The sequence below is a fragment of the Streptomyces sp. T12 genome (assembly GCF_028736035.1).
Taxonomy (GTDB): Bacteria; Actinomycetota; Actinomycetes; order Streptomycetales; family Streptomycetaceae; genus Streptomyces.
This window is the reverse complement of the sequence record NZ_CP117866.1, coordinates 7,531,987-7,645,523: the sequence shown is the minus strand read 5'-3', so window position 1 is coordinate 7,645,523 and position 113,537 is coordinate 7,531,987. Positions and strand designations below refer to the sequence as shown.

Below are 113,537 nucleotides of genomic sequence, written 5' to 3'. Positions count from 1 at the left end.
CTCGTCCAGGCCGGACAGATCCTCGACCTTGGTGATGCCGATCGACGAACCCGCGCGCGCGGGCTTCACGAAGAGCGGCCAGCCGTGGTCGCCGGCGAGGTCGATGATCTTCTTGCGGGCGGCGGACTCGTCCTGCTCCCACTCCCGCGGCCGGATCACCACGTACGGGCCCACCTTGAGCCCGAACGAGGTGAACACCCGCTTCATGTACTCCTTGTCCTGGCCGACGGCCGAGGCGAGCACACCGGAGCCCACGTACGGCACGCCGGAGAGCTCCAGCAGGCCCTGCAGGGTGCCGTCCTCGCCGTAGGGGCCATGGAGCACCGGGAAGACGACGTCGATCTCGCCCAGCGCCTTGGGCACCGATCCGGGCTCGGTGTAGACGACTTCGCGGTTCGCCGGGTCGACGGGGAGCACCACGCCGCCCTCGCCGGCGTCGGTGAGGTCCTCGACTTCGGGCGTACGGCGATCGGTGATCGCCATCCGTTCCGGTTCGTCCGCGGTGAGCACCCAGCGGCCTTCCCGCGTGATGCCGATCGGCAGGACGTCGTACTTCGTCCGGTCGATCGCACGCAGTACGGCGCCGGCGGTGACCATGGAGATCCCGTGCTCGGAGCTACGACCGCCGAACACGACGGCCACGCGCGGCTTGCGAGGCTGCTGGTCTGGGCTCTGGGGGAGGTTCTCGGTGCTCATATCGCGATGAGCGTACCCGCCCGTAGGGTCCGAGTCAGCGTCCGGAGGGTGGCGTTCCCCTCGGCGTCGCTCAGCGTCGCTCCGGCTTTGCGCTGCGCGACATCAGCTCCTTGAGCGCGACCACCGGCGGCTTGCCCTCGTGCACGATGCCGACGACCGTCTCCGTGATCGGCATGTCGACGCCGTGCCGGCGGGCCAGATCCAGCACGGACTCACAGGACTTGACGCCCTCGGCGGTCTGCTTGGTGACCGCGATGGTCTCCTGGAGGGTCATGCCCTTGCCGAGGTTGGTGCCGAAGGTGTGGTTGCGGGACAGCGGCGAGGAGCAGGTCGCCACCAGGTCGCCCAGGCCCGCGAGTCCGGAGAAGGTCAGCGGGTCGGCGCCCAGCGCGACCCCGAGCCGCGTGGTCTCGGCGAGGCCGCGTGTGATGAGCGAGCCCTTGGCGTTGTCGCCGAGGCCCATGCCGTCCGCGATGCCGACGGCGAGGCCGATGACGTTCTTCACGGCACCGCCCAGTTCGCAACCCACCACGTCCGTATTGGTGTAGGGGCGGAAGTACGGCGTGTGGCTGGCGGCCTGGAGGCGCTGGGCGACGGCCTCGTCGGTGCAGGCGACCACCGCGGCGGCCGGCATCCGCGCGGCGATCTCGCGGGCGAGGTTGGGTCCGGTGACCACGGCGATGCGGTCGTGGCCGACCTTGGCCACGTCCTCGATGACCTCGCTCATCCGCATGGTGGTGCCGAGTTCGACGCCCTTCATCAGCGACACGAGGACCGTGCCCGGCGCCAGCATCGGGGTCCACTCGGCGAGGTTGGCGCGCAGCGTCTGGGAGGGGACGGACAGCACCGTGAAGTCGGCGCCGGCCATGGCCTCGGCGGGGTCCGTGGTGGCCCGCATACCTTGCGGGAGCTCGACGCCGGGGAAGTAGTCGGGGTTCGTACGGCTCGAGTTGATGGCCTCGGCGACCTCGGCGCGACGGGCCCACAGGGTGACCTCGCATCCCGCGTCGGCGAGGACGATGCCGAAGGCGGTTCCCCACGAACCGGCACTCAGAACTGCCGCCTTGACGGGCTTGCTCACGCGCCCTGCCCCTCTTCCTGTCCGGCCTTTTCCTGCCCGGCCTTTTCCTGTTCGGCCTTTTCCTGTTCGGCCTTTTCCTGTTCGGCCTTTTCCTGTTCGGCCTTCAGCTGCGTCTGCCGGTTCTGCGCGGCGGTCCTGCGGCGCTGCTCGATGCGCTCCTGGCGCGGATCGTACGGCGTCTCGGGCGCCTTCTCGCCGCGGATCTCCTCCAGCTGGCGGGTGATGGCGGCCATGATGACCTCGGTCGCTTCCTTCAGCAACTCCGGGGTCATCTCCTTGTCGTAGAAGCGCGCGAGATCCACGGGCGGGCCCGCGAGCACCCGGTGGGTCTTGCGCGGAAGGACGTTGGCCTTCTTCGCGTAGGGCGGCAGCAGTTCGTTGGCACCCCACTGCGCGACCGGGATCACCGGGCACTTGGTCTGCAGCGCCACGCGCGCGGCGCCGGTCTTGCCGGTCATCGGCCACTGGTCGGGGTCGCGGGTGATGGTGCCCTCGGGGTAGAACGCGACGCACTCGCCGCGCTCCACGGCGTCGATCGCGGCCCTGAAGGCGCTCAGCGCGTCCGTGGTTTCCCGGTAGACGGGGATCTGCCCGGTGCCGCGCATCGCGGCGCCGACGAATCCCTTCTTGAAAAGGCCGCTCTTCGCGAGGAATCGCGGAACCCGGCCGGTGTTGTACTGAAAGTGCGCGTACGCGAAGGGATCGATGTGCGAATTATGGTTCACCGCGGTGATAAATCCACCCTCGGCCGGAATGTGCTCCATTCCGCGCCAGTCCCGCTTGATCAGAACCACCAGCGGCGGTTTGCAGAGCACCGCGGCGAAGCGGTACCAGAAGCCGATTCTGCGGCGGGGCACGCGGACACCTTCCTCTAGGGATCAAGGACATCGGGCCGGAGGGCCGCACAAGTGTCGCCCCAGGCCGCCGGTCTGTCGAGAACACGGTACGCCTCGCCGCCGCAACCGCCAGATGCCCCTGGTGACGGCTGAGTGACAATGGCCGCGACTAGAGAGGGACGAAACGCTCGTGCAGTGGACCTTGGTCATACCCCTGAAGCCCCTGGCGCGGGCGAAGAGCAGGCTCTCGGACACCGCGAGCGACGGACTGCGCCCGGGCCTGGCCCTCGCCTTCGCCCAGGACACCGTCGCTGCGGCGCTGGCCAGCCCGGCGGTGAAGGATGTGGCGGTCGTCACGAACGACGCCCTGGCCGGCCGTGAGCTGGGCGCACTTGGCGCGCACATCGTCCCGGACGAGCCGGGCGGCGGCCTGAACGCGGCACTGGCGCACGGGGTGGCGGTCGTACGCTCGTCCCGCCCCGAAAGCGCCGTGGCGGCCCTCAACGCCGATCTTCCCGCCCTGCGCCCCCTGGAATTGGCCCGAGTTCTGGACTCTGCCGCGGAATTCCCACGCGCATTCCTCCCGGATGCAGCCGCAATCGGCACGACGCTGCTGGCCGCCGCTCCGGGCAGAGATTTACTTCCTTCATTCGGCACGAATTCCAGGACCCGCCATCGCGAGTCCGGAGCGGTGGAACTCGACCTCGACCAGGTGGATTCGGTACGCCAGGACGTGGACACCGGCGCCGACCTGCGCGCCGCGCTGGCCCTGGGCGTAGGCCCGCGAACAGCGACGGCAGCCGCGCGTCTGCTGATCAAGGAACAGTAAAGGGCGCGACCAGCCCCTATGGCGCCGCACATCATCACAACCCGTCGTAGGGTTGCAGTCATGCAGGCAACCGCATACACCTACGACGCCGAAACCCGCACCGGCAGCGTGCTGCTGGACGACGGCACCCCTGTCCCCTTCGACGCCCCGGCGTTCGACGCAGGCGGCCTGAGGCTGCTGCGCCCCGGCCAGCGGGTGCGCATCGAGACGGAGGGTGAGGGCGAGGCCCTGCGGATCACCCTGGTGACGTTGCAGACCCTCTGAACCACAGCGAAGTCAGAACCACAGCGAACTCACCAGCGCATTCCGAACACGCCGCGGGCCGGACTCCACACGGAGTCCGGCCCGGCGCGTGAGTGCCCCTGCGGTTCTACCTCTTGCGGGCGGTGGCCTTCTTGGCGGTGGTCTTGCGAGCCGTCGACTTCTTGGCGGGCGCCTTCTTGGCGGTCGCCTTCTTCGCCGGGGCCTTCTTGGCCGTCGCCTTCTTCGCGGTGGTCTTCTTCGCCGCGGTGGTCTTGGCGGTCGTCGTGGTCTTCTTCGCCGGCGCCTTCTTCGCGGTGGCCTTCTTGGCGGCGGCCGTGGTCTTCTTGGCCGTCGTCTTCTTCGCCGCCACCTTCTTCGCGGCGGCCGCCTTGGTGGTCTTCTTCGCGGCGGCCTTCTTGACCGTCGCCGCGGCACCACCGGTCAGGCTGCCCTTGGGCGCCTTCTTGACCGCGACCTCGCCGCCCCGCGGGAGCTTCTTCGAGCCGCTCACCAGGTCCTTGAAGCCCTGACCCGCACGGAAGCGCGGGACGGAGGTCTTCTTGACCCGAACCCGCTCGCCCGTCTGGGGGTTACGGGCATAACGAGCAGGTCGGTCGACCTTCTCGAACGAACCGAAGCCGGTGACCGAGACCCGCTCACCCGCGACGACCGCGCGGACGATGGCGTCCAGTACATGGTCGACAGCCTCGGCGGCCTGCTGACGGCCGCCCATCTTGTCGGCAATCGCTTCTACGAGCTGCGCCTTGTTCACGTCTTCCCCTTCGGAGACATCGCCAGAACGAAAGTGTTCAAGCTTTTTCGCACGTTAGGCAGATATATACCGCAAATCAAACACGAAACGGGCTAATCACCCTTGTGCCGCAACAGACTCGACGGTCTTGAAGGTGTTCAGCGTTCCTCTTCGGGGAATCGCCCCGCGTCGAGGTCCGCGATGAACGCCTCCAGGCGCCTTGTCGCTTCGGCGACGTCGTGTTTGGCCGCGGCCGTAATGACCAGCAGCTTCCGGGTCAGCGCCATCCGTACGCCCTCCGGGACTTGCAGTGCGCGCACCCTTGCATGCGCTTCCTTCAGTTGGTCCGCGACTGCCGCATAGAGCTCGAGTTGGCCGTCGTGTTCCATGCACAGATTGTGCCATCTGGGGCGAGTTGTCGCCTGCCAGGGGTGCAACTCCGGCCTCAAATGGCCTTCCGGGCACTTGCGGAAGCCACGGCTACAAGACTCGCGTACCCCAGCAACACCCGTCGTAACGTGGGAAGTTGAGTACCGCACCCACGCCGCGCAGGGCCGTTCGGGTGCAGACATGGCAGTACCCCCGATCGGGGCTGATCGGGGGTACTGCGCGGGTGTTGCGGTGGCCGAAAGTCGCCTTGCGCCGAAGCCTTGGCTCAGGCCTGGAGCGTGCGCGGCTTGAACGACGGCCGCTTCGCCTCGTAGGCGGCGATGTCGGCCTCGTTCTGCAGGGTGATCGAGATGTCGTCGAGGCCGTTCAGCAGCCGCCAGCGGGAGTTCTCGTCCAGCTCGAAGGAGGCGGTGATGCCCTCGGCGCGCACCTCACGGGCCTCGAGGTCGACCGTGATCTCGGCCTGCGGGTCCTTCTCGGTGAGCTCCTGCAGCGCGTCCACGATCTTCTGCTCCAGAACCACCGTGAGCAGGCCGTTCTTGAGCGAGTTGCCGCGGAAGATGTCCGCGAAGCGCGAGGAGATGACGGCCTTGAAGCCGTAGTTCTGCAGCGCCCACACGGCGTGCTCACGGGAGGAACCGGTGCCGAAGTCGGGACCGGCGACCAGGACCGTGGCGCCTTGGCGCTCGGGCTGGTTGAGGATGAACGTCTCGTCCTTGCGCCAGGCCTCGAACAGCCCGTCCTCGAACCCGTCCCGAGTCACCTTCTTGAGCCAGTGAGCAGGGATGATCTGGTCGGTGTCGACGTTGGAGCGGCGCAGCGGGACGGCCCGGCCGGTGTGCGTGGTGAATGCTTCCATGACTTCTCAGACTCCAGCGGGCGTACGGGTCTCGGCGTCGGACAGGTCGGCCGGGGAGGCCAGGTGGCCCAGGACCGCGGTGGCCGCCGCGACCTGCGGCGACACCAGGTGCGTACGACCGCCCTTGCCCTGCCGCCCCTCGAAGTTGCGGTTGGAGGTGGACGCCGAGCGCTCACCGGGGGCCAGCTGGTCGGGGTTCATGCCCAGGCACATCGAGCAGCCCGCGTGCCGCCACTCGGCGCCGGCCTCCTTGAAGACCACGTCCAGGCCCTCGGAGACGGCCTGCAGACCCACCCGCGCGGAGCCCGGAACAACCAGCATCCGCAGGCCGTCGGCGACTTTGCGGCCCTTGAGGAGCTCGGCGGCGGCGCGCAGGTCCTCGATCCGGCCGTTGGTGCAGGAGCCTACGAAGACGGTGTCCACCTTGATGGAGCGCAGCGGCTGACCGGCCTCCAACCCCATGTATTCCAGGGCCTTTTCGGCGGCGAGGCGCTCCGAAGCGTCTTCGTACGAAGCCGGGTCGGGGACGGACGCCGAAAGCGGCGCACCCTGGCCCGGGTTGGTGCCCCAGGTGACGAACGGCGACAGCTCGGCGGCCTCGATGACGACCTCGGCGTCGAACTCGGCGTCCTCGTCCGTCTTCAGCGTCTTCCAGTACGCGACGGCCGCGTCCCAGTCCTCGCCCTTGGGCGCGTGCGGACGGCCCTCGAGGTAGTCGAAGGTGGTCTGGTCGGGGGCGATCATGCCCGCGCGGGCACCGGCCTCGATCGACATGTTGCAGATGGTCATGCGGGCCTCCATCGAGAGCTTCTCGATGGCGGAGCCGCGGTACTCCAGGACGTAGCCCTGGCCGCCGCCGGTGCCGATCCTGGCGATGATCGCCAGGATCAGGTCCTTGGCGGTGACGCCGTCGGGCAGTTCGCCGTTGACCGTGATGGCCATGGTCTTGGGGCGGACCAGCGGCAGCGTCTGGGTGGCCAGCACGTGCTCCACCTGGGAGGTGCCGATGCCGAACGCCAGGCCGCCGAAGGCGCCGTGCGTGGAGGTGTGGGAGTCGCCGCAGACGACCGTCATGCCGGGCTGGGTCAGACCCAGCTGCGGGCCCACGACGTGCACGACACCCTGCTCGACGTCGCCCAGCGGGTGCAGGCGCACGCCGAACTCGGCGGCGTTCTTGCGCAGCGTCTCCAGCTGGATCCGGGAGACCGGGTCGGCGATCGGCTTGTCGATGTCGAGGGTCGGGGTGTTGTGGTCCTCGGTGGCGATGGTCAGGTCGAGCCGGCGCACCTGGCGCCCGCTCTTGCGGAGGCCGTCGAAGGCCTGCGGGCTGGTCACCTCGTGCAGCAGGTGCAGATCGATGAAGAGGAGGTCGGGCTCGCCCTCGGCGCGCCGGACGACATGGTCGTCCCAGACCTTCTCCGCGAGTGTCCTACCCATCGCTTTCCCTCCGGCCGGCAAGCGTCCACCGGCCCAACTAGAGATCTTGAGGAAGCAGCGCCCGCCGCCCCTGTTCGGGCGTCCGCCACCGGGCCCGTTTGTCTGCGGGCCGCATTGCCTTCGTGTCTTCCAGAGTGGCGCGTTCCACGGAAAATTGAACTTGCGTTTCACAGAGTGAGACGCGAGTATCGTTTCATGGACAACAGTAGCGGCGTCGGCGTTCTGGACAAGGCAGCCCTTGTCCTGAGCGCCCTGGAGTCCGGTCCGGCCACCCTCGCGGGGCTTGTGGCGGCCACCGGATTGGCACGACCCACGGCCCACCGGCTGGCCGTGGCTCTGGAACACCACCGCATGGTGGCGCGCGACATGCAGGGCCGTTTCATTCTGGGCCCTCGCCTCGCGGAGCTGGCCGCGGCGGCCGGCGAGGACCGCCTCCTCGCCACGGCGGGCCCGGTACTCACCCACCTCCGTGATGTCACGGGCGAGAGCGCGCAGCTCTATCGCCGCCAGGGCGACATGCGCATCTGCGTCGCCGCGGCGGAGCGTCTGTCCGGCCTTCGGGACACGGTCCCGGTCGGCTCCACGCTCACGATGAAGGCGGGCTCCTCCGCGCAGATCCTCATGGCCTGGGAAGAGCCGGAGCGCCTGCACCGCGGCCTGCAGGGCGCCCGCTTCACGGCCACCGCGCTCTCCGGCGTACGACGCCGGGGCTGGGCCCAGTCGATCGGCGAGCGCGAGCCGGGCGTCGCGTCCGTCTCCGCGCCCGTACGCGGCCCGTCGAACCGCGTGGTGGCCGCCGTGTCCGTCTCCGGCCCCATCGAGCGCCTGACCCGCCACCCGGGCCGTATGCACGCCCAGGCGGTCATCGACGCCGCGGCCCGCCTGTCGGAGGCCCTGCGCCGCACCGGCTGACGTCGGGGACGTCGGTGGGGAGGGCCTGCCTCAACGCCGCGGCAGACCCTCCCCACTCCCCCGCCCCCGGGTCACCTGGCTTCTTCGGCCGCCTTCGCCTTCGACCGGTACGCGAACCGGTCCTTCGCGTAGCGCCCTCGCTTCTCCAGCGGCACCTGCCCGTGCGCCGCCGCGAGCCCGAACGCCGGCATGTCCGCATAGATCGACTCGTACGACCCCTCGGGCACCACGTAGGCCTCATGCCACAGCCCCACGTGCCCGCGGACCTTGCCCTGGCGCTCCTTGCGGTTGAAGATCGCCCACGCCCGGTGGTGGAGCATGTCGGGCGAGGTCGCGTACGCGTAGAGCTTCTCCTTGGACTCCCAGTACTGGACCACGTAGTACGTCCGCGGCGAGGCCGTCAGCAGCACATGCCCGAGCAGTCCCCGCTCCGGATCCTTCTGCAACTCGCGCAGCATCCGCGGCATGGCCAGGGCCACCGGGAACCAGTGGTGCACGGCCCAGAAGCGGTTGATGCGCATACCGATCAGCAGCACCACGACATCGCCTTCCGCTGCTGCGGTCGTACGACCCGACGTCGGCTTCACGAACACGGCTACCCCCTGGCTCCCCTGTCGGATAGCGGCACTATCCTTCTTGGTGATGCTTGGATAGTGGCACTCCCCAAGGAAGGGCGCAAGAGATGCGACTGGCGGAACTGAGCGAGCGCAGCGGGGTGTCCATCGCGACGATCAAGTACTACCTGCGCGAAGGGCTGTTGGCGCCCGGCCGCCAGATCAACACGACGACGGCCGAGTACGACGAGGAGCACCTGCGCCGGCTGCGGCTGATCCGCGCGATGATCCAGGTCGGCCGGGTGCCGGTGGCGACGGTCCGGGAGGTACTCGGGCACGTCGACGACGACTCGCTGGGCCGCTCGATCCGCCTCGGCGCGGCGATGTGGGCGCTGCCGCAGGTGCCGGAGCCGGACGAGGACGACGAGTACGTCCAGGCCGCACACCAGGAGGTCACCGCACTCCTGGACCAGCTCGGCTGGGAGAACGCCAAGCAGCTCACGACCATCTCCCCCGCGTACCGCTCACTGGTGGTGGCGGTGGCCGCGTTCCGCCGGCTCGGCTACGGCTTCGGGGCCGAACTGCTCGCGCCGTACGCCGAGTTGATGCACCGGACAGCCGTCCTCGACCTGGACAACATGGAGACCTACCCCTCCCAGGAGGAGCAGATCGAGTTCGCGATCCTGGGGGCGATCCTCAACGAGCCGGTGCTGCAGGCGCTGCACCGGCTGGCCCAGGAGGAGGAGACGACACGGCGGTACGGCTTCGAGTAGCCGACGCCGGGCACGACGAAGGCCCTCCGCCGAAGCGAAGGGCCTTCATGTGGTACCCCCGACCGGATTCGAACCGGCGCTACCGCCTTGAGAGGGCGGCGTGCTAGGCCGCTACACAACGGGGGCGTGGAGCCTGCGTTTCCGCAGGTCCGAGCTGGTCTACCTGGACTCGAACCAAGACTAACTGAACCAGAATCAGTCGTGCTGCCAATTACACCATAGACCAATGTGGTTTAGACCAGACAGTACCCCCGACCGGATTCGAACCGGCGCTACCGCCTTGAGAGGGCGGCGTGCTAGGCCGCTACACAACGGGGGCCCTAGCGATCCCGAGTTGATCGAGATCAGTACCCCCGACCGGATTCGAACCGGCGCTACTGCCTTGAGAGGGCAGCGTGCTAGGCCGCTACACAACGGGGGCTTTGCAGATGAGCTCTGCGAGCTGGCCTACCTGGACTCGAACCAAGACTAACTGAACCAGAATCAGTCGTGCTGCCAATTACACCATAGGCCACTGGAACGCAAGCCCCTGCGGGGATTTTGTTCTAGTTTGCTCCGTCGGTTCCGGCCTTTCGGCCCGCTCCCCGGCGGCGCAGGAAGAACATTACCCGAAGGTGGACGGGGCTCCAAAACGGGTATCCGCGCCGAGGATCGCGGGGAGTTCGGCGAGGGTGGCGATCCGGTGCGGTCCGCCGGGGGCGTCGACGCTGGTGGCCACGCCGTCACGGTCGATCCACACCGACAGCAGCCCGGCGTCCGCGGCACCCCGCCCGTCGATCTCCGGGTGATCGCCGACGTAGGCCACCTGATGCGGGGCGAGCTCCAGCGCGGCGCAGGCGGCGTGGAAGGCGCCGGCCTCCGGCTTGGAGACGCCGAGCTCGGCCGCGCACAGGACGGCCTCGAAGCGGTCGTACACGCCGAGCACGCGCAGCTTGCGGTCCTGGACGTGGATGCTGGAGTTGGACAGCACCGCGTGCCGGTGGCTGGCCGCTAGGGCGTCCAGGACCGGCAGCACGTCCGGGAAGAGGGCCCAGGCCGTCTCGTAGTGCCCGATGTACCGCTCGAACCAGGCGTCGGCCTCGGCGTCGGTCAGCTCCTCGCCGAGGAACACCCGCACCCGGTCGCGGCGCTGCCCCTGGAAGGTGGCCTCCCCCGCGGAGAACCGCGCCCACTGGGCGTCGGTGATCGCCCGCCAGCGCACGATGGCCTGCTCGACGCTGTCGTACCCGTCGAGCAGGCCCTCGGCCAGCAGGTGCGCGCGCATGCCCACGCGGTCCGCGGTGGTGTAGTCGAAAAGGGTGTCGTCCACGTCCCAGACCACGGCCCGAATGCTCATGATCCGACGGTAACTCGGACGGCGGGAGCCTGTCCGTCAGTTGACCGTGGTCGTGCCGGTCGTGGTGAGGGCGGGGCCCTCGTTGTCGCGTGGCTCGGCGGTCAGTTTCCAGGTGTACGTGCCGGTGACGCGGCGGCCGTCGTCCCCGTAGCCGTCCCAGGCGGCGCGGACGGCGGCGCCCTTGGTGCTGCCGGTGAGGGTGCGGATCACCGTGCCGCTGCTGTTGCTCAGGGTGAGTGTCCAGGTGGCGGGCTTGTTGAGCTGCCAGACGGGCTGCCAGGGGTTTGCCTTCGTCGGGCCGCCCGGCACGGCGTCGGTCTGGGACTCCATCTGCGCGAGCGGCGAGGAGGGGACGCCGCTGGGGACGATCGAGACCTCGCCGTACGTGCCGTTGAGGTAGGCGATGTGGCCGCCGAAGCGGTCGACGGCCCAGCGGCCGTTGCTGCCTCCGGTGTTCTGGTCCGCGGTGGGCAGCTTGACCAGGGTGCGGGTGGCCGCCGTTCCGGTGTGGAAGTCGGTGAGCAGCAGCTCGTGGGTGGTGCGGTTCTCACGGAGCAGGAAGCCGTCGGCCAGGCGGGCCGGGCCGTTGTCGGCCGGGACCGTGATCCCGCGGCCCGTCGCCCGGTCGTAGACGCCCGCGTTGGAGCCGCAGGACCAGTACAGCCAGGTGTTCACGGCCTGGATGTCGGTGGGGGTGCAGGGGGCGCCCGTGGTGACGGTGGCGACCGTCTGGCCGGTCTTGAGGTGCTTTCCGACGACCGAGCCCTGGGTGCTGCCGGGGGTCCACATCACCTGGCCCCAGACGGCGGCGGCGGTGCGGGCGCGGCTGAGGACGGTCTCGCCGTCGGTCGTGCCGCTCGGGAAGTCGACGACCTTCTGGGTGCCGGAGCCGCCGTTGTAGAGCACGTAACGGCCGGTGCCGCCGGGGAGGCGGCCGCCGGCGTCGCCGCCCGTGGGCTCGTTGCGGATGGTCGTGGTGTCGAGGCCGACGTTGAGGACGGATTCCTGGCCTTCCGCGCTGGTCCACAGGTAGGAGACGCGGCCGTCGCCGAGGGCTTCCAGCTGGGGGCAGGCGGCGTCGCCGGTGAGGCAGGTGGGGTCGCTCAGCGCCGGGCTGCGGGGGGTCTGCTGACCTGTGGGCTTGCCCGTGGCGTCCAGCTGGAAGCTGCTGAACCGGTTGGCGGCGCCCGGCGTCGCGCCGTACAGGAACAACTCGCCGCCGGCGAGGGCCAGACCCTGCGCCCCGGTCGCCATGGCGGGGATCTGGGCCACCTTCTCGGCGGCGATCCCACCGTTCTCGGTGGGCGTGATCCGGTGGATGTTCCAGTCGAGGCCGGAGGGCCCTGCGGTGGCGAGTGCGCTGCCGTCCAGGGTCGGGCCTATTCCGCCGAAGGACGGACTGAGCACGGTGCTCGTGGCACCGGTCACGAGGGAGCGGGCGTTGAGTGCGGGCTGGGTGCCGACTGGGAGGAAGTCCGGGTTTCCGGCGAGGACTTGGTCCCCCACGACGGCTTCGAGCCGACCGGGCAGCCCCGTGACCGTGGTGGGCTGGGTGCCGGGTTCGGCGTCGACACGGATCGACTTCCAGTCGGTGACCAGCCAGCGGTCGTTGTAGACGACCTCCGAGTCTGCGCTCACGCCGGTGACGTACGTGCGGAAGGTGCCGTCCGCGAGGTCGACGAGTCCGACGGACCTCGTGCCGTCCAGCGTGTGGACGACCGCGAGTCGGCGGACCGAGCCGCCGGTGACGTAGGTGGTGGGCTGGGCGCCCGCGGGGAGCCCGGTGACCGGGACGTCCGCAGTGGTGCCGTCGGCGGCGGCGCGCAGCACGTGCAGGGCTCCGCCGGTGTCCTGGGTCAGCACGCTCCAGCCGACGGCGGCCTTGTAGGTCTGGCCGGACGGGATCGTGACGGCGGCGGTCGCGCCCGTGGAGCGGTGCTTCTGTGTGACGGTGGAGCCGCTGCGGGTGTTGACGACGTCGGTCCCGGTGGCCAGGTCGTCCGGACCCGCGTGGGCGGGCGGGACGACATCCGGGTAGTCCACCCACGTGGCGGAGCCACCGCTCACCCCGCGGTACTGGAAGCCGGAGGCACCGGCCCACAGGTACTGGATCTCCAGCCGCTTCTCCGAGCTGAGCCGGACCGTCCCCACGGGCGGCTCCGCGGCCTGCGCGGGTGCGATCGGCAGGGCGCACGTCAGGGCCACCGCACCGCTGAGCGCCACCGTGGCAAGTCTTCGTGAACGAGTCACGTTCCCCTCCCCCTGTAACAGGGTGCACACGCACCTCATGTGCACGGGGGACATCCAACGTGCGGTCGGAAAGCTGGAGTTGGCCGGAGCGATGAACTCCGGGTGACGTCTGGGCGGACACGCGAAGGGCGGCGCCCGAACCGGACGCCGCCCTTGTGTGAACGCGCTATGCGGCCAGCTTCGCCAGCGCCCCATCGATGCGCGCCAGCGTCTTCTCCTTGCCCAGGACCTCGAGGGACTCGAAGAGGGGCAGACCGACCGTGCGGCCGGTGACGGCCACGCGGACCGGGGCCTGGGCCTTGCCGAGCTTGAGGCCGTGGGCCTCGCCGGCGGCCAGGACAGCCTCCTTCAGCGACTCCGGGGAGCTCCAGTCGGCCGCGTCCAGCTTCTCGCGGGCCGTGCGCAGGAGCGCGTCCGAGCCCTCCTTCATGGCCTTGGTCCAGCTCGCCTCGTCCTGCACCGGCTCCGGCAGGAACAGGAAGTCGACGTTGTCCGTGATCTCCGACAGGACCTTCAGGCGGGTCTGGGCGTGCGGGGCGATCGCCTGCCACTTCACCTCGTCGAAGGCCTCCGGGGCCCAGGGGGCGAACGGGGCCTGGAGCCACGGGCGGCAGCGCTCGGTGAAGTCCTTCACATCCAGCAGGCGGATGTGGTCGCCGTTGATCGACTCGCACTTCTTCAGGTCGAAGCGGGCCGGGTTGGGCTGCACGTCCGCGATGTCGAAGGCCGCGACCATCTCGTCCGTCGTGAAGATGTCCTGGTCGGCCGAGAGCGACCAGCCGAGCAGGGAGAGGTAGTTGAGCAGCCCCTCGGGGAGGAAGCCGCGCTCGCGGTAGAGGTTCAGCGACGACTGCGGGTCGCGCTTGGAGAGCTTCTTGTTGCCCTCGCCCATCACGTACGGCAGGTGGCCGAAGGACGGGGTCTCCTTGGCGATGCCCAGCTCCATCAGCGCCTTGTACAGGGCGATCTGACGGGGCGTCGAGGAGAGCAGGTCCTCGCCGCGCAGGACGTGGGTGATCTCCATCAGGGCGTCGTCGACCGGGTTCACCAGCGTGTACAGCGGGGCGCCGTTCGCGCGGACGATGCCGTAGTCCGGGACGTTCTCCGGCGTGAAGGTCAGCTCGCCGCGGACCAGGTCCGTGAAGGTGATCGTCTCGTCGGGCATGCGGAAACGGACGATCGGCGCCCGGCCCTGGGCCTTGTACTCCTCGACCTGCGCGTCGGTCAGGTCGCGGCAGTGGCCGTCGTAGCCGGACGGCTTGCCTGCGGCGCGGGCGGCCTCGCGGCGGGTGTCCAGCTCCTCCTGGGAGCAGTAGCAGTGGTACGCGTGACCGCCGTCCAGGAGCTTGGCCGCGACCTCCTTGTAGAGGTCCATGCGCTGCGACTGGCGGTACGGCGCGTGCGGGCCGCCGACCTCGGGGCCCTCGTCCCAGTCGAAGCCGAGCCAGCGCATCGAGTCGAGCAGCTGGTTGTAGGACTCCTCGGAGTCGCGGGCCGCGTCGGTGTCCTCGATGCGGAAGACGAGCGTGCCCTGGTGGTGCCGGGCGAACGCCCAGTTGAACAGGGCGGTGCGGACCAGGCCCACGTGGGGGTTACCGGTGGGCGAGGGGCAGAAACGTACGCGGACGGGTGCGCTAGCCACGCTTGACAACCTTGTTGGTGAGAGAGCCGATGCCTTCGATGGTGACGGCGACCTCGTCGCCGACGGTGAGGGGCCCGACGCCTGCCGGGGTGCCCGTGAGGATCACGTCGCCCGGGAGCAGCGTCATGGCCTCGGAGATGTTGACGATCAGATCCTCGATCGAGTGGATCATCTCGCTGGTACGGCCGAGCTGGCGCTGTTCGCCGTTGACCGTGAGCTGGATGGTCAGGTCGGACGCCGTTTCGAGGTCCAGGTCCGTCTCCACCCAGGGGCCCAGCGGGCAGGAGGTGTCGAAGCCCTTGGCCCGCGCCCACTGCTTCTCGCGCTTCTGGACGTCGCGGGCGGTGATGTCGTTGGCGCAGGTGAAGCCGAAGATCACGTCCTTGACGCGCTCGCGCGGGACCTCGCGGCACATGCGGCCGATGACGACGGCCAGTTCGGCCTCGTGGTGGAGGTCCTCGGTGAAGGACGGGTACTGGATCTCGTCGCCGGGGCCGATCACCGCGGTGGACGGCTTGAAGAAGGCGAACGGGGCGTCGGGCACTTCGTTGCCGAGTTCGCGCGCGTGCTCGGCGTAGTTGCGGCCGAAGGCCACGACCTTGTTGGGGAGCACCGGCGGCAGCAGCCGGACCTTGCTCAGCGGCACCTTCGTGCCGGAGAGCTCGAAGTCCGCGAACGGGATGCCCTTGATGATGTCGAGGACGAGCTCGTCCGGCTTGTCGCCCTCGACCGCGCCGAAGGCGACGTTCCCGTCGATGGAGAATCTGGCGATGCGCACGGGATCCTGGTGCCCCTCACTGAGAACTGGTGTGCGTGTCGGCGGAGCGGCCGACCCGCGATCCGACGCTGGACGCTCCAGGCTAACCGGTCGGGCGGCTTGATCATCGGTCGCCGGAGCCGGAGCCCCACCGATGCCGTTGTCCGCGGATCAGCCGGCCAGAAATCGCTTGTCGTGATCCCGTCAGCCCAGTTAAGGCCTTCACGAAATCCGACACCGGCCAATCGGATTCAGAAACGAGGGGACCCATGAAGGCATCACGCAAGGCCCGGTCCGCCGCAATCGCGATACCCGCCGCGGCCGTGGCGGTGTTGGGCATGGCGCCGATGGCGCACGCCGAGGCCAGACCCACCTGCCCCGACTGGGAAAAGGACTGCGCCGTCTTCTACTACAACAGCGACAAGCAGGGCTCGCGCACCGCCTTTACCCATGACGGCGTGTCCAACCTCACCGGTTACACGTTCCTGTCGTCCGGTAACGGTAAGGGCCTGCCTGTGAAGAACGGCGCGGCTTCCTTCTGGAACGCGAGCGTCGGCAGCATCGCCACGGTCTTCATCCGCAGCAACTACGGCGGCGCCTGTGACACGTTCGCACCTCTCGCGGACACCAAGAAGCTCGCCAAGACGTACAACGAGAACGCCTCGTTCGACTTCGACCGGAACGGCGACAACTACTACAAGTGGGACCAGGACGCCGCCCGCAGAAAAGTGGCACATGACCCCGTGCAGGCGTCCGACCCGAGTTCCGCCAGGCCTCCGTCACCGCCCCCGGCCCTCACCCGGCCAGCTACACCGACGCCGAATACGAGGTGGTCGGCTCGGCGGAACAGTTACTGGCTCGCGACTGCATGAAAGGCTTCGGTCCGACCTACCGACCGGCGAAGAGTCCGGCTCCCGTGGACACAGAGGATCGCCGGTACGGGATAACGGATGTGGACAACGCACGACGCCATGGGTACCGGCACCCTCCTCAACCGGCCGCGCCAAAAGCGGAACTCACGAAGGACCAGGCCCGGGTCCTCTACGGCAAGCGGTCCCTCGAGAAGGGAACGGAAGACCAGGAAAAGCTGCGGCACCGGGGGAAAGAAATACCGGACGAAGGGTGTCTGGGGAAAGCTACGAAGCCTCCCTGAGTCGCCGTCATTCCTCGCAGGAAACGTCTCGGCCGCCGAGAGGAAAACGGCAGTGGCCGACATCACGTGTAAGCGAAAAACGGACCTCCTGGAAACGTGTTTCGAGACCGAGTCGGCGATCCAGAAGGCGATGACGAAGAAAGACGCGGCCTTGCTCCACGAGCTCGACGAGCTGCACGGGAAAAAGCTGAGCGCGGCCAGAAAAATACTCGCAAAGGCATGAAGCGAGGCTCCCCGGACGACCGGGGAGCCTCACCGGCTACTCGGCGCCGGCCGATGCGCCGACGGGGACCTCCACGAGAACCGTGCGCCGGGGGTTGGCGGTCTGCGCGGGGAGGTCGACGGAGTGCTCCGGCTGCTGCGGGGTCTGCAGTTCGGCGGCGTCGTCGAGGTGCGCCAGCGTCGTGCGCCGCGGGTTGGCTATCGTGCGGAACATCATCGTCGTCTTCACGTTGAACTGAGTCCTGTCGTGACGAAGCGCCGGGGCAGGCCTGCAGGCGACCTGCCGTCCGACGCGGGTTGGCGGAATCATCCCTCTTGTAAAGCGTCAGGCTAAACATGCGATTCCCGCGAGAAGTCGTGAAGTCCCCTTGATCGGTATGTGAGTTTGCTCACGGATCAGCGGGCAAACCGGGCAATTCAGGCCCGCAATCCACCCCTACGAAACGGACATTGCCCCCCTGAACCCACCATTCCGCTCCTGATCATGGCGACTGGGACACCCGTCCCGCACAAGCAACTCGCGGGCATAAGTCCGTTATGGACAAGATTGCTTTCTACGGCTGGTAATCTCGCCCTCACGTGGTGTCACGTATGTTACGGCTCGACCTACGGACCTTGTTGGAGACCCTGCACTGTGCTGGAATTCCACGGACCGCCGCAGGATCGAGCCGGCGCACAGGGGGCGCATCGAGCGCCGAGTGGCGGCGAGAAGGGGGAGCCAGCGCCGGTCACTCACGACCATCAGGGAGCGTATTCAGGGCGCTCCCTACGACGCCGACACCGTGTCCGTCCGTTCACGCGGAGGGGCGCCTGGTCCAGAGGTTGCGACGCTAGTGCAGGGACGTTTCAAGAGGGATGGCAGCGCTTCGGCGGAGCCGGAGCACGGCGGGACCGACCGAGGTCCCTCCCCCCAGCACGCCCAGAACCCGGGCCCGGCCCCGTCCGTCGAGGGCGGTGAGCGCTCCGGGCGCCCCGCCGTGTCGGCGTCCCCGGGGGCGGCGGCCCCTTCCGCTCCGCCGGCCAAGAAGGCCCCGAAGGGCTCAAGCGGCCCCGGCGCGCGAATAGCCCTGCGCAACTGGCGCATCTCCACGCGTCTGGTGGCGCTGCTGACGCTCCCGGTGGTCGCGGCCACCTCGCTGGGCGCACTGCGCATCAGCGACAACATGGACGACATCCAGCAGCTCGACAACATGCGGCTGCTGACGGACATGACCAAGCGGGCCACCGAGCTCGCCGCGGCGCTCCAGGAGGAGCGCGACCAGTCCGCCGGTCCGCTCGCGCACGGCGCCAAGGCGACCGACTACACGGTCAAGGGCTACCGGGACAAGACGGACCGGGCCACGAAGAGCTTCATCGAAGCCTCCGAGGAGATCGACAGCACCAGCAAGGAGGGCAACCTCAAGGGTGTTCGCGACAACCTCGTCCAGCTCGTCGGTGACCTGAGCAACATCGCGAAGATCCGCAACAGCGCGTACGAGGCCAAGGAGAACTCCACGCAGACGGTGGAGGCGTACCACCGTCTGATCACCAACCTGCTCGGCCTCTCCCAGGACATGGCGGAGGCGACCAGCAACCCGGAGATGATCCAGAGCACGCGTGCCCTGGCCGCCTTCTCCACCGCCAAGGAGTACGCCTCCATCCAGCGCGCGGTCCTCGCGGCGGCCCTGCCCGCCAACAACAACTCCGTCGGCGACCTCTCCGAGAACGACCGGCTTTACGCCGAGTCGGCCGTGACGAGCCAGCGGTCCGAGATGAAGAGCTTCCGCAGCATCTACGGCACGCAGGCCGCCGCCGACCTGCTGAAGGCGATCGAAGAGGGCAACCCGACGATCACGGCCAGCGACAAGTACGCCAACCGTGCGCTCGGCAACCCCAACGCCCTCGTCGACCTGGAGAAGCGCTCGTACCGCGACTGGGTGGACGACAGCACCACCAAGATCCAGGGCATGCGCGCCATCGAGACCACGCTGCTCGAGGAGATGGAACAGAAGGCCCGCGAGCTGCGTAACGCCTCCGAGCGCGAGGCGATCATCTCCGGTGCGCTGATCCTGCTCGTGCTCGGTGTCTCGCTGGTCGGCGCCTTCGTCGTGGCCCGCTCCATGATCCGCTCGCTGCGCCGTCTGGAGGAGACCGCCACCAAGGTCGCCCAGGACCGGCTGCCCGAGCTGGTCAAGCAGCTCTCCGAGTCCGACCCGCAGGACGTCGACACCTCCGTCGAGTCGGTCGGTGTGCACTCCCGGGACGAGATCGGCCAGGTGGCCGCGGCCTTCGACGACGTGCACCGCGAGGCGGTCCGCCTCGCCGCAGAGCAGGCCCTGCTGCGGGGCAACGTCAACGCGATGTTCACCAACCTCTCGCGCCGCTCCCAGGGTCTGATCCAGCGCCAGCTGTCGCTGATCTCCGAGCTCGAGTCCCGCGAGGCCGACCCGGACCAGCTGTCCTCGCTGTTCAAGCTCGACCACCTCGCGACCCGCATGCGCCGTAACGGTGAGAACCTCCTCGTCCTCGCCGGTGAGGAGCCCGGCCGTCGCTGGACCCGTCCGGTCCCGCTGGTCGACGTGCTCCGCGCCGCCGCGTCCGAGGTGGAGCAGTACGAGCGCATCGAGCTGGCCTCCGTGCCGACCACCGAAGTGGCCGGCCGCGTGGTCAACGACCTCGTGCACCTGCTCGCCGAGCTGCTGGAGAACGCGACCTCGTTCTCCTCGCCGCAGACCAAGGTCAAGGTCACCGGTCACGCGCTGCCCGACGGCCGTGTGCTGATCGAGATCCACGACACCGGCATCGGCCTCTCCCCCGAGGACCTCGCCGCGATCAACGAGCGGCTCGCCTCGCCGCCCACCGTGGACGTGTCGGTCTCCCGCCGCATGGGCCTCTTCGTGGTCGGTCGTCTGTCGCAGCGGCACGGCATCCGCATCCAGCTGCGCCCGTCCGACTCCGGCGGTACGACCGCGCTGGTCATGCTGCCCGTCGACGTCGCCCAGGGCGGCAAGAAGCCCGCTCCGGGCAAGCCCGGCCCGAACGGCCCCGGTGTCTCCGGTGGCCCGGCCGCCGCGCAGGCCGCCGCCGGTGCGGCTGCCGCCCGTCGCCAGGCCCAGGCCGGTGGCGGCTCCCTCGGCGCGGGTGCGCCGGGTGGCGGTGCGCTCGGTGCCGGTGCCTCGGGCGGGGGCCGGCTGGGTGCCGGCCAGGGACCGCGGGCCGCGCTGCCCGGACGTGACGGTGGCGGACTTCCGAGTGGACCGGGTGCACCGCGTGGACCGCAGGGTCGGCCGCCGGCCGGCGCGGGTGCCGGGTTCGGTGGCCAGGCTCCCGGTGCTCCGCAGGGGCTCCAGGCCGCGGGCACGGGTCAGGACTCCTTCGGCGGCTCCCGTGGCGTCTCCGGCGGCCCCGATCAGTCGTGGCCGGGCGGCCCCTCGTCGCCGCAGTCGCCGCCCGCCGGCAACGAGCAGGGCAAGCAGGGCCGCCGTGGCCGCCAGCCGCAGCTGCCGCCGCGCGGTGGCCCGCGTGCCGAGCTGCCGGGCGGCAACCAGCCCTCCCGCCCCAGCTGGAGCGACGAGAACGCGCAGCCGCAGGTGTCGCGCGCCTCGCTCGACACCCCGCGCGGACACGACGAGGACCCCGCACAGACCTCCCGGATGCCGCGGATCGACGACCTCCAGGGCCCAGGCTCGACCACGGAGATCCCGGCGATCGGTCGCCCCGACGGCCGTCAGGGCCCGGGCTCGAACGCCGGCCCGTCGGACTTCGCCCGCCCGGACTTCGACGCCCCCGCCCCGGGTGCGTACAACCCGCAGAACACCGGTCAGTTCGTCCGCTCGGACGTCTTCGGCGCCCCGAACGGGCAGAACAACTCGTCGCAGACGGGCCAGTTCGCCTCCCCGCAGGCGTACGACGGCAGCTCGACGGGCCAGCACGCCCTGCCCGGACGCCAGAACCCCGAGCCCACCGGGCAGTTCGAGCGGCCCCAGGTCAACGGCACGTACGGCGGCGGTTCCGACTTCGGCGCCCCGCAGCCCCCGGTCCCGCCGCGTCCGCAGCAGCGGCCCGTCCGCCAGGAGCCCGAGGCGCTGCCGCCGGCGGGTCCCGGTGACGGCCGTACGCCGCTGTACGACACGCTGGAGACCAACTGGTTCCACGGCGGCCCGCAGGGACACCAGCCCGGCGCGGGCGGCTCGGCTCCGGCCTCCGCACCGCAGCAGCAGGCTGCGGCGGCTCCGGCGCAACCACCCTCCGCCCCTCAGCGGACCTCATCGACCGCCTGGCGCAGCTCGCCGAACGACGACCTCGTCCGGCAGGCGGAACGCGTCCGGCAACCGGCCGCGGGCGGTGTCACCACCTCCGGCCTGCCGCGCCGGGTACCCAGGGCGAACCTCGTCCCGGGCACGGCTCAGCAGCAACAGCACCAATCCGGTCCGGCTGTCTCGCGTGCGCCTGACGACGTACGCGGCCGGCTGACCAATCTCCGTCGGGGTATCGCGCAAGGTCGCCAGGTCGGTAACGACCAGACCGGCAGCTTCCCGAACCCCACTCACCAGCAGGAGCGTTAGTTGAGCCAGATGAGCCAGGCGGCACAGAACCTCAACTGGTTGATCACCAACTTCGTGGACAACACCCCGGGTGTGTCCCACACCGTCGTCGTATCCGCCGACGGTCTTCTGCTGGCGATGTCCGAGGGTTTCCCGCGTGACCGTGCCGACCAGCTGGCGGCCGTCGCATCGGGTCTGACCTCACTGACGGCAGGGGCCTCCCGGATCTTCGAGGGCGGCAACGTGGCACAGACCGTCGTCGAGATGGAGCGGGGATTCCTCTTCCTCATGTCCGTCTCGGACGGTTCGTCCCTGGCCGTTCTCGCCCACCCCGAGTGCGACATCGGCCTCGTCGGCTACGAGATGGCGCTGCTGGTCGACCGGGCGGGCGCTGTACTCACGCCGGACCTGCGAGCCGAGCTCCAAGGCAGTCTGCTCCACTGATCACCCCCGGATCCACCCGCCTCACCAAATCACCGTCCGGCCGCCACAATCCCCCCATCGGCCTTCACCAGACGGCTTGACTGACCGACTTGCTGTCCCCGCCCGGAGGATTCATGACCCCGCCCACCGCCTCTCATGATCCGTACGCGGAGCCGTACGAGGATGAGGGCGACCAGCCGCTGGTACGTCCGTACGCGATGACCGGCGGCCGGACCCGGCCGCGCTACCAGCTGGCCATCGAGGCCCTGATCAGCACCACGGCCGAGCCGGCAGCGCTCATGGGGCTCCTCCCGGAGCACCAGCGCATCTGCCACCTGTGCCGTGAGGTGAAGTCGGTCGCCGAGGTCTCCGCGCTGCTGTCCATGCCGCTGGGCGTGGCCAGGATCCTGGTCGCGGACCTCGCTGAGGCCGGCCTGGTCGCCATCCACCAGCCGGGCGGCGACGAGAACAACGGCGGCGCACCTGACGTGACGCTGCTCGAAAGGGTGCTCAGTGGACTTCGCAAGCTCTGAACCGGGCCGGGCGACCACCTCCGCCAAGATCGTGGTGGCGGGTGGCTTCGGCGTGGGCAAGACCACGTTCGTGGGCGCCGTCTCGGAGATCAACCCGCTGCGCACCGAGGCCGTCATGACCTCCGCGAGCGCGGGCATCGACGACCTCACGCACACCGGGGACAAGACCACCACCACGGTGGCCATGGACTTCGGCCGTATCACCCTGGACCAGGACCTGATCCTGTACCTGTTCGGTACGCCCGGCCAGGACCGCTTCTGGTTCATGTGGGACGACCTGGTGCGCGGTGCCATCGGCGCGGTCGTCCTGGTGGACACCCGCCGTCTCGCCGACTGCTTCCCGGCGGTCGACTACTTCGAGAACAGCGGGCTCCCCTTCGTCATCGCCCTCAACGGCTTCGACGGACACCAGCCGTACACGCCCGACGAGGTGCGCGAGGCGCTGCAGATCGGCCCGGACGCGCCGATCATCACCACCGACGCCCGGCACCGGGCCGATGCCAAGAGTGCGCTGATCACGCTGGTCGAGCACGCGCTGATGGCACGGCTGCGGTAGCGCAAGTCAGCAGCGCAATACGGCAGTTGTCGTAGATGCGTCGGAGCCGGCTGTGGCCTTTGACACGGTCGGCTCCATTGTTCATAACGTTTCGGCAGAGGAATCGGGTGGTACGGCCACTCGTCGCGGTCAAGCGGTGTCGCTGCGCGTACGAACGCCCCGTCTTTTGACGGGGCTCGCTCTTTATGACCGTTTTATGTAGGGCTTACATCACTCCGAATCCTCCTCTTCCACTGTTTGGAAGAGCGCAGGCCGACGTGCTGGAATGCGAGAACTGCCCAATAGTCAAAGACGTACTCAGCAGTACTGCGTACTCGATGGCGAACTGGGCTCTGAGACACTGCGGCACAACGTTAGGTGCCGACCCCGCCGGAAGGTTGTTGGTCGAGTGAGGCGAAGCAAGAGCAGTCCCGAGCCGTCGGCCCGGGGCAACTTCACCCCGCCGCCGCGCGGAGCGGCGCCCGCCCCTGTGCCCGGATCGGAACCAACGGCGGCGCCCGCCCCAAGCGGCGGCCGTCTCTCGCCGCGCAACTGGCGCGTGCCGACCCGGCTGAACGCGATCCTGCTCATACCCGTGATGGTCGGCCTCGTCATGGGCGGCTTCCAGGTGAAGAGCTCGATCGACACCTGGCAGGAGGCCGAGGACGCGGAGAACACCGCGCGTCTGGTGGCCGCCGCCGGGGCTTACGGCGACGCCCTCCTCGTCGAGCGCGACTCGACCGCCGCTCCCCTGCTCCAGGGCAAGGGACAGGACGACAAGGCGGTCGTCCAGGCCCGCGACAACACCGACAAGGCCGCCGACGCCTTCGACGAGGCCGCCCAGAACATGCCGGACCGCCCCAACCTGGTCCGCCGTCTGGAGCGCTTCCGTGAGGTGGAGCCGGACCTGGCGGAGCTGCGCGCCGCCGCCTACACCGACAAGCTCACCGGCGTACAGACCGAGGAAGGCTACGTCGAGGTCGAGCACCGGCTGCTCGAGTTCTCCAACGAGCTGGGCCTCGGTACCGGCAACATCACCAGCTACGGCCGTACCGTCTACGCCATCTCGCTCACCAAGGGCGCCCTGTCCCTGCAGCGCTCCATCGGCATGCACATGCTGATCAAGCCCGGCCCCAAGGCCTCGGACCTGGCCCGGCAGCGTGTCGCCCTCTCCTCGTACGCGTACCTGGAGGGCATCGCCATCCAGGAGTACATCAGCGGTGGCACCGAGCAGGACAACCAGAAGCTCGACATCGCCAAGAAGGAAATCCGGGCCGAGGGCGTGGCGATGGCCACGGCGGCCAAGCAGAAGAACCCCGACTACGTCGCGCCGCCGTCCGACCCGACCAAGATGGTCGGAGCGCTGGCCCAGCTGCGGTCCACGGACACCAGCGAGCGTGCCACGCTCGCCCGGCAGGGCATCACCGCCGAGAACTGGTGGGCGGTCAACACCCTCAAGTACAACGCCTACCGCGACATCGAGAACGACCTCGCCAACACCGCGGTGAACGAGGCCTCGGCCATCTCCGACGACGCCAAGCGCGACGCCCTCATCACCGGTGCCGCCGTCGTGGTCGCTCTGCTCGCCGCGTTCATCCTGGCCGGCATGGTCGCCCGCCAGATGAGCCGCGCGATGCGCCAGCTGCGCAACGCCGCCTTCGGCATCGCCGAGCAGCGCCTGCCGATGCTGGTCGACCAGCTCTCGCGCACCGACCCGGGCCGCGTGGACACCCGCGTCCAGCCCATCCCGATCAACACCCGCGACGAGATCGGCGAAGTCGCCCGCGCCTTCGACCAGGTCCACCGCGAGGCCGTCCGGCTCGCCGCCGAGCAGGCCCTGCTGCGGGGCAACATCAACGCGATCTTCACCAACCTCTCGCGCCGCAACCAGTCGCTGATCGAGGGCCAGCTGACCCTGATCACCGACCTGGAGAACAACGAGGCCGACCCGGACCAGCTGGAGAACCTCTTCCGCCTGGACCACCTCGCGACCCGTATGCGCCGCAACGGCGAGAACCTCCTCGTCCTCGCCGGCGAGGAGCCCGGCCGCCGCTGGGACCAGCCGGTCCCGCTGGTCGACGTGCTGCGCGCCGCCTCCTCCGAGGTGGAGCAGTACGAGCGCATCGAGCTGTCGGGCGTCCCCGAGGCCGAGATCCACGGCCGCGCCGTGACCGACCTCGTGCACCTGCTCGCCGAGCTCCTGGAGAACGCGACGACGTTCTCCTCCCCGCAGACCAAGGTCCGCGTGACGGCCACCCGTCTCCCCGACGGCCGGGTCATGATCGAGATCCACGACAAGGGCATCGGCCTCACCGCCGAGGACTTCGCGGACATCAACCACAAGCTGGCCAACCCGCCGACCGTGGACGCCGCGATCTCCCAGCGCATGGGCCTGTTCGTGGTCGGCCGGCTGTCCGACCGGCACGGCATCCGCGTGCAGCTGCGCCCCTCCGGCGAGCAGGCCGGCACTACCTCGCTGGTCATGCTGCCGGACGCGATCACCCACGGTGGTGGCGGCGAGCAGCAGCCGGCCGCCGACGAGTTCACCGTCTCGCAGATCATCCCGGAGCAGCACTTCCAGGGTGAGAACTTCAACCAGGTGCCGATGCGTACGGCCGCGGAGCTCGGCTTCGACGACAGCCGCTACACCGAGGTCCCCGACGACATCCGCGAGCTGGACCCCGTCGGCCGCTCCCTGATGCGCGAGGAGCGCCGTGCGGCCCTGGAGGCCCAGAGCCACGGCCAGGAGTCCCCTGACGCACCCGGGTACGACGACTTCACCGGTCAGCCGGCCTACGACGGCCAGAGCGGCTTCCCCGAGCAGCGCGGCGGGTTCGACCCGCAGCCGTCGTACGAGGAGCAGCGCCAGTCGTACGAGGAGCAGCGGCAGACGCCGTACGAGGAGCAGCAGCGGCCGTCGTACGAGGAGCAGCAGCGGCCGTCGTACGAGGAGCAGCAGCGGGCGTCGTACGACGACACGTACTACGCGCCGAACGGGGGCCTGCAGCAGAACGACACCTTCTCGTCGGGCGGCGGCTACCCCGAGCCCTCGTATCCGGAGGCGGCCCGCGAGGAGCCCGCGGCCGCGAGCGCCTCGGCCCCGGAGACCTTCCCGGCCTTCGAGCAGCGGCGCCACCAGGACGACTGGCCGCAGCAGCCGCAGTCGAACGGCTACCGCAACGGGTATCAGGACCAGTACTCTCCGGAAACGGAATCTGCGCAGGCCGATGACTCGAGCGAGCGCGACCGCGTAGGCTTCGACCGTCCGGGACCGGCCTCCCCCGCCGCCCACGCCATGACCGACGCCGGGCTCCCCCGCCGTGGATCCGCCGCGAGCGGCACCAACGGCGCTCGGCCGGTGCGGCAGGAATCGCCGGCCCCCACGCCGGAGAGCAACGGCGACAGCAGCTGGCGCTCGTCCAACGACGCGCGGTGGCAGCAGGCCTCGCAGCTCCGGAAGCCCAAGGCGGGCGGGGTGACCTCCTCCGGCCTGCCGCGGCGGGTACCCAAGGCCAACCTGGTCGAGGGAGCCGCCGAGACCACCCCCCAGGGAGGTCCACAGATCTCCCGCGCTCCCGAAGACGTCCGGGGCAGGCTGAGCAACCTGCGCCGCGGGGTCCAGCGGGGACGCAGCGCGGGAAGCGAAACGAACGGCCAGGCCACTAGGAATCAACACAGTGGTCCTGACAGCACCTACAACCAGGAGCGTTAGTGTGAGCCCGATGAGCCAGGCGGCACAGAACCTGAACTGGTTGATCACCAACTTCGTGGACAACACCCCCGGGGTGTCGCACACGGTGGTGGTCTCCGCCGACGGACTCCTTCTGGCGATGTCCGAAGGCTTCCCGCGCGACCGCGCCGACCAGCTCGCGGCCGTCGCCTCCGGTCTGACGTCTCTGACGGCAGGCGCCTCCCGCATCTTCGAGGGTGGCAGCGTTAACCAGACGGTTGTGGAGATGGAGCGGGGATTCCTCTTCATCATGTCCATCTCCGACGGTTCGTCACTTGCCGTTCTCGCACACCCCGAGGCGGACATCGGCCTCATTGGGTACGAGATGGCGCTTCTGGTCGACCGTGCCGGTACCGTCCTCACGCCGGACCTGCGTGCGGAGCTTCAAGGCAGCCTGCTCAACTAACAGACAGTCGGTGCGTTTTGGCGTCCCGGGGCCGTAAGGTTTCGGGACGCGGCTCCACATGATGGGTGCCAGGCACAGTCGGAGGAGGAGAGAAAGTGGCAACACCCCCAGACGGTTCGTCATCGGGCAACTGGTCGTACGGTCCTGGCCAAGGGCACGGCGACGGTTCCCAGAACCGGTACAACTTCCCCTCCCAGCCGAGCCAGCGTCAGCCGTACGCCCCGCAGGGCCCCGGGCCCTCGCCGTACGACCAGCCGCCGGCGCCGCGTATCCAGCCGGTGCAGCCGCAGCGACGCGCCCCTGAGCCGGCGCCCGCCGGGGCGACGAACAACCCCCTGGTGCGCCCGTACGCCATGACCGGCGGACGGACGCGCCCGCGCTACCAGCTCGCCATCGAGGCGCTGGTGCACACCACCGCGCAGCCGCACCAGATGCAGGGCCAGTTGCCCGAGCATCAGCGGATCTGCAACCTCTGCCGCGAGATCAAGTCGGTGGCGGAAGTCTCCGCCCTCCTGACGATCCCTCTCGGCGTGGCCAGGATCCTCGTCGCCGACTTGGCGGAGGCGGGCCTGGTCGCCATCCATCAGCCCGGCGGCGACGAGAACGCCGGCGGCCAGCCAGACGTGACACTGCTCGAAAGGGTGCTCAGTGGACTTCGCAAGCTCTAGCGGCGGTCCTTCCCGCTCCACCACGTCCGCGAAGATCGTGGTGGCGGGCGGCTTCGGCGTGGGCAAGACCACGTTCGTCGGCGCCGTCTCGGAGATCAACCCGCTGCGCACAGAGGCCGTGATGACTTCCGCTTCGGCGGGCATCGACGACCTCACCCACACCGGAGACAAGACGACCACGACGGTCGCCATGGACTTCGGCCGTATCACCCTGGACCAGGACCTGATCCTGTACCTGTTCGGCACCCCCGGCCAGGACCGCTTCTGGTTCATGTGGGACGACCTGGTGCGCGGCGCCATCGGCGCCATCGTCCTGGTGGACACCCGCCGTCTCGCCGACTGCTTCCCCGCGGTCGACTACTTCGAGAACAGCGGTCTGCCGTTCGTGATCGCGCTGAACGGCTTCGACGGCAACCAGCCGTACAACCCGGACGAGGTCCGTGAGGCTCTCCAGATCGGTCCGGACACCCCGATCATCACGACGGACGCCCGCCACCGCGCGGACGCCAAGTCGGCGCTGATCACGCTGGTCGAGCACGCGCTGATGGCGCGGCTGCGGTAGCGGTTGCTCAGCGGCCCTCTCTGGCCCGTTTCGCTTGCGGCCCCCGTTCCTCCTGTGGGAGGGACGGGGGCCGCAGGTGTTTGAGGAGGGGCGTGGGGCCCCGGCAGCCTCCCAGGCTCCCCGGCAACGCCACGGCCCCGCCCTCCCAGCCGGGAGAACGGGGCCGTAAGCGTCGTGAAGCGCTCAGCGCCAGCTGTGCGGGGCCCGGAACCCGGGCTCGCGCTCCAGGCGCCGCCAGCCCGCCTTCGCGCGGCCGCGGTGGGAGGGGGCGGTGTCGGACGGCTGGGCGGCGGCGCGGGCCAGGAGGATCGCGGTGATGGCCGCGACTTCCTCGGGCTCGGCGTGGCCCTTCTCGACGCGGATGTCAGGGGTGTTCATAGGTCACAGTCTCCGTGAGAGAGGTTTCCGCGGGGGTACCGCGAAGGATCCGCTGGGTTACTGCGGGGGGTTGCCGTGCTTGCGGGACGGCAGGTCGGCGTGCTTGGTCTGGAGCATCGCCAGGGAGCGGATGAGCACCTCGCGGGTCTCCGCGGGGTCGATCACGTCGTCCACCAGGCCACGCTCGGCCGCGTAGTACGGGTGCATGAGCTCGGACTTGTACTCCTTGACCATGCGGGCCCGCATGGCCTCGGGGTCCTCGGCCTCGGCGATCTGCCGGCGGAAGATGACGTTGGCCGCACCTTCCGCGCCCATCACTGCGATCTCGTTCGTCGGCCAGGCATACGTGAGGTCGGCACCGATGGACTGGCTGTCCATGACGATGTACGCGCCTCCGTACGCCTTGCGCAGGATCAGCGAGATCCGCGGCACCGTCGCGTTGCAGTAGGCGTAGAGCAGCTTCGCGCCGTGCCGGATGATTCCGCCGTGTTCCTGGTCGACGCCGGGGAGGAACCCGGGGACGTCCAGGAAAGTGACGATCGGGATGTTAAAAGCGTCACACATCTGGACAAAGCGCGCAGCTTTTTCCGATGCCTCGATGTCCAGGACACCGGCGAGGCACTGGGGCTGGTTGGCCACGATGCCCACGACCTGACCGTCGAGGCGGGCCAGCGCGCAGATGATGTTCCGCGCCCAGCGCTCGTGGACCTCAAGGTACTCGCCGTCGTCGACGATCTCCTCGATGACCTTGGCCATGTCGTACGGCCGGTTGCCGTCCGCCGGGACCAGGTCCAGCAGGACGTCCGACCGGCGGTCGGCGGCGTCCGAGGAGTCCACCCGGGGCGGGTTCTCGCGGTTGTTCTGGGGCAGCAACGACAGCAGGTAGCGCACCTCGGCGATGCACGTCTCCTCGTCGTCGTACGCGAAGTGGCAGACGCCGGAGGTCTCGGCGTGGACGTCCGCGCCGCCCAGGCCGTTCTGGGTGATCTCCTCGCCCGTCACCGCCTTGACCACGTCCGGGCCGGTGATGAACATCTGCGAGGTCTCGCGGACCATGAAGACGAAGTCCGTCAGGGCGGGGCTGTACGCCGCGCCGCCCGCGCACGGGCCGAGCATCACGCTGATCTGCGGGATGACACCCGACGCCTTGGTGTTGCGCTGGAAGATGCCGCCGTACCCGGCCAGCGCCGAGACGCCCTCCTGGATACGGGCGCCCGCCCCGTCGTTCAGGGAGACCAGGGGCGCCCCGGCCGCGATGGCCATGTCCATGATCTTGTGGATCTTCGTGGCGTGGGCCTCGCCCAGCGCACCGCCGAAGATACGGAAGTCATGGGCGTAGACGAAGACCGTACGGCCCTCCACCGTGCCCCAGCCGGTGATGACACCGTCGGTGTACGGCTTCTTGGCCTCCAGGCCGAAACCGACCGCGCGGTGCCGGCGCAGCTGCTCGACCTCCCGGAAGGTGCCCGGGTCCAGGAGCAGCTCGATCCGCTCCCGGGCGGTCAGCTTGCCCTTGGCGTGCTGCGCCGCGGTCGCCTTCTCGCTCGGGCCGGCCAGCGCCTGCGCACGGATCTCGTGCAGCTCGGCCGTCCGCCCGCGGGCGTCGATCGGCTCACCCGGTGCCTCATCCAAAACGGTCATGTAGCGACCTTACGAAGGACACGAAGGAAAGCGAGCCGTTGACTCCGTACAGTCTCCGGAGCGTTTTCCTGGTAGCACTGAACAGAACCATCACGGCATGCAGCCCTTCCGACTGCTCAGAGGGCATCCGCGTTGTGGGGGTCGCACAAAGTCGTCAGCCGAGAGCCACCTCACATCGGTGGGTCGCACATACCATCCCCGGAGTGACACGCAGGCGCAGTCGGCGGCCCGTCGCGAGGATCTCGACCGTGTCGTCCGCGCGCAGGATCCGGCGTACGGGGTGGTCCCAGGTGATCTCCAGCGGCTCGCCCGTGCGCGGCGGCTCGCTCACGCAGAGCGTAGCGGTACGGCCCCGGCGGCGGAGCAGCACACTCGCGCCGGCGGAGACGGTGAGCGGGCCCGCCGTGCCCGGCTGCCAGAAGTTGGCGGCCGTCAGGCCCAGGGAGGGGACGTGCACCGCCTGGCGCGCACGGTCGTTGGCGAGGACCGACAGCCAGCGGCGGCCCTGCGCGGCCCGGACCGCGACCTCGCGCCGACCGGCGCCGGGCATGAGCAGGTAGACGTACGTCGCGTCCGTCGGGTCCGTGCCGTGGTCCAGCCAGAGGGTCTGCCAGCGGCGAGTGCGGCGCTCCGTCGTGCTGGTGGTGTTGATGTCGGCCCAGGCGCCGGTGCGGTCCTCGCGCAGGGTGCGCAGATCGCCGTACGGCACCACCCAGCCGCCGTGGCCCTCCAGGTGCGCCCAGCCCGGGCCGCGCACGAAGGCCTGGGTGCCGCCCTCCCCCAGGTTGCGGTTGTCGACGACGGTCTCGACGGGGACTCCGTCGGCGCAGGTGATCCCGGCCCCGAGGCAGATCACGGCGTCCTCGACACAGAACCACGACTTGCGGGCTTCGAGCGTCGACCCCAGGCCCTTCAGGTGCTGCCCGATCGCCGCGTACTCGCCGTCGGTCGTGCCGCCGACCCAGCGCACGTCGGGCTTGGGCTCGCCCCATTCGCCGCCCGCCTTGTCCGGGAGGCGTTTCGTGGAGACGGTCGTGCCCGGGAGGCGGTACCAGTCGACGGTCGGCCAGTACCAGTCGGTGTACTGATCGGCCCGATCGGGCCGATCGGCCCGGCCGCCGAGGCCGTCGGCCCACCAGGAGAGCATCCCGGCGCCGGTGTGCCAGCCGCGCGGGTTCTCGCCGTTGCCGCACTCGTAGTACGCGATGCGGTCGCTGGCCATGGCGATGTTGGCGACGAAGCCGGGGCGGCGGTGGACGGCTCGGTCCATGGCGGCGAACAGGTGGTGGCCGGCCGGTTCGGGGGCGGCAGGGACCGGTGACTCGGCGACAGCGTGCAGTCGGGCGAGGTCGGCGACGCCGAACTGACGAGCCGTCAAGATCGGGGTGACCGTGTCCCGTTCGATCCATCCCTTGATACGGCCGTACCAGCGCTCGCGTTCCGCCGCGCTCGCACCGCCCGCGAGCAGGGCCATGGCGGCGATGACGCCCTGGCCGTGGAAGTGGTCGCTGCGCATGACGTGCCGGTCGTCGCTCTTGAGGTAACCGCGGCTGATGGCACGGCCGTTGACGCTGTCCATCATCAACCCGTCGTGGATGAGCGGGGCGTATGCGCGCTCGACGCTGTCGAGGACGATCTGCCTGTGGGGGTCGGTCACCTCCCACTCGGACCCGGCGAGCAGGGCGAAGAGGCGGCCGAGGCCGTCGAGGAGGACCTGGCCGTAGGTGCCGGAGTAGGCGACCCAGGTGTGCTGGACGAACGAGCCGTCGGCGTAGAGGCCGTCGCCCTTGGTGACGTACGGGAAGACCGGCGAGAGCGCGTCACGGGCGAGCGCGATCTTCGCCGGGCTCCGGCCGAGGATGCCGCGCAGGGCGACGGCGCGGCAGAGGTCGACCCGGTTGGCGCCGGTGGAGGTGCCGGAGTAGTCCGTCAGCATCGCGTCCGGGATGAAGTGGTCGACGGCCGCGCAGGCGGCGTCGATCTGCGCCTCGGTGAGGTGGTCGTACAGGGTGGCCGTGATGTCCATCAGCAGGCGGGGGCTGCCGATCTGCCATTCCCACCAGTTGCCGTAGCGGGTGGTGGAGGGGTTGTAGATCGTGGCGGAGAGGTGGTCGAGGCCACGCAGGACGTCGGCGAGGAGGGCCGGGTCGGCGGTGGAGCCGGTGCCGGGCTGGAGGTAGGCCTGGGTCATCGTCCACAGGCGGCCGTAGCTCTGGGTGATGCCGCCGGGCGGGTCGTACGGGTGGCCGGGCCAGAGGGAGGTGGGGGTGGGGGTCATGGTGGCCCGGAAGCCGCGGGCGAGGGTGCCGGTTTCGGCGAGGCGGGTGGCGTACGGCTCGGCCCTCGGGTCGTAGTCGGCGCCGAGCGCGATGCCGAGCCAGCGCAGGCGGAGGGCGTCGTAGGAATCCGGGTCGGGGTCGGCGGCGCGGGCGGGGGGAGCGATGGCGGTCGTGGCCGTGGCCGTGGCCAGGAGCGCCGCTGTGAGCAGGACGGCTCGGCGGGTGGGTCTCGTGAGCCCTGTGCGCTGAGAGGTCATGCCTTGGGCATTTACCACCTCACCGTAATCGCGCCAACACTTTGCGGATGATGTTGAACCTTGTACGAAATAGAGTTACGGTCGATTGCGTTGATGTAGTTAAAGATTCAACATCACTCCTAAGGAGCACGTCATGGCGACCCCCGACCTGACCGCCCTGACCGGCGACTACGCGATCGACACGGCCCATTCCACGATCGGCTTCACCGTCCGCCACGCCATGGTCACCAACGTCAAGGGCAAGTTCCTCGACTTCAGCGGCTCGCTGCACCTGGACGGCAGCGAACCGTCCGCGTCCACGGCGTCCATCGACGTCAAGATGGACAGCATCGACACGGGCTCCGCGGACCGCGACGCGCACCTCAAGAGCGCGGACTTCTTCAAGACGGACGAGTTCCCGACGATGACCTTCCGCTCGACCTCGGCGCAGGCCCTCGGCGGCGACGACTACCGCATCACCGGCGACCTGACGATCCTCGGCACCACCAAACCGCTCACCATCGACCTCGAGTTCAACGGCGCCGCGAAGGACCCCTTCGGCAACGAGCGCGTCGGCTTCGAGGGCAAGGCGGAGATCCTGCGCTCGGAGTGGGGCCTGACCTGGAATGCCGCACTGGAGACGGGCGGGGTGCTTGTCTCGGACAAGATCAAGCTGAACTTCGACATCTCCGCGATCCGGAACGCGTGACCCCTCCGCGCTCCTTCCACGACGGCGCCGGTGAGCCTTCCACTCATCGGCGCTTCGTCAATTCCCGGAGGATCGCGGCGACTTGATTCGAACGGCTGTGCGGGGTCCGGGCGCGCAGGAGGCCGAGCATGATCTGGTACCGGTCGGTCCTGCCCAGTTCCTCGAAGGCCGCCCTGGCGCGGGGATCGCCCTCCAACGCCGCGGTCAGCTCCGCCGGGACCTGAGCGTGCCGCTGCGACTCGTACGCCGCCGCCCACCGCCCGTCCGCCTTCGCGGCGTCCACCTCCGCGAGCCCGGCGGGTCGCATGCGCCCGGCGGCCGCCAGCTCCTCGACGCGCCGCACATTGACCATGGACCAGACGCTGCCCGGTCGTCGCGGGGTGATCCTCTGGAGGAAGTGCGCGGCGTCGAGCCCCTTGCGCTGACCGGTGATCCAGCCGTGGCAGAGGGCCACGTCATTGACTTCGTCGGCGGTGACGGACGGGATGCCGGAGCCCTTCTTGGCGACCTTGATCCAGAGGCCGGGGTGCGGGGCGGGGTGGGCGGTCAGCCAGGAGTCGAGGGCGGTGGCGGATTCGAAGGCGAGGGGGTCTGTGCCGTCCGAGTGGGTCATGGGGACACCGTAGGTGGGAAGGAGGTCAGATTCCGTCCTCTATGAGGTCTCCTTATTCACCCTGGTAGAACCGCCTCATTCACCCTGGTAGAGCCGCCTCAAGTCCACCAGGACCACTTCGCCTCGCTCCCCCGCCGCCCGCAGCTCGTCAGTGAAGCCGGCCCCGCTGTAGCACGCCAGCCGTACGGCCGAGGTGTCGATCCCGCGGGCGGCGAGCAGCGTCTGTGCGCGACGCAGGCGCTCCACATGCCCCATGCCCATGACCTGATCCCACTTGGCCTCTCCCAGGGAGAGGAGAACCCCGTTGTCCTGGCCCACCGCCCCACGCACGACTACGTCGATCTCGTAACCGGTGTGCGCTGCCTGACCGGGAACGGTTCCGTACGAGACGTCGATCGGCGTGCCCCCGAATGTCTCCGGTGCCGCGAAGTGGGCGACCCACTCCCGGCAGATCTGTTCGAAGTGCGGGCCCACGACAGCGGAGAGGAAGCGCGACCGCGAGCTCTCCCAGACCTGCTGCGCCATGCCCCGGTCCAGCAACGGGAGTTTGGGCCGGGAGATGGCGTGATCGAAGGCGATCAGGGGTTCGCCGACTCTGTACACGCTCCGGTTCTTGCGGAAAGCGTCCACCTCTCTGCGTACGAGTCCGCAGTCCTGCAGGACGGTGAGGGGGTGGGTGATGTCGCTCGTGGGGCGCTCCAGGCAGCCGGCGATGCGCCCTGCCGTGGCGTTGCCGGATGCCAGCGCCGCGAGTACAGAGTGGTACAGGGCGCGGTCCCGCAGGTCGGCTTCGTCCGCGAGGAGGTAGCGAGCCTCGCGATAGAGGGGGGAGCGGGGTGAGAGGGCCGTACGGCAGACCCAGGCGTCGAAGTCGTCCAGGTCGGCTGGGGTGTCGTCCCGTACGAACTCCCTCCGATAGGCGGGTGTGCCACCGACGACGCTGTGCACGAGCAGTGCGAGCCGTGGGACGTCGATGCCCCAGAAGGCGGCGGCTTGGCGGAAGTCGAGGGGTTGGACGATGAGTTCGAGCCCGGCGCGGCCGCGCAGCGGCGACGTATCGCTGAGCAGTTTGCCCATGAAGGACAGTGAACTGCCGCACAGCAACAGGCGGGTACGCGACTGGAGTCGCTCCGGGCGCCGGGGCCCGTATGCGACCTGAACGATGGAGGGGAGCGACGGTGTGGCCCTGGCCAAGTACGGAAACTCGTCGATGACGACCGGCACCGGCCGCTCCTTCCCCAGCGCGAGCAGCGCGTCGATCGCCTGTTCCCAGCGATCGAACCGCATGGGGGCGATGCTGCCGCTGTACTGACCGAGTTCCTCACCGAAGCGCCGTAGGGACTCGGCTTCGGTCGCCTCGTACGCGCAGAAGTAGAACCCGCCGGCGGCTCGGGCGAGCGAGTCGAGGAGGAAGGACTTTCCTTGTCGCCGCCGACCGGAGACCACGGCCATGGTCGCCTCCGGACCGTCGTCGGTGGCAAAAGCGGTCAGCTCGCTCCATTCCCAGTCGCGGTCGAACATGTCGGGGGGCTTGGGAAGGTTGGGCCGGAGGCGGGGCATGGGCGCTCCTCGTAGTTACGGAAATACGTTTCCCGGAAATGTGCTTCCCCTAACGACGAAGGGTCCTCGGGGTCACGAGGGACTTCGAGACTGGGAAGTGGGCAAGGGTCAAAATGGTTCAATGACAGCGCAGGAGCGAGGAACGGAAGCTGGCGACCGCGACCACATCGACTTCCGCGGGGGTACGTTCCTGGGCCCGGTGACCGGCAAGGAAGAGCACCACCACTACGGGCCGGCCCCCACTGCCACAGCAGGACTGCCTCCCGCTCCCGCCGTTTTCACCGGCCGCGAGGCGTACGTGTCCCAAGTACTGGATGCGCTGGACCCGCACGTCGGCAGGACCCCCGACACGGCTCCGATCCTGGCGGTTGGCGGGCTGGGCGGCATGGGAAAGACCGCACTGGCGCTGCACACCGCGCACGCCTCAAGTCCCCGCTTCCCCGGAGGCACGCTCTTCATCGACATGCGGGGCTATGACGAGATTCCGACAGCACCCGAACAGGCAGTGCTCACACTCCTTCGTTCCCTCGGTATCCGCAACAGCGAACTGCCCAGCGAGGCAGACGAGTTGTACACCTGGTACCGACATCAGTTGGCCACGCGCGAGCCAGTCCTGATCGTTCTCGACAATGTGTCCGATCCCGGACAGGTGGCACCGCTTCTCCCCAGCGACGCGCGCCACCGCGTTCTGGTCACATCCCGGGAGAGCCTCGACTCGCTGCCAGTCCTGCAGATCAACCTTGGGCCCATGCGTCCGGACGAAGCGGTAGCGCTCCTCGACCGGTCGCTACGACTCAAGCACCCCGGCGACTCTCGAATGACAGCGGAGCCAGCTGCGGCACAGCAGCTCGTAGAACTGTGCGGCTGTATGCCCCTGGCTTTGCAGATCGCGGCCGCCCAGCTACGACGCCACGCCTGGGTGCGGGCCAGGCCAGACTGCTACGGCTGATGGCTCGGGCCCCCGGGCCGGACCTGAGCGTCGACACAGCATGCGCCCTCTCCGACCTGTCCTCAGCCGAGGTCAGGGATCACCTGGACGACTTGGCTGCGGCGTTCCTGATCAATCCGTCCTCGGACGGTGAGCGCTGGAGCATGCACGATCTACTGCGCCATTACACCCAGGTGCTGACTGCAGAGCGACCAGATCCACAAGCATGGAATGCTGCGGCCACAGGCCCTCTCACCCGACGAGAGCGTGCGCCTCTTGGAAGGACTGCTAGGAGAGTCATGAAAACCGCATGGTTCAAGTCCAGCTACAGCGGCAGCCAGGGCGGCAAATGCGTCGAGGTCGCCGCCCACCCCTCAGCCGTCCACGTCCGTGACTCCAAGAACCAGGACGGCGCCATCCTCAGCGTCGCCCCCTCCGCCTGGACCACGTTTATCGGTCGCATCGCCGACTGACAGCAAGTAGCCTGCCCCCGTGTCCAGCCCCGAAGCTTCCAGACTCCGGCCACCGGCTCTCCGGTGGCTGCTCGTGATGCCGGGCTGATCAGGGCTCGTTCCCCTTCGGGGCTCACTCCGCTGCCGGACGGCCGTCTCGACGTGCCGTTTTCGTCTTCGACTTCGGGTTGCGGAGTTTCTTCATGCCACTTGCTCTTCTACTGCTGGGCCTTGCCGTCTTCGCCCAGGGGACTTCCGAGTTCATGCTGTCCGGGCTGGTGCCGGACATCGCCGGGGATCTGGGGGTCTCCGTGCCCGCGGCCGGTGCGCTCACCTCGGCCTTCGCTGTGGGGATGGTCGTCGGGGCGCCACTCATGGCCGGGCTCGCGCGGCGGTGGTCGCGGCGGGGTGCCCTGCTCGGGTTTCTGGTCGTCTTCCTCGGCGTTCATGTCGTCGGGGCAGTCACCGACAGCTTCGGGATGCTCCTCGCCACGCGGGTCGTCGGGGCGCTCGCGAACGCCGGGTTCCTGGCCGTCGCCCTCGTGGCCGCCGTTCACATGGTCGAGCCGGACGCCAAGGGGCGGGCCACGTCCACCCTGCTCGGTGGGGTCACGCTGGCGTGCGTGGTGGGGGTGCCCGCCGGGGCGCTGCTCGGTCAACTCTGGGGGTGGCGTGCCGCGTTCTGGGCTGTGACAGTGGTGTCCCTGCCTGCTGTCGTGGCCGTGGCGCGGTCCGTACCCGGTGGTGCCGCCGACGCCGCGCGTCCCGCCCTACGGGGTGAACTGCGAGCGCTGCGCGGCCCTCGGCTCCAGGTCACGCTGCTGCTGGGCGCCCTCGTGAACGGGGCGACCTTCTGCACCTTCACCTATCTCGCGCCCCTGGCCACAAAGGTGACGGGGCTGGGGAGCGGGTGGGTGCCCGTCGTGCTCGCGCTGTTCGGGGCCGGGGCGTTCGTGGGGGTCGGTGTCGGGGGGCGGTTCGCCGACCGGCGGCCCGGGGTGGTGCTGGGCGCGGGCGGGGTCGCCTTGTGTGTCGGGTGGTGCGCCTTCGCGCTGGGGGCCGGGAATCCGGTCGTCGCACTCGGGCTCGTCTTCGTCCAGGGTGCCCTGGCCTTCGGGGTCGGGTCCACGCTCATCTCGCAGGTGCTGTACGCCGCTCCCGGCGCGCCGACGCTGGGCGGTGGGTTCGCAACGGCGGCGTTCAATGTGGGCGCGGCGGTGGGACCTTGGCTCGGCGGTACGGCCATCGGGGCCGGCCTCGGGTACCGGTCGCCCCTGTGGGTCAGCGCCGTGCTGGTCGCGCTGTCGCTGGTGGCGGCGGGCGTGGCGGGCCCAGTGGTCGCGGGGAATCGGGGTGCGCAGCGGGGGCGTACCGGCGCGTCATCGGCCGCATGACCGCGCCGGATGGGGTGGGTCACTGTCACCGCGTATGAGAACACCGCAGGGGCGCCGCCACCCCTGACCACCCTGCGCGCCTGGCTGCGTGAACGCAGGATCGACTGGATGCCCTTCAGGGCGTAGGAGCTCCGGTTCGATCTCCCGTGCGGGGCGGAGCCCGACGGGCGGTGGTGGGGGCGGGCCGCCGTCCGGGCGGAGGCGCCCCGACGGGCACCCCCACCAGCCCCGCGACCAATCACCGCTCGTCGGCACCGACCAACGCACGCACCTCGAACTCCGCGAACACCTGCGGATCCTGACGCCTGCTCAGCACGGAGCCGAGCCAGCCCAGCAGGAAGCCCGCCGGGATCGACACGATGCCGGGGTTCTGCAGCGGGAACCAGGCGAATTCGGCATTCGGGTAGAGCGAGGTGGGGGTGGAGGAGACGATCGGGGAGAACACGACGAGGAGCACCGAGCAGGCCAGACCGCCGTACAGGCTCAGCAGCGCGCCGCGTGCGGTGAAGCCCCGCCAGAACAGGCTGTAGACGATCGTCGGCAGGATGGCGGACGCCGCGATCGCGAAGGCCAAGAATGCCAGCGTCGCGGTGCTCGTGCCCCAGGACAGCAGGGCCAGCATCATGCCCATGACGCCGATGGCGGCTGCGGAGAGGCGGGCTACGGCCACCTCTTGCGTCTCGGTCGCCCTCCCCTTGCGGATCACCGCGCCGTAGAGGTCGTGGGCGATCGAGGAGGCCGCGGCGAGCGTGAGTCCGCCGGCCACTCCGAGCAGCGTGATGAAGGCGAGGCTGGACAGGAGCGCCACGAGTAGGCCGCCGCCGAGCTCGTATCCGAGCAGGAGCACCGCCGCGTCGCCCCGGGGGTCGACGTCCGCGATCTGCTCCCGGCCGACGATCGCGGTGGCGCCCAGGCCCAGTACGCCCGCCATCAGACAGACGAAGCCGATCAGTCCCACGGCCCACACCACCGAGCCGCGCAGGACACGCGTGGTGCGCGGGGCGAGCAGCCGCATCATGATGTGCGGGAGAGCGGCCAGTCCGAGCACGATGGCCAGCTGGAGGCTGAAGAAGTCCAGTTTGTTGGTGGTGCTGCCGCCGTATCGCAGCCCGGGGCCGAGGTAGCGCTCGCCCAGGGCGCTGTTGTCGGCGGCGGACGACAGGAGCTTGTCGATGTTCCAGCTGAAGTGGTGCAGCACCATCACGGCGGTGATGCCCACCCCGGCGACCAGCATCACGGCCTTGACCACCTGGATGACCGTGGCACCCGGCATGCCGCCGATCGCCGCGTAGACCACGACGATGGTGCCGATGACCACCACGCACATCGCCCGGGCCGTCCCGCTCGGGGCGCCGATGAACTGCGCCAACAGGGCTATGCTGCCCACCAGTTGGGCGACCAGGTACAGGAGGCACACGGCCAGTGTGCACAGGGCGAGCGCCAGCCGGACCGATCGCTGCCCCTGCGGCAGCCGCAGCGCCAGGGTGTCACCCAGTGTGAACTTGCCGGAGTTGCGCAGGGGTTCGGCGATCATCAGCAGCGCCATCATCCAGGCGACCACCGTGCCGCCCAGATAGAGCAGACCGTCGTAGCCGGTCAGCGCGACGATTCCGGTACTGCCGAGCAGCGTCGCGGCCGACAGATAGTCACCGCACATGGCGAGCCCGTTACGCAACGGCGACATGTCACGGTCGCCGAGATAGAACTCGCTTATCTCGTCCCGCTGCGGGGCCGTCAGCAGCACCGTGAACAGGGTGATCACGACGACGGTGATGAACAGGACGAGCGTCAGCTGAAGAGTGGCCCGGTCGGTGACGCTCGCCGCGTGATCCACCAGTTGACCTGCTGCTTGCGTCATCACGTGCCGAACCGCCTTCCAGCGGGGGTGCGGTGCTGCTGGGCCTGCTCCCGCTGCCGTGCCGGCGCTTCTGCCCGCGCCTGGTTGTCGTGCAGTTGGGCGCGCAGGCGGTGGGTGACCGGGTCGACCCGCCGGCGCATGTGCCGGACGTAGAGCCAGATCGTCACGGCCATGAGGAGGAACTGGCACAGGCCCAGAGCCAGCCCGATCGTCAGGTGGCCGGCCAGCGGCTGGTTCAGCACGTCGGCGGCGAAACCCGACAGCAAGACGTATGTGAGGAATCCACCCACCGAAACAAGCGTCGCCGCCGTGCCGAAGGAGCGGTGGGCGGAGCGCATCGAGCGGAATTCAGGAGAGTTGCGTATCGACTCCGGACGTATGGGGTCAACCCTTGGTGGAGGGGCCTGAGGTGGCTGAGAGGGCTGAGGGGGCCGAGGCGGCGGGTAAAAACTTTCACTTGGCGGTGGATATAGGGACATAATGCACCTTCTTCGCTGCCTTATGTCGCGCACGTGACGGCCTGAGCTGCGGAAATGGGCGCCACGGAGGCAGCCATGGGGAGGATGAGTCACGTTGCGGTCGCGGACCGTGAGGACGGGGGGAACGGAGTATGGCAGCGTGACGCTTGAACTATCAACCAGGTTGCGAAACAGGAAAGCCGGAGTTTCGAGTTCCCCTTCGCACCTGGGCGCTTCTCGGCGTCCGCAGATCCATCGTCCACCGTCCACCGTGGCTGGAATTTGCCCCTTGTGGTGACGCTCACAGGATTCCCATAATCCAGCAACAGATTTGACCGGCGCATGCCAGCAGAAGCCCACTCCCCTATTTGGCATGCCCCTGACGTATCAGCGCTCTCCACGTTCGCATGTCCAACCCCCCACGGAAGGCATCACGTTGAAGAAGCTCCTCACCGCGCTCAAGAGATGCGCGGCCCTCGGCGCAGCCGCTCTCGCGATCGTCAGTCTTCAGCCCGTCTCGGCCGCGAACGCGGCCGATTCGCGCGTCGTCGGCGGAACCCGTGCCACGCAGGGCGAGTTCCCGTTCATGGTCCGGCTCTCCATGGGCTGTGGCGGCGCGCTCTACACCCAGCAGATCGTGCTCACCGCCGCGCACTGTGTGAGCGGCTCCGGCAACAACACCAGCATCACCGCGACCGCCGGTGTCGTGGACCTTCAGTCCACCAGCGGGCGTGTCCAGGTCCGCTCCACCAAGGTGCTGCAGGCCCCCGGCTACAACGGCAACGGCAAGGACTGGGCGCTCATCAAGCTCGCCCAGCCCATCAACCTGCCGACGCTGAAGATCGCCACCACCACGCAGTACAACACCGGCACCTTCACCGTCGCCGGCTGGGGCGCGGCCACCGAGGGCGGCGGCCAGCAGCGGTACATGCTCAAGGCCAACGTGCCGTTCGTCAGCGACGCCACCTGCCGTTCCTACAGCGGCTACAGCGGCCTCATCGCGAGCGAGGAGATCTGCGCCGGCCTCGCCTCCGGCGGCGTCGACACCTGCCAGGGCGACTCCGGCGGCCCGATGTTCCGCCGGGACAGCGCCAACCAGTGGATCCAGGTCGGCATCGTCAGCTGGGGCATAGGCTGCGCCCGGCCGAACGCGCCCGGCGTCTACACCGAGGTCTCGACCTTCGCCACCGCGATCGCCTCGGCGGCGTCCTCTCTCTGACCTGCCCCGGCTTGCCGGCGTGCCAGTAGTGCGGGCCCGGCGTCCTCGGACGCCGGGCCCGTGCCGTGTTCTGCGGCAGAGAGTTCAGAAGCCGCCTCCGCCATCGAAGCCTCCCCCGCCGAAGTCCCCTCCGCCGAAGCCTCCCCCACCGTCGAACCCGCCCCCGAAGTCCCCGGTGTCGAAGTCCGCGCCGGACGTGTCGCCGCCCTCGTAACCCCCGGCGCCGTAGCCGTACCCCGCGCCGTAGTCGGCCGCGTAGGCCGGCGTGGCCATCATGCTGCCCAGCATCGTGCCGATGAGCAGGCCGGGGAGGATGCCGCCGCCGAAGTAGCCGCCTGCCCAGGGGCCGTAGGCGGGGCCGGCGTCCCAGTACGGGCGGCGGCCGTACTCCGTGTCCACCTCGCGGATCACGGGGTCGCGGCCTTCGGCGAGGCGGGTGCGGTCGGCCGCGCAGACCGGGACCTCGCGGGTGGTGCCGCCGGGCGGCGTCCAGGTCTCGTCGGCCACCGCCGGGCCGTGGCGTGGGTCGAAGAAGCAGGGTGGCCGGCGTTCGGGCAGGGGCAGGCCCTCCCGGCGGGCGGAGAGCTGGGTGAGGGAGAAGCGGCCGTCCTCCAGGGACTGGGTGACGGCCTTGACGTCCTCCGGTTTGCGCGCTGTGTCCATGAGCCGCTTCGCCTGGTCGTAGGAGTCCAGTGCGCGCTCGTAGTCCGCGCGCATCGCGTCGTCGGCGCCGCGCTCGGCCGGATGGAAGTCCAGGCGGTCCAGTTCCTCGCCGAAGGCGGTGATGTCCTCGTCGACCACGACCCGCAGCTTCTCCAGCGCCGCCCGCTGCTCCTCCTCGTGACGCCGCCGGTTGCGCCGGACCAGCGCGTACGCGCCCGCCCCGCCCGCCGCCAGCACCGCGCCGACGGCGATCAGCCCGCCGGCGTCCACGCCCTTGCCGCCCCCGCCGTCGCTCCAACTGGCGGGTGCCGTGCCGCCCACGTTCTGCAGCGCCGCGTCGACGAAATCGTTCAGCTGGGCCTTGGGGTCACCGGCGCCCTGCACCGAGGTGACCAGGTTGTCCACCCCTTGCCGGGACAGGACGGTGGAGTCGGCCGCCGCGTCGAAGCGATCACCGACGCGGACGCCGTACAGGCCCGTGATACCGGTCTCCGTGCGGAGGTTCACGAAGAGGTTCTCGGTCGGCTGATCGGCCGGGAGGACGGCGACGAAGACGGGCTTGTCGGCGTCCTCGATCTTGTCGGCGAGCGCTTCGGCGTCAGCCGACGACAGTTGGTCCGAGGCGGCGGGGTCCACATAGACGGGGCCCTCGCGCAGCTCCTCGGCGACCTTCGAGAGGTCCGTGGCCGCGTGCGCGCCGGGGGCGCCGGCGATGAGCACCGCGAACGTCGCGGCGACCGGCACCACAGCTGCGCGCATGAGGCCCCGGAACAGCGGAGTCCTCATACTTCGACGCTACCCGATGGGGCAGGAGAACGGACATCTCTCCCGGTACGGACCTGCCCCACCGGAAGAGATGCCCTGTACAACTCAGGCCGCTCTGTACGCCGCCGTCAGCTTTCGCACCGCCGCCCCGTACCGGCCCGTCAGCAGCAGATGGTCGGCCTCGGCGAAGGGCCCCGCCACCGCCTCGGTGATCCCCGTGCCGACCGCCCTGCGCTGGACGATCAGCCGGGCCTTGGTGACAAGCGCGCGCCCCGCCTCTTCAGCCCCGGCCCGCTCGGCGGCCGCGGCCGCGATGCCGAGCGCCCTCAGCGTCGCGGCGCCGCCGCCCGGCACCTCGGTCAGCGTGGTCAGGCCCCAGCCGTACGGGAACCTCGGGTCGTACGACGCGTCCCCGACGTTGATCGGCAGCTGCGCCTCGCTCTTCGGCCAGGTGACGGGCAGCTGCCCGGTGAAGGGCCGCCTGCCGTAGAGGACGTCCGCCACGCCGTCGCCCTCCGTGCCCGGCAGCCAGGAGGCGACCAGCGCGTCGATCCCGGCCAGCTGCTCGTCGTCGATCAGCTGCGGGCGCCCGGAGACGATCAGCACCGCGCACTTCATCGCGCCGCACACCTTGTCCACGGCCGCCCGGTCGGCGGGGCTCAGCCGAAGGTCGTGGCCGTTGCCGACGTCGCCGACGCCCTCGGCGTACGGGGTCTCGCCGACGACGACCACACCCACGTCATGGCCGTCCGTCGGTGCCGAGGCGTCCTTGGAGTACGTCAGCCGCGCGGAGTTCTTCCGCATCGCCTCCAGGATGGTCGTACCGGGCGTGATGTCCCCGGACGCGCCCTGCCAGGTGACCGTCCAGCCGCCGCTCTGGTTGCCGATGTCGTCGGCGTTGGATCCGGCGACGTAGACCTTCTGCGACTTCTTCAGGGGCAGCAGCCCGTCCGTGTTCTTCAGCAGCACCTGCGACTGTGCGGCCGCCTGACGTGCCACGGCCCGGTGCGCGGCAGAACCGATCCGCGCGGCCCCGCTGGTGTCGGCGTACGGCTTCTCGAACAGCCCCAGGCGGAACTTCTGCGTGAGGATGCGGGACACGGCGTCGTCCATCCGCTTCTCGCTGATCCGGCCGGCCCGCACCTCGTCGACCAAGGTCGCGTGGAAGTCCTTGTACGCGTACGGCACCATGATCATGTCGAGGCCCGCGTTGACCGACGTACGCACATCCGAGGCGTAGTCCCCGGGGATCTGGTCGATGCCCTGCCAGTCGCTGATCACGAAGCCGTCGAAGCCCATACGGTCCTTGAGGACGCCGTTGATCATGTCGGCGCGGGCGTGCATCTTCACCGGCCCCTGGCCGTCGCCGACGAGGTCCAGGGAGGAGTACGACGGCATGACCGTGCCGACGCCGCGGTCGACGGCCGTCCGGTACGGGGCCAGGTGGACGGCCTCCAACTGCTGCCGGGTGACCTCGGTGACGCCCTGGTCGATGGTGTACGTGCCGGTGGTGGAGGAGCCGTACTCGGTGCCGCCGTCGCCGACGAAGTGCTTGGCGGTGGCGAGGACCTTGTCGCCGCGCTTCAGGTCGCGGCCGTCGGGCCTGCCCTGGAGCCCCTGGATGACGGTCTCCATGGCGTCGACGAGGGCCGGGTCCTCGCCGAAGGACTCGTACGCCCGTCCCCACCGGTCGTCCCGCGTCACGCACAGGCAGGGCGCGAAGTCCCAGGGGCTGCCGGTGGCCCGGGTCTCGGCGGCGGTCACCGCGCCGGACTGGTGGGCCAGCAACGGATCGCGGGACGCCCCGAGTCCGATGTTGTGCGGCATGACCGTCGCGCCGACCAGGTTGTTGTGGCCGTGCACCGCGTCGACGCCGTAGATCAGCGGGATCTGGAAGCGGGTCGCCCGCGTCCGGAGCTGGAAGCCGTCGATCATCTTCGCCCAGGCCTCGGCGGTGTTGGGCGTCGGCGTGGAACCGCCGCCGGACAGGAGCGAGCCGAGGGCGTACGTGGCGATGTCACCGGACGCGGTGAGGGCGCCGCGCTCGGCCTGGGTCATCTGGCCGGCCTTCTCCTCCGGGGAGAGGCGTGCGAGGAGGTCGGCGACGCGCTTGCGCACCGGCAACTCGCTGTCGAGATACGGCAGTCCGTGCGCGTCGACGACGATCTGCGGGGTCTCGGCCGGGGGCTTGGCGCCGGTGACGGTCAGCTTCAGCGGGATCGTCTCGGCGGGCTCGGCGGACCTGTCCTCCAGGGTGGGGACGCGGATCTCGCGGGTGGTGCCGGAGGCCGTGCCGGCCGGGAAAGTGACGGTTCCCGTGACCGGCGTGTAGTCCCTGCCCGGGTCGGCGGTGCCGCCCGTGGTCTCGTAGGTGACGGTGACGGGTTCGGCGAGGGCGATGGAGCCCGTCGTGGCGACGGTGAGTTTCGCGGTCGCCGTAGCGCCCTCGTCGGTGGGGTAGACGGCGGAGTCGGTGCGGACGGAGGCCTTCAGGGACTGGTCGGCCTTGCCGTACAACTCGACGCCGTCCATGGCGAACTCCGCCTTGATGCCGACCGGGAGGGTGACCGCGTAGCCCCAGGTCTCGGTGAGGCCGAGGATGTGGTCGATGCCGCCGACGGGCTGGTGGTCGGTGCGATAGGTGAAGTCGGTGAACGGCAGCTCGATCTGTTTCCAGCCGGTGAAGTCGTCGGTGAAGGACGTCGTCCACAGCTCGGAGGCCTCGCCGTTGGCGCCGCCGTCCCTGAGCTCGAAGGCGATCTTCTTGCCGTTGTCCTGGCCGTCCCACCACAAGCGGACGCCCCTGTGGGCGGACCAGTCGTGGGCGGGCTCGGCGAAGGCGAAGCCGTGGGTGAAGCCGCCGTAGCCGCTGATGTCGTACGTGCCGGCGAGCACCTTCTCGCCCTCCGGCGCGTCGGCGCGGGCGGTCAACCGCAGGGCGGGCGGGTCGTCGTTGTCGCTGCCCCAGGTGAAGACGCCCTCGGCGGGCGGGCTCGCGAAGGGCACCTCGCCCTCGAAGCGGTCGACGGGGACCGGCGCGGGGTCGTCGGCGCCGGATGCGGGGGCGGCGGCGGTGAGCGGGAGCAGGGTGGTCAGGAGCGCGGCGGAGGCGAGCAGGGCGGTTCTGCGCATGGAACGTCCCTCGACTCTCAGAGTCAACACATGACTTAGCTCACGCCGTGAGTTAACTGGTGGTGCCGAGGGGCGTCAAGACTCCGCATCAGGACAGGGGCGTACTCAACTCCTGGCCGGATCAGTGGTGTCGGCCGGCGGGTGCGCCTCAGGCGTACGGCTGGCCGATGCCCAGCAGGTTGCCCTCGCTGTCGTGGAACCAGGCGGCGCGTTCACCGCGGAAGCCCTTGCTCGGGTAGTGGCCCTCGATGTCGGCGATGCCGTTCGTCGTGCGGAACCCGGGCACGTCGACCTCCTCGAACTCCACGCCGCGCCGCCTGAGTTCCGCCACGACCGCCTCGACGTCCTCGACCTGCCAGCCCATCTGGGTGAAGGTGCCGGGGGAGGCTCCGGTCGACCGGTACACGGCGAACTCCGTGCCCCCGCACCGGTACAGCAGCCCGCCCGGCCGTTCGTCGGCCGGCTCCAGGCCGAGCTTCTCGGCGTAGAAACGCCGCGCCCGCTCCAGGTCCTGGGCGGGCAGGCGGGTCGCGACGTGCCCCCGGGCCAGGAAGGCCCTGGCGTCGGTGTCCATGCCGTCCATGCCGTCCTTGTCGTCCCTGTCGTCCATGGCTCCACTGTGCCGTGGACGACAGGCCCGGGGGGTGGCGGCGAGGTCCGTTCGGCCTACTCGGCCGGCGTCACCCCGGCCCGCAGCAGCCCGTAGGTGTACGCGTCCTCCAGCGCCTGCCACGACGCCGCGATGACGTTCTCGGCGACGCCGACCGTGGACCACTCCCCCGCCCCGTCGGACGTGGAGATCAGGACGCGGGTCGTGGACTGGGTGCCGTGCACGCCCTCCAGGATGCGGACCTTGTAGTCGACCAGGTCCAGCTTGGCGAGCTGGGGGTAGATCTTCTCCAGCGCCACCCGCAGCGCGCGGTCGAGCGCGTTGACCGGGCCGTTGCCCTCGGCCGTGGCCACGATGCGCTCGCCCTTGGCGAAGAGCTTGACCGTGGCCTCGTTGGCGTGGGTGCCGTCGGGGCGGTCCTCGACGATCGCGCGCCAGGACTCGACGCCGAAGTACTTCAGCGGCTTGCCCTCGACCTCGGCCCGCAGGAGGAGTTCGAAGGAGGCGTCGGCAGCCTCGTACGTGTAGCCCTTGAGCTCGCGCTCCTTGACCCGCTCGACCACCCGGCCGACCAGCTCGCGGTCGCCGCCCAGGTCGATGCCGAGTTCCTTGCCCTTGAGCTCGACGGAGGCGCGGCCCGCCATGTCGGAGACCAGCATCCGCATGGTGTTGCCGACCTGCTCGGGGTCGATGTGCTGGTACAGGTCCGGGTCGACCTTGATCGCGGAGGCGTGCAGGCCGGCCTTGTGCGCGAAGGCGGAGACGCCGACGTAGGGCTGGTGCGTGGACGGGGTGAGGTTGACGACCTCGGCGATGGCGTGCGAGATACGGGTCATCTCGCGCAGGTGCCCGTCCGGGAGGACCTTCTTGCCGTACTTCAGCTCCAGGGCCGCCACCACCGGGAACAGGTTGGCGTTGCCCACCCGCTCGCCGTAGCCGTTGGCCGTGCACTGGACGTGGGTCGCACCGGCGTCGACCGCGGCGAGGGTGTTGGCAACCGCGCAGCCGGTGTCGTCCTGGGCGTGGATGCCGAGCCGGGCGCCGGTGTCGGCGAGGACCGTCGAGACGACGGCCTGGACCTGGGCGGGGAGCATGCCGCCGTTGGTGTCGCAGAGGATGACGACGTCCGCGCCGGCCTCCGAGGCCGTACGGACGACGGATTTCGCGTACTCGGGGTTGGCGCGGTAGCCGTCGAAGAAGTGCTCGCAGTCGACGAAGACGCGGCGGCCCTGCCCGCTCAGGTAGGACACCGTGTCGCGGACCATCTCCAGGTTCTCGTCGAGCGTGGTGCGCAGGGCGAGCTCGACGTGCCGGTCGTGGGACTTCGCGACGAGGGTGATCACCGGGGCGCCGGACTCCAGCAGCGCCTTGACCTGCGGGTCCTCGCTCGCCTTGGCGCCCGCGCGGCGGGTCGCGCCGAAGGCGACCAGCTGGGCGTGCTTGAAGTCGATCTCCTGCTGGGCGCGCGCGAAGAACTCGGTGTCCCGGGGATTGGCACCGGGCCAGCCGCCCTCGATGAAGCCCACGCCGAAGTCGTCCAGGTGCCGTGCGATGGCCAGCTTGTCGGCGACGGTGAGGTTGATGCCCTCCCGCTGGGCGCCGTCGCGCAGGGTGGTGTCGAAGACGTGGAACGAGTCGTCGAGCTCGCTGGTTACCGTCATGGTCGTAAGGCTCCTGTGTCGGATCTCGGTCTACCGGAATGACCGGTTCCACCGCCCCCACCTATGGTCCCTCACGCTCTCCGCCCGGCTGCGGGTGGGCCGGGAAACAGAAAAACCTCTCGCGGGTGCGAGAGGTCTGCGCGCGGGTCGAGGACGACGGTGTCCACCCGTACCTGGTCGTACGTGGTGGTCACTGCGGACCGGCGCGCCTGCTGCCAATAATCATGGCCAACGAGAGCACGGGGGCAGTCTGGCACAAGTCGCCCCCGTGCTCACCGTCCGTCTCAGGATGCGAGCACTGTGCTGATCACCGCAGGTGGCGGACGAAGCCGTCGTTGCTGCCGTTGGTGTCGCCGGCGACGAGCTGGGACGAGGTGCTGCCGAGGCTGATGCGCTTGGCCCCCGCGCTCACCGAGCTCAGCCAGACGGAGGCGTCCGTCACGGGCCCGCCAGTGACGGACGCGCTGGCCAGACGGGTGGTGCCGGTGCGCAGGTCGCGGAGGTAGATGTTGGTCGGACCGGGCGTGCCGTCGGGCAGCCGCGGGGTGGCCTCGTAGCCCAGGTACCGGCCGTCCGGGCTCAGTACCGGCCGGCCGGGCATGCTCTCGCCGTCGGGGCCGGTGTCGACCCGCCGGGTGATGTCCGTGCGCAGGTCGCGGACATAGATGTCGGACGCGCCCTCGGGGGTGCCGCCGGGGACCAGGTCCTCGTCCCAGTTCTCGAAGGCGACGGTGCGGCCGTCCGCGGAGAGCGTGGCGGGCAGCGCGTACCGCTGGGCCGGGGAGCCGTCCGACTTGACGTTGACCCGCTCCTCGGTGCCGGTGCGGCGGTCGTGCACCCAGGTGATCCCGTACGAGCTGCGCGGCACCAGCTGGGTGTACAGCACATAGCGGCCGTCGGCGCTCACGTCCTGGAAGAGCGCGGGGTTGTCCGGGCGGTTCGGGTTGCTGATCCGCTCGGTCCTGCCGGTGCTGCGGTCGAAGACGTACACGGCTCCGAAGAGGTCGCGGGCGCCCTCCTCCATCCGGTCGGCCTTGGCGTTGAAGGCGATGTAGCGGGCGTTCGCCGACATGTCGGCGCCGGCCGCGTAGGCGGAGCCCCCGTCGAAGCCGACGCTGATCCGCTGGGTGGTGCCGGTGCGCCGGTCGTGCAGATAGATGTCGGCGGCGCCGGCGTCCGCGGGCGGGGTGTCCCAGGGGACCAGGTTCCGTGCGATCGAGCTGAACAGGACGTAGCGTCCGTCGGCGCTGATGGCCTGCACGGACGACCGCTGGTCGGCCTGTGCGCCGGCCGAGCTGACGCTGACCCGCTCGACGGTCCCCTTGCGCAGGTCGCGCACGAAGGCGTCCGACACCCCGTTGGTGTCGCCGGGCACCAGGTTGGACGCGTCCGCCGTGAAGGCCGCGAAGCGGCCGTCGGCACTGAACTCCGGCCCGTAGGAGTGGCCGTTGCCCTGCTCCCCTGTCGCCGACAGGGTGACCCGCTCGGTGGACGGCACGCGGGGTGCGGCGCCCGCCGAGGTTGTGGTCAGGGCCACCGTGGCGGCGACGAAGGCGGCGGCGAGCGCGACGACTCGCTTGTTGCTGTGCATGGTTGTTCCCCCGTGAGTGGTTGTGGTCATTGCACTGTCCGCAGGAAGACGTCCGACACCCCGTTGGTGTCCCCCTCCACCAGATCGGGTGACACCGACTCGAACGCGACGACCGTGCCGTCGGCGTTGACGCAGGGGTGAACGGCCGGGAGGTCGTTGCGGCCGCCCCAGCGGTCGACGCTGATCAAGTGCCGCTCCCCGGTGGCGAGTTCGAGCAGGTATACAGCGCCCCGCGACGTGTAGGCGAGGTGCGTACCGCTCCCGGAGAGCGAGGGCTGCGCGCCCTCGACCCGGGTCGTGGCCTTGGTGTCGAGGTCGCGGACGTAGCTGTGCCGGCCCTGCCGGAAGGCGACCTTGCGGCCGTCCTCGCTGAGGGACGGTGCCGATGCGTCCTCCCCGACCTTCTCCAGGCCGCCGGTGTCCAGGTCGCGGACGTAGAGGTCACCGCCTTGTTCGAAGGCGATGTAGCGGCCGTCGTAGTTGATCGACGGGTTGCCCGCCGCCTCGCCCGACGGCTCGCTGACCACGTCGGTCGTGCCTCCGTTGAACTTGAAGCGGTAGATCCGCGGCTGCGGATGCGGGTCGGCGTCCGTGGCGGGCAGCGTGGCGGCGTAGGTGATCCACTGGCAGCTGGGGTCCACCACGGGCTGTCCCATCCACGTGAAGCGGACGCCCTGGTAGGAGCCCAGGCCGGTCAGCCTGCCGACCGAGCGGTTGCGGATGTTGACCTCCGGGCCGCCGTCGGCCGCGGACGGGGCCAGGTAGCCGACCATGCGTCCGCTGCGGCAGGGCGTGCCCTCGGACGAGGGTTGCTGCGTGCTGGAGTTGACCTGGGAGATGCCACCGGACGCGTTGACGAACACCGAGCCCTCCGACGTGAAGGCGACGACCTTGTCCTCGCCCATCACCGGGTCGTACGACGCCCCGGACCGCTGCCGGCCGGTCGCGGTCAGGCTGATCCGCTCGGTGACGGACGGCATCGGGGCCGGACGGGCCGAGAGCCCGCCCGAGAAGACGAACACGTCCGACTCCCTGTTGGTGTCGCCCGGCACCAGATGGGACGCCGACGAACTGAACACCACCGCACGCCCCTTGGCGGCCAGCGCGTCGTCCAGCACCTGGGCGTCCTCCGGGAGGGCGGCTCCTGTCCGCCCCGTCCGCAGGTCGCGCACCCGTGTGCCGTCCTCGCCCGAGACGACGGCGTACCGGCCGTCCGCCGTGGCCGAGGAGGCGGTTCCCTCGGCGACGCGCCGTGACTCGCCCGTGCGGAGGTCGTGGACGTACACCCCGGAGTTCGCGTTGAGGAGGACGCGGCGGCCGTCCTCGCTGATGCGGACCAGGTGGGCGACGCCGAGATCCGCGTCGACCTGGGTCCGCTCGCCCGTCCTGCGGTCCTTGACGAAGACGTCCCTCGGGTCCGTCTCCTCGTCGGCCCCGGGCAGCGAGTAGGCGACCCGCACGCCGTCCCCGCTCACCGAGGCCCCGCCCTTGGAGCCCTCCTCGGCCGGCGAGATCAGCTCGTCGGTGCCGGTGGCCGCGTCCCGGACGTACAGGAGCCGGGTGTTCTCGGGGCCGTTGCGGTTGCCGACGGTGTACGCGATGTGCGTGCCGTCCGGGCTGATGGACTGCACGCGGCCCAACTCGTTGAAGCCGGGTGGGTTTTGCGGCCACAGTCGCTCCGCGCGGCCGGTGGCGCGGTCGTACAGGTAAGGGGCCTGGAACCGGGTGCCCGCGGAGAAGGCGATACGGCTGCCGTCGGCGCTCGGCATCGGCGAGCCGTACGTGTAGCCGCTGCCGAGATCGATCTTGGTGACCTCGCCGGTGGTCAGCTCCTTCGCGAGCAGGCACGGGGTGAAGTGCGCGCAGCCGAAGCCCGGTGCGGTGGACGTGAACGCGACGTGCCGGCCGTCGGCGCTGATCGCGGCCCCGCTCGACGGCCCGTCGGCCTGGGCGCCGTCGGCGGCGGTGCTGACTCTCTCCGTTCTGGGGGTGTGCGGCGCGGCACCGGCGGTCGTTGCGGTGAACGCCAGCAGCAGCGCCGCCCCCAAGGAGCCCAAGGAGCCCAAGGACACGCTGGACACACCTACGGCTCTGGACATGTTCCCCCCTGTGGTCCCCATGGACGCTCAAGCCCCCGGCCCCGCGCCAAGGGCTCCCCACGAGGCAAACGCACCACCCACCACAGGGTCAATCGCCCGTATTGCGTACAACCCGGGCGGGGCGTCACGCGTCCGCGAGGAGGCTCTCGTCCAGGAACTCCCGTACGTGGCCGAGAATCTGCGCCCGGTCGGTCCCCCGCAGCCCGATCGCCACATGGATGGAGAACCCGTCGAGCAGTGCCCGCAGCCGGGCGGCGAACCGGTCCGGGTCGACCGCCCGGAACTCGCCCCTCGACACGCCCTCCGCGAGCAGCGCGACCAGATCGCGGTGCCAGGCGCCCTCGATCGCGGCCTGGCGGTCGCGGGCGTCGTCGTCGGCGTTCTGCGAGCGGTTCCAGACCTCCAGCCACAGCGTCCAGTGCGGGTCGCGGTGGCCGTCGGGGACGTACAGGTCGACGTACGCGTCGATCCGCTCCCGGACCGTCGCGGACGCCCGCGTCAGCAGCCGGCCGCGCTCGGCGCCCAGCCGGCCCTCGCTCCACTCCAGGGCCTGCAGCAGCAGCTCGTCCTTGGAGTGGAAGTAGTAGAGGAGATGGCCGCTGCTCATCCCGACCTCACGGCCGAGCGCCGCCATGGTGAGCTTCTCCAGACCGCGCTCGGCGATCATCTCCATGGCGGCGGCGAGGACCTCGTCGCGGGGCGGCGCCTGCCTGCGCCCACCGGCCATCTGCGGCTCCTAGATCTTCGGCTGCTGTTGCGTGATGCAGTGGATGCCTCCACCACCCGCGAAGATCGTACGGGCGTCGACCAGGGTCACCGTCCGCTCGGGGAAGAGCCTGCGAAAGACACCGGCCGCGAGCTCGTCACGCGGGTCGTCGAAGCCGCACAGGACCACGCCGCCGTTGCAGAGGTAGTGGTTGATGTAGGAGTAGTCGACCCAGTGTCCGTCGGCCTCCAGGACGGTCGGGGCGGGCACCTCGACGACCTCCAGACGACGCCCGCGCGCGTCGGTCTGCGCCTTCAGCAGGCCGACGACCTCCTTCGTCACCTCGTGGTCGGGGTGCGCCGGGTCCGGCTGCACATGGGCCACGACGACGCCGGGCCGGGCGAAGGCGGCGACGATGTCCACATGGCCCAGGGTGCCGAAGCCGTGCGGCGGATAGTCGCCGGTCAGGCCGCGCGGCAGCCAGATCGCCTTGCGGGTGCCGAGCTTGGCGTGGATCTCGGCCTCGACCTGCTTGCGGGTCCAGCCGGGGTTGCGGCCGGAGCCGAGCTGGACGGTGTCGGTCAGCAGGACCGTGCCCTCGCCGTCGACGTGGATCGCGCCGCCCTCGTTGACCAGCGGCGAGGACAGCACCGGCACCCCGGCCAGGTCCGCGACATGGCGGGCGATCTTGGAGTCGTTCTCCCAGCGGGCCCAGTCCTGGGCACCCCAGCCGTTGAACACCCAGTCCACGGCGGCCAGTCGGCCCTCCTCGTCCTTGACGAAGGTCGGGCCGATGTCGCGCATCCAGGCGTCGTCCAGGTCCCGCTCCACCAAGTCGACGCCAGGACCGAGCAGTTCGCGCGCCGACTCCCCCTGCCCGGGGCCGTGCACCATCGTCACCGGCTCGAAGCGACGGACGGCCCGGGCGACGGACGCCCAGGCGGTACGGGCCTCCGCCAGGTCCTCGTCGTCGGTGAAGGTGGGGTTGGTTCCCGGCCAGGCCATCCAGGTGCGTTCGTGCGGGGCCCATTCGGGGGGCATGCGGTAGGTCATCAGAAGTCCTAGCAGTCCTAGAGGAAGTAGAGGCGGTTGAGGGAGACGGACTCGGCCGGTTCCGAGCGCAGCGGCTCGCCGTCGAGCGTGACCAGGCCCGTGCGCTGGTCCACATCGACCGCTCCCGTACGGGAGTTCAGGCGCAGGTCGGCCGGCCCGATGCCGCGCGTGCCGCGCACGGCGACCCGGCGGCGCCGGGTGGGCATGGTGTCGTTGCCCTGGTCGACGGCCGCCTGCGCGACGAAGGCGACCGAGATGTCGGCGGGGGTGGCGCCGTACGCCCCGAACTGCGGGCCCAGGACGAGCGGTTCGCAGGTGTCGGTGGCGGCGTTGGGATCGCCGACCACGCCGTACGCCGGGAAGCCGGACTTCAGCACCAGCTGCGGCTTGGCGCCGAAGTACTCCGGCCGCCACAGCACGATGTCGGCGAGCTTGCCGACCTCGATCGAGCCGACCTCGTGCGCGAGGCCGTGGGCGATGGCGGGGTTGATGGTCAGCTTGGCCATGTAGCGCAGGACGCGCTCGTTGTCGTGATCGGAGTCCGGGGCGCCGAACTCGGCCTTCATCTTCCCGGCCATGGCGAACGTACGGCGCACGGTCTCACCGGCCCGCCCCATGCCCTGCGCGTCCGACGAGGTGATGCCGATCGCGCCCAGGTCGTGCAGCACGTCCTCGGCGCCCATCGTGCCGGCGCGGATGCGGTCGCGGGCCATGGCGGCGTCGCCGGGCAGGTCGGTCTTGAGGTCGTGGACGGAGACGATCATGCCGTAGTGCTCGGCGACGGCGTCCCGCCCGAAGGGCAGGGTGGGGTTGGTGGAGGAGCCGATGACGTTCGGGACGCCGGCCATCTTCAGCACGTTCGGGACGTGTCCGCCGCCGCAGCCCTCGATGTGGAAGGCGTGGATGGTGCGGCCCTCCAGCACCCTCAACGTGTCCTCGACGGACAGGCACTCGTTCAGCCCGTCACTGTGCAGGGCGACTTGGACGTCGTACTCCTCGGCGACGCGGAGAGCCGTGTCCAAGGCCCGCGTATGGGCGCCCATGTCCTCGTGCACCTTGAAGCCGCAGGCGCCGCCCTCGGCGAGGGCCTCGACCAGCGGCGCGGACGAGGACGACGAACCCCGCCCCAGGAAGCCGATGTTGACCGGCCAGGCGTCGAAGGCGTTGAACGCGTGCCGCAGCGCCCACGGCGAGTTGACCCCGACGCCCCACACCGGCCCGAACTCCTGCCCGATGACCGTGGTCACCCCGGAGGCGAGCGAGGCCTCCATGATGCGCGGCGACAGCAGGTGCACATGGGTGTCGACGGCCCCGGCGGTGGCGATGAGCCCCTCGCCGGACACGATCGACGTACCGGTCCCGACCACGACGTCGACCCCGTCGAGGGTGTCGGGATTCCCGGCCCGCCCGATCGAGCAGATCCGCCCCTCCCTGATCCCGATGGAGACCTTCCGGATCCCCAGCGCCGCGTCGATCACCACCACATTGCTGATGACGACGTCACAGGTCTCCCGGACGGCGGCGGCCTTGAGGTGCAGTCCGTCCCGGGCGGTCTTGCCGAACCCGGCGAGGAACTCCTCGCCGTAGCGCTGCGCGTCGGCCTCGACGCGGATGGTCAGCCCGGAGTCGCCGAGGCGGATGCGGTCGCCGGCCCGGGGGCCGTGGGTGGCGGCGTACTCGTACGGATTCATCGCTCTGCTCCCTGACATTCGCCCCCTTGAGCTGCGGCTCCCAGATATCCGCAGGCGGCGGCCGCGCGCAGGGCCTCTTCCTTCACCCCCGGCGCGTCCAGCGCCCCGTCGACCAGACCGGCGAACCCGATCGCGATCCGATCGCCCCCGATGGGCACGAGCCCGACCTCGACGGCCTCCCCCGGCCCGAACCGCACCGAGGACCCGGCCGGTACGGCGAGCCGCATCCCGTAGGCCTGTTCCCGTACGAAGTCGAGGCGCGGGTTGGCCTCGAAGAAGTGGAAGTGGGAGGTGACGGAGACGGGCACGGTGGCGGTGTTGGTGACCGTCAGCCGTACGACCGCCTCGGGCTCGGCGTGCTCGGGCCCCGGCAGCAGCGCGCCCGGGGCTCGCTCACCGAGACTTCCGCCGATCGGATCGCTGACGACCGCGAGCCTCGAACCGTCGTCGAAGACCGCCTCGACATGCACTTCGGTGACGACGTCCGCGACACCCGGCAACACGTCGTCCGGGCCGAGCACCGACCGGGCACGCTCGATGGCCTCCGCCAGCCGGGCGCCGTCGCGGGCGGCCTCGCACACGGTGTCCGCGATCAGCGCGGTCGCCTCCGGCACGTTGAGCGGCAGACCGCGGGCGCGGCGGGCACGGGCCAGCTCCGCGGCTGAAAACAGCAGCAGCCGGTCACGCTCCGTGGGAGTCAGTCTCACGACGCGACACCTCCTTGCCTTCCTTGCATTTAGAGCATCACTCTAAACACCAGATTGCTGGAATCAAAGGGTTGACGTCAGGCCATTGGGCACCTCAGATTGAACGGCACTCAAACCGAGGGAGACCAGCCATGCCGATGGAACAGCGCGGAGTCGACACCATCCCCGACGAGGAACGCACGAGCGGCCCACGGGACCTCGTCTCGATCCTCCTGGGCTCGAACCTCTGCCTGGGGGTGATCGTCTTCGGCTGGCTGCCCCCGTCGTTCGGCCTGGACTGGTGGGCGTCGGTGAGCTCGATCGTGGTGGGCACACTGGCCGGCACGGCCCTCACCGCCCCGCTGGCCCTGATCTCCCTGCGCACGGCGACGAACCTGTCCACGTCCTCCGGCGCCCAGTTCGGAGTCCGGGGCCGTCTGGTCGGCTCCGTGGTCGGGCTCCTGCTCGCCCTCGGCTACACGGCCCTGACCGTGTGGATCGGCGGCGATGCGATGGTGGGCGTGCTGGGCCGGCTCGTCGGGCTGCCGGCGAGCGGGATGTCGTACGGCGTGGTGTACGGGCTGCTGGCCGCGGCGACCGTCGCGGGCGCGGTGTACGGGTACCGGGTACTGCTCGCCATGTCCCGCGTCCTGGCGATCGGCATGACGGCCCTGCTGGCCCTCGGCGTGATCGCCTACGCCCCGCACTTCACGACCGACGCGCTGCCCGAGGCGGGCGGCTATCTGCTGGGCGGCTTCTGGCCGACGTGGCTGCTGGCGGCGGTGGCGGCGGGGCTGTCCGGCCCGATCGCCTTCATCACCCTCCTCGGCGACTACACCCGCTACATCTCCCCGGCCCGCCACTCCTCACGCCGGGTCCTGCACGCGACCTGGCTCGGCCTGATCCTGGGCCTGCTGGTCCCGCAGCTCTTCGGCACCTTCACGGCGTACGCGGCGCGAGCGGCCCTGGACTACGCGGGCCCCCTGGTCGACGCCTCCCCCACCTGGTACCTGGTCCCGCTCCTGCTGGCCGCCTCCGCCGGCTCGGTCGGCAACGCGGGCCTGATGCTCTACTCCATGGGCCTCGACCTGGACGCCATCCTGCCGCGCGCCTCACGCGCCCAGGCCACCTACGCCGTCGCGGTCGTCGCCACGGCCTGCGTCTTCATCGGCCACTACGCCTCGACGGCACAGGACGCGATGACGTCGTTCGTCCTGCTGCTCACGGCGATCGGCACCCCGTGGGCGGTCATCACCCTGATCGGCTTCGCGCGGTGCCGTGGCGGGTACGACGCGGAGGCCCTCCAGGTCTTCAACCGCCGGGCGCGGGGCGGGATCTACTGGTACCGGGCCGGCTGGAACATCCCGGCGACCGTGTCCTGGGCACTGGGCGCGACGGTCGGACTGCTGGCCGTCTCCCTCCCGTCGTACGAGGGGCCGCTGCTGGGGCTGACGGGCGGGGTGGACTGCAGTTTCCTGCTGTCGGGACTGGTGGGAGGCGTCGTGTATGTGCTGCTGACGATCGGTGACTCCGCTCCCGTAGGCGAAAGGGCCGCCACGGACTCCGAGTCCACAGCGGCCCTGACGGTGAAGGCCGAGAGTTAACCCAGCTTGTGCATCCACCCGTGCTGGTCCACGGCAGTGCCCCGCTGGATGTCGAGGAGAGCCTCGCGCAGCTTCAGCGTGACCTCGCCGGGCTCCCCGCCGCTCTGCTGCCACTGCGCACCCGTGCGCTTCACGGTGCCGACGGGCGTGATGACCGCTGCCGTACCGCAGGCGAAGACCTCGGTGAGGGTGCCGTTCTCGGAGTCGCGCTGCCACTGGTCGACGGAGACGCGACCCTCCTCGGCCTCGTAGCCGAGGTCACGGGCGACCGTGAGGAGGGAGTCACGGGTGACTCCCTCCAGGATGGAACCGGTGAGGGACGGGGTGACGATCTTGTCGCCGTACACGAAGTACAGGTTCATGCCGCCGAGTTCCTCGACCCACTTGCGCTCCACCGCATCCAGGTAGCAGACCTGGGCGCAGCCCTCGGCGGCGGCCTCGGCCTGGGCCAGCAGGGAGGCGGCGTAGTTGCCGCCCGTCTTCGCGTCGCCCATGCCGCCCGGCACGGCACGGACGTGGTCCTCGGAGACCCAGATCGACACCGGCTTCACGCCACCGGGGAAGTACGCGCCGGCCGGCGAGGCGATGACGATGAACAGGTACTCGCTCGCGGGCTTCACGCCCAGGCCGACCTCCGTCGCGAACATGAACGGACGCAGGTAGAGGGACTCCTCGCCACCATGCGCCGGGACCCAGGCCTGGTCCTGGCTCACCAGCACGTCGCACGCCTCGATGAAGGTCTCCACCGGCAGCTCCGGCATGCCGAGCCGGCGGGCGGAGGACTGGAATCGCTGCGCGTTCTTCTCGGGGCGGAAGGTGGCGACGGACCCGTCGGGCCGGCGGTAGGCCTTCAGGCCCTCGAAGATCTCCTGCGCGTAGTGCAGGACCATGGTGGCCGGGTCGAGGGAGATCGGCGCGTACGGCACGAGCTGGCCGTCGTGCCAGCCACGGCCCTCGGTCCACTTGATCGTCACCATGTGGTCGGTGAAGTGGCGGCCGAACCCGGGGTTGGCCAGGATCGCCTCGCGCTCTGCGGCGGCGAGCGGACTGGCGGAGGGCTTGAGCTCGATCGTGGGCGTCGTCATGAGTAGATGTCCTTCACCGGTTGGTTGTGGCGGGCCGCGATCACGCCAGTACTGCCAGTGGCCAGTGCTAGGACGTCCGAGCATTCCATCGATCTGCGGCTCCGCGTTCGATTATCGCAAGCGGGAGCCGTGGACGAAATTGGCCTGATCGGCGTGATCGGCGTGGATCGCGACCCAGGGTTGATGGTGACACCCGGCGGCGGACACAGGGAAGCCGCCGGGTGCTTCAGTGACCCGGCGGCTTCGAGAGATCTGCGTTGAGATTCCGAGTGGCGGCCGGTCAGCCGGCTACTCGTACGGCCAGCGCGTCGCCGATCTCCGACGTGGAGCGGGCGGGCTTGCCGGTGCGCTCGGCGAGGTCGGTGGAGACCGCCTCGTCGATGCGGGCGGCCTCGGCGTCGTAGCCGAGGTGGCGCAGGAGCAGGGCGACGGACAGGACCGTGGCGGTGGGGTCGGCCTTGCCCTGGCCGGCGATGTCCGGGGCCGAGCCGTGCACGGGCTCGAACATGGACGGGAACTCGCCGCTCGGGTTGATGTTGCCGCTCGCGGCGACGCCGATGCCGCCGGAGACGGCCGCGGCGAGGTCGGTGATGATGTCGCCGAAGAGGTTGTCGGTGACGATCACGTCGAAGCGCTCGGGCTGCGTGACCAGGTAGATGGTCGCCGCGTCCACGTGCATGTACTCGGTGGTGACGTCGGGGAACTCCTCGGCCACCTGGTTGAAGATGTTCGTCCACAGGTGACCGGCGAAGGCCAGCACGTTGTTCTTGTGGATCAGCGCGAGCTTCTTGCGGGGGCGGGCCTGCGCGCGGGCGAAGGCGTCGCGGACCACGCGCTCGACACCGAAGGCCGTGTTCACCGAGACCTCGGTGGCGACCTCGTGCGGGGTGCCCTTGCGGATGGTGCCGCCGTTGCCGGTGTACGGGCCCTCGGTGCCCTCACGGACGACGATGAAGTCGATCTCCGGCTGACCGGCGAGCGGGGTGGCGACACCCGGGAGGAGCTTCGACGGACGCAGGTTGACGTGGTGGTCGAAGAGGAAGCGGAGCTTGAGCAGGAAACCGCGCTCCAGGACGCCGGACGGGACCGAGGGGTCGCCGATCGCGCCGAGCAGGATGGCGTCGTGCTTCTTGAGCGCCTCGGCATCGGCGTCGGTGAGGGTCTCACCGGTGGCGTGGTAGCGCCGGGCGCCGAAGTCGTACTCCTTGGTCTCCAGCTTCACATCCTGCGGAAGGACGGCGGAGAGGACCTTCAGGCCTTCGGCCACGACCTCCTGGCCGATGCCGTCACCGGGAATCACTGCGAGATTGAGGCTGCGAGACATGTCGGCACCCTACTCCTCGTCCCATGGGATGACACGGCATGTCCGCCATACGGACATCCTCAGGCGGTCGGGCGTCAGCCCTTCGACTGGCGTTCACCCGTATGTAGGGCAGGTGTTGGCGTTCGCTGGGAACTTCACCGCCATGGACCTTCCCGACTTCGGCATCCCCCCTCAGCTCGCGCGCCGGATGAGCATGGCCGAACAGCACGAGTACCTGCGCACCAAGCTGCTCCGGCGCCGCACGGTGGTGACGGCCGGGGCGGTGGCGGGCGGAACGCTGGCGGGCGGGCTGCTGACGGGGTGTTCGACATCGGGGACGACCACCTCGAAGGCCCCGGCCTCCGCCCCCGCCTCCGTCACCACGAAGGTGCCCGGCTCGGTCGTCGCCCCCTTCGGCCGCCACCTCGCCTTCGGCGCCGATCCGAAGACGCAGATGCGGATCTCCTGGCAGGTGCCGGCCGCGGTGCGCAGGCCGTACGTCCGGATCGGTCTGCGCCCCGACGACCTGGACCGGCGGATCGAGGCGGAGCTGCGCGACCTGAAGACGCCGGAGGTGGCGGGTGTGAGCGCGGCGGTCGAGCAGTACTACCTGCACGCGGCCCTGGACGGCCTGCGCCCGGGCACGACGTACTACTACGGCGTCGGACACGACGGCGTCGACCCGGCGTCCCCCGCCCACCGGCCCACGATCGCCTCCTTCCGCACGGCACCCGCGTCCCCGCCCGAGCGGTTCGTGTTCACCGCGTTCGGCGACCAGGGGGTCGGCATGCACGCCGCCGACAACGACCGCGCCCTGCTGCGCCAGAACCCGGCCTTCCATCTGCACGCCGGGGACATCTGCTACGCGAACCCGACGGGCAAGGGCAAGGACTCGGACGCGTTCCAGGCGGGCATGTGGGACGTGTTCCTCAAGCAGACCGAGTCGGTGGCGAAGTCGGTGCCGTGGATGGTGACGACCGGCAACCACGACATGGAGGCCTGGTACTCGCCGGACGGCTACGGCGGCCAACTCGCCCGTTTCTCCCTGCCGGACAGCGGCTTCGACCCGCGTACGGCGCCGGGGGTGTACGCGTTCACGTACGGCAACGTCGGGGTGGTCGCGCTGGACGCGAACGACGTGTCGTACGAGATCCCCGCCAACTTCGGCTACACGCAGGGGAGGCAGACGAAGTGGCTGGACCGCAAGCTCCGCGAGTTGCGGGCCGACCAGGCGGTCGACTTCGTGGTCGTCTACTTCCACCACTGCGCCTACTCGACCTCGACACACGCCTCCGACGGAGGCATTCGCGCCGAGTGGGTGCCGCTCTTCGCCCAGCATCAGGTCGACCTGGTGATCAACGGGCACAACCACGTGTACGAGCGGACCGACGCGATCCTGAACGGCGAGGTCGGCGCGCCCGTGCCGATCGGCGCGACGACGGACCCGACGCGGGACGGGATCGTGTACGTCACGGCGGGCGGCGGCGGCAAGGACCTGTACGGCTTCCCGAAGGGCGTCGAGGAGAGTTACGAGGGCCATGTCACCGAGCGGGAGTCGGTCGACTCCTTCAAGTGGACCAGGTCACGCGACGCCAAGGCGGAGAGCGTGCAGTGGTCGCGGGTGCGCTACCGGGGCTTCTCCTTCCTCTCGGTGGAGGCGGAGAGCGGCACGAAGCCACGGCTGAAGGTGTCGGCGCTGACACCGAGTGGGGAGCGCGTCGACCACTTCGAGGTGCGGCGCGGGGCGTGACCCCACGCCGCACCTCTTACGGGTGCGGCTCCCGGCTTGGGTGCGTCCGCGCAGGTGCGCGGCTGTGGCGTCAGGCGGCCTGGTGGCCGGTGGCTCCGCCGTTGTCCCTGCGGTCGAGGGCGCGCTGGAGGGCGGCGGCGGCGTTCTTGCGGTCGGACTCGCTCGTACGGGAGAGGTGACGGACTCGACGGCGGGCGGTCGTCTCGGCCATGGGAAATCGACTCCTTCGACAATCCGGGAGTGCAGACAGGGGTTACGAGACGCCGGGTGGGGCGGGGAGCGGTGCCGCAGGGGTTGCCTGCACGGGGCCCGGCTCACGACCGCCATTCGCTTGATCGAGCGAGACGTTCGGCTTCTACAAAACTAAGGGAGGACGGCGCGTCTGTCTCCACAATTACTCGGACTTCCTACTATCTGAGACGGTGGAGTGGATCACACGCCGCTGACCTGCGCCTTTGCTTTCCTGGCCGTCAGAGCACGTCCCCGTCCCTCCAGTCGAAGACCAGCTCGAACGCCGGGTCGAGCGGACCGGCGAGCGCGGGCCGCACGAACGTGCTCCCCTCCTCGTCCGGCAGACGCACGACGCCCTCCGGCCCCAGCGCGCAGACCCGCCCGCCCCACACCTCCCAGCCACGGGCGGCGTACAGGGCGGCCCCCTCGTCGCTCGCGGACAGCATCCCCGCGTCGTACGCGCGGTCGATCACCCGCTCCAGCTCCGCCATCACCCGGCCGCCGAGCCCTGTCCGACGCGCGTCGGACCGTACGCCCACCGCCTCGACGTACCCGACCCGCAGCCACCGCTCCCGGTGTCGCACCCGCCGCATGATCACCGAACCGTGCGCGGCGAGCCGCCCGGCCGCGTCGTGGACCAGGGCGTGCATACCGCCGAGCCCGTGCTCGAAGTCCTCGTCGGAGAAGTCGCCGTCGAAGGCGTCGTCCAACAGGGCCCGGATCGCGCGCAGTTCGGCGGGAGTGAGGTCGGCGGTGTGGACGGTTCGCGGGGTGACGGCGGCTGTCGGTGCGGTCATCCGACCAGTATCGAGGGGATCGCCCACTCGGCTGATCCTGCGCGGGGCGCGGGACACCGGGTCGGGACGAGGGGAACCGGTGAACCCATGAACGACACGTCGAAAGTGTTCCTCGAGGGCGGCCCGGACGACCTGCCCGAACGGATCGTCCCGGCCCCGTCCCCCGGCCCGGACGCGAAGATCAAGCTCCGCGGCGGATACGAGCACTTCAGGCCGACATCGCGGCACACGGACACACCGGAGGGCAGGCTGCCCGTGTACGAGTGGTGGGAGCGCACGGAGATCGCCGAGTAGCCCCTCCCGCACAGCCCGAGAAGGCCGGGTCCGTTCAGGACCCGGCCTTCTCGAGGTGCGTCGGGGTGTCAGCCCATGTGCGGGTACGTGTAGTCGGTCGGCGCGACCAGCGTCTCCTTGATGGCACGGGTCAGCGTCCAGCGCATCAGGTTCTGCGGGGCGCCGGCCTTGTCGTTGGTGCCGGAGGCGCGGCCGCCGCCGAAGGGCTGCTGGCCGACGACGGCACCGGTCGACTTGTCGTTGATGTAGAAGTTGCCGGCCGCGTAGCGCAGCTTCTCCATCGTGTACGCCGCCGCGGCGCGGTCGCCCGAGATGACCGAGCCGGTCAGCGCGTACGCGGACACCGACTCCATCTGCTCCAGCATCTCGTCGTACTGGTCGTCCTCGTAGACGTGCACGGCGAGGAACGGGCCGAAGTACTCGGTGGTGAAGACCTCGTTCTCCGGGTCGGTGCACTCGACGACGGTCGGGCGCACGAAGTAGCCGACCGAGTCGTCGTAGGAGCCGCCCGCGACGATCGCGCAGGTCGGGTCGGACTTCGCGCGGTCGATGGCGGCCTTGTTCTTGGCGAAGGCACGCTCGTCGATGACGGCGCCGATGAAGTTGGACAGGTCGGTGACGTCACCCATGGTCAGGTAGTCGACCTCGGCGGCGAACTCCTCCTTGAAGCCGGAGTTCCAGATCGACGCCGGGATGTACGCCCGGGAGGTCGCCGAGCACTTCTGGCCCTGGTACTCGAAGGCGCCCCGGGTCAGGGCCGTCTTCAGCACCGCCTTGTCGGCGCTCGGGTGGGCGACGACGAAGTCCTTGCCGCCGGTCTCGCCGACGATGCGCGGGTAGGAGCGGTACTTCTCGATGTTGTTGCCGACCGTCTTCCACAGGTACTGGAAGGTCTTGGTCGAGCCGGTGAAGTGGATGCCGGCGAGGTCACGGTGCTCAAGAGCGACCTTGGAGACCTCGATGCCGTCGCCGGTGACGAGGTTGATGACGCCCTTGGGCAGACCGGCCTCCTCCAGCAGCTGCATGAGCAGCACGGCGGCGTGGGTCTGGGTCGGGGACGGCTTCCAGACGACGACGTTGCCCATGAGGGCCGGGGCCGTCGGCAGGTTGCCCGCGATCGCCGTGAAGTTGAACGGCGTGATCGCGTAGACGAAGCCCTCCAGCGGGCGGTGGTCGAGGCGGTTCCACACGCCCGGGGAGTTCGCCGGGGGCTGCTCGGCGAGCAGGTCACGGGCGTACTTGACGTTGAAGCGCCAGAAGTCGATCAGCTCGCAGGGCGTGTCGATCTCGGCCTGCTGGGCGGTCTTGGACTGGCCGAGCATGGTGGAGGCGGCCAGCGTCTCGCGCCACGGGCCGGACAGCAGCTCGGCGGCGCGCAGGATGATCGCGGCACGGTCGTCGAAGGCCATCGCACGCCAGGCCGGCGCCGCGGCGAGGGCGGCGTCGATGGCGTCCTGGGCGTCCTGCTGGGTGGCGTTGCCGTAGGTGCCGAGGCGGGCCTTGTGGTTGTGCGGCTGCACGACGTCGAAGCGCTCACCGCCGCCCAGCCGCTTCTCGCCGCCGATGGTGCAGGGCAGGTCGATCGGGTTCTCGGCCAGCTCCTTGAGCTTGACCTCGAGGCGGGCGCGCTCGGGCGAGCCGGGGGCGTAGCCGTGCACCGGCTCGTTGACGGGGGTGGGGACCTGGGTCACAGCGTCCATGAGATCCGTAACTCCTTGAGTGTGAGCGGGTGTTGCGGGCTCAGCCCTTGCTGATCATGCTTCGTGCGAAGAACCGCAGGTTGGCGGGCTTCTCCGCGAGCCGCCGCATGAAATAGCCGTACCAGTCGGTGCCGTAGGCGGTGTAGACGCGCATGCGGTGGCCCTCGGCGGCCAGCCGCAGGTGCTCGTCGCTCCTGATCCCGTACAGCATCTGGAACTCGTACTCGTCGAGCTTTCGCCCGGCGCGCCGCGCGAGCTCCTGGGCGACGGAGATCAGACGCGGGTCGTGGGACCCGATCATCGGGTACCCGGTGCCCTCCATCAGAACCTTCAGGATGCGGACGTACGCCTTGTCGATCTCGTGTTTCTGCTGGTAGGCGACCTCATCGGGCTCCTTGTACGCGCCCTTGACCAGCCGTACGCGGCTGCCGTTCGCGGCGAGGCGGCGGGCGTCGGCCTCGGTGCGGAAGAGGTAGGCCTGGATGACGCAGCCGGTCTGCGGGAAGTCCCGGCGCAGCTCCTCGTGGATGGCGAACATCGAGTCGAGGGTGGTGTGGTCCTCGGCGTCGAGCGTGACCGTCGTACCGATGGCGGCGGCGGCCTCGACGACGGGCCGGACGTTGGCGAGGGCGAGCTCGTGGCCGCCGTCAAGCGCCTGCCCGAACATGGAGAGCTTGACGGACATCTCGACGCGCTCGCCGAGCTCCAGATCCTTGATCCGGTCGATGAGCCGCAGATAGGCGTCCCGGGCGGCGGCGGCCTGTTCGGGGCGGGTGATGTCCTCGCCGACGACGTCCATCGTCAGCTCCAGACCCTTGGCGGTGAGGTCCTCGATGATCGGCACGACTTCGTCGACGCTCTCACCGGGGATGAACCGGTCGACGACCTGCTTCGTCACCGGGGCCGCCGAGATCAGGCGTCGCATCCGGTCGCTGCGCGACGCGGCGAGAATCACGGGACCCAGCACGGGGCACCTCCACAAACACAGCCGAATGACGGCCGACACCCCGATAAGTGATGTTCCGGGTACGGCACGGAGAACCACCGTGAAACCTAAGGATCCCTCCGAACGGCGGCCATCGACAGCTGTCACGCATCCGTGCCGCAGATCTCAGACAGATGTATGAAGACCTCGCGGAAATGCGGGAGAATGCCCGGGTGACGCCGGAATCCAAGGACCGCAAGGACGACTACCAGGAGCTCGTCGACGAGCTCTCGGAGCTGCTGGGCGCGCCCGCGACGCTGGAGAACCGGGACTTCGAGCTGATCGCCTTCGGTGCGTACGACAGCGAGGGCGAGCTCGACGCATCCGCCCTGGACCCGGTCCGCACCCGCTCGATCCTGACGCGCCGCTCCACGGCGGCGGTGCGGACCTGGTTCGAGGGCTTCGGCATCACGCGGGCGACCGGCCCGGTCCGTATCCCGCCGACACCGGAGGCGGGGGTGTACCGCGGACGTATTTGCCTTCCCGTACGCCACAGGGGTGTGGTGCTGGGCTACGTCTGGCTCCTCGACGACGATCCGGGCCCGACCGAGCAGCAGCTCGCGGCGGCGATGGAGGTGACCGCCCGGATCGGCGCACTGCTGGCGGACGAGGCGCAGCACGGGGCGGATCTGAGCCGGGAGCTGCGAGCGGCGCTGACCGCGGAGCGGGGCTGGCAGGGGGACATGGCGGTCGCCGAGCTGCGCACGGCCCTGGGCGCACGCGCGGACGGCGTCCATACGGTGGTCTGCGTGGCTCCCTGGCCCTCGGCCGACCCCGACGACGCCCCGTCCGTGCGTACGGTGCCGCACGCGACCGCGCTGTGCAGCGTGCCGTGGGGGGCAGCCGGACAGAGCCTTGCGGTGCTCGTACGGCTGCGCTCGCCCGAGGTGCGCACGGCGGCGCTGGCGGCGGCGTCCCGGCTGCTGAAGGAAGGCCCGGCCCAGGCGCCGTCCCGGCCGGCCACGCAGGGAAGGGCAGGGGTGGCGGCCGGCCTCGGCGAACCGCGCTCCGGTCTCGCCGATCTGGGCACCATGTGGCAGGAGGCGTCGGCCGCGACCCGCGCGGCCTTGGCGGAACCGCGGTTCGGACCGGTGGCCGAGTGGTCGCGCATCGGACCGTACCGCCTGCTGACCTCCCTCTCCGCGAAGACGCTGCACGACCCCGCGGTCGCCCCCCTCCTCTCCCCCACCCACCACGAACTCGCCCGCACCGCCGAGGTCTACCTCGACTGCGCGGGCCAGGCCGGCCGCACGGCCGCCGAACTCGGCATCCACCGCCAGACCCTCTACTACCGCCTCTCGCGCGTCGAACAGCTCACGGGCCTGGACCTGGACGACGGGGAGGACAGGCTGCTGCTGCACATGGGGTTGAAGGGGGCGCGGCTCGGCTTCTGAAAACGATTGTCATCATGCTACGGTCGGTGCGCGTTCAACCTTTGACCACACCTTTACTCGGAGTGCCCTGTGCGCGTCCCCGCCCGTCTCCTCCCACTGACCGCCCTCACCGCAGCCTCCGCCCTGCTCACCGGCTGTTTCTCGTCGGCGGGGTCCGATGAGGCGGCCGCCGAGGGCAAGCGCATCCGGGTGGCGCACATGCTGCCGCCCCGCTCGGGCCTGTCCCCGCTGAGCGACGACGCGTTCAAGCTGTCGCGCTGGTCGACCGCCGAGACCCTGGTGAAGCTCGACAAGGACGGCGACGCCCAGCCCGCCCTCGCCACAAAGTGGCAGCAGGCCGGCCGTACCTGGACCTTCGAGATACGCGACGGCGTCACCTTCCACGACGGCACGAAGCTCGACGCGGACGCCGTCGTACGGTCGCTCACCAAGGCCGCCACCGCCTCCCCCAAGCCCCGCATCCTCGACGGCGTGGAGCTGACCGCGAAGGCCGAGGACGCCGACACGGTCACCGTCACCACCGGCACCGAGGACCCCCTCGTCCCGCAGCGGCTGAGCTCGCCCCAGCTGGCGATCCTCGCCGCCAAGGCCTACCAGGGGAAGACGGTGAACCCCGTCGGCGCCGGCACCGGCCCCTTCGAACTCGTCAAGGTCAACGGCACCTCCTCCGCCGCCCTCGACCGCTACGACGCCTACTGGGGCGGCAAGGCCAAGGCCCCGGGAATCGACGTCACGTTCGTGCCGGACGGGACGGCCCGCGCCGCCGCCCTGCGCACCGGCGAGGCCGACATCGTCGAGGCGATTCCGGTCTCCCAGGCAGCCGTCCTCGACCAGGACCTGATCACCGAGGTCCCGATGCCGCGCACCAACACCCTCTACCTGAACACCGAGAAGGGCGCCTTCAAGGACGCCTCGCTGCGCGCCGCCGCCCGGGAGGCGATCGACGCCAAGTCGCTCGTCGAGGGCGTGTACGAGGGGCGGGCGGATGTCGCCGAGGGACTGCTCGGGCCCGCGCTGCCGTGGGCGGCCGGACTGCGCACGCCCGTCAAGCACGCCAAGGCCGGCGAGCCGAACGGCAAGACGATCACCATAGGCACCTTCACGGACCGCGCCGAACTGCCCGAGGTCGCCGCCACGCTGCAGCAGCAGCTGCAGAAGGCCGGGTTCAAGGTGAAGCTCGACGTCCGCGAGTACGCGAACATCGAATCCGACGCGCTCGCGGGCAAGTTCGACGCGTTCATCCTCTCCCGCGCCACCGTCCTCGACTCCGGCGACCCGGTCGCCTACCTGTACAGCGACTTCGCCTCCGACGGCTCCTTCAACATCTCCCAGCTCGCCGACCCCTCCGTGGACGCCGAGTTGAAGAAGGCCGGCGAGACCCGGGCCGGCAACGCCCGCCGCACGGCGGTCATCGAGGCCGAGGCCGCCGTGCTCGCCCAGGACGCGGCGGTGCCGATGCTCCACGAGCGCGTGATCCAGGGCGACGCCGCCGGAGTCGTCGGCGCCGCGCACGACCCGCGCGAGCGTGAGCTCGTGACGGTCAACACGTACGTCAAGTGAAGGTCATGGCGAGGAAGCTGGTCAGCACGGCCGGGCTGACCCGCTTCGGCTGTCTCGTCGCCGTCCTGGTCACCGTCGGCCTGCTGCCCTGGCTCTCGCGCCGGGACCCGGCGCTCACCGTGCTGCGTGCCCGGTCGGCCGAGCAGGAGGCGACCGAGGAGGCCCTGTCCGCGATCCGCGAGGACCTCGGTCTGGGCGCCGGCCCCCTTTCCCTGCTGGGGAGGTGGGCCTCGGACCTGCTGCACGGCGACCTCGGCACCTCCTGGGTGTCCGGGACCGACGTCCTGCCGTCCGTCGTCACCGGGCTCCAGGTGTCGCTGGGCCTGATGGGCGCGGCACTCGGCGTCGCGGTCGTGCTGGCCGCCGTGCTGGTGGCGCCGGTACTGGTGCGGGGACGCGGGTCGGCCGGGGCGCTCGCCGCGATGCTGGCCGCCGTGCCCGAGTTCCTGCTGGCCACGGTCGCGCTGCTGGTGTGCGGGGTGTGGCTGGGGTGGCTGCCGACGGCCGGCTGGGCGGGCCCCGAGTACCTGGTGCTGCCCGCGATCGCCCTCGGCGTCCCGGCGGGCGGTCTGCTCGGCCGGCTGGTCGCGGACGCGCTGCCCGCCGTGCTCGACGAGCGGTGGGTGGAGCTGTGGCGGGGTGCGGGAGTGAGCCGTACGCGGATCTCGGCGGCCGCCCTCAAGCGCGTACTGCCTCCACTGGTACCGCAGTTCGGGATGGTCGCCGTCGGCCTGACCGGCGGCGCGGTCGCGGTGGAGATGGTGTTCGCGGTGCCCGGCATCGGCCGTACGGCGCTCGGCGCGGCCAAGTCGCAGGACCTGCCGCTGCTCCAGGGCTCGGTCCTGGCCCTGCTGCTGCTCGGCCTGGTCGCGGGTGCGCTGGCGGTCGGCGTACGGCGCCGGCTGCTGGGCCCCGCTCTGCGGGACGCCGGGCTGACGCTGCCGCCGGCCCGTCCGGTCCGTACGCACCCGGCGATCCCGTTGACGCTGTTCAGCGTCCTCGCCGTGACCATCGGCTCGGGCCTGCTGCGCGACCCGTACACCGTGCAGACCACCGCCCGTCTCGCCGCCCCCTCCTGGGCGCACCCGCTCGGCACCGACGCCCTGGGCCGCGACGTGCTCGCCCGGCTCGGTCACGGCGCCGCCTCGACGGTCGGCACGGCCGCCGCCATCTGTGCGCTGAGCCTGCTCGTCGCGCTCACGCTGGGCTTCCTGCCCGGCATCGCGGCAGGAGCGGCCGACATCGCCAACGCCCTGCCCCCGGTGATCGTCGGCATCCTGGTCGCCGCGGCGGCCGGTCCCGGCACCGGCGGCGCGGCCCTCGCCGTCGCCCTGATCTCCTGGCCGCCCCTGTCCGCCCACGCGGCGGCACTGGTGCAGGAGGTGCGGGCATCGGCGTTCCTCACCGCCCAACGAGCCATGGGCGCGACCCCGTTGTGGATCCTCACCCGGCACGTCCTGCCGTCCGTCGCCGCCCCGGTCGCCCGCCACGCCCTGCTGCGCCTGCCCGGCATCGCCCTCGCCCTGGCGTCCCTCGGCTTCCTGGGCCTGGGCGCCCAGCCACCCGCCCCCGAGTGGGGCCTCCTGCTCGACGAGTCCCGCGCCTACGTCGAGCGCGCCCCCTGGGCGGCCCTCGCCCCGGCCGTCGCGCTGGCCCTGCTGGCGGGGCTGGCGGTGTCGGCAGCGGCGGCCGTACAGGGGAGGCGGCCGGCCCGTGAGGCCGACGGTGCCTCCAGGGCCGAGCGCGGCGCACACGTCGTACGGAAGGAGACCTCCGTTGGAGCCTGAGCGCCCCACCGAACCGCTGCTGTCGGTGCGCGATCTGCGGATCGCCTTCGCCGGGGTCGAGGCCGTGCGCGGTCTCTCCTTCGACATCCGCCCACGCGAAGTGCTCGCGATCGTCGGCGAGTCGGGCGCCGGCAAGTCCCTCACGGCCCGGGCCCTGCTGGGCATGCTGCCCCGGGGCGCGACGACGGGCGGAACGATCGAGCCGGACCTCGCGGCCCACCGCGGCCGCCGTATCTCCCTCGTCCCGCAGGACGCCCTGTCCGCCCTGTCCCCCGTGCACCCGGTCGGCGACCAACTCGCCGCCGCCGTGCGGTCGGTGGCCCGCGTCTCGCGCAAAGAGGCCCGGACCCGGGCGATCACCGCGCTCGACCGGGTCGGCATCCCGGACGCCGCCCGCAAGGCGCGGGCATATCCGCACGAGTACTCCGGCGGGATGCGGCAGCGCGCCGTCATCGCCATGGCGACGATCAACGAACCCGACGTCGTCGTCGCCGACGAACCCACCACCGCCCTGGACGAGGAGCACCGCGACCAGGTGCTGCGGGTGCTCGCCGAGCAGCGGGAGGCGGTCGGGGCCGCGCTCGTGCTCGTCACCCACGACATGGACGTCGTACGGGACCACGCGGACCGCGTGCTGGTGATGTACGCCGGCCGGCTCACCGAACTCGGCCCGGCGGACGCGGTACTGGCCCGCCCCCGCGCCCCGTACACGGCGGGCCTGCTGGCCTCCCTCCCCCAGCACGCACCCCCCGGCCGCCGCCTCCCCGCCCTGCGCGGCACCCCGCCCGCCCCGGGCACCCTCCCCCCGGGCTGCGCCTTCAGCCCGCGCTGCCCGCTCGCGGCGGACCTCTGCCATACGGTGGAGCCGAAGCCCCAGGAGGTGGAGGGACGCCTGGTGGCCTGTCACCGCTGGCCCGAACTCCCCTACCCGGCAACGGAGTTGTTCCATGAGTGACGCCCTGCTCGAGGTTCGCGACCTGGTGGTCCGCTACGGCGATGTGACTGCCGTCGACCACGTCTCGTTCACCCTGGCCGCCGGCGAGACGCTCGCCCTGGGCGGCCCCTCCGGCTGCGGCAAGTCCTCCACGGCCCTCGCGGCCCTCCAGCTGCGCCGCCCGCACGCCGGTGAAGTCCTCTTTGAGGGACGGGAGTTGACGACCCTCACCGAACGCGAGCTACGCCCGATCCGCCCGCGCATGCAGCCCGTCTTCCAGGACCCGTACGGCTCACTGAGCCCCCGCCACCGCATCCGCGACGCGGTGGCGGAACCACTGAAGGTGCAGGGCCGCTGGAACGGCACCGACGGCCCCGCCCGCGTCGCCCAACTCCTCGACCGGGTGGGCCTCGACCCGTCGTACGGCGACCGCCACCCGCACGAACTCTCCGGTGGCCAGTGCCAACGCGTCGGAATCGCCCGTGCGCTGGCGTCCGAACCGCGCCTGCTGGTCCTGGACGAGCCGGTCTCGGCCCTCGATCCCTCGGTGCGGGCCGGCGTGCTGAACCTGCTCGCCGACCTCCAGGACGACCTCGGCCTCGGCTACCTGTTCATCTGCCACGACCGGGCGGTCGTACGGCATTTCGCGGACCGGGCGATCGAGATGCGCGAGGGGCGCGTCATTTGCGCGTAGCGGCCTCGATCACCTGGCGCAGGCCTTCGGTGAGCTGCTGCGCGCTGGGCGCGGTCTTGGGGTCGAAGGTCCACTGGGCGATGAGCCCCGTCATCAGGGTCACGTACAGCATGCCGAGGGTGTCGGCGGTCTCGTCCGGGACGTCCTCCTCGCGCCCGCCCATGAGCATCGGCACGAACCCGCGCCCGGCCTCCCGCTGGGCCCGCGCCAAGTAGTCGCGCACCTCGGGCAGTTGGTCGCCCATGACCACGATCTCCATGCTCAGATGCCAGATCGATCCCGGCTCCCGCATGGTGGCGATGACGTTCGCCCACACCTCCCGGAACCGTTCGAGGGAACCGGGCTCGGCACTCATGGCGGCCCCGTCCCCCTCGAAGGCGTCACCCATCCCCTCGGCCAGCGACACGTACGCCTGCGCCAGCAACGCGTCCTTCGATCCGTAGTGGTAGCCGATCGACGCCAGGTTGGTTCCGGACTCCTTGACGATGTCGCGCGCGGTCGTGCGCACGAAGCCCTTCGCCAGCAGGCAGCGCTTGGCGCCTTCGAGCAGATCCTCACGGTGTCCCATGCCGACCACCCTACCGCCGATCCATACACGCGTCATATACAAGCGTCCTAGACAAGCGTTTAAGACGCGCGTACATTCCCTGACATGACAACAAACCCGACGAGCACGACCACGCCTCCATCCGCCCGAGCCGGCCGCCGCGAATGGACCGCCCTCGGCGTGCTGATGCTTCCGCTGCTGCTCGTCTCCATGGACGTCTCCGTCCTCTACTTCGCGGTTCCGGCGATCAGCGCGGACCTGGAGCCGAGCGGCACCCAGCAGCTGTGGATCTTCGACATCTACGCCTTCGTGCTGGCCGGCCTGCTGATGACGATGGGCTCGCTCGGCGACCGCATCGGCCACCGCCGACTCCTGCTGATCGGCGCCGCCGCCTTCGGCACCGCCTCGCTGGTGGCGGCGTACGCGAACAGCGCCGAGACCCTGATCGCGGCCCGCGCGGTCCTCGGCATCGGCGGCGCGACCCTGATGCCGTCGACGATGGCCATACTCCGCACGATGTTCACCGACCCCGCGCAGCGCGCGAAGGCGATCGGCATGTGGTCCGGCGTGATGACGGCCGGGATCGCCCTCGGCTCGGTGATGAGCGGGGTGCTGGTCGAGCACTTCTGGTGGGGCTCGGTCTTCCTGGTCAACCTGCCCTCGATGGCCTTGCTGCTGGCCCTCGGCCCGATCCTGCTCCCCGAGTCCAAGGATCTCGCGCCCGGCCGTTTCGACTGGCTGAGCGTTCCCCTGTCGATGGCGGCGGTGCTTCCCGTGGTCTACGGCCTGAAGGAGATCCCGTCCGAGGGCTGGAACGTCCGCTACGTCGTCTCGATCACCGTCGGCCTGCTGTTCGCGGCCCTTTTCGTCCACCGCCAGCGCACGGCCGCAGCACCGATGATCTCCCCGGACCTGTTCCGCGGACGGGGCTTCGCGCCCTCCGTGGGCCTCAACCTCGTCTGCATGTTCGCGGTGATGGGCTCGTCCTACTTCACCACGCAGTACCTGCAGTCGGTGCTCGGCAAGGGCGCGCTGGAGGCGGCCTTGTGGGCCCTGCTGCCGTCGGTGCCGATCGGGGCGGCGGGGCCGGTCGCGACCCAGCTGGTGCAGAAGGGCGTCAACCGGGCCTACGTCGTCGCCGCGGGTTTCGCGATCGCCGCGACCGGTTTCGTACTGCTGTCCCTCGCCGGCACGGACTCGTTGTGGCTGGTGCTGACCGCGTGCGCGGTCCTCGCTGTCGGAGGCGTCACCGTGATGTCCCAGATCATGGACCTCGCGATGGGCTCCGCCCCGGTGGAACGGGCGGGGTCCGCGTCCTCCCTGCTGGAGACCGGTGCCGAGTTCGGCGGCGCCCTCGGTATGGCCGTCCTCGGCTCGATCGGCACGGCGATCTACCGGCACGAGATCCCGGCGTCGGCGCCGGACGCGGCGCACGAGACGCTGGGCGGCGCGCTGGCGGTCGCCGACCGGGTCCCGGGACTGGCGACGGCGGCGCGGGAGGCGTTCACCAGCGGGATGCAGGGGGCGGCGATCGCGGGAGCGGTACTGCTGGCGGGCGCGGCGGGGCTGGCGGCGGTCGCACTGCGCCGGGTCGAGGTGCCGGAGGGCTCATGCGAAACGCCGGACGCGCCGAGCAAGCTCAGCGCGTCCGGCGTTCGATAGAACTCAGACCAGGTTCACAGCGCGGGCGGACGTCGCCCCGATCTCCTCGGCGACCTCGGTCAGCACCCCGGCGGGCACCGTGTCGTCGACGGTCAGGACGGCCAGCGCCTCACCACCGGCGACGGCACGCGAGACCTGCATGCCGGCGATGTTGATGCCGGCTTCGCCGAAGATGCGGCCGACGGTGCCGACGACACCCGGACGGTCCTCGTACTTCAGGACGGCCATGTGGTCGGCGAGCGCGAGGTCGACGTCGTAGTCGCCGACCGCGACGATCTTCTGCAGGTGCTTCGGGCCGGCCAGCGTGCCGGAGACCGACACCTCCTCGCCGTTGCCAAGCGTGCCGCGCACGGTGACGACGTTGCGGTGGTCGGTGGCCTCCGAGCTGGTGGTCAGCCGCACCTCGACGCCGCGCTCCTGGGCGAACAGCGGGGCGTTGACGTACGACACCGTCTCGTCGACGACGTCCTCGAAGACACCCTTGAGGGCGCTGAGCTCCAGCACCTTCACGTCGTGCTGGGTGATCTCGCCGTACACCTCGACGTCGAGGCGGACCGCGACCTCACCGGCGAGCGCCGTGAAGATACGGCCCAGGCGCTCGGCGAGCGGCAGACCCGGCTTGACGTCCTCGGCGATGACGCCGCCCTGGACGTTGACCGCGTCGGGCACGAGCTCACCGGCGAGGGCGAGGCGCACCGAGCGGGCGACGGCGATACCGGCCTTCTCCTGCGCCTCGTCGGTGGAGGCACCGAGGTGCGGGGTGGCGACGACCTGGTCGAACTCGAACAGCGGGGAGTCCGTGCAGGGCTCCTTCGCGTACACGTCGAGACCGGCGCCGGCGACGCGGCCCTCCTTGAGGGCGGAGTACAGCGCCTCCTCGTCGACGATCCCGCCGCGCGCGGCGTTGACGATGCGCACGCTCGGCTTGACCTTGCGCAGCGCCTCGTCGCCGATGAGGCCGACGGTCTCAGGGGTCTTGGGCAGGTGGACGGTGATGAAGTCGGAGACCTCGAGCAGCTCGTCCAGCGACAGCACCTTGACACCCATCTGGGCGGCACGCGCGGGCTGGATGTAGGGGTCGTAGGCGACGACCTTCATCCCGAAGCCGGACATGCGCTGAGCGACCAGCGCACCGATCCGGCCCAGACCCACGACACCGAGGGTCTTCTCGGCGAGCTCCACACCCGTGTACTTGCTGCGCTTCCACTCGCCGTTCTTCAGCGCGGCGTTGGCCTGCGGGATGTGGCGGGCGGTGGCGACGAGGAGACCGCAGGCCAGCTCGGCGGCGGTCACGATGTTCGAGGTGGGGGCGTTGACGACCATCACGCCGGCCTTGGTGGCGGCGGAGACGTCGACGTTGTCGAGGCCGACGCCGGCTCGCGCGACGACCTTGAGCTTCTTGGCGGCGGCGATCGCCTCGGCATCGACCTTGGTGGCGGAGCGGATCAGGATCGCGTCCACGTCGGCGATGGCGGGCAGCAGCTCGGCCCGGTCGGCGCCGTTGCAGTGCCGGATCTCGAAGTCCGGACCAAGCGCGTCCACGGTCGCGGGCGAAAGCTCTTCAGCGATGAGTACGACGGGTTTCGAGCTCACGTGAGTCCTCACATGTCCAATGCGGACGGCCGTCCCGACGGCCGCATGCGGTGGAGGGTTAGTGGCCGCGTGGAAGACGCACGACGCTGTGGGCCTGACGCGTATGTAGTACGGCAGTGTAGTGGCGCATCGTGGGTCGTCCTGCGCCGCTGTGTAAGGATCACCCGTCCGTGATGCGACGGGTTGGACAACGGGGCCGGAGCGGCATGCTCCGGCCCCGCCGGCTGAGGCTTACGCCTCTTCGTTCACCCAGCTCATGAGCTTGCGCAGCTCCTTGCCGGTGGTCTCCAGCAGGTGCTCGGAGTCCTGCTGCTTGTACTCGTTGTACTTCTTCAGACCGCCGTGGTACTCGTCCATCCAGGCCTGGGCGAAGGTGCCGTCCTGGATCTCGGCGAGGACCTTCTTCATCTCGGCCTTGGTGGCGTCGGTGATGATCCGCGGGCCGGTGACGTAGTCGCCCCACTCGGCGGTCTCGGAGATCGACCAGCGCATCTTCTCCAGGCCGCCCTCGTACATGAGGTCCACGATCAGCTTCAGCTCGTGCAGGCACTCGAAGTACGCGATCTCCGGCTGGTAGCCGGCCTCGGTCAGCGTCTCGAACCCGGCCTTCACCAGCGCGGCGGTGCCACCACACAGGACGGCCTGCTCACCGAACAGGTCGGTCTCGGTCTCCTCGGTGAAGGTCGTCTTGATGACGCCGGCACGGGTGCCACCGATGCCCTTGGCGTACGACAGCGCGAGCGCGAAGGCGTTGCCCGTCGCGTCCTGCTCGACGGCGGCGATGCACGGAACGCCGCGGCCCTCCTCGTACTGGCGGCGGACCAGGTGGCCCGGGCCCTTGGGGGCGACCATGCAGACGTCGACGCCGGCCGGCGGCTTGATGAAGCCGTAGCGGATGTTCAGGCCGTGGCCGAAGAACAGCGCGTCGCCGTCGTTCAGGTTCGGCGCGATGTGCTCCTCGTAGACCTGGGCCTGGATCGGGTCCGGGACGAGGATCATGATGACGTCGGCCTCGGCGGCGGCCTCCGACGGCGTCACCACGCGCAGGCCCTGCTCCTCGGCCTTCGCCTTGGACTTGGAGCCCTCGTGCAGACCGACGCGGACGTCGACACCCGAGTCACGGAGCGACAGCGCGTGGGCGTGGCCCTGGCTGCCGTAACCGATGACCGCGACCTTGCGGCCCTGGATGATGGACAGGTCGGCGTCGGCGTCGTAGAACAGCTCGGCCACTTTGGGTTCTCTCCTTGTGTGCAGGTGTTGCTCCCACCGTATGACGGCGGGGGTGAGGGAGGTCTCGGGGTCTCGGAATGCGGGCGGCCGGTGAGGTGCCGACCGCCCGATTCCGGTCGTACGTGAATCTTCTACGAGTCGCTCGTGCGGAGGCTCGCGACGAGCCGTACGGGACTCAGGCCGAGCGGTCGAGGGCGCGCAGCGACCGGTCCGTGATCGAACGCGCACCGCGTCCGATCGCGATCGTGCCGGACTGGACGAGCTCCTTGATGCCGTACGGCTCCAGCATCTTCAGCATGGCCGACAGCTTCTCGCTGCTGCCGGTGGCCTCGATGGTGACGGCCTCCGGGGAGACGTCGACGGTCTTGGCGCGGAACAGCTGGACGATCTCGACGATCTGGGAGCGCGTCTCGTTGTCGGCGCGCACCTTCACCAGAACGAGTTCGCGCTGAACGGCCGAACCCGGCTCCAGCTCGACGATCTTCAGCACGTTGACCAGCTTGTTGAGCTGCTTGGTCACCTGCTCCAGCGGGAGGTCCTCCACGCCCACGACGATGGTGATGCGGGAGATGTCGGGGTGCTCGGTGACACCGACCGCGAGCGAGTCGATGTTGAAGCCGCGGCGGGAGAACAGGGCGGCGATCCGGGCGAGGATGCCCGGTGTGTTCTCCACCAGGACGGAGAGCGTGTGCTTGGACATGATCTCTTTGCTCTTCCTCGCTCAGTCGTCTTCGTTGTCGCCGAAGTCGGGGCGGACGTCCCGAGCGGCCATGATCTCGTCGTTGGAGGTGCCTGCGGCGACCATCGGCCACACCATCGCGTCCTCGTGGACGATGAAGTCGATGACGACCGGGCGGTCGTTGATGGAGTTCGCCTCTTCGATGACCTTGTCGAGGTCCTCCGGCGACTCGCAGCGGATCGCGTAGCAGCCCATGGCCTCCGACAGCTTGACGAAGTCGGGGACGCGGGTGCCGGCGCTCGGCTGCTTGCCGTCGGCCTCGGGGCCGGAGTGCAGCACGGTGTTGGAGTAGCGCTGGTTGTAGAAGAGGGTCTGCCACTGGCGGACCATCCCGAGGGCGCCGTTGTTGATGATGGCGACCTTGATCGGGATGTTGTTCAGGGCGCAGGTGGTGAGTTCCTGATTGGTCATCTGGAAGCAGCCGTCGCCGTCGATCGCCCAGACCGTCTTGTCCGGGGCTCCGGCCTTGGCGCCCATCGCGGCCGGGACCGCGTAGCCCATGGTTCCGGCGCCGCCGGAGTTCAGCCAGGTGGCGGGCTTGTCGTACTGGATGAAGTGCGCGGCCCACATCTGGTGCTGGCCGACGCCCGCCGCGAAGATCGTGCCCTCCGGCGCGAGCTGACCGACGCGCTCGATGACCTGCTGCGGGGAGAGCGAGCCGTCCTCGGGCTGGTCGTAGCCGAGCGGGTAGGTCTCGCGCCAGCGGTTGAGGTCGTGCCACCAGGCGCTGTAGTCGCCCTGGTGGCCCTCGGCGTGCTCCTTCTGGACGGCCTGGACCAGGTCGGCGATGACCTCGCGGGCGTCACCGACGATCGGCACGTCGGCGGCACGGTTCTTGCCGATCTCGGCCGGGTCGATGTCGGCGTGGACGATCTTGGCGTACGGGGCGAAGCTGTCCAGCTTGCCGGTGACGCGGTCGTCGAAGCGGGCTCCGAGGGCAACGATCAGGTCGGCCTTCTGCAGCGCGGTGACGGCGGTGACCGCACCGTGCATGCCCGGCATTCCCACGTGCAGCGGGTGGCTGTCGGGGAATGCGCCGAGCGCCATCAGGGTGGTGGTGACGGGCGCTCCGGTGAGTTCCGCGAGGACCTTCAGCTCGGCGGTGGCGCCGGCCTTGATCACGCCGCCGCCGACGTACAGGACGGGGCGCTTCGCGGCGGTGATCAGCTTGGCGGCCTCGCGGATCTGCTTGGCGTGCGGCTTGGTGACGGGCCGGTAGCCGGGCAGGTCCATGGTGGGCGGCCAGGAGAAGGTGGTCTTCGCCTGGAGGGCGTCCTTGGAGATGTCGACCAGGACCGGTCCGGGGCGGCCGGTGGCGGCGATGTGGAACGCCTGCGCGATGACCCGCGGGATGTCCTCGGCCTTGGTGACCAGGAAGTTGTGCTTGGTGATCGGCATGGTGATGCCGACGATGTCCGCCTCCTGGAAGGCGTCCGTACCGATCGCCTTGGAGGCCACCTGCCCGGTGATCGCCACGAGCGGCACCGAGTCCATGTGGGCGTCCGCGATCGGCGTCACCAGGTTGGTCGCACCGGGGCCGGAGGTCGCCATGCAGACGCCGACCCTGCCGGTGGCCTGTGCGTAACCGGTGGCGGCGTGGCCGGCGCCCTGCTCGTGGCGGACCAGGACGTGGCGGACCTTGGTGGAGTCCATCAGCGGGTCGTACGCCGGAAGGATCGCACCACCCGGAATGCCGAATACCGTGCCGGCGCCGACCTCCTCGAGCGAACGGATGAGGGACTGCGCACCCGTGACGTGCTCGGGGGCGGACTGCTGTCCTCCGGATCGGGGCCGCGGCTGCGGGTGATGGGCCCCGGTGGCCTGCTCGGTCATCGGCATTCTCTTCTCGATGCTGAGGGTTTTTGCGAGGTTTGGGCGGAGTTTCGGTGCTGCACGACTCGTGCCTGTGCAACAAAAAACCCCTCGTGCCATAAGGCAAGCGAGGGGAGCGCGCCGGGTGTGGAGGCTGGGAGTTCCGGGTCTGTCCGGACGTCACCAGCTTCAGCCGACGCGCTTTCCAAGTACGAGAATTCGGGTGCGCATGGCACTGACCCTCCCCCCGGCACGCACCCACTGTCAAGTGGGTGGGACGGGAGTCTCATTATGTGAGCGAAGGGCACTTCCGCCTCCGAGAACAGCGGTCACACCACCGGTGTACACCCCCGCGCCGCCACCCGCGAACGCGGGCTCCGCCGGTCCGTGCGGCACCGGATAGCGGCCGGAACCGAGCGCCCGGCGCAGCCGGTACTCGTCCAGCGGACCGGAGAACGCCATGCCCTGCCCGTGCGTGCACCCCATCGCGCGCAGTGCGACGACCTGCTCCGGCAGGTCCACGCCCTCGGCCACGGACTGCAGCCCGAGGTCGCCGGCGATCCGCAGCAGCCCACCGGTGATCTTGTGCAGCCGCGCGGACTCGACGACTCCCTCGACCAGACCGCGGTCGAGCCTGAGTACGTCGACGGGAAGCCGGCGCAGGGCCGTGAGCGCCGCGTACCCGCTGCCGAAGCCGTCCAGGGCGATCCGGACACCGAGTCTGCGCAGGCCGCTCAGGCGGCGCTCCAGTTCGTCCAGCGAGACACGGGGGTCGAGGTCGGACAGCTCGATGATCAGTGACCCGGACGGCAGCCCGTGCCGGGTCAGCAGCGCCTCGATCGAGCCGAGCGGCATCGACCGGTCCAGCAGCCGCCGCGCACCCACCCGCACGGCGACGGGTACGGCGAGCCCGGTCGCGGTGCGCTCGGCGGCCTGCTCGACGGCCTCCTCCAGCATCCAGCGGCCCAGCTCGGCGGTCTTGTCGCTGTCCTCGGCCACCCGCAGGAACTCGGCGGGCGTGAACAGCACCCCTTGCGAGGACCGCCAGCGCGCCTGGGTGGCGACCGACGTGATCCGGCCGTCCTCCAGACACACCACCGGCTGGTGCAGCAGCGCGAACTCGCCGTCGTGCAGCGCGGCACGCAGGCGCGTGGCCAGCTCCGCCTTGCGTACGACGTCCTGCTGCATCTGCGGCTTGTACAGCTCGACGCGGCCCTTGCCGCCCGCCTTGGCGCGGTACATGGCCAGGTCGGCGTTGCGCAGCAGCTCGCCCGCGCCGAGGCCCGGCTCGGCGAAGGCGACGCCGATGGAGGCGTTGACACGGACATCGTTGCCGTCGATGAGGTACGGCTGTGACAGCGTCCCTCTGAGTCGGTCCGCGAGCTCCAGGATGTGTCCTTCGCGGGCGGTGCGGTCGCGGGTGTTGTCCCCGGCGATCAGGGCCGCGAACTCGTCGCCGCCCAGCCGGGACGCGGTGTCCCCGCCCCGGACCGCCTCCTGGAGTCTGCGGGCGGCCTGGACGAGCAACTCGTCCCCGGCCTGGTGTCCGATCGTGTCGTTGACGCCCTTGAAGCCGTCGAGGTCGATGAAGAGGACGGCCGTGTTGCGCAGGGCCAGACCCCGGTCGGAGGCGCGGCGGCCGGACAGGGCCTGCTGCACGCGCTTGGTGAACAGCGCGCGGTTGGGCAGGTCGGTGAGCGGGTCGTGCTCGGCGTTGTGCTGGAGCTGCGCCTGCAGGCGCACTCTTTCGGTCACGTCCCGGCTGTTGAAGATGAGGCCGCCGTGGTGCCGGTTGACGGTCGATTCGACGTTGAGCCACCCGTCCTCGCCGGACCGGAAGCGGCACTCGATGCGCGTAGTGGGTTCCTCAAGGGGGCTGGCGGCGAGGAAGCGGCGCACCTCGTGCACCACGCAGCCCAGGTCCTCCGGGTGGATGAGATTGGCCAGTTCCGTACCCACCAGCTCCTCGGCGGTGCGGCCGTAGACCCCGGCGGCGGCCGGGGAGACATAGCGGAGCATGCCGTTGGGCGCGGCGATCATGATGACGTCGCTGGAGCCCTGCACCAGGGAGCGGAAGTGGTTCTCCTTCTGCGCCAGCTCCTGGGTGAGGGTGATGTTGTCGAGCAGCATGATGCCCTGGCGCACCACGAGGGCGAGCACGACCGTGCCCCCGGTGATGAGGACCACGCGGTCGACGCTGCGGCCGTTGAGGACGTTGTAGAGGATCCCCAGCGTGCAGACGGCGGCGGCGAGGTACGGCGTGAGCGCGGCCAGGGAGCCGGCGATCGGCCGGTTGGCCGGGTACCGGCTGTGCTCACCTCCCTGCGCGGGCGTGTGGTGATGGCTTCCGCCGCGCTGTCCGGGCACGTGCTCGTGCACCACGCGCGTGTGCCCCGACCCGTCCTGCCGTTCGCTCTCTCCGCTCCGGGGCGCGGCCCACGGGGCGTAGGCCAGGAGCAGTGAGCCGGCGAACCAGCCCGCGTCGAGCAGCTGGCCGGAGCGGTAGCTGTTGTGCAGCAGCGGCGAGGTGAACAGGGCGTCGCACATCACGGTCAGGGCGAGCGCGCCGATCGCGGTGTTGACCGCGGTGCGGTTCGCCGACGAGCGGCGGAAGTGCAGTGCGAGCACCATGCTGACCAGGGCGATGTCGAGCAGCGGGTAGGCGAGCGAGAGCGCGGTGTGCGCCACGCTCGCTCCCCCGCTCGAGTCGAGCTTGGCCGCCTGGGCGAGGGCGAGGCTCCACGCCAGGGTCAGCAGGGAGCCGCCGATCAGCCAGGCGTCCAGCCCGAGGCAGACCCAGCCGGCCTTCGTCACCGGCCGCTTGGCGAGCACCAGGAGGCCCACGATGGCGGGCGGCGCGAAGCACAGGAAGAACCCGTCGGCGTAGGAGGGGCTGGGCACGGGCTGCTCCAGGACGACCTCGTACCACCCCCAGACCAGGTTGCCGAGGGCCGCCATGGCGGAGGAGAGGGCGAACAGCAGCCAGGCCGGCCGGAACCGGATACGGCGGCTACGGGCGTAGCGGAAGCAGGACACGGCGGCGGCGGCGGCCGCGGCGGCCAGCCCGAAGTCGCCCATGATCAGCGCGACTTGGTCCGAGCCCCAGCCGACCGCGGAACCGACGGCGTATCCCGCGCACACCAGGGCCAGAACGAGCTGGCGGACGAACCCCTTGCCGCCGCCGAAGGACGGCCGGCGAGGCAGCATCGCGGCCGACGAGGACGGTGCCCGCAGCGCTCCGTCGAGGGTGGTCGTACCAGACGGTGGCGAGCTCACCGGGCCCTCCCGGTCCGCGCAGCTCCCGGATCCCGAGGGTCCTGGTGCGCTGGGTGCGCATGCCGCCTGCGGCTGCTGTGCCTGCGGGGGTGATGGCTGTGACGGCAGCCGTGAACGCCGTGATGGCCGCGTCTGCGCGCGGACGTGTCCCAGGGTCGTCGGCGGCGGCCCCGCCGCGTCGGGTCGTTGGTCCATAGGCCGTGCATCGCCCGTCGCCCCCCTCACAAATCTGAAATATCCATCCCCGGCGCCGAACGTGCGCGGCGCAACCCCTGTCCGGACGATACACCAGTCTCGTCACTCAGGGACATAGCGCCTCTACGCTCCGTGACGACCAGCGCATATGCGAGTACGGACCGCTTCCGAGAGGTTGCGGAGGGTACCCGAAGCGGATTACGCCCCTGTTGTAAGGATCACGTTGCGCAGGGGCTCCCGGTTCACGAAACGACTCAACTGGTCCACCAGCAGCCTCTTCGCGCGCGGCAGGAACGCCGACGTCGGCCCGCCCACGTGCGGGCTGATCAGCACGCCCGGCGCACGCCACAGGGGGTGTTCCCGGGGCAGCGGCTCGGGGTCGGTGACGTCCAGGGCGGCGGTGATGCGACCGGCCTCCAGCTCGGCGAGCAGCGCCTTGGTGTCGACGACGGCTCCACGGGCGACGTTGACCAGCAGCGCGCCGTCCTTCATCCGGGCGAGGAAGTCGGCGTCGGCCAGGTGCCGGGTGGCGTCCGTCAGGGGTGTGGACAGGATGACGACGTCCGCTTCCGGGAGCAGGGCGGGCAGTTCGGTGAGCGGATGCACGGGTCCGCGCGCCGTGGTGCGCTCAGAGCGCGCGACGCGCGCCACCCGCGCAGGTTCAAAGGGTGCGAGCCGGTCCTCGATCGCGGCCCCGATCGAGCCGTATCCCACGATGAGGACGCTCTTGTCCGCCAGCGCGGGCCGGAATCCGCCGAGCCACTCCCCCTTGTCCTGGGCGCGCACGAAGTCGGGGATGCCGCGCAGCGAGGCGAGGATCAGCGTGAGGGTGAGCTCGGCGGTGCTCGCCTCGTGCACCCCGCGCGCATTGCACAGCTTCACGCCCGGCGGCAGGTATTTGAGGCCCGCCTCCACGTGGTCGATGCCGGCGGAGAGCGTCTGCACGACCTGCACCGAGCTCATCTCCGGCAGGGGGCGCTGCCCGAGCGCGGGCGCCTTCATGTACGGGACGACGTAGAAGGCGCATTCGGCCGGGTCGGCGGGGAAGTCCTCGGCGCCGTTCCAGAAGCGGTAGCCCAGGCCCTCGGGGAGACCCTCGATCTCTTCCGGCGGGATGGGGAGCCACACATCAGCAGTCATGCACAGGAGGCTATGTCAGGCGAACAGGTGTGCAGAGGTTAGGTTGGGGTGCCGGAAGAGGGAGGGTTACGGCCAGGTGGAGCGCAGGACGATGGGCGCGGCGGCACTCGCGGTGGGAGCCGTCGGGCTCGGGTGCATGCCGATGAGCTGGGCGTACAGCTCCTCACGGCAGCGGGGCGAGGAGTCGCTCAGGGCGGTGCACCGGGCGCTCGATCTGGGCTCGTCGCTGCTGGACACGGCCGATATGTACGGTCCGTTCACCAACGAGCTGCTGCTGGGGCGGGCGTTGAAGGAGCGCCGCCAGGACGCGTTCGTGTCGACCAAGGTCGGCCTGCTGGTGGGCGAACAGCACATCGTGGCCAACGGCCGTCCCGGCTATGTGAAGCGGGCGTGCGACGCCTCTCTGCGCCGCCTGCAGACGGACGTGATCGACCTCTACCAACTGCACCGCGCCGATCCCGAAATCCCGGTCGAGGAGACGTGGGGCGCGATGGCGGAGCTCGTCCGGGCCGGAAAGGTACGGTCGTTGGGGCTGTGCGCGGTGGGCGCGCGGGGTGGCCGCCGCTCGGGAACCCGCCTGCACGACGGGACGATCCGCCAGTTGCAGCGGGTGCAGCAGGTCTTTCCGGTCAGCGCCGTGCAGGCGGAGCTGTCGGTGTGGTCGCCGGAGGCCCTGGAGACGCTGCTGCCGTGGTGCGAGGCACGCGACGTCGGCTTCCTGGCGGCCATGCCCCTGGGCAACGGCTTCCTCACGGGCACGCTGACCCCGGGCCAGGGCTTCGAACCGGACGACGTCCGCGCCCGGCACCCGCGCTTCACCGCGGAGATGATGGCGGCGAACCAGCCGATAGTGGCCGGCCTGCGCCGGATCGCGGCCCGGCACGGCGACGGGGTCACGCCCGCACAGGTGGCACTGGCGTGGGTGCTGGCGCAGGGGCGGCACGTGGTTCCGGTGCCCGGGGCCAAACAGGAGCGCTGGGTGACCGAGAACGCGGGGGCCGAGGGAGTGCGGCTGACGGCGCAGGACCTGGCGGAGGTGGCGGAGCTGCCGCGGGCGCTGGGGTCCTGGGACTGACATTCGCCGGGCTCAGGTCCGGCACTTCCCGGGAGGGACCGGAACCGGCCGGGGACCGGGGGGCGGTGGTTCAAGGTTCATGGATCGGGAACCTGTGAGGCGCGAGCGGTGTAAGAAAAGTAGAACCCGCCGCGTCGAAGGGACCTTGATCGTGCAACGTCGAGTTGTGACGGCCGTAATGGCCACGGCCGCGCTCCTGCTGACGGTCAGCTGTTCCTCCGACGACGGGGGATCACCCGGGCAGGGCGGAAGCGCGGCATCGAGCACTGCGGGTTCGGGGTCGTCGCCCTCCCGGCGGACGGCCGATCAGGCCCCGCCGGCACAGGGCTCGGCCAAGGTGCTGCGCACGGTCACCGAGGGCCTGAACACGCCCTGGGGCCTGGCCCCGCTCCCCGACGGCGACCTGCTCGTCTCCTCCCGCGACGAGGCCACGGTCACGCGGGTCGACGGGGAGACGGGCAAGAAGACCGAGCTGGGCGAGGTCCCGGGGGTGTCCCCGGCGGGCGAGGGCGGCCTCATGGGCCTGGCGCTGTCGCCGGACTACGCCTCGGACCACATGATCTACGCCTACTTCACCTCGGCCTCGGACAACCGCATCGTCCGGATGCTGTACGACGAGCAGAAGCCGTCCGGCGAACAGCTGGGCGCACCCGACACGATCTTCAAGGGCATCCCCAAGGGCTTCATCCACAACGGCGGCCGGATCGCCTTCGGCCCGGACAAGATGCTGTACGCGGGCACGGGCGAGAGCGGCGACACGGGCCTGTCCCAGGACAAGGAGTCCATGGGCGGCAAGATCCTGCGCCTGACACCGGAAGGTGAACCGGCCCCGGGCAACCCCTTCCCCGACTCCCCCGTGTACTCATACGGCCACCGCAACGTCCAGGGCCTGGCCTGGGACTCCGAACAGCGCCTGTTCGCCGCGGAGTTCGGCCAGGACACCTGGGACGAGCTGAACGCGATCAAGCCGGGCGACAACTACGGCTGGCCGGAGGCCGAGGGCAAGTCCGACGACGCCAAGTACCACAACCCGCTGGCCCAGTGGGGCACGGACGATGCCTCCCCCAGCGGCATCGCCCATGCCGAGGGCTCCATCTGGATGGCGGGCCTGAAGGGCCAGCGCCTGTGGCGCATCCCCCTGAGCGGCACGGAGGCCTCGGCGGACCCGCAGGCCTTCCTGGCGAGCGAGTACGGCCGGCTGCGGACGGTGGTGTCGGCGGGCGGCGACAAGCTGTGGGTGACGACGAGCAACACCGACGGGCGGGGCAGCCCGAAGGACGGGGACGACAGAATTCTGGAGGTGCAGGTGAGCTGAGGAGCGGCCCTCAGCCCTCCCCTTCGCCGTCCTCGCCGTCCTCGCCGTCCTCCTCGGCCGACGGCTCGGGCCGTCGTACGACGACCTTCCCGGACGCGAGATCTATCGGTCCGCGCCCGGGGTCGTTGTCGCCGACGTCTTCGCGGGTCAGTTCCAGACGGTTCTGTTCGTCGCGGGTGTGTTTGCGGCCGGGTGCGAAGAGTTCCTCGAACGCGTTGAACACGGAGCCTCCCGGGGCCATCGTCCCTTACAGCGTAAACCTCAGCTGCTCGTCCCAGACGTGAGCGTTTCGGCCGGAAACAACCCCATCCGATGCGCCACCGCGGCTGCCTCCCCCCTCCCCGAGACGCCGAGCTTCCCCAGAATGTTCGACACGTGGACGCTGGCCGTCTTCGGCGAGATGAAGAGTTCCTCGGCGATCTGGCGGTTGGTGCGGCCGTTGGAGACCAGGCGCAGGACGTCTCGTTCCCGGGTGGTGAGGCCGAGGGAGTCGGCGGGGTCGGTCGCGGGCAGGGGTGGGGCTGTGGTGAGGGTGAGGCGGGCTCGCTGGGCCAGGTGGGTCGTGGCGTCGGCGAGGGGGCGGGCGCCCAGGTGGGCGGCGGTGGCCCGGGTCAGGCGGAGCAGTTCCGTGGCGCGGGCGCGCTCGTCCTCGCCGCCGATCGCGAGCAGGGCCTCGGCCAGGCGGTGGCGGATCCGGGCGAGGTCGTAGGGGCGCTCCAGGGCTTCGAAGGCGGTGATCACGTCGGACCAGGTGTCGGGGGTGGCCCGGTTCTCGGCCCGGTCGAGTTCGGCTCGGGTCCACTTCTCGTAGGCCAGCCACAGGGGCGCGCCCGTGGTGAGTTTGCGGGTGGCCACGAAGAGCCGTTCCAGGAAGGCGGCGCGGCCCTCCTGCGCGGCGGGCAGCGCGTGGGCACGGGCGTCGGACTCGACGACGGCGGCGGCCAGCAGCAGCGGCCAGGCATAACGCTGGGTGCCGGGCGGGAAACCGGCGCTCAGGACCCGGTCGGCCTCCGCGCGGGCGTCGAGGAGGCGGCCCTCGGCGGCGGCTATACCGAGGGCGAGGATGGACATCGGCAGGTTGTTCTGCGGCATGGGGTCATGGGTGCCGTAGGAGGCGCGGGCGGTGGCGAGATGGCGGGCGGCCTCAGCGAGCTCGCCGCGGGCGAGCGCGAGGCGGGCCAGGCTGTTGGAGCCGCCGCCGTGAGGCTTCGCGGACTGCCCGGTCCGCTGGGCGTTGACGGCGGCCTGCGCGGCCTCGTCCCAGCGGCCGAGGGAGATCAGTGTCTCGGCGAGGTTCGCCCAGACCCAGGCCTCGGAGTCGCGCAGTCCCATCTCCTGTGTCAGCCGCAGGCCCTCGCGAAGGATGCCGACGGCGTCCTCGGATCGGCCGATGCCTTCCAGGACGGACGGCAGGTTCACATGGCTGCGCCCGACCACGGCGGTGAGGCCGCGTGCCAGTACCTCGTCCCTGACCTCGTACATCTGGGCCAGGCCGGCCTCGATGTCCCCGGCCTCGACCATGAGTCCGCCGAGGGTGAGGCGCGCGTTCAGTTCGATGTCCTCGGCGCCCACCATGCGCGCGTACTCGACGGCCCGCTCGGCGGCCGACATGGCGTCGGGGCCGGGGTCGCGCAGCATCGACCAGTTGGCCGCCGTGGCCAGTACCTCGGCATGCACCTCGGACGGCGGCAGACCGCGCACCAGCTCCCGGGCGGTGCCAAGCTCCTTCCAGCCGTCACCGCGCGCCTGCGCCTGGACCAGCCGGGACCGCTGGACCCAGAACCAGGCGGCGCGCAGCGGGTCGTTCTCGTCCTCCAGCAGGTGCAGGGCCCGTTTGGTGATCTTCAGGGCGCGTTCGCGCTCCCCGCACAGCCGTCCGGCGACGGCGGCCTCGGCCATCAGGTCGAGGTAGCGCAGGGGTGTGGTCGCGGGGTCGCAGCCGCAGGGCGGGTAGACCTCGGTGTAGTCGACGGGGCGCAGCGAGGCCCTGACGTCCTGCGGCGCGGAGTCCCACAGCTCCATCGCTCGTTCCAGCAGCCGCAGTTGCTCGGAGTGGGCGTGCCGGCGGCGGGCGGTGACGGAGGCGTCCAGGACGGCGGGCAGGGCCTTGGCCGGGTCGTGGGCGTGGTACCAGTAGCTGGCCAGCCGCATGACGCGCTCGTCGGCGGGGACGAGCGTCGGGTCGGCCTCCAGGGCTTCGGCGTAGCGGCGGTTGAGGCGGGAGCGCTCGCCGGGCAGCAGGTCGTCGCCGACGGCCTCGCGGACCAGGGAGTGGCGGAAGCGGTAGCCGTCGCCGCCGGGCGCGGCGATGAGGATGTTGGCGTTGACGGCGGCCCGCAGCGCCTCGATGAGGTCGTCCTCGGCGAGCTGGGCGACGGCGGCGAGCAGCCGGTACTCGACGGTGGAGCCGCCCTCGGCGACGATCCGGGCGACCCGCTGGGCGGCCTCGGGCAGCCTTTCCACCCGTACGAGGAGCAGGTCGCGCAGGGAGTCGGTGAGGCCCGTGCGGCAGCCTTCATGGGCGGCGACGGCGAGTTCCTCGACGAAGAAGGCGTTGCCGTCGGAGCGTTCGAAGATCTCGTCGACCTGGGCCGGGTCGGGTTCGGTGGCGAGGATGCCGGCGATCTGGCGGCCGACCTCGGTGCGGTTGAAGCGGCCGAGTTCGATCCGGCGGACCGTGCGGAGCCGGTCGAGTTCGGCGAGGAGCGGGCGCAGCGGGTGGCGGCGGTGGATGTCGTCGGAGCGGTAGGTGGCCAGGACGACGAGGCGGCCGGTGCGCAGAGTGCGGAAGAGATAGGCGAGGAGGTGGCGGGTGGAGGCGTCGGCCCAGTGCAGGTCCTCCAGGGCGAGGACGACGGTGCGGCCCGCGGCGACGCGCTCCAGGAGGCGGGCGGTGAGCTCGAAGAGGCGGGCCATGCCCTCCTCGTCGGACCGGTCCGCCCCTCGGGAGAGAGCCGTATCGCTCAACTCGGGCAGCAGTCGGGCCAGTTCCTCCTCCTGACCTGCGGCCCCGTCGGCAAGCTCGCCGGGGAGTTCGCGCCGCAGTGCTCGTAGCGCGGTGGAGAACGGGGCGAAGGGCAGCCCGTCGGCGCCGATCTCGACGCAGCCGCCGAGCGCGACGACGGCGCCCTCGCGGCCGGCGGCGGTGGCGAACTCCTCGACGAGACGCGTCTTGCCGACCCCGGCCTCACCCCCGATCACCAACGCCTGCGGGTCGCCCTCGGCGGCTCGGGCGAGGGCGTCGTTCAGCGTCTCCAACTCGGTTGCACGGCCGACGAACACGGGACTTACGGACCTGCTTTCCACGGGCCCGAGCATCGCATGCGGCATCGGCAGTGCGGCACCGCTTTTCGCCGGGCTCGGCGTCGGTGGTGCCGTACCGGCCCTCGCCCCCGTCTCCCCCGCCTTCACGCGGCGCGTGGATGCCGGTGCCTGCGGAGGCGCCACGTATGTGCCTCCGCGTCCGCCGAGCCCTCGGCGGAGCGCTTCGCGGCGCGGCGGGCGGTGCGGCGGCCGCGGACGGCCTCGCGGACCAGGCGTTCGTGCTCGGCCTGGCGGATCAGTTCGGCGGCACGGAGGTGCTGGAGCTCGTACTGGTACATGGCGGATCCCTCGTTTTTCCTGGTGAGAGTCGGATTTCGGGCTCGCTCGGTGCGATGCCTCAACCTTCGTCTCCCAGGCGGGTCCGCCACATCGGGAGAGTTCCGCATCTTCGGCGGCGGGCGGTGCCTTAGACACGTCTAAGGGGCCTCAGGGCGCCGTCCGATGTGCTTACGGCGGCCCTGAGGCCCCTCGGGACCTGCGGTGATTCAGCTGATTCAGCCCACTGACGGCAGGCCGAGCAGGACGTCGGTGTACTTCAGTACGGCCAGCAGGAGGCCGATGACGCCCAGCGAGACGCCGCCCCAGGCGACCGACTTGATCCACACGGCCTGCGGCTTGCCCGGCGCCCCGAACGCGGGCCGGGCGAGCACGACGACGCCGACGATCAGCGCGGCGAGCGCGAAGACGCCGGCCCACAGGGCGGTGGCGTTCCAGGCGTCGCCGTAGCCCTGCTCAAGCAGCTTGGAGACGTTCTGGGACGACGACGTCGAGGACTCCAGCTGGGCGACGAGGGACTGCCGCGCGGCGGCGACCGTACCGAGCCAGCCACCGCTCAGGGAGACGAGGCCGAGCGCCGCGGAGACGACCGCGCCCGCGCCCTGGCCGACGCCGGAGGGGCCCGCTTCCGTCGCCTCGGCGGCCACCTCCTCCTCGACCTCGTCGGTCTCCGTCGCCTCGTCGGCGTCGCTGGAGTCGGTGGCGTCGGTCGTCTTGACGACGTCCACCTTCTCCTCGTCGGTCTTCGTCTCGGTGCCGGTTCCGGCGCCCGTCTCGTCCACTGTCTTCGTTCCCATGCCTCGCACCGTACGGACGCTGTCTGAGAAGTCTCTTAATGATCGAGAGGCCTCTTAATGATCCTTGTGAGCGGCACGCGTGCGTGCCTCACGCCACTCGGGGGCCAGGATCGACCACACCTCGAGGTCGTGCCGCACCCCACGATAGGGGTAGCTCTCCCGCCGCACGCCATCGCGGGTCATGCCAAGGCGCCGGGCCACGTTCAGGCTGGGCGTGTTCCCCGCGGAGGCGATCCACTCGACGCGGTGGATGCCGCGCTGCTCGATCGCGAAGTCGATGAGCACGCGCATCGCGCGCGTGATGAGCCCACGCCCGGTGCCCGCGGGTTCCAGCCAGCAGCCGACCTCGCAGTTGCCGTTCTCCGCCTCGAAGTTGAGGAAGAGCACGCCGCCCACGAGTTTTCCGTCCAGCCAGATGCCGTGCAGGGACCCGGTGTCGGCGGCGCGCATGTCGGCGTACCGCTGGAGTACCTCGCGCGCGGAGTCGACATCGACGGCCTTGGAGCCGAAGGGGACGTACTGGTTGATGAAGTCCCTCCCCCGCTCCAGGTGGGCCAGGAACTCCTCGGCGTGCCAGGGCTCCAGGGGACGCAGTTCGGCTCCGTCGTCACCCAGCGATATCGCGTACATCCCGCTGCCGCTCCTCCTCCGCCAGCACGTCCGCCACCTCGGCGTCCGTCACGGCGGCCAGCCTCTCATGGGCGGCACGGGACTCGGGCGGCTCGATGCTGATGCGGGGCATGCGCTCGTCGAGCCAGCGGGGCAGCCACCAGTTGGCGCCGCCGAGCATGTGCATCAGGGCGGGGACGAGGAGCGTGCGCAGGACGAAGGCGTCCAGGGCGACGGCGGCGGCCAGCGCGATGCCGAACATGGCGATCACGCGGTCGCCGCTGAGGACGAAGGCGAGGAAGACCGAGATCATGATGACCGCGGCGGAGTTGATCACCCGGCCGGTCTCGGCGAGGCCGATCCGGACGGCCCGCCGGTTGTCTCCGGTCTCCAGCCACTCCTCGTACATCCGGCTGACCAGGAAGACCTGGTAGTCCATGGAGAGGCCGAACAGCACCGACACCATGATGACCGGCAGGAAGGGCTCGATCGGGCCCGCGCGGCCCAGCCCCAGCAGCTCGCTCCCCCAGCCCCACTGGAAGATCGCCACGACGACGCCGAAGGCGGCGGCGACCGCGGCCACGTTCATCACCGCGGCCTTCAGGGGGATGCCGACGGACCGGAAGGCGAGCAGGAGCAGCAGACAGCCCAGGCCGATGACGACGCCGACGAACAGCGGCAGCTTGCCGACGATCACGTCGGCGAAGTCGTCGTAGCCGGCCGTCATGCCGCCGACGTGCACATCGAGTGAGGTGCCGGTCTCGGCGCGCGGCAGGACCTCGGAGCGCAGCCGGTCGACGAGGTCGCTGGTCTGCTGCGACTGCGGGGAGGACTCCGGTACGACGGTGAGGTACGCGGTGTCGCCGCCGGTGTTGTACGTCACCGGCGTCACCGACGCGACGCCTTCGGTGGTGCGCAGGGTGGCGTCGAGGTTGTCGAGGGCGAGCTTGTCGTCGCCGCCGTCGACCTTGGTGACCAGGGTGAGGGGGCCGTTCACGCCGGGGCCGAAGCCCTCGGCGAGGAGGTCGTAGGCCTGGCGTGTGGTGGAGGACTCGGGGTTGTTGCCCTGGTCGGAGGTGCCCAGGCGCAGGCCGAGGGTGGGCAGGGCGAGGACCGTGATGACGGCCAGGGCGATCGCGCCGAGCACCTTGGGGTGGCGCTCCACGAACGCCGACCAGCGGGCGGCGAACCCGGTCGGCAGCTCGGGCTCGGGACCGTGCTCCGTCAGCCGGCGCCGCTCGCGACGGCTCAGGGCGTGCATGCCGATGAAGGACAGCAGGGCGGGCAGCAGGGTCACGGAGGCGGCGACCGTCAGGACCACGGTCAGCGAGGCGGCGATCGCGACGCCGTTGAGGAAGCTGAGCTGGAGGATCAGCATCCCGAGCAGGGCGATGCACACGGTGGCACCCGCGAACACGACCGCGCGTCCGGTGGTCGCCACGGCGTTGGTGATCGACTCGGTGACGGTCAGCCCGCGTTTCAGTCCGCGCCGGTGCCGGGTGACGATGAACAGGGCGTAGTCGATGCCGACGCCGAGCCCGATGAGCATCCCGAGCATGGGCGCGAAGTCGGCGACGGTCATGGCGTGCCCGAGCAGCACGATCCCGGCGTACGCGGTGCCGACGCTGACCAGCGCGGTGGCGATGGGCAGCAGCGAGGCGGCGAGCGAGCCGAAGGCGAGGAACAGCACGACCGCGGCGACGGCCACCCCGACGACCTCGGCGAGATGCCCGCCCGGCGACTCGGTGAGCCCGACCGCGCTGCCGCCCAGCTCCACCTGGAGTCCGTCGGCCTCGGCGGCCTCGGCCGCGCTCACCACGGCCTGCGCCTCGCCCTTGTCGAGGGTCTCGGCGCTGCCGTCGAAGGTGACGGTGGCGTACGCCGTGTGCCCGTCCTCGCTGATCTGCGCGGCGCCCTGCTTGTCGTACGGGCTGCCCACGGCCGCGACGCCGGGCAGTTCCGCGATCTCGTCCAGGGTGCGGGTCATGGTCTGTTCGACGTCGACCGCGCGGACCGTCCCGGAGTCGGTGTGCCAGACAACGGTGTCGCTGTCGCCGCCGAGGCCGGGGAAGCCGTCCTCAAGCAGCTGGGTGGCGCGGCCCGACTCGGTGCCGGGGACCTCGTAGTCGTTCGAGTACGCGGAGCCCGTCACGGCGGCGGCCGCGCTCACCCCGCCGAAGGCCAGGAGCCACAGCAGAACAGGGAGGAGGCGGCGTTGTACACACCAGCGTGCAAGGGCTGCCACGAACGAGCTCCCGGGGGCGATTTATGGATCTTTGACCGGGAACAGTCGTTCATGAAGTGAACAGCCCGCAAAGAACGCGTGAGCGATGTGCAGCAAACTCTTGCAGGCGAAAATGATCGTTTGCCGCGTTCGTGGGTTTATTCACACAAGTGGGAGGCAGATCACAGGACAGTAACGGCCACTCTGTCGTTCGTGAGTGACGCCTTCCACATCAGTCGAACTGATCCCCCAGCGCCATCACCATCACACCCGTCACGAGCAGCCACAGCGCCCGGCGCGTACGACCCCGCGAACCGAGGAACGCGGCGAGCGCGCAGACGGCGGCGCCGAACGCATAGGCGGCCGGGACGAGGGCCGGGGCGGACCCGGAGGCCCGTATCGCCGACGCGGACAGCCCGGCAAGGGTCAGAAGCACCCCGGCGACAGCAGCCGTCCAGCGGGCCCGCCGCGCCACCTGCGCCGGATCCTCGCCGTCCGCCAGCTCCTCGACGCGCTCGTCCTCAGGCGTCCTGGTCCGGTCCTCCCCCGTCTCGGATATCTCGGAATCACCGCGTCCACTCATGGCGGGCGAGCGTAGCGCGTCGCGCTGAGAAATCGGATGCCGGTCCGCAGGGCGGGCTGCTAGCTTCCGAAGGTCAGCCGTTCCCGCGGCACATCGCCGCCGACCTGGGCAGGTGCATTGTTTGAGCGTCCGGCCGAGCTCCTCCGTACCCCTCTCCGCCTTCCAGGACTCAAGGAGCCCGTTCACCGATGCCAGACATCACCCCGAGGACCTCGAGTGAGGACCTCACCAAGCGGCTGACCCACGCCCGCTACCCGCGCAGCAACAGCTACGACGTCCGCTGGGTCATCGACAACCAGATGGGCCCGAACGCGCTGTGGCTGCTGGAGTGGCTGGCCCCCGCCCTCGGCCTGGACGCCCTGCGCCCCTGCGCACGCGTCCTCGACCTGGGCTGCGGCCGGGCGATGACCTCCGTCTTCCTGGCCAGGGAGTACCACGCCCAGGTCACCGCCGCCGACCTGTGGGTCAAGCCCGACGAGAACGCCCTGCGCATCGCCGAGGCCGGTTTCGCCGACCGTGTGCTGCCCGTGCACGCCGAGGCGCACGACCTGCCGTTCGCCGAGGGCAGCTTCGACGCGATCGTGAGCATCGACGCGTACCAGTACTTCGGCACCGCCGACCTCTATCTGCCCACGCTCACCCGGCTGTTGAAGCCCGGCGGGCGGATCGGTGTCGTCGTGCCCGCGCTGCGGGAGGAGCCGGAGGGCACCGAGCCTCCGGAGCATCTGAAGCCCTACTGGGAGCCCGACTTCTGGTGCTTCCACACCGCCGACTGGTGGCGGCGCCACTGGACGCGCAGCGGGGCCGTGGAGGTCGAGACCGCCGACTGGCTGGAAGACGGCTGGCGGGACTGGCTGCTGTGGTGCGACGTGATCGCCGAGGAGAGCCCGGAGGAGTTCCATCGCACGATGGCCCGCCGGGTCGGCGAGATGGTACGGCTCGACGAGGGCCGCGCGCTGGGCTTCGTACGGCTCGTAGGCCGCCGTATCTGAGACGTGCCGAGGGGGATGCGTCGCCGTTGACGCATCCCCCTCGGGGTTCACGACTGCGGGTGTCAGCCCTCGCTGACGCCCAGCTTCTCCAGGATCAGCTCCTTGACGCGCGCCGCGTCGGCCTGGCCCCGGGTCGCCTTCATGACCGCGCCGACCAGGGCACCGGCCGCGGCCACCTTGCCGCCGCGGATCTTGTCCGCGATGCCCGGGTTGCCGGCGATGGCCTCCTCGACGGCGGTGGTGAGGGCGCCCTCGTCGGAGACGACCTTCAGACCCCGCTTCTCGACGACCTCGTCCGGGGTGCCTTCGCCCGCGAGAACGCCCTCGATGACCTGGCGGGCCAGCTTGTCGTTGAGGGAGCCCTCGGTGACCAGGGCGGTGACCCGGGCGACCTGCTCCGGCGTGATGGCCAGCTCGTCCAGCGACTTGCCCGACTCGTTGGCGCTGCGGGCGAGTTCGCCCATCCACCACTTGCGGGCGGAGGCCGCGTCGGCACCGGCGTCGATCGTGGCAACGATCGGGTCCAGGGCGCCGGCGTTGAGGATCGCCTGCATGTCGGTGGCCGAGATGCCCCACTCCGCGACGAGGCGGTTGCGGCGGGCCAGCGGCAGCTCCGGCAGCCCGGCGCGGATCTCCTCGACCCACTCGCGCGTGGGCGCCACCGGAACCAGGTCCGGCTCGGGGAAGTACCGGTAGTCCTCGGCCTCCTCCTTCACTCGGCCCGAGGTCGTCGACCCCGTGTCCTCGTGGAAGTGGCGCGTCTCCTGGATGATCGTCCCGCCGCTGCTCAGCACGGCGGCGTGACGCTGGATCTCGTAGCGGGCCGCGCGCTCCACGGACCGCAGCGAGTTCACGTTCTTCGTCTCCGAACGCGTGCCGAACTTCTCGGTGCCGTTCGGGCGCAGCGACAGGTTCACGTCGCAGCGCATCTGGCCCATCTCCATCCGGGCCTCGGAGACGCCGAGCGCCTTGATGAGCTCGCGCAGCTCACGGACGTACGCCTTCGCCACCTCGGGGGCACGCTCGCCCGCGCCCTCGATCGGCTTGGTGACGATCTCGATGAGCGGGATGCCGGCGCGGTTGTAGTCGAGGAGCGAGTGCGAGGCGCCGTGGATACGGCCCGTCGCGCCGCCGACGTGCGTCGACTTGCCGGTGTCCTCCTCCATGTGGGCGCGCTCGATCTCCACGCGGAAGGTCTCGCCGTCCTCCAGCTGTACGTCGAGGTAGCCGTTGAAGGCGATCGGCTCGTCGTACTGGGAGGTCTGGAAGTTCTTCGGCATGTCCGGATAGAAGTAGTTCTTCCGGGCGAAGCGGCACCACTCGGCGATCTCGCAGTTCAGCGCGAGGCCGATCTTGATCGCGGACTCGACGCCGGTCGCGTTGACGACCGGGAGCGAGCCGGGCAGGCCGAGGCAGGTGGGGCAGGTCTGCGTGTTGGCGTCCTGACCGAGTTCGGTCGAACAGCCGCAGAACATCTTGGTCTTGGTGCCGAGTTCGACATGGACCTCAAGGCCCATGACGGGGTCGTACGACGCCAGCGCGTCCTCGTACGACACCAGGTCGGTCGTGGTGGTCACGGTGAAACTTCCCTCTCAGCCCAGCAGGACGTCGTCGTCGCCCAGCCGCTTCAGCTCGCGGTAGAGGATGGCGAGGCCGGTGACGATGGCGGCGGCGGACACGGCGGCGTCGATCAGGCGGAGCGTGTCGCTCTCGGAGCGGGCCAGCTTCGCCTGCTTGGCGACACTGACCGCGCCGAACGCGGTGGTGGCCATGGACAGGTACAGGCCGGACTTGGACTTCTTGAAGCCCTTGGCCTTGGACAGTGCCTTACTCACAGCGACGGAGCCTCCTCGAGGAGCGGGTGCCCCCACTTTTCCACGAAGGCGGCCTCGACGGCGGCGCCGACCTTGTACAGGCGGTCGTCCTTCAGCGCCGGGGCGATGATCTGCAGGCCGACCGGCAGGTTGTCCTCCGGAGCCAGACCGCAGGGCAGCGACATGGCCGCGTTGCCCGCGAGGTTCGTCGGGATGGTGCACAGGTCGGCGAGGTACATCGCCATCGGGTCGTCGGCACGCTCGCCGATCGGGAAGGCGGTGGTCGGCGTCGTCGGCGAGACGATGACGTCGACCTGCTCGAAGGCCTTCTCGAAGTCGCGGGTGATGAGCGTACGGACCTTCTGCGCGGAGCCGTAGTACGCGTCGTAGTACCCGCTCGACAGGGCGTAGGTGCCGAGCATGATGCGGCGCTTGACCTCGGGGCCGAAGCCAGCCTCACGGGTGATCGACGTGACCGCCTCGGCGGAGTTCGTGCCGTCGTCGCCGGTACGCAGGCCGTAGCGCAGGCCGTCGAAGCGGGCGAGGTTGGACGAACACTCGGACGGCGCGATGAGGTAGTACGCCGACAGCGCGAGGTCGAAGGACGGGCAGTCCAGCTCGACGATCTCGGCGCCCAGCTCCTTGAGCAGGGCGACGGACTCGTCGAAGCGCTGGATGACACCGGCCTGGTAGCCCTCGCCGCGGAACTGCTTGACGACGCCGACGCGCATGCCCTCGACGCTGCCGTTGCGGGCGGCCTCGACGACCGGCGGGACCGGGGCGTCGATGGACGTGGAGTCCAGCGGGTCGTGCCCGGCGATGACCTCGTGCAGGAGGGCCGCGTCCAGGACCGTACGGGCGCAGGGACCGCCCTGGTCCAGGGAGGACGAGAACGCCACCATGCCGAAGCGCGAGACCGCGCCGTACGTCGGCTTGACGCCCACCGTGCCGGTGACGGCGGCCGGCTGGCGGATGGAGCCGCCGGTGTCGGTGCCGATGGCGAGGGGTGCCTGGAAGGAGGCGAGCGCGGCGCTCGACCCACCGCCGGAGCCGCCGGGGATCTTGGTCAGGTCCCACGGGTTGCCGGTCGGGCCGTAGGCGCTGTTCTCCGTCGACGACCCCATGGCGAACTCGTCCATGTTGGTCTTGCCGAGGATGACGACGTCGGCGGCCTTGAGCTTCTTGGTGAGGGTCGCGTCGTACGGCGGGATCCAGCCCTCGAGGATCTTCGAACCGACGGTCGTCGGAATGCCCTCGGTGGTGAAGATGTCCTTGAGCGCGAGGGGAACGCCGGCCAGCGGACCGAGCTTCTCGCCCTTGGCCCGCTTCTCGTCCACGGCACGGGCCTGGGCCAGGGCGCCCTCGCGGTCGACGTGCAGGAAGGCGTGCACCTTCTCGTCGACGGCCTCGATCCGGGCGAGGTGGGCCTCGGTGACCTCGACCGCGGTGAGCTCGCCGGAGGCGATCTTCGCGGCGGTCTCGGCGGCCGTGAGCTTGATGATGTCCGTCATGACTTCTTAGTCCTCCCCCAGGATCTGCGGCACCTTGAAACGCTGCTGCTCCTGGGCCGGGGCGCCGGAGAGCGCCTGCTCGGGGGTGAGCGAGGGACGGACCTCGTCCGCGCGCATGACGTTCGTCAGCGGGAGCGGGTGCGAGGTCGGCGGTACGTCTTGGTCGGCGACCTCGCTGACGCGGGCCACCGCGCCGATGATGTCGTCCAGCTGGCCGGCGAAGTGTTCAAGCTCTTCGGGCTTCAGCTCCAGACGCGCCAGCCGGGCGAGGTGGGCGACCTCCTCGCGCGTGATGCCAGGCATGCAGCGATCCTCTGGGGTGAGTGTGTGTGGTTTGGAGCCAATCCTATGGGGCCGGGGACGATGTCCGTGAAACGGTTTCCCCGCGCCGCGCTCCCTGATGGCGCCGGTCCCACGCCTCGCTGCGCAGGAAGTGGTTGTCGAAGCGTTCGACGCCCGGCGTGATGAACAGCGACATGGCCCAGTCCCCCCTTGCTTGTCGTCAGACGGCGAACAGCAGTCCGGCACTGATGAGCACAACGACTGCCGTGGCGAAGTGGATCCCGAACGCGACGGCCTTCGTGCCGCCGTGGCGCAGCACTATCACGGTGTCGAACAGCGGAATCACGGCGACACAGAGCATGAACCAGGCCCCGGCCTCGGCTCCGACGAACGCGAGCAGCACGAGCCCCAGGAGGCCGAAGGCGCCGTCGCGCAGGCCCTTGACCGTGAGGTACGCGGAAGCATCGCCGCCGGGGTCGGCCGGGACGCCGTAGCCGACGGCGGCGGGGCGGGGCTGGAGCAGGAAGCGGGCCCCGATGAACAGGACGAACAAGTTGAGTACGACGGCCAGGGTGTACGCGGTGACGGTCATGCCGGGTCTCCTCGTCAGGGTCGGGCGGACTGATCCCTATCGGCGCTAGCGACAGGAGCGAAGCTAGCAGAGCATCGGCAGATTGTCTAGCACTGCTAGAATCCGGGCCATGTCCATCCAGACGCGCCGGGAGCGCGAACGAGCGGAGCGCGAGCGGCTGATCGTCACGGCCGCGCGGGAGCTGGCGGAGGCCGAGGGCTGGGAGGCGGTCACCACGCGCCGCCTGGCGGCCGAGATCGAGTACAGCCAGCCTGTCCTCTACAGCCACTTCAAGGGCAAGGAGGCGATCATGGCGGCGGTGGCGGTGCAGGGCTGCGCCGAGCTCGCCGCCGAGATGCGCACGGCATCCCGGGCGGCGAAGGGCAAGCGCGCGACGCTCGCGGCGGTGGGCGAGGCGTACACGGCGTTCGCGCGGCGCCGGCCGGCGCTGTACGACGCGATGTTCACGCACCGCGTGGACCTGCCGTTCGCCACGCCCGAGGCCCCGGCGGAGCTGCAGGAGGCGTTCGCCGAACTGCTGGCGGCGGTCGAGCCGATCGCCGCCGAGGGCGACGACCCTGGCCTGCTGACGGAGACGTACTGGGCCGGACTGCACGGCCTGGTGACGCTGATGCGCAGCGGGCGACTACCGGAGGGAGCGCACGAGAGGCGGCTGGAGCTGCTGACGGGTCACTTCACGGCACAGGCGAGCCGTTAGCGCGCCGAACTCCTCCGTGCGGGAAGACCGCTACGCCCCCCGTGCGGGAAGCTCACTCGGCCGCAGGAAGAGCCGCCTTCGGCCGCACCCACCCCCGCGAACCCCGCGCCCGCAGCCACGCGGTCGTCTCCTCCGGCGGCATCGCCGCCGCGACCAGCCAGCCCTGTACGGCGTCGCAGCCCAGGTCCCGCAGGCGTTCCCAGGTCTCGTCGTCCTCGACGCCCTCGGCGACCACGAGCAGGCCGAGCGAATGCGCCAGGTCCACCGTGCAGCGCACGATCTCCGCGTCCTCGGTGTCCACCGCCAGCCTGGCCACGAACGAGCGGTCGATCTTCAGCTCGCTCACCGGCAGCCGTCTCAGGTGCACCAGGGACGAATACCCCGTGCCGAAGTCGTCCAGGGACATCTTCACGCCGTGTCCGGTCAGCCCGGCGAGGGTGTCGGCGGCGCGCTGCGGGTCCTCCAGGAGGACGTGTTCCGTTATCTCCAGCTGGAGCGCTCCCGCCGGGACGCCGTGCCGGGCGAGCCGCGCGGCGACGGAGCCGGCGAATCCGGGGGTGTGGACGTCGCGCGGGGAGACGTTGACCGCGACGGGCACGTACAGGCCCTGGGAACGCCACCGCGCCACCTGCCCGAGCGCCGTCTCCAGCACGTACTCCGTCAGATGCGGCATCAGCCCCGACGACTCGGCGATCGCTATGAACTCGTCCGGCGGCACCTTCCCGCGCTCGGGATGCACCCAGCGCACCAGGGCCTCAAGGCCGGCGACCTGTCCGTCGAAGCGGACCTTCGGCTGGTAGTGCAGCTCGACCTCGTGCGCGTCGAGGGCTCGGCGCAGGTCCCCCAGCAGTCCCAGCCGGTCCGGGGTGTTCGAGTCTCGCTTCGACTCGTAGACCTCTACGCCCGTGCGGTCCCGCTTCGCCTGGTACATCGCCACGTCCGCGCGCCGCAGCATCCCCTCGGCGTCGAGGGCGTGGTCGGGGAAGACGGCGACGCCGGCGCTCGCCTCCAGGACCAGGGTGAGCCCGTCGAGGTCGAGCGGGGAGCTGAGGGCGGTGACGAGGCCGCGGGCGACCCGGGTCGCGGACGTCGTGGAGTCGGCGACGGGCAGTAAGACGGCGAACTCGTCGCCGCCGAGTCGCGCGGCCTCCGCTCCGCGCGGCAGGGCAAGGCGCAGCCGGTCCGCTATCTGCAACAGCAACCGGTCACCGGCGAGATGACCGAGCGTGTCGTTGACCGATCGGAACCGGTCGAGGTCGATCAGCATCAGGGCGGACCGGGCGCCGATGCGCTCGGCGTCGTCGAGCGCGGTCCAGATGCGTTCCAGCAGCCACTGCCGGTTGGGCAGTCCGGTCAGCGGATCGCGCAACTGCTCCTCCGCCCTGGCCCGCGCGATCCACAGGGTGGAGTCCAGGGCGATGAGCGGGATGGAGAACAGCGGCAGCAGCAGGGGCTTGGCGGTGGCGACCACGCACACCAGCGGGGCGATGCCGAGCAGGGCGACGGCGACCAGACCCTGTCTGACCAGCGCGGTGCGGGCGACGGTGGGCAGGCCGCCGCGCGGGGCGTGCAGATACCAGAGCAGGACACGGCTGACCGCGAGATAGGCGGCGGCGACCAGCACCACACTGGGGGCGGTGTAGAGCGTCCAAGTGTCGGGGTTCCAGGGGTGCTCGACGGTCGGTACGCGGCCGAAGGCGGCCAGCACGAGGGCCCCGGCGGCGATGCCGAGGATGTCCACCGCGCCGTGCAGCACGCCCTGCCGCCAGCGGCCCCGGCGGGCTGTGCCGACCAGGACGACGACGGTGAGGCTGACCATGCCGGCCGGCACCCAGCCGTACAGCACCAGCACGGCGAGGGTGAGGGCGGCGCCGGAGCCGGTGCCGCCCCACCAGCGGGCGCGGCCGAGCGCGACCAGGTGGCCGACGATGATGCCGGTCAGCACGGCCAGCGACCAGCCGACGGTGCCGGACGGGAAGAGGGCGTGGTGGCCGCTGAACGCCTGGTAGAACCCGGCGCCGAGGACGAACCCGGCCGCCGCGACGACCGCCGCGGGCAGCGCGGGCCAGGACAGGTGCCGTTCGTGCTCGGAGCCCGGCAGGTCGTCGGTGCGCCCGGCGCCGGGCTGCACGGTGGTGCGGCCCTCCGTCGCGGTGTGCTGCCCGGCGGCGCTGCCCGCGCCTCTTTCCGAGCGCGAACGTTGCGCGGTCCGCGCCGCCCACCCCCGCCACACGCCGGCCATCCGGCGCAGCCGTGAGTTCGGGGCGGCGCTCTCGGTCGGTTCCATTCCCGTCCCTCTCACAGCCGGCGGTGCCCACGCCACGCGGCCCGATGCCCGACAACAACCTTCAACGGCACCGCGTTGGAAAACCCTTCCCCTCGCCTTTCAAAGCCCTCTCAGAGCAAGGGGATGCCCCAACCGCAGCTGGGCACGGCAGGCGCACCCCTCAACAGTAGGCCGCAGAAGGCTTCCACGGGCAGCGGTCGTCAACGGTTGCCCGAATGCGCCCCAGCCACCCGTATGCATCTGGTATGCGCCGATCCGGTGGCCTTCAACCGCTACTCCTCTGTGGGGAGGGCAACTTCGGCCGCCGCTTCGGGCCCCTGTTCCAACAGGACATTGAAGCCGTCCTCGTTCAGGACAGGCACCTTGAGCTGCATGGCCTTGTCGTACTTGGACCCAGGACTGTCACCTACGACGACAAAAGACGTCTTCTTCGAAACGGAACCGGTCACCTTCGCTCCGCGACTTTGCAGTGCCTCCTTGGCACCGTCACGGGTGAAGTGCACCAGCGTGCCGGTGACGACGACGGTAAGCCCTTCCAGCGGGCGCGGGCCCTCGTCCTCTCCGGAGCCCTCTTCCTCCATGCGGACGCCGGCGGCTTTCCACTTGCGGAGGATCTCCTGATGCCATTCCTCGGCGAACCACTCCTTGAGCGAGGCGGCGATGATCGAGCCGACGCCGTCGGTGTTCGCCAACTCCTCCTCACTGGCCTGTTCGATGCGGTCGATGGAGCGGAACTCGCGGGCCAGCGCCTCGGCTGCGACCGGGCCGACGTGACGGATCGACAGGCCGGTGAGGATACGGGCGAGCGGGCGCTCCTTGGCGGCGGCGATGTTCTCCAGCATCGCGACCGCGTTCTTCTTCGGCTCGCCCTGCTGGTTGGCGAAGACCGTGGCGATCTTCTCCTCGCCGGTCTTCGGGTCGCGCTTGGGCAGACCGCTGTCCTGGTCGAGGACGTACGCCTTGATGGGCAGCAGCTGCTCGACGGTCAGGTCGAACAGGTCGCCCTCGTCCACCAGCGGCGGCTCGGCCGGCTCCAGCGGCTTGGTGAGCGCGGCGGCGGCGACATAGCCGAAGTGCTCGATGTCCAGCGCCTTGCGGCCCGCGAGGTAGAACAGGCGCTCTCGCAACTGGGCCGGGCAGGTGCGGGCGTTCGGGCAGCGCAGGTCGACGTCACCCTCCTTCATGGGCCGAAGCGCCGTACCGCACTCGGGGCACTCGGCCGGCATCACGAACTCGCGCTCGCTGCCGTCGCGCAGGTCGACGACGGGCCCGAGGATCTCCGGGATGACGTCCCCGGCCTTGCGCAGCACGACGGTGTCGCCGATGAGGACGCCCTTCAGCTTCACGACGTCCTGGTTGTGCAGGGTGGCGAACTCGACCTCCGAGCCCGCGACGGTGACCGGCTCGACCTGGGCGTACGGCGTGACCCGGCCCGTACGGCCCACGCCCACACGGATGTTGATGAGCTTGGTGTTGACCTCCTCCGGCGCGTACTTGTACGCGATCGCCCAGCGCGGCGCGCGCGAGGTGGAGCCGAGGCGGCCCTGGAGGGGGATCTGGTCGAGCTTGACGACGACTCCGTCGATCTCGTGCTCCACGGAGTGGCGGTTCTCGCCGAAGTACGCGATGAACTCCCGCACGCCTTCGAGGTCGTCGACCACCTTGTTGTGCCGGGCGGTGGGGAGGCCCCAGGTCTTCAGCAGGTCGTACGCCTGAGACAGGCGGGTCATGCCGTCGAAGCCCTCCAGGGCGCCGATGCCGTGGACGACCATGTGCAGCGGGCGGGTCGCGGTGACGCGCGGGTCCTTCTGGCGGAGCGAACCGGCGGCCGCGTTGCGCGGGTTGGCGAAGGGCTTGTCGCCGGCCTCGACCAGACGGGCGTTGAGCTCCTCGAACTTCTCCATCGGGAAGTAGACCTCGCCCCGGATCTCCACGAGGTCGGGGATGCGGTCACCCTTCAGACGGTCCGGAATGTCCGCGATCGTACGGACGTTGGGGGTGATGTCCTCGCCGGTGCGGCCGTCGCCCCTGGTCGCCGCGCGGGTGAGGCGGCCGTGCTCGTAGGTGAGGTTGACGGCGAGGCCGTCGACCTTGAGCTCGCACAGGAAGTGGAACGTGGAAGTGCCCACGTCCTTGTGGACGCGCTCGGCCCAGGCCGCGAGCTCGAGATCGTCGAAGGCGTTGTCCAGCGACAGCATGCGCTCGCGGTGCTGGACCGCCGTGAACTCCGTCTCGTACGCGCCCGCGACCTTCTGGGTCGGCGAGTCCGGCGTGCGCAGCTCCGGATACTCGTCCTCCAGCGCTTCGAGCGAGCGCAGGAGCTTGTCGAACTCCGCGTCGCTGATGACGGGAGCGTCCTTCACGTAGTACCGGAAGCGGTGCTCCTCGATCTGCTCAGCGAGCTTCGCGTGCTGCTCCCGTGCCTCGGCGGGCACCGTCGTCTCCGCTTGCTTGTCGCCGGCCACCGTGTTGTCCTCCCGTTACTCTGGGTTGTCCGCGAGGGATCTCGCCGCCCGGACGCAGTGGGCGAGCGCCTGGCGCGCGTACTCCGGGGAGGCCCCCGCGAGTCCGCACGACGGCGTGAGCGTGACCGCCTCCGCGAGAAGCCCCGGTGACAGCCCCAGCCTGCGCCACAACGTCCTGACACCCATGACGCTACCGGCCGGGTCTGACAATGGGCCGTCCGTGCCCGGGACGACACCGGCGAAGAGCCGGGTGCCCCCTTCCACCGTCTCGCCGATCGCGTCGTCGTCACGCTCGGTGAGGAGCGAGAAGTCGAAGGAGATCGCCGCCGCGCCCGCCCGGCGCAACAGGGCGAACGGGACGTCCGGTGCGCACGAGTGGACCACGACGGGGCCGTCGCCGTGAACCCCGACGACATCCCGCAGGGTCGCCTCGACGACCTGCCGGTCCACGGCCCGGTGGGTGCGGTAGCCGCTGGCGGACTTGACCTGGCCGCGCAGTACGGCGATGAGGGAGGGCTCGTCGAGCTGGAGGACGAGCTGGGCTGCGGGGACGCGCCGCCGGACCTCCTCCAGGTGCAGGCGCAGGCCCTCGGCGAGCGAGGCGGCGAGGTCGCGGCAGGCACCGGCGTCGGAGAGGGCGACCTCGCCGTTCCTCAGCTCCAGCGCGGCGGCCAAGGTCCACGGCCCCACGGCCTGGACCTTCAGCTGCCCCTCGTACCCCTGGGTGAACTCCTCCAGCGCGTCGAGGTCCTCCCCCAGCCAGGACCGGGCTCGCCTGGTGTCCCGCCCCGGCCGGTCGCCGATCCGCCACCCGCTGGGCTCCACGCGCGCGTACAGCTCGACCAGCATCCCGGCGGTCCGCCCGATCATGTCCGCCCCGGGGCCGCGGGCGGGCAGTTCGGCGAGGAACGGAAAGTCCTCGAAGGACCCGGTGACGGTCTTGGCGGCCTCACGGGCGTCACCGCCGGGCATCGAACCCACGCCGGTGGCGGGGGCGAAGGTGAACTGGCTGTTGTCACTCACCTGGACAGGGTATGTAACCGTCGGCCCGACGCTTGACCAGCCGGTCCGCGTCAGTTCCCCGGCCGCACCGTCAGGTCGTTGACCTCCGCGTCCCTCGGGAGGTCCAGGGCCATCACGATCGTCGTGGCCACCGACTCGGGGTCGATCCACTTCGACGCGTCGTACTCCTTGCCCTCCTGCTGGTGGACCTTGGCCTGCATGGGGCTTGCCGTGCGCCCGGGGTAGACGGTGGTGACCCGGACGCCGCCCGCGTGTTCCTCGTGGCGGAGCGAGTCCGCCAGGGCCTTCAGGCCGTGCTTCGACGCGGCATACGCGGACCAGTCGGCGTGGGCGTTGAGGCCGGCGCCCGAGTTCACGAAGACCACGTGGCCGCGGCTGGCGCGGAGTTGGGGGAGGAAGTGGCGGGTCAGTTCGGCCGGGGAGATCAGGTTGACGTTCAGCTGGTGGCGCCAGGACTTCGGGGTCAGGTCGCCCACCGGCCCGAGGTCCACGACCCCGGCGATGTGGAGCAGGGAGTCCACCCGGTCCGGGAGCGTCTGGTGGGAGAAGGCCCAGGACAGCTTGTCCGGGTCCGCCAGGTCGCCGACCAGCGTCTTCGCGCCGGGGAACTCCGCCGCGAGCTCCTTCGCACGGCCCGCGTCGCGCGCGTGGAGGACGAGTTCGTCCCCGCGCGCGTGCAGGCGGCGGGCGACGGCCGCGCCGATGCCGGAGCCCGCTCCGGTGATCACATGTGTAGCCATGCCCGCCATGCTCGCATCAGTCGGAGTTCACTCCACTCCCTGGCCCGCGGCGGTAGCCGCTGATGTCACAGCCTCCAGGTACGCCAGCGCCCCCACCGGCTCCTCCGCGAAGAACACCAGGTCGGTCAGCGGACGGGGCAGGAAGCCCTCGTCCTCCATGCGGCGGAACTGTTCCTTCAGGCCGTCGTAGAAGCCTGCCGTGTTGAGCAGGACCACCGGCATGTCCGTGTGGCCGTGCTTCTTCAGCTCCAGGATCTCCGTCGCCTCGTCCAGAGTCCCCGTGCCCCCGACCATGATCACCACCGCGTCGGCCTTCTCCAGCAGCAGCCTCTTGCGCTCGGCCAGGTCCTTCGCGATCACCATCTCGTCGACACCCGGGCGGACCTTCGCGGCCAGGAACTGCACGGAGACGCCGACGAGCCGCCCGCCCGCCTCCTGCACCCCGTCGGCCACCACCTTCATCAGACCCACGTCGGAACCGCCCCACACAAGCGTGTGCCCGCCCTTGCCCAGCAGTTTCGCGAACTCGCGCGCGGGACGCGTGTAACGGTCGTCGAGGTCGGCGGCGGAGAGGAAGACGCAGATTCGCATGCAGCCACCGTACGCGGGAAGAACCCGGGGCCCGCGAGCGCTTTTCGGATATGACTGACGGACACACGATCACGATCGAGCAGGGCACGCAGCGCGTACGGGTCGTCCACGGCGACCAGGTCCTGGCGCAGACCGACCGGCCGCTCCTCCTGCGGGAGACGGGCTGTCCGGTGCGCTACTACATCCCGGCCGAGGACGTACGGCTGGACCTGCTGACGCCCTCCGAGACGCACACCTACTGCCCGTTCAAGGGAACGGCCTCCTACTGGTCGCTGCCGGACGCGGCGGACCTCGTCTGGACGTACCCGGATCCGAAACCGGACGTGGCCGAGATCAAGGACCACCTCTGCTTCTACGAAGTCGAAGTGTCGTAAGCGATTAGTCCCGTGCCGTACGGCAGTCTCCACAGGCATGGACAAGAAGACCTTTTCGGCCGACGGCACCTCCCTCGTGTACGAGATCTCGGGTGCGGGTCCGGCGGTGATCCTCGTCAGCGGCGCGATGTCCACCGGGGGCACCGTGGCGCCGCTGGCCGTGCCTCTGGCGGAGCGCTTCAGGGTCGTCGTGTACGACAGGCGCGGGCGTGGTGAGAGCGGTGACACGCCGCCGTACGCGGTGGAGCGGGAGGTCGAGGACCTTGCCGCGCTGATCGAGGCGGTGGGCGGCGAGGCGGCGTTGTGCGGCATCTCGTCGGGCGGCGCGCTGGTGCTGGAGGCCGCGGCGAGCGGGCTGCCGGTGCGTCAGGTCGCGGTGTACGAGGTGCCGTTCGCCGTCGACGAGGGCGGCGCGAAGGAGCGCGCGGCGTACACCGAGCGGCTCACCCAGGCGTTGGCGGAAGGCCGGCGCGGGGATGCCGTCGAGCTGTTCCTGCGGCTGACCGGGATGGCCGAGCAGATGATCCAGGGCGCCCGCCAGTCCCCCATGTGGGCCGGAATGGAGGCGATCGCACCGAGCCTGGCGTACGACGACGCCGTGATGGGCGACGGTCTGGTACCCCGGGCACGACTGGCCTCGATCACGGTGCCGGTGCTGGCCGTCGCGGGCGGCGCGAGCCCTTCCTGGATGCGCGAGGCGACGCGGGCGGTCGCTCAGACCGTGCCCGAGGGGGCTTATCGGAGTCTGGAGGGACAGACCCACATGGTCGAGCCGAACGTCCTCGGGCCGGTGCTGGCGGAGTTCTTCGGGGGGTGAGCCGTACCGGTCGGCACACGCGCGTGGCCCTCGCCTGTGCTCAGGCCACGCCCGCCGTCGCACGCGTCGTCGACGCGATCGTCGCCGAGCCCACCACGCGCGTGCCGTCGTACAGGACGATCGCCTGGCCGGGCGCCACGCCCCGCACCGGCTCGGTGAACGTGACCTCCAAAGAGCCGTCGATCAGCTCGGCCGTCACCTCGGTCTCGCCGCCGTGGGCGCGGAGCTGGGCGGTGTAGGTGCCGGGGCCGGTCGGGGCGGTGCCGCACCAGCGGGGCTTGATGGCGGTGAGGGCGCTGACGTCGAGGGAGGCCGCCGGGCCGACCGTCACCGTGTTGTTCACCGGCGAGATGTCGAGGACGTAGCGCGGCTTGCCGTCGGAGGCCGGGGTGCCGATGCGCAGGCCCTTGCGCTGGCCGATGGTGAAGCCGTACGCCCCCTCGTGGGTGCCGAGCTTCGCTCCCGACTCGTCGACGATGTCGCCCTCCGCCTTGCCGAGGCGGTTCGCGAGGAAGCCCTGGGTGTCGCCGTCGGCGATGAAGCAGATGTCGTGCGAGTCGGGCTTCTTCGCGACCGCCAGGCCACGGCGCTCGGCCTCCGCGCGGATCTCGTCCTTCGTCGTCACCGTGTCGCCGAGCGGGAACATCGCGTGCGCCAGCTGCTTCTCGTCCAGGACGCCGAGCACGTACGACTGGTCCTTGGCCATGTCGGAGGCGCGGTGCAGCTCGCGCGTGCCGTCCTCGTTCAACACGACCGTCGCGTAGTGGCCGGTGCAGACCGCGTCGAAGCCGAGGGCCAGCGCCTTGTCCAGCAGGGCCGCGAACTTGATCTTCTCGTTGCAGCGCAGGCACGGGTTCGGGGTGCGGCCGGCCTCGTACTCGGCGACGAAGTCCTCGACCACGTCCTCGCGGAAACGGTCGGCGAGGTCCCACACATAGAACGGGATGCCGATGACGTCGGCGGCGCGGCGGGCGTCGCGCGAGTCCTCGATGGTGCAACAGCCCCGCGCGCCCGTGCGGAAGGATTGGGGGTTCGCGGAGAGCGCGAGATGGACGCCGGTCACGTCGTGGCCCGCCTCGGCCGCGCGGGCGGCGGCGACGGCGGAGTCGACCCCGCCGGACATGGCGGCGAGGACGCGGAGGGGGCGGGAGGGCTGCGCGGTGTGAGTCATAACCCTTCCAGGGTACGGGGGCGCGGGAACCAGGGCCCGCGAGTATCCGTTGTCGATCACATGGGACAGCGGAAGGCTTCGAAGGACGGCGACCGGAAGGTCGGGCGCCGTGCGTTGCTCATCGGCGGGACGGCGGCCGCGGTGGGCTCGGCCGTGCTGGCCCGCGACGAGTTGGCGCGGCTGTGGTGGCGGGTGCCGGGCGTGGAGAAGCCGCGCAAGGAGGGCGAGGTCGACTACGCGGGCGCGCGGTGGGTGGCGGCGTCGGACGCGAACTGGAGACGGGCGGACCGTCCCGACGACTACGGCATAGACATGGTGATCATCCATGTCACCCAGGGCAGCTTCGACAGCGCGGTGAAGGTGTTCCAGGACCCGGAGCACGGTGCGGCCGCGCACTACATCGTCCGCAAGGACGGCCACATCACACAGATGATCCGCGAGCTGGACGTGGCCTACCACGCGGGCAACCGCGACTACAACGAGCGCAGTGTCGGCATCGAGCACGAGGGCTTCGTGGACCGGCCGCAGGACCTCACCGACGAGATGTACGAGGCCTCTGCGCGGCTCACGGCCCGGATATGCGCGCGCTACGACATCCCCGTCGACCGCGAGCACATCATCGGGCACGTGGAGGTGCCGGGGACCGACCACACCGACCCCGGGGAGCATTGGGACTGGGACCGGTACATGAAGCTCGTGCGGGCGGCGCGTACGGCGCCGGCGTAGCGGCCGATGTGAGCCCGGCCGCCCGCGTGGCGGCCTACGTGAGTCCTGCTGCCCGCGCCCGTTCCACCGCCGGGCCGATCGCCTTGGCGACCGCCTCGACGTCGGCCTCCGTGGAGGTGTGGCCGAGGGAGAAGCGGAGGGTGCCGCGGGCCAGGTCGGGGTCGGTACCGGTGGCCAGCAGGACGTGGCTGGGCTGGGCGACGCCCGCGGTGCAGGCGGAGCCGGTGGAGCACTCGATGCCCTGGGCGTCCAGGAGCAGGAGCAGGGAGTCGCCCTCGCAGCCCGGGAAGGTGAAGTGCGCGTTGGCCGGGAGGCGGCCGCCGGGTGCCGGGTCGCCGCCGAGGATCGCGTCCGGAACCGCCGTACGGACCGCCTCGACCAGGGCGTCGCGCAGGGCGCCGATCTCGCGGGCGAACCATGCGCGCTGCTCGGCGGCGAGGCGGCCGGCGACCGCGAAGGAGGCGATCGCGGGGACGTCGAGGGTGCCGGAGCGGACGTGGCGCTCCTGGCCGCCGCCGTGCAGGACGGGTACGGGGGTCCGGTCGCGGCCGAGGAGCAGGGCGCCGATGCCGTACGGGCCGCCGATCTTGTGGCCCGAGACCGTCATCGCAGCCAGGCCGGAAGCGGCGAAGTCGACGGGGACCTGGCCGAAGGCCTGGACGGCGTCGGCGTGCAGTGGGACGTCGAACTCCCTTGCCACGTCGGCCAGTTCGCGGATCGGCATGATCGTGCCGATCTCGTTGTTGGCCCACATCACGGTGGCCAGGGCGACGTCGTGAGGGTTGCGGGCGACGGCTTCGCGCAGGGCGTCCGGGTGGACCCGTCCGTGGGAGTCGACGGGGAGGTACTCGACGGTGGCGCCCTCGTGTTCGCCGAGCCAGTGGACGGCGTCGAGGACGGCGTGGTGCTCCACGGGGCTGGCCAGGACGCGGGTGCGGGTTCCTGCGGGGTCGGCGTCGCGGCGGGACCAGTACAGGCCCTTGATCGCGAGGTTGTCGGCCTCGGTGCCGCCGGAGGTGAAGACGACCTCGCTGGGGCGGGCGCCGAGCGCTTCCGCGAGGGTTTCGCGGGCCTCCTCGACGGTTCGCCTCGCGCGGCGTCCGGATGCGTGGAGGGAGGAGGCGTTGCCGGTGATGCCCAGCTGGGCGGTCAGTGCCTCTGCCGCCTCCGGGAGCATGGGAGTCGTCGCGGCGTGATCGAGGTAAGCCATGGTGGCCACGATTCTAAAGGGCCCCGGTAAGCGGTCTCGTGTCAAGGTGGTCCCGGGGTGCAACCGGGCCGTGCGCCCAGCCTGTGTGGCCCTTGAGGTGCTGCGCTTGAGATGTTGCCCTTGAGCTGTTGCCCTGCGATGTTGCCCTTGAGATCGGTGGCGAGATGCCCGGCACCGCAGGCCGTGCCCACTCGTTGCGGTCGGCTCACGGCTGCGGCTCGTCCCCGGCCGCCTGCCGTCAGCTCCGTACACCGCCTCCAGGAGCCCCCGGGGACTGCTAGAAGCTCCAGGACAGCGTGTTGTCCAGCTGCACGAACGCCAGCAGCACCAGGAGGTCGGCGACCCCGAGGCCCATGCCCAGGAACGCACGGCCCCGGCGCTTCGTGCCGCGCCACAGGGACGCCGCCGCCAGGACGATGGCGACCGGGCCGAGGAAGACGTTGAAGACCAGCAGGCCGAGGAGGCCGAGGATGAAGGACGCCACGGCCATGCCGTCGGCGTCGCGGGTGCGGTTGCGGGTGCCGGGGCGGGCGGTGGCCGGTGCGGTGAGTTGCATCGGTATCAGCTCCTGAGAAGTCGGTGCGGTGGGCGGGTGGGTGGGTGGGTGGGTGGGTGGAGTCAGTTGCGGCGGGCGCGGCGCTCGCGGGCGGCGAAGATGCCCAGCCAGGCGACGATCACGGCGGCGACGACGGCGGTGAAGGCGAGCGGCGCGTGGGCCACGGTGCCCAGCAGCACACCCAGCAGCAGGAGTGCGGCGACGAGGAACAGCATGGGATTCGGGTCCCCCTTCGAGATCTCTCGGATCGATCTCTCTCGTTACGTTTCGGTGAACAGTTGTAGTAACAGTTGTTCACTGACTCCCAAGTCTAGCGCGCTCCACGGCTTTTCAATTCCAGAGAACAGTTGTTAACTGCATGGTATGAGTCACACCCTCGGCCTTCGGCAGGCCCAGAAACAGAAGACCCGACAGGCGCTCCTGGACGCCGCGTTGGGACTGCTGGAGGAGCAGAGCCTGAGCAGTCTCGGTCTGCGCGAGGTCACCCGCGCCGTCGGCGTCGCCCCGACGGCCTTCTACCGGCACTTCCGTTCCACCGCCGACCTCGGCGTCGCCCTCGTCGAGGAGGCGCTGGGCAGCCTGCACCCGATGATCCGCACGATCGTCTCCTCGTCCGGCGACAGCGACCACCGCATAGAGCGCGCCGTCGGGTTGATCGCCCAGCACGTCGCGACGCACCCGGCCCACGTCC

Annotated in this window: 100 protein-coding genes and 5 tRNA genes (2 of these 105 only partly in view); 36 read left to right on the top strand and 69 right to left on the bottom strand. The window is 70.4% G+C overall.

Annotated elements, in window-relative coordinates:
* The 3 genes from PBV52_RS34500 to PBV52_RS34490 form a co-directional block, all read right to left on the bottom strand.
* Positions 1-696, bottom strand: the 5' portion of a protein-coding gene (locus PBV52_RS34500; RefSeq protein WP_274243645.1) for a D-alanine--D-alanine ligase family protein. 462 nt of this gene lie to the left of the window's left edge; 696 of the gene's 1,158 nt are visible here — the first part of the coding sequence; it begins with the start codon at positions 694-696; the stop codon falls past the left edge of the window.
* Positions 697-766: 70 nt separating this feature from the next.
* Positions 767-1,777: an NAD(P)H-dependent glycerol-3-phosphate dehydrogenase gene (locus tag PBV52_RS34495; protein WP_274243644.1), complete on the bottom strand. Its 1,011-nt coding sequence runs from the start codon at positions 1,775-1,777 to the stop codon at positions 767-769.
* Positions 1,774-2,634, bottom strand: a complete 861-nt coding sequence (locus tag PBV52_RS34490) for a 1-acyl-sn-glycerol-3-phosphate acyltransferase (protein ID WP_274243643.1) — start codon at positions 2,632-2,634, stop codon at positions 1,774-1,776. Before PBV52_RS34490 ends, PBV52_RS34495 begins: the two co-directional genes overlap by 4 nt.
* Before the next feature lie 169 nt (positions 2,635-2,803).
* On the opposite strand from PBV52_RS34490, the gene cofC reads away from it, so the two are divergent.
* Both cofC and PBV52_RS34480 read left to right on the top strand, forming a co-directional pair.
* On the top strand, positions 2,804-3,442 hold the full coding sequence (gene cofC / locus PBV52_RS34485) for a 2-phospho-L-lactate guanylyltransferase (RefSeq protein WP_274243642.1): 639 nt from the start codon (positions 2,804-2,806) through the stop codon (positions 3,440-3,442).
* A gap of 60 nt (positions 3,443-3,502) precedes the next feature.
* On the top strand, positions 3,503-3,706 hold the full coding sequence (locus PBV52_RS34480; protein WP_274243641.1) for a hypothetical protein: 204 nt from the start codon (positions 3,503-3,505) through the stop codon (positions 3,704-3,706).
* 106 nt (positions 3,707-3,812) lie between these two features.
* Here PBV52_RS34480 and PBV52_RS34475 read toward each other — a convergent pair whose 3' ends face one another.
* From PBV52_RS34475 to leuC, 4 genes are all read right to left on the bottom strand, one after another.
* Positions 3,813-4,457, bottom strand: a complete 645-nt coding sequence (locus PBV52_RS34475) for an HU family DNA-binding protein (RefSeq protein WP_274243640.1) — start codon at positions 4,455-4,457, stop codon at positions 3,813-3,815.
* 137 nt (positions 4,458-4,594) lie between these two features.
* Positions 4,595-4,825, bottom strand: coding sequence for a hypothetical protein (locus PBV52_RS34470; protein ID WP_274243639.1), 231 nt, complete (start codon positions 4,823-4,825; stop codon positions 4,595-4,597).
* Between the two features lie 266 nt (positions 4,826-5,091).
* Positions 5,092-5,685, bottom strand: a complete 594-nt coding sequence (leuD, locus tag PBV52_RS34465) for a 3-isopropylmalate dehydratase small subunit (RefSeq protein ID WP_274243638.1) — start codon at positions 5,683-5,685, stop codon at positions 5,092-5,094.
* A gap of 6 nt (positions 5,686-5,691) precedes the next feature.
* Entirely contained in the window at positions 5,692-7,122 is a 1,431-nt protein-coding gene (gene leuC / locus PBV52_RS34460) for a 3-isopropylmalate dehydratase large subunit (RefSeq protein WP_274243637.1), read from the bottom strand.
* 195 nt (positions 7,123-7,317) lie between these two features.
* Here leuC and ndgR point away from each other — a divergent pair, with 195 nt between their 5' ends.
* On the top strand, positions 7,318-8,034 hold the full coding sequence (gene ndgR, locus PBV52_RS34455) for an IclR family transcriptional regulator NdgR (protein WP_015036427.1): 717 nt from the start codon (positions 7,318-7,320) through the stop codon (positions 8,032-8,034).
* Between the two features lie 71 nt (positions 8,035-8,105).
* Here ndgR and PBV52_RS34450 read toward each other — a convergent pair whose 3' ends face one another.
* Entirely contained in the window at positions 8,106-8,627 is a 522-nt protein-coding gene (locus PBV52_RS34450; protein ID WP_274243636.1) for a DUF4188 domain-containing protein, read from the bottom strand.
* 89 nt (positions 8,628-8,716) lie between these two features.
* Between PBV52_RS34450 and PBV52_RS34445 the strand changes: the two genes are divergently transcribed.
* Complete coding sequence (locus PBV52_RS34445) at positions 8,717-9,361, top strand: MerR family transcriptional regulator (protein WP_274243635.1); 645 nt, start codon at positions 8,717-8,719, stop codon at positions 9,359-9,361.
* A 50-nt stretch (positions 9,362-9,411) separates the two neighbouring features.
* On the opposite strand, the gene PBV52_RS34440 is transcribed toward PBV52_RS34445, so the two are convergent.
* The 9 genes from PBV52_RS34440 to PBV52_RS34400 form a co-directional block, all read right to left on the bottom strand.
* A tRNA-Glu gene (locus PBV52_RS34440) sits at positions 9,412-9,487 on the bottom strand.
* 28 nt (positions 9,488-9,515) lie between these two features.
* Positions 9,516-9,587, bottom strand: a tRNA-Gln gene (locus PBV52_RS34435).
* Positions 9,588-9,607: 20 nt separating this feature from the next.
* A tRNA-Glu gene (locus PBV52_RS34430) sits at positions 9,608-9,680 on the bottom strand.
* Between the two features lie 29 nt (positions 9,681-9,709).
* Positions 9,710-9,782 (bottom strand) — tRNA-Glu (locus PBV52_RS34425).
* A 21-nt stretch (positions 9,783-9,803) separates the two neighbouring features.
* Positions 9,804-9,875 (bottom strand) — tRNA-Gln (locus tag PBV52_RS34420).
* Between the two features lie 90 nt (positions 9,876-9,965).
* On the bottom strand, positions 9,966-10,697 hold the full coding sequence (locus PBV52_RS34415; protein WP_274243634.1) for an HAD family hydrolase: 732 nt from the start codon (positions 10,695-10,697) through the stop codon (positions 9,966-9,968).
* Between the two features lie 36 nt (positions 10,698-10,733).
* A complete protein-coding gene (locus tag PBV52_RS34410) occupies positions 10,734-12,947 on the bottom strand; it encodes a FlgD immunoglobulin-like domain containing protein (RefSeq protein ID WP_274243633.1) in 2,214 nt (737 codons plus the stop codon).
* Positions 12,948-13,113: 166 nt separating this feature from the next.
* A complete protein-coding gene (gene gltX / locus PBV52_RS34405) occupies positions 13,114-14,598 on the bottom strand; it encodes a glutamate--tRNA ligase (protein WP_274243632.1) in 1,485 nt (494 codons plus the stop codon).
* A complete protein-coding gene (locus PBV52_RS34400) occupies positions 14,582-15,367 on the bottom strand; it encodes a fumarylacetoacetate hydrolase family protein (RefSeq protein ID WP_274243631.1) in 786 nt (261 codons plus the stop codon). The genes gltX and PBV52_RS34400 overlap by 17 nt, the downstream gene beginning before the upstream one ends.
* Positions 15,368-15,615: 248 nt before the next feature.
* Between PBV52_RS34400 and PBV52_RS34395 the strand changes: the two genes are divergently transcribed.
* Both PBV52_RS34395 and PBV52_RS34390 read left to right on the top strand, forming a co-directional pair.
* Entirely contained in the window at positions 15,616-16,218 is a 603-nt protein-coding gene (locus PBV52_RS34395) for a hypothetical protein (RefSeq protein ID WP_274243630.1), read from the top strand.
* 99 nt (positions 16,219-16,317) lie between these two features.
* Entirely contained in the window at positions 16,318-16,722 is a 405-nt protein-coding gene (locus PBV52_RS34390; protein WP_274243629.1) for a hypothetical protein, read from the top strand.
* A 36-nt stretch (positions 16,723-16,758) separates the two neighbouring features.
* Here PBV52_RS34390 and PBV52_RS34385 read toward each other — a convergent pair whose 3' ends face one another.
* Entirely contained in the window at positions 16,759-16,950 is a 192-nt protein-coding gene (locus PBV52_RS34385) for a hypothetical protein (RefSeq protein ID WP_274243628.1), read from the bottom strand.
* A gap of 604 nt (positions 16,951-17,554) precedes the next feature.
* Between PBV52_RS34385 and PBV52_RS34380 the strand changes: the two genes are divergently transcribed.
* From PBV52_RS34380 to PBV52_RS34345, 8 genes are all read left to right on the top strand, one after another.
* Positions 17,555-21,265, top strand: coding sequence for a nitrate- and nitrite sensing domain-containing protein (locus PBV52_RS34380; RefSeq protein ID WP_274243627.1), 3,711 nt, complete (start codon positions 17,555-17,557; stop codon positions 21,263-21,265).
* A gap of 9 nt (positions 21,266-21,274) precedes the next feature.
* Positions 21,275-21,688 (top strand): roadblock/LC7 domain-containing protein, encoded by a 414-nt coding sequence (locus tag PBV52_RS34375; RefSeq protein ID WP_003973453.1) that lies wholly within the window; start codon positions 21,275-21,277, stop codon positions 21,686-21,688.
* 113 nt (positions 21,689-21,801) lie between these two features.
* Positions 21,802-22,200, top strand: coding sequence for a DUF742 domain-containing protein (locus PBV52_RS34370; RefSeq protein WP_274243626.1), 399 nt, complete (start codon positions 21,802-21,804; stop codon positions 22,198-22,200).
* Positions 22,181-22,756 carry an ATP/GTP-binding protein gene (locus tag PBV52_RS34365; RefSeq protein WP_030051303.1) on the top strand — a complete coding sequence of 192 codons (576 nt, stop codon included), beginning with the start codon at positions 22,181-22,183 and terminating at the stop codon, positions 22,754-22,756. The genes PBV52_RS34370 and PBV52_RS34365 overlap by 20 nt, the downstream gene beginning before the upstream one ends.
* Positions 22,757-23,144: 388 nt before the next feature.
* Positions 23,145-26,447, top strand: coding sequence for a nitrate- and nitrite sensing domain-containing protein (locus tag PBV52_RS34360; protein WP_274243625.1), 3,303 nt, complete (start codon positions 23,145-23,147; stop codon positions 26,445-26,447).
* Positions 26,448-26,457: 10 nt separating this feature from the next.
* Positions 26,458-26,871: a roadblock/LC7 domain-containing protein gene (locus PBV52_RS34355; protein ID WP_004983065.1), complete on the top strand. Its 414-nt coding sequence runs from the start codon at positions 26,458-26,460 to the stop codon at positions 26,869-26,871.
* A 95-nt stretch (positions 26,872-26,966) separates the two neighbouring features.
* Positions 26,967-27,539, top strand: coding sequence for a DUF742 domain-containing protein (locus tag PBV52_RS34350; RefSeq protein ID WP_274243624.1), 573 nt, complete (start codon positions 26,967-26,969; stop codon positions 27,537-27,539).
* The gene (locus PBV52_RS34345; RefSeq protein WP_026248371.1) at positions 27,520-28,101 is read left to right on the top strand and encodes an ATP/GTP-binding protein; all 582 of its coding nucleotides are present in this window, start codon (positions 27,520-27,522) and stop codon (positions 28,099-28,101) included. Before PBV52_RS34350 ends, PBV52_RS34345 begins: the two co-directional genes overlap by 20 nt.
* Before the next feature lie 183 nt (positions 28,102-28,284).
* On the opposite strand, the gene PBV52_RS34340 is transcribed toward PBV52_RS34345, so the two are convergent.
* The 3 genes from PBV52_RS34340 to PBV52_RS34330 all read right to left on the bottom strand — a co-directional run bounded on the left by PBV52_RS34340 (position 28,285) and on the right by PBV52_RS34330 (position 32,656).
* On the bottom strand, positions 28,285-28,479 hold the full coding sequence (locus PBV52_RS34340) for an acyl-CoA carboxylase subunit epsilon (protein WP_274243623.1): 195 nt from the start codon (positions 28,477-28,479) through the stop codon (positions 28,285-28,287).
* A gap of 57 nt (positions 28,480-28,536) precedes the next feature.
* Complete coding sequence (locus PBV52_RS34335) at positions 28,537-30,120, bottom strand: acyl-CoA carboxylase subunit beta (protein WP_274243622.1); 1,584 nt, start codon at positions 30,118-30,120, stop codon at positions 28,537-28,539.
* 154 nt (positions 30,121-30,274) lie between these two features.
* The gene (locus tag PBV52_RS34330) at positions 30,275-32,656 is read right to left on the bottom strand and encodes a polysaccharide lyase 8 family protein (RefSeq protein ID WP_274243621.1); all 2,382 of its coding nucleotides are present in this window, start codon (positions 32,654-32,656) and stop codon (positions 30,275-30,277) included.
* Positions 32,657-32,789: 133 nt separating this feature from the next.
* Here PBV52_RS34330 and PBV52_RS34325 point away from each other — a divergent pair, with 133 nt between their 5' ends.
* The gene (locus PBV52_RS34325) at positions 32,790-33,344 is read left to right on the top strand and encodes a YceI family protein (RefSeq protein ID WP_274243620.1); all 555 of its coding nucleotides are present in this window, start codon (positions 32,790-32,792) and stop codon (positions 33,342-33,344) included.
* Positions 33,345-33,387: 43 nt separating this feature from the next.
* Here PBV52_RS34325 and PBV52_RS34320 read toward each other — a convergent pair whose 3' ends face one another.
* Complete coding sequence (locus PBV52_RS34320; RefSeq protein WP_274243619.1) at positions 33,388-33,957, bottom strand: YdeI family protein; 570 nt, start codon at positions 33,955-33,957, stop codon at positions 33,388-33,390.
* A 75-nt stretch (positions 33,958-34,032) separates the two neighbouring features.
* The gene (locus PBV52_RS34315; protein WP_274243618.1) at positions 34,033-35,517 is read right to left on the bottom strand and encodes an ATP-binding protein; all 1,485 of its coding nucleotides are present in this window, start codon (positions 35,515-35,517) and stop codon (positions 34,033-34,035) included.
* 121 nt (positions 35,518-35,638) lie between these two features.
* Between PBV52_RS34315 and PBV52_RS34310 the strand changes: the two genes are divergently transcribed.
* The 3 genes from PBV52_RS34310 (at position 35,639) to PBV52_RS34300 (ending at position 38,291) form a co-directional block, all read left to right on the top strand.
* Positions 35,639-36,466 (top strand): NB-ARC domain-containing protein, encoded by an 828-nt coding sequence (locus PBV52_RS34310; protein WP_274243617.1) that lies wholly within the window; start codon positions 35,639-35,641, stop codon positions 36,464-36,466.
* A gap of 278 nt (positions 36,467-36,744) precedes the next feature.
* Positions 36,745-36,918 carry a DUF397 domain-containing protein gene (locus PBV52_RS34305; protein WP_274243616.1) on the top strand — a complete coding sequence of 58 codons (174 nt, stop codon included), beginning with the start codon at positions 36,745-36,747 and terminating at the stop codon, positions 36,916-36,918.
* Positions 36,919-37,100: 182 nt separating this feature from the next.
* On the top strand, positions 37,101-38,291 hold the full coding sequence (locus PBV52_RS34300; RefSeq protein WP_274243615.1) for a Cmx/CmrA family chloramphenicol efflux MFS transporter: 1,191 nt from the start codon (positions 37,101-37,103) through the stop codon (positions 38,289-38,291).
* A 238-nt stretch (positions 38,292-38,529) separates the two neighbouring features.
* On the opposite strand, the gene PBV52_RS34295 is transcribed toward PBV52_RS34300, so the two are convergent.
* Positions 38,530-40,149 (bottom strand): cation acetate symporter, encoded by a 1,620-nt coding sequence (locus PBV52_RS34295; RefSeq protein ID WP_274243614.1) that lies wholly within the window; start codon positions 40,147-40,149, stop codon positions 38,530-38,532.
* Positions 40,149-40,487: a DUF485 domain-containing protein gene (locus PBV52_RS34290; protein ID WP_373921944.1), complete on the bottom strand. Its 339-nt coding sequence runs from the start codon at positions 40,485-40,487 to the stop codon at positions 40,149-40,151. The genes PBV52_RS34295 and PBV52_RS34290 overlap by 1 nt, the downstream gene beginning before the upstream one ends.
* A 556-nt stretch (positions 40,488-41,043) precedes the next feature.
* Here PBV52_RS34290 and PBV52_RS34285 point away from each other — a divergent pair.
* Positions 41,044-41,826 (top strand): trypsin-like serine protease, encoded by a 783-nt coding sequence (locus tag PBV52_RS34285; protein ID WP_274249772.1) that lies wholly within the window; start codon positions 41,044-41,046, stop codon positions 41,824-41,826.
* Positions 41,827-41,910: 84 nt separating this feature from the next.
* Here the strand turns inward: PBV52_RS34285 and PBV52_RS34280 are convergent, their stop codons facing one another.
* The 10 genes from PBV52_RS34280 to ureA all read right to left on the bottom strand — a co-directional run bounded on the left by PBV52_RS34280 (position 41,911) and on the right by ureA (position 56,504).
* The gene (locus PBV52_RS34280) at positions 41,911-43,275 is read right to left on the bottom strand and encodes a hypothetical protein (protein ID WP_274243612.1); all 1,365 of its coding nucleotides are present in this window, start codon (positions 43,273-43,275) and stop codon (positions 41,911-41,913) included.
* Positions 43,276-43,359: 84 nt separating this feature from the next.
* Positions 43,360-46,386: a glycoside hydrolase family 3 N-terminal domain-containing protein gene (locus tag PBV52_RS34275; RefSeq protein WP_274243611.1), complete on the bottom strand. Its 3,027-nt coding sequence runs from the start codon at positions 46,384-46,386 to the stop codon at positions 43,360-43,362.
* 148 nt (positions 46,387-46,534) lie between these two features.
* Positions 46,535-46,996, bottom strand: a complete 462-nt coding sequence (locus tag PBV52_RS34270) for a VOC family protein (RefSeq protein ID WP_373921942.1) — start codon at positions 46,994-46,996, stop codon at positions 46,535-46,537.
* Between the two features lie 56 nt (positions 46,997-47,052).
* Positions 47,053-48,657 carry a citramalate synthase gene (cimA, locus tag PBV52_RS34265; protein ID WP_274243610.1) on the bottom strand — a complete coding sequence of 535 codons (1,605 nt, stop codon included), beginning with the start codon at positions 48,655-48,657 and terminating at the stop codon, positions 47,053-47,055.
* A gap of 307 nt (positions 48,658-48,964) precedes the next feature.
* Positions 48,965-50,248 carry a hypothetical protein gene (locus PBV52_RS34260; protein WP_274243609.1) on the bottom strand — a complete coding sequence of 428 codons (1,284 nt, stop codon included), beginning with the start codon at positions 50,246-50,248 and terminating at the stop codon, positions 48,965-48,967.
* 26 nt (positions 50,249-50,274) lie between these two features.
* Positions 50,275-52,347, bottom strand: coding sequence for a hypothetical protein (locus tag PBV52_RS34255; RefSeq protein ID WP_274243608.1), 2,073 nt, complete (start codon positions 52,345-52,347; stop codon positions 50,275-50,277).
* 124 nt (positions 52,348-52,471) lie between these two features.
* Positions 52,472-53,074: a TetR/AcrR family transcriptional regulator gene (locus tag PBV52_RS34250; RefSeq protein WP_274243607.1), complete on the bottom strand. Its 603-nt coding sequence runs from the start codon at positions 53,072-53,074 to the stop codon at positions 52,472-52,474.
* 9 nt (positions 53,075-53,083) lie between these two features.
* Complete coding sequence (locus tag PBV52_RS34245) at positions 53,084-54,106, bottom strand: agmatine/peptidylarginine deiminase (RefSeq protein WP_274243606.1); 1,023 nt, start codon at positions 54,104-54,106, stop codon at positions 53,084-53,086.
* Between the two features lie 17 nt (positions 54,107-54,123).
* Entirely contained in the window at positions 54,124-55,797 is a 1,674-nt protein-coding gene (locus PBV52_RS34240) for an urease subunit alpha (protein ID WP_274243605.1), read from the bottom strand.
* Entirely contained in the window at positions 55,794-56,504 is a 711-nt protein-coding gene (ureA, locus tag PBV52_RS34235) for an urease subunit gamma (protein WP_274243604.1), read from the bottom strand. Before ureA ends, PBV52_RS34240 begins: the two co-directional genes overlap by 4 nt.
* A gap of 131 nt (positions 56,505-56,635) precedes the next feature.
* On the opposite strand from ureA, the gene PBV52_RS34230 reads away from it, so the two are divergent.
* On the top strand, positions 56,636-58,087 hold the full coding sequence (locus tag PBV52_RS34230; protein ID WP_274243603.1) for a cytosine permease: 1,452 nt from the start codon (positions 56,636-56,638) through the stop codon (positions 58,085-58,087).
* Here the strand turns inward: PBV52_RS34230 and PBV52_RS34225 are convergent.
* Positions 58,084-59,172 carry a branched-chain amino acid aminotransferase gene (locus PBV52_RS34225; protein ID WP_274243602.1) on the bottom strand — a complete coding sequence of 363 codons (1,089 nt, stop codon included), beginning with the start codon at positions 59,170-59,172 and terminating at the stop codon, positions 58,084-58,086. The two genes, PBV52_RS34230 and PBV52_RS34225, sit on opposite strands and share 4 nt — an antisense overlap.
* A gap of 280 nt (positions 59,173-59,452) precedes the next feature.
* Positions 59,453-60,496 (bottom strand): 3-isopropylmalate dehydrogenase, encoded by a 1,044-nt coding sequence (locus PBV52_RS34220; RefSeq protein WP_274243601.1) that lies wholly within the window; start codon positions 60,494-60,496, stop codon positions 59,453-59,455.
* Between the two features lie 142 nt (positions 60,497-60,638).
* Here PBV52_RS34220 and PBV52_RS34215 point away from each other — a divergent pair, with 142 nt between their 5' ends.
* Positions 60,639-62,225 (top strand): metallophosphoesterase family protein, encoded by a 1,587-nt coding sequence (locus tag PBV52_RS34215; RefSeq protein ID WP_274243600.1) that lies wholly within the window; start codon positions 60,639-60,641, stop codon positions 62,223-62,225.
* Positions 62,226-62,295: 70 nt separating this feature from the next.
* Here the strand turns inward: PBV52_RS34215 and PBV52_RS34210 are convergent, their stop codons facing one another.
* Positions 62,296-62,436 carry a hypothetical protein gene (locus tag PBV52_RS34210; protein WP_107083653.1) on the bottom strand — a complete coding sequence of 47 codons (141 nt, stop codon included), beginning with the start codon at positions 62,434-62,436 and terminating at the stop codon, positions 62,296-62,298.
* Positions 62,437-62,695: 259 nt separating this feature from the next.
* Positions 62,696-63,253, bottom strand: coding sequence for a GNAT family N-acetyltransferase (locus tag PBV52_RS34205; protein ID WP_274243599.1), 558 nt, complete (start codon positions 63,251-63,253; stop codon positions 62,696-62,698).
* Positions 63,254-63,340: 87 nt separating this feature from the next.
* On the opposite strand from PBV52_RS34205, the gene PBV52_RS34200 reads away from it, so the two are divergent.
* Positions 63,341-63,547 carry a DUF5988 family protein gene (locus PBV52_RS34200; protein ID WP_274243598.1) on the top strand — a complete coding sequence of 69 codons (207 nt, stop codon included), beginning with the start codon at positions 63,341-63,343 and terminating at the stop codon, positions 63,545-63,547.
* Positions 63,548-63,615: 68 nt separating this feature from the next.
* On the opposite strand, the gene pruA is transcribed toward PBV52_RS34200, so the two are convergent.
* Positions 63,616-65,247, bottom strand: coding sequence for an L-glutamate gamma-semialdehyde dehydrogenase (gene pruA / locus PBV52_RS34195; RefSeq protein WP_274243597.1), 1,632 nt, complete (start codon positions 65,245-65,247; stop codon positions 63,616-63,618).
* A gap of 40 nt (positions 65,248-65,287) precedes the next feature.
* The gene (locus PBV52_RS34190) at positions 65,288-66,214 is read right to left on the bottom strand and encodes a proline dehydrogenase family protein (protein WP_274243596.1); all 927 of its coding nucleotides are present in this window, start codon (positions 66,212-66,214) and stop codon (positions 65,288-65,290) included.
* Positions 66,215-66,387: 173 nt separating this feature from the next.
* Between PBV52_RS34190 and PBV52_RS34185 the strand changes: the two genes are divergently transcribed.
* The 5 genes from PBV52_RS34185 to PBV52_RS34165 all read left to right on the top strand — a co-directional run bounded on the left by PBV52_RS34185 (position 66,388) and on the right by PBV52_RS34165 (position 72,601).
* Positions 66,388-67,626: a CdaR family transcriptional regulator gene (locus tag PBV52_RS34185; protein WP_274243595.1), complete on the top strand. Its 1,239-nt coding sequence runs from the start codon at positions 66,388-66,390 to the stop codon at positions 67,624-67,626.
* A 69-nt stretch (positions 67,627-67,695) separates the two neighbouring features.
* Entirely contained in the window at positions 67,696-69,186 is a 1,491-nt protein-coding gene (locus tag PBV52_RS34180) for an ABC transporter substrate-binding protein (protein WP_274243594.1), read from the top strand.
* Positions 69,187-69,191: 5 nt separating this feature from the next.
* Positions 69,192-70,973: an ABC transporter permease subunit gene (locus tag PBV52_RS34175; protein WP_274243593.1), complete on the top strand. Its 1,782-nt coding sequence runs from the start codon at positions 69,192-69,194 to the stop codon at positions 70,971-70,973.
* Positions 70,963-71,928 (top strand): ABC transporter ATP-binding protein, encoded by a 966-nt coding sequence (locus PBV52_RS34170; RefSeq protein ID WP_274243592.1) that lies wholly within the window; start codon positions 70,963-70,965, stop codon positions 71,926-71,928. Before PBV52_RS34175 ends, PBV52_RS34170 begins: the two co-directional genes overlap by 11 nt.
* Complete coding sequence (locus PBV52_RS34165) at positions 71,921-72,601, top strand: dipeptide/oligopeptide/nickel ABC transporter ATP-binding protein (RefSeq protein ID WP_274243591.1); 681 nt, start codon at positions 71,921-71,923, stop codon at positions 72,599-72,601. Before PBV52_RS34170 ends, PBV52_RS34165 begins: the two co-directional genes overlap by 8 nt.
* Here the strand turns inward: PBV52_RS34165 and PBV52_RS34160 are convergent.
* Positions 72,588-73,169, bottom strand: a complete 582-nt coding sequence (locus PBV52_RS34160; RefSeq protein ID WP_274243590.1) for a TetR/AcrR family transcriptional regulator — start codon at positions 73,167-73,169, stop codon at positions 72,588-72,590. The two genes, PBV52_RS34165 and PBV52_RS34160, sit on opposite strands and share 14 nt — an antisense overlap.
* A gap of 84 nt (positions 73,170-73,253) precedes the next feature.
* Here PBV52_RS34160 and PBV52_RS34155 point away from each other — a divergent pair, with 84 nt between their 5' ends.
* Entirely contained in the window at positions 73,254-74,810 is a 1,557-nt protein-coding gene (locus tag PBV52_RS34155) for an MFS transporter (protein ID WP_274243589.1), read from the top strand.
* Positions 74,811-74,813: 3 nt separating this feature from the next.
* On the opposite strand, the gene serA is transcribed toward PBV52_RS34155, so the two are convergent.
* The 6 genes from serA to PBV52_RS34125 form a co-directional block, all read right to left on the bottom strand.
* A complete protein-coding gene (gene serA / locus PBV52_RS34150; protein WP_062708932.1) occupies positions 74,814-76,403 on the bottom strand; it encodes a phosphoglycerate dehydrogenase in 1,590 nt (529 codons plus the stop codon).
* A 231-nt stretch (positions 76,404-76,634) separates the two neighbouring features.
* Complete coding sequence (ilvC, locus tag PBV52_RS34145) at positions 76,635-77,633, bottom strand: ketol-acid reductoisomerase (protein ID WP_274243588.1); 999 nt, start codon at positions 77,631-77,633, stop codon at positions 76,635-76,637.
* A gap of 175 nt (positions 77,634-77,808) precedes the next feature.
* Positions 77,809-78,333, bottom strand: coding sequence for an acetolactate synthase small subunit (gene ilvN / locus PBV52_RS34140; RefSeq protein ID WP_187821043.1), 525 nt, complete (start codon positions 78,331-78,333; stop codon positions 77,809-77,811).
* A gap of 21 nt (positions 78,334-78,354) precedes the next feature.
* Positions 78,355-80,211: an acetolactate synthase large subunit gene (locus tag PBV52_RS34135; RefSeq protein ID WP_274243587.1), complete on the bottom strand. Its 1,857-nt coding sequence runs from the start codon at positions 80,209-80,211 to the stop codon at positions 78,355-78,357.
* A gap of 237 nt (positions 80,212-80,448) precedes the next feature.
* Positions 80,449-83,460: a bifunctional diguanylate cyclase/phosphodiesterase gene (locus PBV52_RS34130; protein ID WP_274243586.1), complete on the bottom strand. Its 3,012-nt coding sequence runs from the start codon at positions 83,458-83,460 to the stop codon at positions 80,449-80,451.
* A gap of 393 nt (positions 83,461-83,853) precedes the next feature.
* Entirely contained in the window at positions 83,854-84,795 is a 942-nt protein-coding gene (locus tag PBV52_RS34125; protein WP_274243585.1) for a 2-hydroxyacid dehydrogenase, read from the bottom strand.
* Between the two features lie 76 nt (positions 84,796-84,871).
* Between PBV52_RS34125 and PBV52_RS34120 the strand changes: the two genes are divergently transcribed.
* Positions 84,872-85,870 (top strand): aldo/keto reductase, encoded by a 999-nt coding sequence (locus PBV52_RS34120; protein ID WP_274243584.1) that lies wholly within the window; start codon positions 84,872-84,874, stop codon positions 85,868-85,870.
* Between the two features lie 166 nt (positions 85,871-86,036).
* On the top strand, positions 86,037-87,185 hold the full coding sequence (locus PBV52_RS34115; RefSeq protein WP_274243583.1) for a sorbosone dehydrogenase family protein: 1,149 nt from the start codon (positions 86,037-86,039) through the stop codon (positions 87,183-87,185).
* A gap of 10 nt (positions 87,186-87,195) precedes the next feature.
* Here PBV52_RS34115 and PBV52_RS34110 read toward each other — a convergent pair whose 3' ends face one another.
* The 7 genes from PBV52_RS34110 to PBV52_RS34080 all read right to left on the bottom strand — a co-directional run bounded on the left by PBV52_RS34110 (position 87,196) and on the right by PBV52_RS34080 (position 94,998).
* On the bottom strand, positions 87,196-87,408 hold the full coding sequence (locus PBV52_RS34110; RefSeq protein ID WP_274243582.1) for a DUF6191 domain-containing protein: 213 nt from the start codon (positions 87,406-87,408) through the stop codon (positions 87,196-87,198).
* A gap of 38 nt (positions 87,409-87,446) precedes the next feature.
* On the bottom strand, positions 87,447-90,503 hold the full coding sequence (locus PBV52_RS34105; RefSeq protein ID WP_306801454.1) for an AAA family ATPase: 3,057 nt from the start codon (positions 90,501-90,503) through the stop codon (positions 87,447-87,449).
* Between the two features lie 89 nt (positions 90,504-90,592).
* The gene (locus PBV52_RS34100) at positions 90,593-90,787 is read right to left on the bottom strand and encodes a hypothetical protein (protein WP_274243580.1); all 195 of its coding nucleotides are present in this window, start codon (positions 90,785-90,787) and stop codon (positions 90,593-90,595) included.
* Between the two features lie 216 nt (positions 90,788-91,003).
* Positions 91,004-91,582: a hypothetical protein gene (locus tag PBV52_RS34095; protein WP_274243579.1), complete on the bottom strand. Its 579-nt coding sequence runs from the start codon at positions 91,580-91,582 to the stop codon at positions 91,004-91,006.
* 54 nt (positions 91,583-91,636) lie between these two features.
* Entirely contained in the window at positions 91,637-92,212 is a 576-nt protein-coding gene (locus PBV52_RS34090; protein ID WP_274243578.1) for a GNAT family N-acetyltransferase, read from the bottom strand.
* Positions 92,190-94,436, bottom strand: coding sequence for an MMPL family transporter (locus PBV52_RS34085; protein ID WP_274243577.1), 2,247 nt, complete (start codon positions 94,434-94,436; stop codon positions 92,190-92,192). The genes PBV52_RS34090 and PBV52_RS34085 overlap by 23 nt, the downstream gene beginning before the upstream one ends.
* Before the next feature lie 211 nt (positions 94,437-94,647).
* A complete protein-coding gene (locus tag PBV52_RS34080; RefSeq protein ID WP_274243576.1) occupies positions 94,648-94,998 on the bottom strand; it encodes a hypothetical protein in 351 nt (116 codons plus the stop codon).
* Positions 94,999-95,186: 188 nt separating this feature from the next.
* Between PBV52_RS34080 and PBV52_RS34075 the strand changes: the two genes are divergently transcribed.
* Entirely contained in the window at positions 95,187-95,990 is an 804-nt protein-coding gene (locus PBV52_RS34075; RefSeq protein ID WP_274243575.1) for a cyclopropane-fatty-acyl-phospholipid synthase family protein, read from the top strand.
* A 62-nt stretch (positions 95,991-96,052) separates the two neighbouring features.
* Here the strand turns inward: PBV52_RS34075 and gatB are convergent, their stop codons facing one another.
* The 5 genes from gatB to PBV52_RS34050 all read right to left on the bottom strand — a co-directional run bounded on the left by gatB (position 96,053) and on the right by PBV52_RS34050 (position 100,189).
* Positions 96,053-97,567 carry an Asp-tRNA(Asn)/Glu-tRNA(Gln) amidotransferase subunit GatB gene (gatB, locus tag PBV52_RS34070; RefSeq protein ID WP_274243574.1) on the bottom strand — a complete coding sequence of 505 codons (1,515 nt, stop codon included), beginning with the start codon at positions 97,565-97,567 and terminating at the stop codon, positions 96,053-96,055.
* 15 nt (positions 97,568-97,582) lie between these two features.
* Positions 97,583-97,825: a hypothetical protein gene (locus PBV52_RS34065; RefSeq protein WP_128435083.1), complete on the bottom strand. Its 243-nt coding sequence runs from the start codon at positions 97,823-97,825 to the stop codon at positions 97,583-97,585.
* Positions 97,822-99,315 (bottom strand): Asp-tRNA(Asn)/Glu-tRNA(Gln) amidotransferase subunit GatA, encoded by a 1,494-nt coding sequence (gene gatA / locus PBV52_RS34060; RefSeq protein WP_274243573.1) that lies wholly within the window; start codon positions 99,313-99,315, stop codon positions 97,822-97,824. Before gatA ends, PBV52_RS34065 begins: the two co-directional genes overlap by 4 nt.
* Positions 99,316-99,321: 6 nt before the next feature.
* Positions 99,322-99,618 (bottom strand): Asp-tRNA(Asn)/Glu-tRNA(Gln) amidotransferase subunit GatC, encoded by a 297-nt coding sequence (gene gatC, locus PBV52_RS34055; RefSeq protein ID WP_007384860.1) that lies wholly within the window; start codon positions 99,616-99,618, stop codon positions 99,322-99,324.
* A 199-nt stretch (positions 99,619-99,817) separates the two neighbouring features.
* Positions 99,818-100,189: a DUF4267 domain-containing protein gene (locus tag PBV52_RS34050; RefSeq protein WP_274243572.1), complete on the bottom strand. Its 372-nt coding sequence runs from the start codon at positions 100,187-100,189 to the stop codon at positions 99,818-99,820.
* 109 nt (positions 100,190-100,298) lie between these two features.
* Between PBV52_RS34050 and PBV52_RS34045 the strand changes: the two genes are divergently transcribed.
* A complete protein-coding gene (locus PBV52_RS34045; protein WP_274243571.1) occupies positions 100,299-100,886 on the top strand; it encodes a TetR/AcrR family transcriptional regulator in 588 nt (195 codons plus the stop codon).
* A 52-nt stretch (positions 100,887-100,938) separates the two neighbouring features.
* Here the strand turns inward: PBV52_RS34045 and PBV52_RS34040 are convergent, their stop codons facing one another.
* The 5 genes from PBV52_RS34040 to PBV52_RS34020 all read right to left on the bottom strand — a co-directional run bounded on the left by PBV52_RS34040 (position 100,939) and on the right by PBV52_RS34020 (position 107,992).
* Entirely contained in the window at positions 100,939-103,173 is a 2,235-nt protein-coding gene (locus PBV52_RS34040) for a bifunctional diguanylate cyclase/phosphodiesterase (protein ID WP_274243570.1), read from the bottom strand.
* A gap of 272 nt (positions 103,174-103,445) precedes the next feature.
* Positions 103,446-105,638 carry an NAD-dependent DNA ligase LigA gene (ligA, locus tag PBV52_RS34035; RefSeq protein WP_274243569.1) on the bottom strand — a complete coding sequence of 731 codons (2,193 nt, stop codon included), beginning with the start codon at positions 105,636-105,638 and terminating at the stop codon, positions 103,446-103,448.
* A 15-nt stretch (positions 105,639-105,653) separates the two neighbouring features.
* Positions 105,654-106,661 carry a methionine synthase gene (locus PBV52_RS34030; RefSeq protein ID WP_274243568.1) on the bottom strand — a complete coding sequence of 336 codons (1,008 nt, stop codon included), beginning with the start codon at positions 106,659-106,661 and terminating at the stop codon, positions 105,654-105,656.
* Between the two features lie 50 nt (positions 106,662-106,711).
* Positions 106,712-107,401, bottom strand: a complete 690-nt coding sequence (locus PBV52_RS34025) for an SDR family oxidoreductase (RefSeq protein ID WP_274243567.1) — start codon at positions 107,399-107,401, stop codon at positions 106,712-106,714.
* Between the two features lie 27 nt (positions 107,402-107,428).
* Complete coding sequence (locus tag PBV52_RS34020; protein ID WP_274243566.1) at positions 107,429-107,992, bottom strand: TIGR00730 family Rossman fold protein; 564 nt, start codon at positions 107,990-107,992, stop codon at positions 107,429-107,431.
* Positions 107,993-108,042: 50 nt separating this feature from the next.
* On the opposite strand from PBV52_RS34020, the gene PBV52_RS34015 reads away from it, so the two are divergent.
* Positions 108,043-108,366 carry a DUF427 domain-containing protein gene (locus PBV52_RS34015; protein ID WP_274243565.1) on the top strand — a complete coding sequence of 108 codons (324 nt, stop codon included), beginning with the start codon at positions 108,043-108,045 and terminating at the stop codon, positions 108,364-108,366.
* Positions 108,367-108,403: 37 nt separating this feature from the next.
* Positions 108,404-109,183, top strand: coding sequence for an alpha/beta fold hydrolase (locus PBV52_RS34010; RefSeq protein ID WP_274243564.1), 780 nt, complete (start codon positions 108,404-108,406; stop codon positions 109,181-109,183).
* Between the two features lie 40 nt (positions 109,184-109,223).
* Here the strand turns inward: PBV52_RS34010 and mnmA are convergent, their stop codons facing one another.
* Positions 109,224-110,354: a tRNA 2-thiouridine(34) synthase MnmA gene (mnmA, locus tag PBV52_RS34005; RefSeq protein WP_274243563.1), complete on the bottom strand. Its 1,131-nt coding sequence runs from the start codon at positions 110,352-110,354 to the stop codon at positions 109,224-109,226.
* A gap of 60 nt (positions 110,355-110,414) precedes the next feature.
* On the opposite strand from mnmA, the gene PBV52_RS34000 reads away from it, so the two are divergent.
* Positions 110,415-111,080 carry an N-acetylmuramoyl-L-alanine amidase gene (locus PBV52_RS34000; protein WP_274243562.1) on the top strand — a complete coding sequence of 222 codons (666 nt, stop codon included), beginning with the start codon at positions 110,415-110,417 and terminating at the stop codon, positions 111,078-111,080.
* A gap of 34 nt (positions 111,081-111,114) precedes the next feature.
* On the opposite strand, the gene PBV52_RS33995 is transcribed toward PBV52_RS34000, so the two are convergent.
* The 3 genes from PBV52_RS33995 to PBV52_RS33985 form a co-directional block, all read right to left on the bottom strand.
* Positions 111,115-112,290, bottom strand: coding sequence for a cysteine desulfurase family protein (locus PBV52_RS33995; protein WP_274243561.1), 1,176 nt, complete (start codon positions 112,288-112,290; stop codon positions 111,115-111,117).
* A 277-nt stretch (positions 112,291-112,567) separates the two neighbouring features.
* A complete protein-coding gene (locus PBV52_RS33990) occupies positions 112,568-112,846 on the bottom strand; it encodes a DUF4190 domain-containing protein (protein ID WP_274243560.1) in 279 nt (92 codons plus the stop codon).
* Between the two features lie 62 nt (positions 112,847-112,908).
* Positions 112,909-113,061: a hypothetical protein gene (locus tag PBV52_RS33985; protein ID WP_274243559.1), complete on the bottom strand. Its 153-nt coding sequence runs from the start codon at positions 113,059-113,061 to the stop codon at positions 112,909-112,911.
* Between the two features lie 148 nt (positions 113,062-113,209).
* Here PBV52_RS33985 and PBV52_RS33980 point away from each other — a divergent pair, with 148 nt between their 5' ends.
* A protein-coding gene (locus PBV52_RS33980; protein ID WP_274243558.1) for a TetR family transcriptional regulator crosses the window boundary here: on the top strand, positions 113,210-113,537 show its 5' portion. It continues 299 nt past the right edge of the window; the window shows 328 of its 627 coding nt (coding positions 1-328); its start codon is at positions 113,210-113,212; the stop codon falls past the right edge of the window.

Excerpts from the sequence above, each read along its gene's own strand:
- PBV52_RS34375 (WP_003973453.1), top strand. The coding sequence starts at position 21,275 with ATGAGCCAGGCGGCACAGAACCTCAACTGGTTGATCACCAACTTCGTG.
- pruA (WP_274243597.1), bottom strand. The coding sequence starts at position 65,247 with ATGGACGCTGTGACCCAGGTCCCCACCCCCGTCAACGAGCCGGTGCAC.
- PBV52_RS34370 (WP_274243626.1), top strand. The coding sequence starts at position 21,802 with ATGACCCCGCCCACCGCCTCTCATGATCCGTACGCGGAGCCGTACGAG.
- PBV52_RS34210 (WP_107083653.1), bottom strand. The coding sequence starts at position 62,436 with ATGGCCGAGACGACCGCCCGCCGTCGAGTCCGTCACCTCTCCCGTACG.
- PBV52_RS34010 (WP_274243564.1), top strand. The coding sequence starts at position 108,404 with ATGGACAAGAAGACCTTTTCGGCCGACGGCACCTCCCTCGTGTACGAG.
- PBV52_RS34395 (WP_274243630.1), top strand. The coding sequence starts at position 15,616 with ATGAAGGCATCACGCAAGGCCCGGTCCGCCGCAATCGCGATACCCGCC.
- PBV52_RS34215 (WP_274243600.1), top strand. The coding sequence starts at position 60,639 with ATGGACCTTCCCGACTTCGGCATCCCCCCTCAGCTCGCGCGCCGGATG.
- PBV52_RS34040 (WP_274243570.1), bottom strand. The coding sequence starts at position 103,173 with ATGGAACCGACCGAGAGCGCCGCCCCGAACTCACGGCTGCGCCGGATG.
- PBV52_RS34270 (WP_373921942.1), bottom strand. The coding sequence starts at position 46,996 with ATGGACGACAGGGACGACAAGGACGGCATGGACGGCATGGACACCGAC.
- PBV52_RS34020 (WP_274243566.1), bottom strand. The coding sequence starts at position 107,992 with ATGCGAATCTGCGTCTTCCTCTCCGCCGCCGACCTCGACGACCGTTAC.
- PBV52_RS34290 (WP_373921944.1), bottom strand. The coding sequence starts at position 40,487 with ATGCGCTCCGCCCACCGCTCCTTCGGCACGGCGGCGACGCTTGTTTCG.
- PBV52_RS34340 (WP_274243623.1), bottom strand. The coding sequence starts at position 28,479 with ATGAACACCCCTGACATCCGCGTCGAGAAGGGCCACGCCGAGCCCGAG.
- PBV52_RS34330 (WP_274243621.1), bottom strand. The coding sequence starts at position 32,656 with ATGACCTCTCAGCGCACAGGGCTCACGAGACCCACCCGCCGAGCCGTC.
- PBV52_RS34100 (WP_274243580.1), bottom strand. The coding sequence starts at position 90,787 with ATGTACCAGTACGAGCTCCAGCACCTCCGTGCCGCCGAACTGATCCGC.
- PBV52_RS34125 (WP_274243585.1), bottom strand. The coding sequence starts at position 84,795 with ATGACTGCTGATGTGTGGCTCCCCATCCCGCCGGAAGAGATCGAGGGT.
- PBV52_RS34355 (WP_004983065.1), top strand. The coding sequence starts at position 26,458 with ATGAGCCAGGCGGCACAGAACCTGAACTGGTTGATCACCAACTTCGTG.
- PBV52_RS34470 (WP_274243639.1), bottom strand. The coding sequence starts at position 4,825 with ATGGAACACGACGGCCAACTCGAGCTCTATGCGGCAGTCGCGGACCAA.
- PBV52_RS34480 (WP_274243641.1), top strand. The coding sequence starts at position 3,503 with ATGCAGGCAACCGCATACACCTACGACGCCGAAACCCGCACCGGCAGC.
- PBV52_RS34220 (WP_274243601.1), bottom strand. The coding sequence starts at position 60,496 with ATGTCTCGCAGCCTCAATCTCGCAGTGATTCCCGGTGACGGCATCGGC.
- PBV52_RS34295 (WP_274243614.1), bottom strand. The coding sequence starts at position 40,149 with ATGACGCAAGCAGCAGGTCAACTGGTGGATCACGCGGCGAGCGTCACC.
- PBV52_RS34090 (WP_274243578.1), bottom strand. The coding sequence starts at position 92,212 with ATGTACGCGATATCGCTGGGTGACGACGGAGCCGAACTGCGTCCCCTG.
- PBV52_RS34185 (WP_274243595.1), top strand. The coding sequence starts at position 66,388 with ATGCGGGAGAATGCCCGGGTGACGCCGGAATCCAAGGACCGCAAGGAC.
- PBV52_RS33995 (WP_274243561.1), bottom strand. The coding sequence starts at position 112,290 with ATGGCTTACCTCGATCACGCCGCGACGACTCCCATGCTCCCGGAGGCG.
- PBV52_RS34325 (WP_274243620.1), top strand. The coding sequence starts at position 32,790 with ATGGCGACCCCCGACCTGACCGCCCTGACCGGCGACTACGCGATCGAC.
- cimA (WP_274243610.1), bottom strand. The coding sequence starts at position 48,657 with ATGACGGTAACCAGCGAGCTCGACGACTCGTTCCACGTCTTCGACACC.
- gatC (WP_007384860.1), bottom strand. The coding sequence starts at position 99,618 with ATGCCTGGCATCACGCGCGAGGAGGTCGCCCACCTCGCCCGGCTGGCG.
- PBV52_RS34025 (WP_274243567.1), bottom strand. The coding sequence starts at position 107,401 with ATGGCTACACATGTGATCACCGGAGCGGGCTCCGGCATCGGCGCGGCC.
- ilvN (WP_187821043.1), bottom strand. The coding sequence starts at position 78,333 with ATGTCCAAGCACACGCTCTCCGTCCTGGTGGAGAACACACCGGGCATC.
- PBV52_RS34075 (WP_274243575.1), top strand. The coding sequence starts at position 95,187 with ATGCCAGACATCACCCCGAGGACCTCGAGTGAGGACCTCACCAAGCGG.
- PBV52_RS34225 (WP_274243602.1), bottom strand. The coding sequence starts at position 59,172 with ATGACGACGCCCACGATCGAGCTCAAGCCCTCCGCCAGTCCGCTCGCC.
- PBV52_RS34105 (WP_306801454.1), bottom strand. The coding sequence starts at position 90,503 with ATGCTCGGGCCCGTGGAAAGCAGGTCCGTAAGTCCCGTGTTCGTCGGC.
- PBV52_RS34175 (WP_274243593.1), top strand. The coding sequence starts at position 69,192 with ATGGCGAGGAAGCTGGTCAGCACGGCCGGGCTGACCCGCTTCGGCTGT.
- PBV52_RS34250 (WP_274243607.1), bottom strand. The coding sequence starts at position 53,074 with ATGGCCGGTGGGCGCAGGCAGGCGCCGCCCCGCGACGAGGTCCTCGCC.
- PBV52_RS34335 (WP_274243622.1), bottom strand. The coding sequence starts at position 30,120 with ATGACCGTTTTGGATGAGGCACCGGGTGAGCCGATCGACGCCCGCGGG.
- PBV52_RS34300 (WP_274243615.1), top strand. The coding sequence starts at position 37,101 with ATGCCACTTGCTCTTCTACTGCTGGGCCTTGCCGTCTTCGCCCAGGGG.
- PBV52_RS34155 (WP_274243589.1), top strand. The coding sequence starts at position 73,254 with ATGACAACAAACCCGACGAGCACGACCACGCCTCCATCCGCCCGAGCC.
- PBV52_RS34245 (WP_274243606.1), bottom strand. The coding sequence starts at position 54,106 with ATGACCTACCGCATGCCCCCCGAATGGGCCCCGCACGAACGCACCTGG.
- PBV52_RS34050 (WP_274243572.1), bottom strand. The coding sequence starts at position 100,189 with ATGACCGTCACCGCGTACACCCTGGCCGTCGTACTCAACTTGTTCGTC.
- PBV52_RS34095 (WP_274243579.1), bottom strand. The coding sequence starts at position 91,582 with ATGGGAACGAAGACAGTGGACGAGACGGGCGCCGGAACCGGCACCGAG.
- PBV52_RS34015 (WP_274243565.1), top strand. The coding sequence starts at position 108,043 with ATGACTGACGGACACACGATCACGATCGAGCAGGGCACGCAGCGCGTA.
- PBV52_RS34320 (WP_274243619.1), bottom strand. The coding sequence starts at position 33,957 with ATGACCCACTCGGACGGCACAGACCCCCTCGCCTTCGAATCCGCCACC.
- PBV52_RS34310 (WP_274243617.1), top strand. The coding sequence starts at position 35,639 with ATGACAGCGCAGGAGCGAGGAACGGAAGCTGGCGACCGCGACCACATC.
- PBV52_RS34205 (WP_274243599.1), bottom strand. The coding sequence starts at position 63,253 with ATGACCGCACCGACAGCCGCCGTCACCCCGCGAACCGTCCACACCGCC.
- PBV52_RS34275 (WP_274243611.1), bottom strand. The coding sequence starts at position 46,386 with ATGCGCAGAACCGCCCTGCTCGCCTCCGCCGCGCTCCTGACCACCCTG.
- PBV52_RS34390 (WP_274243629.1), top strand. The coding sequence starts at position 16,318 with ATGGGTACCGGCACCCTCCTCAACCGGCCGCGCCAAAAGCGGAACTCA.
- PBV52_RS34445 (WP_274243635.1), top strand. The coding sequence starts at position 8,717 with ATGCGACTGGCGGAACTGAGCGAGCGCAGCGGGGTGTCCATCGCGACG.
- mnmA (WP_274243563.1), bottom strand. The coding sequence starts at position 110,354 with ATGACTCACACCGCGCAGCCCTCCCGCCCCCTCCGCGTCCTCGCCGCC.
- leuD (WP_274243638.1), bottom strand. The coding sequence starts at position 5,685 with ATGGAAGCATTCACCACGCACACCGGCCGGGCCGTCCCGCTGCGCCGC.
- ndgR (WP_015036427.1), top strand. The coding sequence starts at position 7,318 with ATGGACAACAGTAGCGGCGTCGGCGTTCTGGACAAGGCAGCCCTTGTC.
- PBV52_RS34230 (WP_274243603.1), top strand. The coding sequence starts at position 56,636 with ATGCCGATGGAACAGCGCGGAGTCGACACCATCCCCGACGAGGAACGC.
- PBV52_RS34280 (WP_274243612.1), bottom strand. The coding sequence starts at position 43,275 with ATGAGGACTCCGCTGTTCCGGGGCCTCATGCGCGCAGCTGTGGTGCCG.
- PBV52_RS34240 (WP_274243605.1), bottom strand. The coding sequence starts at position 55,797 with ATGAATCCGTACGAGTACGCCGCCACCCACGGCCCCCGGGCCGGCGAC.
- PBV52_RS34000 (WP_274243562.1), top strand. The coding sequence starts at position 110,415 with ATGGGACAGCGGAAGGCTTCGAAGGACGGCGACCGGAAGGTCGGGCGC.
- PBV52_RS33985 (WP_274243559.1), bottom strand. The coding sequence starts at position 113,061 with ATGCTGTTCCTCGTCGCCGCACTCCTGCTGCTGGGTGTGCTGCTGGGC.
- PBV52_RS34305 (WP_274243616.1), top strand. The coding sequence starts at position 36,745 with ATGAAAACCGCATGGTTCAAGTCCAGCTACAGCGGCAGCCAGGGCGGC.
- PBV52_RS34315 (WP_274243618.1), bottom strand. The coding sequence starts at position 35,517 with ATGCCCCGCCTCCGGCCCAACCTTCCCAAGCCCCCCGACATGTTCGAC.
- PBV52_RS34260 (WP_274243609.1), bottom strand. The coding sequence starts at position 50,248 with ATGCACAGCAACAAGCGAGTCGTCGCGCTCGCCGCCGCCTTCGTCGCC.
- PBV52_RS34415 (WP_274243634.1), bottom strand. The coding sequence starts at position 10,697 with ATGAGCATTCGGGCCGTGGTCTGGGACGTGGACGACACCCTTTTCGAC.
- PBV52_RS34200 (WP_274243598.1), top strand. The coding sequence starts at position 63,341 with ATGAACGACACGTCGAAAGTGTTCCTCGAGGGCGGCCCGGACGACCTG.
- leuC (WP_274243637.1), bottom strand. The coding sequence starts at position 7,122 with ATGGGTAGGACACTCGCGGAGAAGGTCTGGGACGACCATGTCGTCCGG.
- PBV52_RS34135 (WP_274243587.1), bottom strand. The coding sequence starts at position 80,211 with ATGCCGATGACCGAGCAGGCCACCGGGGCCCATCACCCGCAGCCGCGG.
- PBV52_RS34255 (WP_274243608.1), bottom strand. The coding sequence starts at position 52,347 with ATGTCCAGAGCCGTAGGTGTGTCCAGCGTGTCCTTGGGCTCCTTGGGC.
- gatA (WP_274243573.1), bottom strand. The coding sequence starts at position 99,315 with ATGACGGACATCATCAAGCTCACGGCCGCCGAGACCGCCGCGAAGATC.
- PBV52_RS33990 (WP_274243560.1), bottom strand. The coding sequence starts at position 112,846 with ATGCAACTCACCGCACCGGCCACCGCCCGCCCCGGCACCCGCAACCGC.
- PBV52_RS34165 (WP_274243591.1), top strand. The coding sequence starts at position 71,921 with ATGAGTGACGCCCTGCTCGAGGTTCGCGACCTGGTGGTCCGCTACGGC.
- PBV52_RS34045 (WP_274243571.1), top strand. The coding sequence starts at position 100,299 with ATGTCCATCCAGACGCGCCGGGAGCGCGAACGAGCGGAGCGCGAGCGG.
- PBV52_RS34160 (WP_274243590.1), bottom strand. The coding sequence starts at position 73,169 with ATGGGACACCGTGAGGATCTGCTCGAAGGCGCCAAGCGCTGCCTGCTG.
- PBV52_RS34080 (WP_274243576.1), bottom strand. The coding sequence starts at position 94,998 with ATGAGTGGACGCGGTGATTCCGAGATATCCGAGACGGGGGAGGACCGG.